Here is a 114,645-nt window from a genome sequence, read left to right as displayed (position 1 = left end):
GCTCTCATTTCAGGGCGGGATCCGCGTTCCTTCCTATACCGCATCTAAAAGCGGTGTACTGGGTATCACCCGCCTGCTGGCTAATGAATGGGCTGCACAAGGTATTAATGTCAACGCTATTGCGCCCGGCTATATGGCGACCAATAACACGCAGCAATTACGTGAAGACAGCGAGCGCAATCAGGAGATTGTCGATCGTATTCCAGCCGGACGCTGGGGCACGCCTGACGATCTGAAAGGCCCGGTCGTTTTCCTCGCCAGTCCTGCCTCTGACTATATACATGGCTATACGCTGGCCGTGGATGGCGGTTGGCTGGCGCGGTAAAGGCGCACTTGTGACAAAGGGTTACAACGTCACCTCTTCCGCCTACTGTATAAAACCCCTATACTGTATGAATCGACAGTTTATTGGGTTTTATCATGACGGCGGAAGGCCACCTTCTTTTTTCTATTGCCTGTGCGGTATTTGCCAAAAATGCCGAGCTAACGCCCGTTCTTGCGCAGGGTGACTGGTGGCATATTGTTCCTTCAGCCATTTTAACGTGCCTGTTGCCGGATATCGATCATCCCAAATCCCTGCTCGGCCAGCGTCTGAAGTGGATATCAAAACCCATTGCCCGCGCATTTGGCCATCGCGGGTTTACGCATAGCCTGCTGGCAGTCTTTGCCCTGCTGGCCACGTTTTACCTGAAAGTTCCTGATACCTGGATAATTCCGGCTGATGCCTTACAAGGCATGGTTCTCGGTTATCTCAGCCATATTCTGGCCGATATGCTGACCCCGGCGGGCGTCCCCCTGCTTTGGCCCTGCCGCTGGCGTTTTCGCCTGCCGATCCTTGTGCCGCAAAAAGGGAATCAACTGGAGAGATTCCTGTGTATGGCGCTGTTTGCCTGGGCCATCTGGATGCCGCAGACCGTACAAGAAAACAGTGCAGTACGCTGGTCATCACAAATGATAAATACGCTTCAAATGCAGTTTAATCGTTTCATAACGCACCAGGTTGACTAATAAATCAGCCGAAATGTCATTTTTGGCATAAACAATTCCATTTGAATATAAGAGGCATGTCACAGTTCTGCTAATCTTGCGCCAACAGAATCACCATCGTACGGTGATCCGCATAATAAGATCAGGAGAACGGGGATGAACTTTCCATTAATCGCGAACATTATCGTGTTCGTAGTGCTGCTGTTCGTGCTGGCGCAAGCCCGTCACAAACAGTGGAGTCTGGCAAAAAAAGTACTGGTCGGTCTGGTCATGGGTGTGGTGTTCGGCCTCGCGCTGCACACCATTTATGGCTCCGACAGCCAGGTTCTTAAAGATTCCGTACAGTGGTTCAACATTGTCGGCAACGGTTATGTCCAGTTGCTGCAAATGATTGTTATGCCGCTGGTCTTTGCCTCTATACTCAGTGCCGTTGCGCGTCTGCACAACGCCTCTCAGTTAGGTAAAATTAGCTTCCTGACCATCGGCACGCTGCTGTTTACCACGCTGATTGCCGCACTGGTAGGTGTTCTGGTGACCAACCTGTTCGGCTTGACCGCCGAAGGTCTGGTACAAGGTGGGGCTGAAACCGCTCGCCTGAACGCCATCGAAACCAATTATGTTGGTAAAGTTGCCGACCTCAGCGTTCCGCAACTGGTGCTGTCGTTCATCCCGAAAAACCCGTTTGCCGATCTGACCGGAGCGAACCCGACGTCGATTATCAGCGTAGTTATCTTCGCTGCATTCCTCGGTGTAGCCGCACTGAAACTGCTGAAAGATGACGCACCAAAAGGCGAGCGCGTTCTGGTCGCTATCGATACCCTGCAAAGCTGGGTGATGAAATTGGTTCGTCTGGTCATGCAGTTAACGCCGTACGGTGTTCTGGCGCTGATGACTAAAGTGGTTGCAGGCTCCAACCTGCAGGACATCATCAAGCTGGGTAGCTTCGTCGTCGCTTCGTATCTCGGTCTGGGTATTATGTTTGTGGTACACGGGATCCTGCTGGGTGTGAACGGCGTTAGCCCGCTGAAATACTTCCGTAAAGTCTGGCCGGTGCTGACTTTCGCCTTCACCAGCCGTTCCAGCGCCGCGTCCATCCCGCTGAACGTTGAGGCACAAACCCGTCGTCTGGGCGTACCTGAATCCATTGCCAGCTTTGCCGCCTCTTTTGGCGCAACGATTGGTCAGAACGGTTGTGCCGGCCTGTACCCGGCCATGCTGGCGGTGATGGTCGCCCCGACCGTCGGGATTAACCCGCTGGATCCAATGTGGATTGCCACGCTGGTAGGTATCGTGACAGTGAGTTCCGCAGGCGTTGCGGGTGTGGGTGGCGGCGCGACCTTTGCTGCGCTGATCGTTCTGCCTGCCATGGGTCTGCCGGTAACGCTGGTTGCTCTGCTGATCTCCGTTGAACCGCTGATTGATATGGGTCGTACTGCGCTGAACGTCAGCGGCTCCATGACTGCCGGTACGCTAACCAGCCAGTGGCTGAAGCAGACCGACAAAACGATTCTGGACAGCGAAGATAACGCCGAACTGGCGCATCGCTAAGTCTGTTTGCTGAAAAACAAAAAACCGCCGGCGTGTAATGCCCCGGCGGTTTTTTATATCCAGTCAATCGCTCAGTTCATTTTCCTGACGAATCTGATTAGCCCAGCGTTGCGCTGATTCCGGAACAGTAAATGCAGGCGAACGCTGAAACGACTCCCCCATTAAGACAAAAGCGACATATTTCCCGCGCAGTATCCATACGTCACGAAACGCATCCATTTTAACCGCATGCTCTGGCGGAGCAGGCTCCACGCGTGGCACGTAGCTAATAACCGGACGATTTTGTTGGCGAAGAGGTTTCATAATCAGTTGTTTCACTAAAGACAAATTCTAAAAATCAGAAAACTGCTATCTTAGCCGATTTTCCCCTCCTGCGTCCTGCCTTGCGTGCGCGGTTTGTCTGCCTCATCGCGCTTTACCTCCTCGTATATTCCTGCAGGGCTGAATGAGTGGTCTATAGTTAAAGCTTTTGACAGCAACAACGACCCTTTCAGCGATGAATACAGGAGACGAGTTTAATGTCACAGAAAGATAAGCATCCGCTCCATCACACTGCGCCAGTTCATGACGCCAGCGAGTCCAAACCTGGTCTTGATTCTCTGGCGCCAGCAGACGGTTCACATCGTCCAACGCCTGAACCGACGCCTCCGGGCATGCAACCTACTACGTCCGGCAGCTTAAAAGCACCTGACATCAGAAGTGACAAACTCAACGCGCTGGACAGTTTTCGCAAAGGAAGCGAAGATTTTGCCCTGACCACCAATCAGGGCGTACGCATTGCGGACGATCAAAACTCGCTGCGCGCCGGAAATCGCGGGCCAACATTACTGGAAGATTTTATCCTGCGAGAAAAAATCACCCATTTCGATCACGAACGTATACCAGAACGTATCGTTCACGCCCGAGGGTCAGCCGCGCACGGTTACTTTCAGTCTTATACCGATTTAAGCGCAACGACAAAAGCCGATTTCTTATCCGAAGAAAACAAGATAACACCCGTTTTTGTCCGTTTCTCAACTGTCCAGGGCGGCGCGGGCTCAGCGGATACGGTCAGAGATATTCGGGGATTTGCGACAAAATTTTATACCGAAGAGGGCATCTTTGATCTGGTAGGAAATAACACGCCGATCTTTTTTATTCAGGATGCACATAAATTCCCGGATTTCGTCCATGCCGTAAAACCGGAGCCACATTGGGCTATCCCGCAGGGCCAAAGCGCTCATGATACCTTCTGGGATTATGTCTCATTGCAACCTGAAACCCTGCACAACGTGATGTGGGCGATGTCTGACCGGGGGATCCCTCGCAGTTATCGCACGATGGAAGGTTTCGGTATCCATACTTTTCGGCTGATTAATGCGCAGGGGAAAGCCACTTTCGTCCGCTTCCACTGGAAACCGCTGGCTGGCAAAGCTTCTCTGGTATGGGATGAAGCACAGAAACTGACGGGACGCGATCCTGATTTCCATCGCCGCGATCTGTGGGAGGCAATTGAAGCTGGTGATTACCCGGAATACGAACTTGGCCTGCAGTTAATCCCGGAGGAAGATGAGTTTAAATTCGATTTTGACCTGCTCGATCCGACCAAACTCATCCCGGAAGAGCTGGTTCCGGTTCAGCGCGTCGGTAAAATGGTACTAAACCGCAACCCGGACAATTTCTTCGCGGAAAACGAACAGGCGGCATTTCATCCCGGTCACATCGTTCCGGGCATCGATTTTACCAATGATCCTCTGTTACAGGGCAGACTGTTCTCGTATACGGACACACAGATCAGTCGCCTGGGTGGGCCCAACTTCCATGAAATCCCAATCAATCGTCCTACCTGCCCGTATCATAACTTCCAACGCGACGGTATGCATCGCATGGATATTGATACCAATCCCGCCAACTATGAACCTAATTCCATCAATGACAACTGGCCACGAGAAACGCCGCCGGGGCCAAAACGTGGTGGATTTGAGTCGTATCAGGAGCGCATTGACGGGAATAAAATTCGTGAGCGTAGCCCCTCTTTCGGCGAATACTATGCCCACCCTCGCCTGTTCTGGTTAAGCCAGACGCCAATAGAGCAACAGCATATTATTGGCGGATTCAGTTTCGAACTCAGTAAGGTGACCCGGCCTTATATTCGCGAAAGAGTGGTCGATCATCTGGCGCATATTGATACTACGCTGGCGCAGTCCGTGGCCAGCAACCTCGGTTTTGAGCTGACCGAAGAGCAAACCCAGATCTCCCCTCCGCCGGATGTCAACGGATTAACCAATGCGCCTTCGCTTAGTCTATATGCGGGATCAAAAGGTGATATCAAAGGCCGCGTGGTCGCCATTCTGCTCAATGATCAGATAAAGGCGGACGATCTGCTCACCATTATGCAGGCCCTGCAGGCGAAAGGCGTTCATGCCAGGTTGCTCTATTCCAGAATGGGTAATGTGGTTGCCGACGATGGCTCCGTCCTGACGATCGCGGGCACCTTTGCCGGCTCGCCGTCGCTGACGGTTGATGCGGTTATCGTTCCGGGTGGGAATATCGCGGATATCGCCATGAATGGAGATGCTAAATATTACTTACTCGAAGCGTATAAACACCTTAAACCTATCGCCCTGGCTGGAGATGCTCGACAGCTTAAAGCTGCATTGAATATCACAAATCAGAGTGAGGAAGGCGTGGTAGAAGCGGACAGTGCAGACGCACAGTTTATGGATACCTTGCTGACACTGATGACGGCGCATCGTGTCTGGTCGCGAGCCGGAAAAATCGACGCGATCCCTGCCTAAAAAAATGCGGCGCATAATTGCGCCGCAAACTCAGGAATTACACGTTCAGAAAACTGCCAAGACGATAACCGCGCTCCGCAATAGCATATTTCAGTGACGAAGACGTCAGTACGTCAAGCTCAGTTAAGCGGGGGTAACAGTAGGCACTTTGACGAATAGTGTCATCAATAAAGGCTGGATGACACATAACTTCCAGTGAGGACTCTCCCCGGTCTGCTGAGGCGTCCAGCGTTTGTAAAAACAGCGCCTCAGAAATCGCTTCACCATAAAACTCGCTGCTGAATCCCTGGGAAGTACGCAACCGGTCGGGTAAATCAGACGCCTGGAACACCGCCTGACGATCGATACGCAACGCAATCCCTCGTTCGGCTGCAAAGCTTGCGACAATGGGGAAAATCTGCGGGAACATATGCACATGGTGATGACTATCCAGATGCGTCGGTTCCCGCCCAAACAGGTCTATAAAACGCTGATACTGTGCGGCCAGCTCTTGCGAAATTTCATCCAGCGGCAAAGCATCTTCCTCTGCCATCTGCCAGATCCATTTCCCCAGCAATCCGTCACGTGTAAGGCCCGGCATAGGCGTCAACGGTCTGCCCAGCGTCAGAACAAAGTGCATCCCGACGGCAAGTGCAGGTATGTCACGACTCAGCTGTACCGCATGGTCAATCGCCGCGCCATTCACCAACGCCGTCGTCGAGGTGACCACGCCATTGCGGCAGGCTTCAACAATGCCGTAGTTTTGTCCTTTACTCAGGCCAAAATCATCCGCATTCACAATCAGTACGCGTTCCATAGCCGACCTCAGTTAGTGTTGTTCGCTTTTCAGTTTCTCAATGCACCCGGCGAAATTTGGCAGCCATTGTTCATGCGCCAGAATCAATTCACGCGCCAGGACTTCAGCATCGCGGTCAGAATGCACCAGCGGGCTCAGGTTCAGTGCCAGCAGCACGTCATTCATCTCGCCGCTCAGTGCCGCGTTGCTCGCTGCCACTTCAAAACCTTTAATGGTATAGATAAGACCAAGGACTTTCTCATCAAAATGAGTAATACGTGGGTGTGGCGTGGCGCCGTTGCGTCCCAACGTGCAGGTCATTTCTACCGCCCAGTCCGCAGGAATGTTATCGACATGCCCATGGTGCGGAATGTTGACATAGTGTTCGGTCTGCTTATCGTTGTAGATAGCGTTGATCACTTCACAGGCTGCGTCAGAGTAATAAGCGCCACCGCGCTGCTCCAGCTCCTTCGGCTTAACGTTCAGCTCAGGATTTTTATAGAGATCAAAGAGTTGTTTCTCAACTTTCTGTACCACCTGAGCGCGTGCCCCGCCTTTATAGTATTCACCCATTTCAATCGCCAGCATCTCTTTTGGCTTGAAGTAGTAGAGCAAATAAGAGCACGGCAGCAGTTTCAGCGAACGAATCAGTCCTTCACTAAACGGCAGGTCAAAGATGTTCTTCACGGTAGACGCTTTCAATTCGCCCGATGCGACGCCATCCAGCAGCTCATCAAAACGTGACACGCCGTTCACCAGTACATCTTTGATAAAGACCATATGGTTCAGACCGAACAGATCGATAGATAAATCATCGCTCTCTTTCAGCGCCAGCACATCGCTAATGAACATTTTCATGCCGACGGGAATATTACACACGCCGATGAATTTCTTGAAATTCGTATGACGATAGACCGCTTCAGTCACCATCCCGGCCGGGTTAGTAAAGTTAATCACCCACGCATTAGGGCACAGTTCTTCCACATCTTTCACAATGTCAAAAATAACCGGAATGGTACGCAAACCTTTGAACAGACCGCCCGCACCGTTCGTTTCCTGTCCCAGATAACCGTGGCTCAGCGGGATACGCTCATCCTTCTCACGGGCTTTAAGTTGCCCTACTCGCAGCTGAGTGGTAACGAAATCCGCATCTTTCAGCGCTTCGCGGCGATCCAGCGTTTTATGCAACTTCATCGGGACGCCCGCTTTGTCGATCATCCGCTGGCAAAGGTCAAAAATAATATCCAGCTTCTCTTTACCACCCTCTACATCAACCAGCCACAATTCAGAAACCGGTAATTCGTGATAGCGCTTAATAAAGCCTTCAAGTAATTCAGGGGTGTAGCTGCTCCCGCCACCGATAGTGACGACTTTTAATTTCTGGCTCATACGTTCTCCCTTCAGTGTCAAAACACTGACATGTATTATGCTCAACCCGTTTGTCAGGTATAGCGTGACTGTCCCGACGCTATTTAGGGCAAGCTATAAAAAATGAGTTTTTGGAAAATAATATCTACTGATTAAATTCAGTTAATTTCTTACGATAGCTATTTGGCGTAAACGACGTCAGTTTTTTAAACGTTTTAATAAACAAACTTGGACTACTGTAACCAGACTCATAAGCAATATCCGTTACAGAATAGTTAGTCATTTCCAGCTGTTTTTTAGCAAAATTAATGCGAATTTCATTAATGATCTGCATCGGCGTTTTGCTGTAATAACGCTGGGTTGCGCGGGTCAGATACTCCTGGGATTTCGCGGACAGATGTACCATATTTTCCAGCGCATTCTCGCTAAACTGCCGTTTGTCGTGCATGGTCTCGACGGTGGTTTTGAGCCACTGAGGAATATCATCCAGCACCTGCTCTTCGCGATGATGGCGCAGTCGATTAATAATATAGAAGGTGACCACTTCTACAAATTCATCGAGTCCGCTCTCACGAAAGTTCAGTGATGCAATAACCGTTTCAATGTAGGTAAGAAACGAGTTATTCGCCCGATAGACCTGCGATGCAACGAAACAAAATGGCAGCAGCGGGTGGTAGTGCTGTTCAAAAAAACGTTTACTGATACCGACGTTGAGGATCCTTGTCGCACCGAAATCATAGAAACTCTGGTGATGCGATCCCAACGGGATAAAAACAAAGTCCCCGCGCTCAAGCAATACGCGTTTACCGTTGATTTCCTGATAATAGCGTCCGGTTAAAACCAGCGTAAATTCATAGTAGTCATGCTGATGCAGCCCACTGATGCTCTCAGTTTTGTTATAGATGAACACATGGAAATTTTTGCCATTAAACAGTTGCTGTTCATAGACGGTTTTGATTTCCGGTGCGTTAATCTGTAGCTGCATTGTGCACTCCTCGCTATTTCAGCTTCTCGTGAAGTTCAATCAGTTCAGTGACCAGCTCGCGCGCCAGCATCGACGTCATCAGGTGATCCTGTGCGTGGACCAGCACCAGGCTGACTTTCATTTTACCTTCGCCCTGATCGCCTTCAATCAATTTCGTTTGCACGAGGTGAGCTTCGTTCAACGCCAGGCGAGACTGATCCATCATGGTCTTCGCTGCTTCAAAATCACCCTGCTTGGCCATTTTGAGCGCGCCGTATGCCAGGCTACGCGCCTGACCCGAATTGATGATGAGCCCCATCACCACTTCTTCAAGTTCTTCTGCTTCTGACTGCGTGTCGACGATATTCTCGATATCCAACATACTTTTTTCCTCTGGTTCAGTCCGGCATGACGGTGAAGCCATGCCGGATTAAATTTAGAATTTCAATGCGTTAGCGATATCTTCTTCGCTTTCTTCTTGATCAATAACGTTCTGAGCTTTGTTGGCTACCACCACGAACGGCAGGTAAACCAGCGTTGCGATACCGAGGTTGAACAGCGCGACCAGCAGAGCGGCGACGCTACCGTTGGTGTTAAAGAACGCGCCCAAACCGGTTGGCATGGTCCACGGTGCGATGTTGGTAATCGGTGGAATAATGCCTGAGTAGTAAGCTGCCAGCGTAATCGCCGCCAGAATCGGCTGCACCAGAATGAACGGAATAAACATAACCGGGTTCATGATGATCGGCAGACCGAACAGGATTGGTTCGTTAATCTGGAACAGACCTGACGGCAGTGCCAGCTTAGCAACCTGACGATAGTCTGGACGACGCGAGGCCAGGAAGATAGCGATAATCAGACCCAACGTTGCCCCGCTACCCCCAAGGAAAATATAGGAGTCGAGCATCGGTTTCGCCCAGACGTGGAACGTCTTACCGGCTTCCAGCGCGGCGTCTACGGAACCAAACTGTTGGTAGATAGAGATGTTTTCCAGCGCCCATGGCGTCATGATTCCGCTGTCCAACGCAGTCAGCGCCAAAGAACCGTGAATACCAAAGAACCACAGCAGCGGAACAAAAATCACATAGGCCCAACCCACTACGCTACCCAGCGATGCCAGCGGCGTTGAAATGGAATCCATAATGATCTGATGGAAGTTGGTACCCCAGGTGTTCAACGCCCAGGCGATGATCCCCATAATCGAGAGAATAAGGAAGCCAGGAATCAGCGCAGAGAAGGAACGCGATACGGACGTTGGTACGCTATCAGGTAATTTAATCACCCAATTACGATGGACCACAAAAGTGAACATTTCCGCGACCACCAGGCCGATAATAATACCGGAAATAATATTGGCACCACCCAACCAGTTAGCACCAACAGCATAGGCTTCACCCACGCTATATGGCGTTACGGTCATAAACGCGGCGACAGATAACAACCCGGCAGCCAGTGAGTCGACCTTTCGTTCTTCCGCCAGCGCCATACCGATAAAGAACGGCGCCATCAAGGACATGATACCCAACGTACCGTTATAGACGTTTCCACCGATGCCCTTCAAACTATTCAGCGTTTCAATAGTTGAAGCATCAAGTCGAATGCCCATCGAATAAAAAAACGACCCCTCCCCAAAGCTCAGGAAAACGTTATTAATTAATACAAACATTGCCCCTGCGAGGGTTAACGGCATCAAACGAATAAAACCGTTTTTGATTGCATTAACGTGTGGCTGCTTTCCAATTTTTACAGCAAAAGGAAGGAGTACCTTTTCAAGTGAAGCAATAGCGTTACTCATAGAAAAATACCCTTAAATACCGCAATTAATAATTGCGGTGAATGTTAATGAAATAACTCTTTGACGGGAAAAATTAAAATAAAATAATTAATTTGCTGCGGCTTTTTTAATTGCTGCAACAGCAGCCTTAAGCACGCCTAAACCATCGACTTTGCCATACAGCAGCGAGTCAATCACTTCCACAGGCTTGTTGGGTAACAAACGCTGAATTTCGGGCAACATATAAGCAATTTGTGGACCTAATAACACAACATCGGCCGCTGGGCCTTTTTCTCCAGCCAGCGTTTCAGGAAACGCTTCAATAATAACCGGCACTTCGTATTTTTCGGCCTGAGCACGCATCTTCGAAACCAACAATGAAGTCGACATGCCCGCAGAACAAAACAGATAAATGTGTTTCTTTTCCATTAAAACGATCCTCATGTGCGATTATCTGTCAACCAGACACTCCGCAAGCCATAACCTGCATCCATGCTCTGGGTAACTTGCGTCAGCTAAATTACTTTTTTAGGTGGCTGAAACGAGTATACGGGATTGTACCGGTGGATGGTATTTCCTTGACCAACTAAATTGTCTCTCCTTGACCTGTCGTTATGACCCCCCTCACATTTCGGGCAAATAATTCGCGGCAATAAATAAGATCGTGCGGCACAAAAAAACCGGCGCGATGGCCGGTTGTTCAGAGTGCTCAGGCAATAAACAGTTGTTACTACTTCGCTGCCTGTGGGTCTGTGTCGTACTCTGCGCAGGTCTGGTAGCCAGAGTTAATCACATGGCCGGTATCGTCTAAAGCAACAAAATAGGTTTCAGCTTTACCATCTCGTTGACCCAGGATGTAGGTCTGACAGGTCCCGCGCGCATGGATCATGCTTACTTCTGAAGAAGGCTTACCGGCAATCTGCGCGACTTGCGCCCGGCTCATCCCTTTCTTCACATCCTTCACTACGGGCTGAACAAATTGGTCTTTGGTACGATCATAGGCCGTACACCCCGCCAGCATAGTCAAAACAGCCGCTGCACCCAGAATTCCTGTTAGATTCTTGTTCATTTTTTCGTCCTCTTGTTTTTCAGCGTGTTATGTAAGCCTGGAGCACAACAACACATTTTTCAAGCAATCAGATGATACTTAGGCCGTTTCGGAAAATTCTATTAAAACAAAATGATGTTATATCAGGCTTGCATCCCTTGTCGTTTGGGCCTCAACGCGTTAGCTTTAACATATCATTTTTTATCATTTTATTTTTCACAGGGGGTTGCATGACTCTGCAGCAAGAGATAATCAAAGCGCTTGGCGCAAAACCGCACATTAATGCAGAAGAGGAAATTCGTCGCAGCGTAGATTTCCTCAAATCATACCTGCAAACTTACCCCTTTCTGAAATCACTGGTGTTAGGAATTAGCGGCGGACAAGACTCAACACTCGCCGGGAAGCTCTGCCAAATGGCCATTTCCGAGCTCCGCCAGGAAACAGGGAATGACGCGCTACAGTTTATTGCGGTGCGTTTACCATATGGCGTTCAGGCTGACGAACAGGATTGCCAGGACGCCATTGCCTTTATACAACCGGACCGCGTACTCACCGTCAATATTAAAGGTGCGGTGCTGGCCAGCGAGCAGGCGCTGCGCGAGGCGGGTATTGAGCTGAGTGATTTTGTGCGTGGCAATGAAAAAGCACGTGAACGTATGAAGGCGCAATACAGCATCGCCGGTATGACCAGCGGCGTTGTCGTGGGTACCGATCATGCAGCAGAAGCCATCACCGGATTCTTCACCAAATATGGCGATGGCGGTACTGACATCAACCCAATATTCCGCCTGAACAAACGCCAGGGTAAACAACTGCTTGCCGCGCTGGGTTGCCCGGAACATTTATATAAGAAAGCACCGACCGCCGATCTTGAAGACGATCGCCCTTCTCTGCCGGATGAAGCCGCATTGGGCGTGAGCTATGACAACATCGACGATTATCTGGAAGGAAAAACCCTGGCTGCCGACGTCGCGAAAATAATTGAAGGTTGGTACGTGAAGACTGAGCACAAACGTCGCCCACCCATCACCGTGTTTGATGATTTCTGGAAAAAAGCGTAATTTTTTCTGCCTCAGGCCGGATAGCGCCCCTCTTGCTGCTCTCCGGCCTAAGGGGCATGGCCATGCCGCTTTTTAAATCGCCTCTCAGCTGTTATACTGGATGGATAACCAGCAGCGGAGTGAAAAGTGGTACGCCGTCAATCAGCCCCTCGCCTGACATTAGAGGCAGCAGCAATTTATGAATATCCTGAGCACCTGCGCCCATTTTTGAGTGCGCTTCCCGCTGTGCCCGGCGTCTATCTGTTTCATAGCGAAAGCGACACCATGCCGCTTTATATAGGCAAAAGTGTTAATATTCGCAGCCGCGTGTTGTCGCACCTGCGTACCACGGACGAAGCGGCAATGCTGCGCCAGTCCAAACGCATTAGCTGGATTTGTACGGCTGGAGAAATTGGCGCCCTACTGTTAGAGGCGCGGCTGATCAAAGAGCAACAGCCTCTGTTTAACAAACGTCTGCGGCGCAATCGTCAGCTTTGCGCCCTGCAGCTCACCGACCAGACTGTGCAGGTTGTTTACGCACGAGATATTGATTTCTCCCATGCCCCCAATCTGTTTGGTTTGTTTGCCAATCGTCGTGCCGCGCTACAAACATTGCAAAGCATCGCCGATGAACAGCAACTGTGCTACGGCCTGTTGGGGCTGGAGCCCCTGAGTCGCGGGCGCGCCTGCTTTCGCTCAGCGCTAAAGCGCTGCGCCGGAGCGTGCTGTGGGAAAGAGAGCCCGCAGGCGCATCATTCGCGCCTGCTTGAGGCGCTGGAAAGAGTACGCGTCATCTGCTGGCCGTGGAACAATGCCATTGCGCTGCAAGAAACCCGCGCTGAAATGACTCAGTACCATATCATCAATAACTGGTTTTGGCTGGGCGCCGTTGCAACGCTGGATGAGGCGACAACCCTGGCGAGAATGCCGGCTGGCTTTGACCATGATGGCTACAAAATTCTCTGCCGGCCTGTTTTGTCTGGCAAATACGACATTATTGAACTGAATCCGGAGAGTGTCCCGGCATCCAGTTAATCTCGCTGAACAGCAGTTTCCCCTCGCGCTCCAACAGGCGCAGGGTGTGTTTACCGTCGTGCCAGCTCGCGCCCTGATCGGCCGTCAGCAGCTTCTCACCCAATTGCCAGGCGCCACTGATAACAAACACAACGCCGCCACGAGAACCAAAGGTCGTAAAAGTGCGATCGGCAACTCTGACTTTCGCCTGGCAAACATCTCGTCGGGTCATGATATTAAAATCCATCGACATCTGCCCTTCCGTCAGCTTTGCTTTTACTACCTTGTCACCAGCAAAAGTAAAAGGTTGATGCTGCTTCAGGGTGTGAGTGAACATGTTCGCCTCTTCCAGGGTCACTTCACCTCCTTCCAGCAAGGTAATAACGCGTTCTACGCCCGGGAAAAGAGAAAACTCTCCGTTCGCTGCAAGGGAGGCGATACTCGCCCGCCAGTGAAAATCGCGTGTTGCTGGCGGAAAACAGCAAATCTCACGCGTTTCTCCCGCCCCATTGCGCCACAGACTGACCGGCATTTTGCGGATATCAAAATATTCCATCATCCCTCCAGAAAGGCGTAGCACGGCGACCTGCCGTAAACAACCAGCCATAAATCATCATTGTGATATTCACCCTGCAGAGTATCGTTATCGGCAACAGGGTTGGTTAGCCTTAGCGCTGAATACGGTATTTTGCAAAAAAGATTAACGCATCATCCTGGAGAGAAAGAAAAAACCGCCGATCCTGCCCACATCGTTAAACGTGTTGTGGACAAGAGCGGCGGTCTTGAGTTTGTTGCACACTGTGCGGCACTGAACGCCGACACAGCATGACTAATTTAGTGTAGACGCCTGGCGTTTACTCAGCAGCTTCCGGCATTTTACCTTTCTGCGCTGCGCGTTCTGTCAGACGCTTCTCAAAATTGGCATTAAACTGCTTTTTCTGTTCCGGCGTCAGAATGTTGTAAATCTTGTTCTGGGTTTCCATGTGCGCCAGCATGTTGGCTTTGCGCTGTTCTTCCATCTTCGCAATCTGCGCTTCGGCTTTCGCTTTATCGAAGCTATCGCTGGCGATGATGTCGTGCATTGCGCGGCGTTCTTCCAGCGGCGGACGTTTCATCTGATCGCGCTGACCTTTCATAATTTCGCGAATCTGCTGTTTCTGCGCGTCGGTCAGGTTCAGGTCTTTGAGCATCATGTCGTGATGCGGGGCGAACTTCCCGTTGTGATGCATCATTGGTTTGGCATCCGCTGGCGCAGCTGTTGTGGTGTCAGCAGCATGGGCCAGGTTTGCAGCGCCCAGCGCCAGGGTAGAGGCAACAAACAGAGCAGTCAGTTTACGCATAATTTCTATCCTTTCTTTCAGTTATTTTTACGACATTCATGCGACTCTTATGCAATGTGATGTCGTGTTGACGAGATTAACTTTACCGGCTTAAGCGTCAATTAATCAGAGCAACGGTAAAACAATGAAAGTGTAAAAAACAAACTTTCATCAATTATGGAGAAAAAAAGAATAAATTGCGCAGAGTTGAAATGAAAAATTACAACCAGATGATTTTGAAAGAATTATGAAGAACTATACCTGAACTGTGATTATTAAGGAAGCAACTTACCAGGAATAATCCGTAATAAAGCTAAAGCGCACGTAAAAATAAGCCCTCAGAAATAAACCTGAGGGCGGTTATATTTATCAAAACCTTTCGAGCATCAATCCGGCCCGTAAACCACAGGCCACGTTTGGGTTCGGAAAAAGAACGTATTCAACGTCATGGGTGACGATAAAACGTTCATCTCCGTCCTGCGCCAGTAACGTTCCCTCGGTAAAAGGGGTAAAGTTGAGCGTCTGGTTATCCATGTGGAGAATAAAATCGTCGCTCCGCCGTGTTATCTGAGAGACCACACGGTAGCGCAGCGGGGAGGTTTCTCCCGTAGACACTCGCTCGCCCCGCAGCAGCTTCGCCATCGCATCTGCAGTGCGTGCAAACTGGGTCAGATCGTTTTGCCCGAACGGCAGCGCTTTACCCAGCTCCAGCGTACAGGCCAGCGCGCCAAAATGTTCAGCGCTAAAATGGGTGAAGGTGCCGCCAGGGGTCTGGTGGAAAACCAATGCCTCCAGCCCCGCATCACCGAGCCAACCCAGAAAATTTTCGTCCCAGGCAACGTTGCGTTGTGGCAACACGCCAAAGCGCAGATGCTGTGAGCCGCGAATCGCGGTGTGAAGATCCAGATGCCAGCGCACAGGCTCTTTCGCGCGCGAGTAAAAATCTTCCAGACACAGCTCAAGCTCATGAGCTCTATGCGTTTCTTCACTCTCGGCAAAACTCTGCCACCGGCCACCAAACATACGGTTCAGGTCGCTATGACAATAACGTTTCCCCGCAGCCAGCGCCTGCGGATTACCGAGAATCACCAGCAGGCGCCATGTTAGCGCCAGCTCACCGTTAAACAGTCTGGTCAGCAATGAATCAAGTATTTCTACCGGCGCGGTTTCATTGCCGTGAATCCCCGCAGAAAGCACCAGCGACTGTTCAACCGGCGCAGTTGGTGTCAGTTCCAGCACCCCGTGACCAAGCCATTGCCAGACAAAACCGTGAATTGTGCCCTGCGTTTTCTCCGGTACGCTACCCGCGAGTGTCAGGGCCAGAAAATTATCCATGGCTCGTTGTCTCCTGCTGGAAGGGATAAACAGAGCCGAGATTGAGCAATTGCGTCAGTGAATCCAACGCTTCACGCCCTTCGCGCAACAACTGCGGATCCGCAAGGTCCGTTGCGACAAGGCGATCGCGATAGTAGCGGTCGACCCAGTTATTCAGCGTATTGAACAGCGTGTCGTTCATGATAACCGCCGGATTCACGGCCTGCAGCTCCTGTGGGGTAAGCACCACTCGCAGGCGTAAACAAGCCGGGCCGCCGCCGTTGGACATGCTTTCGCGCAAATCAAAGACCCGCAGGTCATCGATCGGATTGTCATCTGCAAGCAAGCGGCTCAGATATCGCCACACGCCAGCATGCTCCCGACATTCCTGCGGTAAAACCAGCATCATCGAACCGTCGTCACGACTCAGTAATTGGCTGTTAAACAGATAGGTCGTTACCGCATCCTGCACCGACACCTCTGCGGTCGGAACTTCCAGCGCAGTAAAACCAGCCACCTGACGTCGTAGTTGCTCTAACAACGCTTGCTGTCTGACAAACGCCTGCTGATGACAAAACAGCACCTGACGATTCGACACCGCAATCACATCGTTATGAAACACGCCAAGATCGATGACGTCCGGGTTTTGCTGAGCAAAAACAAGCTGATGTGGATTGACCTGATTGAGTCGGGCTACGGCTTCACTGGCTTCACGGGATTGCCTCGCCGGGTAGCGCCTCGGCTGTGACGCGTTCCCCTCTTCACGACCGTAAATAAACAGTTGTACGCCGGGATCGCCATAGTCCCCGCCGAGTCGGTTATGGTTTGCCGCCCCTTCATCACCAAACAAAGCAACCTGAGGCAACGCGCCGTGAATCGCAAAGGTACTTTCATCGCGGAAAATCGAGCGTAACAACGCTTCGGTCGTCGGCGCTTCCAGCGAACGGTGGAACTTATTATTCAGATTCGCCACCGTCAGATGCACTTTTCCGTCCAGTGAATCTGCCGAAGGACAGACCGTTGCCGCATTCGCCACCCACATAGGTGATGCGGAGCTGGCGCTGGAGAGCCAGTGCGGCGCCTGACGCGCCACCTTGTCCAGAATCTGCTCATCACTGCCGCAAAAGCCCAACTGACGCAGCGCCGGGATATAGGGACGTTCATGAGGCGGGATCACCGCCTGAGGGAATCCCGCATCCGCCAGCGCTTTCATTTTTAACAACCCCTGCTTCGCCGCCAGACGAGGGTTCGACACCTGAAAACGATGGCTGGTCGAAGCCTCATTACCAAATGACAGTCCCGCATAGTGATGGGTCAGCCCCACCAGACCATCGAAATTTACCTCACGCGCTTTCATCGTTTATCCTCGCGAGAGAAATCCAGACCGGGGCTGAGCGCCGACGGCAGAGTTAAGGCCGGCGATTCCAGGCTCGCCATCGGCCAGGCGCAATAATCGGCGGCATACCACGCGCTGGCGCGATGGTTGCCGGAAGCGCCCACGCCACCAAACGGCGCGGTGCTTGCCGCGCCGGTTAACGGTTTATTCCAGTTAACAATCCCGGCCCGCGCCTCCAGCAGAAGCTGATCAAACTGGCTGCGATCGGGTGAAACCAGCCCGCAAGACAACCCAAAGCGGGTGTTGTTCGCCATACGAATCGCGTCATCAAAGCTGTCGTAGCGCCAGACGCCGAGCAGAGGACCAAAAACCTCTTCATCGGGTACGTTTGCCACGTCGGTCAGTTCAATAATACCAGGGGTCAGCAGCGACGTTCCGGCTTTCACCATGCGTGGCGCCAGCAGCGTGTGCCCCCCCAACGACGTCAGACGTTGCCAGGCATCATAAACGTGCTGTGCAGCCTGTTCAGAAATCAGCCCACCTAAAAACGGCTGCGGTTCTGCATCCCAGTGACCCGGCATTAAACGTTGGCTGACTTCCACCAGACGCGCGAGGAACGCGTCCCCCTGCGCGCCGTTTTTAACCAACAGGCGACGGGCGCAGGTACAACGCTGCCCGGCGGTGACAAATGCGGATTGAATGGTCAGATGTACTGCCGCATCTATATCTTCCAGGTTCTCAATGATCAGCGGGTTGTTGCCGCCCATCTCCAGCGCAAGGATTTTTTCTGGCTGGCCGGATAACTGTCGATGCAGCTGATAACCGGTATTGGCACTGCCGGTAAACAGCAGACCATCCAGATCATCCAACGCGCTCAGCGCCTGCCCCGTTTCGCGTCCGCCCTGCACCAGGTTCAGCACGCCCGGCGGCAAGCCCGCCTGTTGCCACAGTTTTGTCACGGCTTCACCGGTCCACGGCGTCAGCTCGCTGGGCTTGAAAATCAACGTGTTGCCTGCCAGCAGAGCCGGAACAATATGGCCATTGGGCAAATGGCCTGGGAAGTTATACGGGCCAAATACCGCCAGCACGCCGTGCGGTCGATGGCGTAACGTCGCCGCGCCATCCGGTAGTTCACTGTGCTGCTCCCCGGTACGCGCATGGTAAGCTTGCACAGAGATAGCAATTTTATTGATCATCGCCGTCAGTTCCGTGGCGGCTTCCCAGCGCGGTTTGCCGGTTTCCCGGGCGATAATCTGCGTTAACTCGGCTTTATTGCTTTCCAGCAATGAGGCAAATTTTTCAACAATAGCCTGACGTGCGCTAAAGGGGTGTTTAGCCCAACCGGCAAAGGCTGCGCGCGCAGCCCGGCACGCCTGCGCCACCTGGGTTGCATCGGCGTCATTGCCCTGCCACAGCACATCACCGCTTACCGGATTCGTTTTCACCCGACGCTCGCCAAGCCCCGTCACCCAGTCGCCGTTTATCCATAATGTCATGCTGTTTTCTCCTCTGCACAAAGACGCACAAAACGTACATGGTCGCCCGCGTGACATTTCAGGGCGTCCAGTTGCGCCGCCGTCAGTACCAGACGTTGGGTATCCGGGTCAGCGCGAACCAACATGACGCGGAAGTTTTGATAGTTTTCATTGGCGACCAGACAGGCCGGGTAATCGCCGGTTGCAGGCTGACCTTCCGCCACCTCCACCAGTCTGCTTTTACGAATCGCCCTTACCCGGTCGATATCGCATTCCAGCGTCGGCCCGCCGTCGAAAATGTCGACATAATTGCGGTAGCGAAATCCTTCTTTCTCCAGCACCGCTCGCGCTGGTGCGGTTTGCGGATGTACCTGACCAATTACGCTTTGCGCTTCATCAGACAAGAAATGGGTATAAATAGGATGCTTGGGCATCAGTTCAGCAATAAAGGCTTTTTGTCCGGTGCCGCAGAGAAAATCCGCCCGGCTGAATTCCATGGAGAAAAAGCGTTTGCCGAGGCTTTCCCAGAAGGGGGAGTAACCGTGCTCATCGATTACGCCGCGCATCTCGGCCACGACCTTTTCATTAAACCGGTCACGAAATGCCGCCATAAACATAAAGCGCGACTTAGACAACAAATAGCCGTTGCCCTCTTTACGCCAGTCGGGATCGAGGAACAGAGAGCAAAGCTCGCTGCTACCCGTGTGATCGTTACTCAGAAACAGCGTCGGCAGCGCGTTATATACGTTCAGTTCTTTCGAGGCGTGCACCAGCGTGCCAACCCGGTAGTTGTACCAGGGATCGTTAAGCCCCACCGCCACTTCGATGGCACAAATCCCTGCCACGGTTCCGCTGGCGCTGTCTTCAAGGACAAAAACATAGCCTTGCTCACTTTTCGGCAACTCACCGCGCCAGGTTTGTAGCGAGCGCTCGATACGCTCCATCAGCGTGGCTTCATTGGCCGGTAACGAGGTCAGCCCACCGCCGGTCTTACCGGCCAGTTGCATCAGCGCGGTGATATCAGCGCGTTCAATAGGACGAATCACCATCATGATGAACCTCCTGCTTTAATGCGTTCGCAGGCCAGCGCAAAACGATCCAGTCCGCTAGCAACCTCTTCTTCGCTGACGTTTAACGCTGGCGCAAAGCGCACCACGTTAGCGCCGGCGATCAGCACCATCACTCCGGCATTGGCCGCCTCTTGCGAGATGAGTTTCGCTTTCCCGGCAAATTCCGCGTTCAGTACGCAGCCGATCAGCAGGCCGAGCCCACGAATTTCACTAAACAGTCCAAAACGTTCGTTAATGGCGTTAATACGCTCCACAAACCAGTCGTGGCGCTGCTTAACACCGTTGAGCATATCCGGGGTGTTAACAATCTCCAGCAGTTTGCCCGCCACCGCCGTGGCCAGCGGGTTTCCGCCGTATGTTGTACCGTGCGTACCAACCGTCATCACGCTGGCACAGTCTGCCGTCGCCAATAACGCGCCGATGGGGAAACCGCCGCCCAACGCTTTGGCTGTCGTCAGCAGATCTGGCGTAACGCCATAGTGCATATAGGCATACAGTTCGCCGGTACGGCCTACTCCGGTCTGGACTTCGTCAAAAATCAGCAGCGCATTGTGGCGATCGCATAATTCACGCAGCCCCTGTAAGAATTCATTTGTTGCCGGTACTACGCCACCTTCACCCTGCACCGGTTCAACGATGACCGCACAGGTGGTGTCATCAATCAGTTGGCGGGCTGAGTCGAGATCGTTGTAGACGGCATGGCGGATATCCGGCGGCAGCGGCGCGAAATCTTGTGAATAAGCAGGCTGTCCTCCGGCGCTGACGGTGAACAGCGTGCGGCCATGGAAAGCATTTTTAAACGCCACGATGCCGCTCTTCTGGCTGCCAAAACGATCGTGAGCAAATTTACGCGCCAGCTTTAATGCCGCTTCGTTTGCCTCCGCGCCGGAGTTACAGAAGAAAACACGCTCGGCGAAGGTGGCGTCAATCAGCTTTTTCGCCAGACGCAGCACCGGCTCGTTGGTGTAGCCATTTCCTGTGTGCCAGAATTTGCTCGCCTGGTCGTTTAATGCCTCGCGCAAAGCCGGATGGGCGTGCCCCAGCGCGTTAACCGCAATGCCTCCCGCGAAATCGATATACTCTTTACCCTGCTGATCCCACAGACGTGAACCTTCACCACGCACCGGAATAAAAGGAGCCGGAGCGTATACGGGCATCATCCATTCATCAAAATTTTCACGCGTAATTGACAGAGACATAGCGACCTCAACGGTAAATAAAAAGTTATTTATATGTTAATAAATATAGTGTTTGCGGTGTAAATGTAGATTGCAGGGTTCGTGCCAGCCAGCAAAAAAAGTGCATAAACAAAGGTCGGTGACGGAATATCAACAGGTTACAACGTGGCGATATTCACTTTATGCGCATAAAAAGTGAATATGTTCGCGCATCAGGCGACTAAATAGAGGAAAAACCGCAGTTTTATTCAGTTGCCAAATATAATTCTGGAATTGTGATCGTATACGAAATTTATCGGAAATTATTGCTCTGTTCTGACGCGCCTCGCGCCAAAACGGTGCAGTTTTTGCTCCATCGTTAACACCATTGGCAATCATTGTTGGAATCAGGTGACAAGAAGCAGTCAGCCAGCGGAAATTCTGCTACCATCCTTGCACTATTCATCTTGCAAAACGGCAGCGACTATGAAATTTGTCTCTTTTAATATCAACGGCCTGCGTGCCCGTCCTCATCAACTGGCAGCCATTGTCGAAAAACACCAACCGGATGTGATTGGCTTACAGGAGACAAAAGTCCACGACGACATGTTCCCTCTCGAAGAGGTAGCAAAGCTGGGTTACAACGTCTTTTATCATGGTCAGAAAGGTCATTACGGCGTGGCGCTGCTAACGAAAGAAACGCCAATCGCAGTGCGTCGTGGCTTCCCGGACGATGGCGAAGAAGCGCAGCGTCGTATCATCATGGCGGAAATCCCATCCCCTCTGGGCAGCATTACCGTGATCAACGGCTATTTCCCGCAGGGCGAAAGCCGTGACCACGAAACCAAATTTCCGGCCAAGGCCGCGTTTTACCAGAATCTACAAAACTATCTGGAGACTGAACTGAAACGCGACAATCCGGTATTGATCATGGGCGATATGAACATCAGCCCAACCGATCTCGATATCGGCATTGGCGAGGAAAACCGTAAACGCTGGCTGCGTACCGGTAAATGTTCCTTCCTGCCGGAAGAGCGTGAGTGGATGGAGCGTCTGCTGGGCTGGGGCCTGGTGGATACCTATCGTCATGCTTATCCTGAAAAAAATGACCAGTTCTCGTGGTTTGATTACCGCTCAAAAGGCTTTGATGATAACCGTGGCCTGCGTATCGATCTGCTGTTAGCGAGCAACCCACTGGCGGAGCGCTGCGAAGAAACCGGCATCGACTATGAGATCCGCAGCATGGAAAAACCGTCCGATCATGCGCCGGTATGGGCTAAATTCCGCGTCTGACCTCCTGCGATTTTTCACTCTCCGGGCCTCGCCTGGAGAGTCTGTTTATTCTGTGTAAAATCAATAAATCGACGGTAATACATTGTTGTGTCCGGGAATTTATTATATCTTCGCGCGCACTTTTCGCTGACGAAAACGCTGCGTTACACTCGGTTTTACAGGAGAACCCCCATGAAAAAGAAGTTCGCATAACGCAGAATACCGGCTGCTGATCGTCGCGGTCCTGTTCTGCATTCTGGCGGGAGTTTTCCATTATTTCGGCCTGACCGACCTGATAACCAATTTCCAGCATTTACAAGACGTCATCCGCCAAAGCGGCATGTTCGGCTATACGCTTTATATATTGCTGTTCATCATCGCGGCGCTGTGTCTGATCCCCGGCAGCATTCTGGTGATCGTCGGCGGTGTGCTGTTTGGCCCTGTCACAGGGACGCTTGTCTCGTTAGTGGCGGCAACCGTCGCCTCGGCGCTGTCGTTTTTGCTGGCTCGCTGGCTTGGTCGGGATCTACTGCTGAAATACGTTGGGCACACGGCGACTTTTCAAGCAATCGAGAAAGGCATTGCCCATAGCGGATTGGACTTTCTGATCCTCACCCGACTCGTCCCACTGTTCCCCTATAATATTCAAAATTACGCCTATGGACTGACGGCTATTCCGTTCTGGTCATTTACGGTGATATCTGCGGTAACCACCTTGCCCGGCATCTTTATCTATACGCTGATGTCGCACGAACTGGCCAGCGAAGGCATGACTCTGGCATTTGTCGGCAAACTCAGCGTTGCGGGCCTGGCGTTATTCATTCTTATTCAGGCGGCAAAAGCCTGGGCCAGATATAAACATATCGATCCGTCGTCCAGCCACGAGTGTGCAGGTAAATGACAAAGCTGAACAAAGCGCGATTAACCCGCTATTACCGGACAGGATTAATAGTTGTGCTGCTGCTCGCGCTGATGGCATGGATGTGGATACCTGGCGTCAGTGATTTTCTCCGGGACAGCCTGGCGGCGTTTACTACGCTGGATCAACACGCTCTCGAGAACTTCATTCGTTCGTATGGGACCCAGGCGGCGGTTGTATCGTTCTTCCTGATGATCTTACAGGCCATCGTCGCGCCGCTTCCCGCCTTTGTGATTACATTTGCCAATGCCTCGCTGTTTGGCGCGTTTTGGGGCGGCGTACTGTCCTGGAGCAGCGCGATGGTCGGCGCAGCGCTGTGCTTTTTTATTGCCCGCGTTTTGGGTCGCAGTGCGGTGGAAAAGCTGACCGGGAAAACAGTGCTGAACAACATGGACACTTTTTTCGAACGTTATGGCAAGCACACTATTCTCATCTGTCGCCTGTTGCCTTTTGTGCCCTTCGACCCGGTAAGCTATGCCGCAGGCCTGACCTCGATTCGTTTTCGCCACTTTCTCTTCGCCACCGGCTTCGGTCAGTTACCCGCCACGATTGTCTATTCGTGGGCCGGTAGCCTGTTAACCGGCGGTACATTTTGGTTTGTTACCGGCCTGTTCATCCTGTTTGCCCTGAGCGTGGTGATTGCAGGAGCAAGAAGCCTTTACCTTGAGCGTCAACGGAAGAAAACCTGAGACATACGCCATTTTTAGCAATGGAGATATTATGCGTTACTGCTTATTGTGCCTGAGTTTGCTGCTCTGCCCGCTGGCGGCTTTTTCCCAGGACGCCAGCTGGCAGCAAATCAAAAATGACGCCCGCGGTCAGACGGTATGGTTCAACGCCTGGGGTGGCGATAACGCCGTTAATCAGTATCTCGACTGGGTTAGCGGCGAGATGAAAACGCACTATGCCATTAACCTGAAAATTGTGCGGCTGGCGGATGCCGCCGACGCCGTTAAACGCATCCAGACCGAGGCGGCGTCCGGGCGAACAACCGGCGGATCTGTCGACTTATTGTGGGTAAACGGTGAAAACTTCCGCACATTAAAAGAAGCGGGTCTGCTGCAAACCCAGTGGGCGCAGGCGTTGCCTAACTGGCGCTATGTTGATACCCGGAAACCGATCAGTGAAGACTTTGCCATCCCCACGGAAGGGGCAGAATCGCCATGGGGCGGTGCACAGCTAACCCTCATTGCCCGGCGCGATCTTACCGCCCAACCGCCACAATCCCCGCAGGCGTTACTTGAATTTGCGCAGGCGCATCCTGGCACAGTAACCTACCCGCGCCCACCAGACTTTACCGGAACGGCTTTTCTCGAGCAGTTGTTGATTATGCTCACCACGGAACCGCAAGCATTGAAAGTTGCGCCGAATGCCGCCACATTCGCCAACGTTACCGCTCCATTATGGCATTATCTTGACGCTCTACACCCTGTACTATGGCGTGAAGGCAAAGATTTTCCGCCCACGCCTGCGCGGATGGATGCGTTGCTGAATACCGGTACGCTGCGTTTATCATTGACCTTTAACCCAGCCCACGCGCAGCAAAAAGTGGCCAGCGGCGAATTACCCAAAACCAGCTATAGTTTTGGTTTCTCACAGGGCATGATCGGCAACGTGCATTTTGTCACTATTCCGGCGAATGCCCGCGCCAGCGCTGGAGCCAAAGTCGTGGCAAACTTTCTGCTGTCTCCCGAAGCGCAACTGCGTAAAGCTGACCCTGCTATCTGGGGAGATCCTTCGGTGCTTGATCCGCAAAAACTGCCAGACGAACAGCGTGACGCCCTGCTGGCGTATATCCCGCAAGGACTCCCTGCCGTACTGCCAGAACCACATGCAGCCTGGGTAAACGCTCTGGAACAAGAATGGCTACGCCGCTACGGTACGCATTAATTCTGTTGCTGTGGGGCATCATGACGGCAGTTTATCTGCCGCTGGTGCCTGCAACGTTCTCTCTGCTAGCCCCAGCGCTTAGCACCACGCACTGGCTGGCGCTGTTTGACGATCCTCAACTCCCGCAGGCGTTGCTGGCAACGCTGGTTTCCGTAAGTCTGGCGGCGTTCGGCGCACTGACCATTGCGCTGTTGGCGATCCTCTTTTTGTGGCCTGGCGCTGGCTGGGCGCGACTGTGCTCGCGCCTGCCGTTGCTGCTGGCGATCCCGCACGTCGCATTCGCGACCAGCATGCTGTTGATTTTTGCCGAAGGCGGCATGCTCTGGCAGTGGCTGCCTTTTCTCAACTCGCAACCGGACCGCTATGGGATTGGACTTGGCATCACGCTGGCGGTGAAAGAGAGCGCCTTTTTGTTGTGGATCCTCTCAGCCCTGTTGAGTGAAAAACAACTTTCACAGCAGGTTATCGTCCTGGATTCGCTCGGTTACAGCCGTTTGCAATGCCTGAACTGGCTGGTTCTGCCCTCCATCGCCCCTGCGTTAGGCAAAGCCATGCTGGCAGTCGTGGCCTGGTCACTCTCCGTTGTGGATGTGGCCATCGTCCTTGGCCCCGGAAATCCGCCCACGCTTGCCGTGCTGAGCTGGCAATGGCTCAGCCAGGGTGATGCCGAACAGCAGGCCAAAGGTGCACTCTCCAGCCTGCTGCTGGTGTTGTTGCTATTTATCTTCGCGCTGGTGGGCTATCTGTTCTGGCGTGGCTGGCGGCGCACAATTCCGGCAGGAAGTGGAATACGCCTGCGTTTTTCGTCCGCTACAATCGCACGCCCGCTGGTACAACTTTTGCCCATCAGCGGAGTGGTATGCGCCCTGGTACTGGCGCTTTCCGCCAACTATTCATCGCTCAACAGCGAGGCGCTCAGCAATAGTCTGCAACTGGGACTCATCTCCAGCGTGCTGGGATTACTGATACTCTTTGCGTGGCTGGAATGGGGACCGCAAACCGGACACCGTTGGGTCTGGCTGCCCATTATCCTGCCCGCGCTGCCGCTGGTCACCGGTCAGTATCTGGTGGCGTTATATACCGGACAAGATGGGCTGATGACGACCATCATCTGGGGCCACCTGCTGTGGGTGATGCCATGGATGCTGTTTGTGCTCAAACCGGCGTGGCAACGCATTGACCCACGATTGATTCTGATTGCACAAACGCTGGGCTGGGCGCGAGGCCGCATATTTTGGCGGGTAAAATGCCCGCTGCTGTTACGCCCGGCACTGATCGCCTTCGCGGTTGGCTTCTCGGTCAGTATTGCCCAATATATGCCAACCCTGTGGTTAGGAGCCGGACGCTATCCCACCCTGACCACCGAGGCGGTGGCATTAAGCAGCGGCGGCAGCACGGCTATTTTAGCGACACAGGCGCTATGGCAACTTCTGTTACCGCTATCCGTTTTCGTACTGACGGCGTTTTTCGCCGCGTGGCTCGGCCGCTTTCGACAAGGACTCCGTTAATGCTCATCGTTCAAAGCCTTTCAGTGTACCGGGGCGCGACAACGCTACTGAAAGACGTGAATTTCCAAGTTAACAAAAGTGACATTGTCACTATCATGGGACCTTCCGGTAGTGGTAAGTCTTCGCTGTTTTCGTGGATGGTCGGCGCATTATCCCCTCAGTTTCAGGCTTCAGGCGAACTGTGGCTCAATGAACGGCGCATAGACACGCTGCCCACCGCGCAGCGCCAGATTGGCATCCTGTTCCAGGATGCGTTGCTGTTTGACCATTTCAGCGTTGGGCAGAATTTACTGCTGGCCTTACCCGCCAGTTTGCAAGGATCCGCCAGACGCCATACTGTTGAAAACGCCCTTACGCGCGCGGATCTGGCAGGATTTTATCATCGCGACCCGGCCTCACTCTCCGGCGGCCAACGATCGCGTGTCGCCCTGCTGCGCGCACTGCTGGCTCAGCCTCAGGCGCTGCTGCTCGATGAACCCTTTAGCAGACTGGATGCGTCGCTACGCGATACCTTTCGCCAGTGGGTCTTTACCGAGGTGCGCAAGTTGAATATTCCGGTGGTACAAGTTACGCATGATGCGCAGGATGTCCCGCCAGCAGGTCGTGTATTACAGATGGAAAACTGGGCGTGAATGTGGCGATATGCTGCGTTAACGCAAGGTTTTAACTTAACCGGCGGCACAGAATGTCGTCTTCTTTTTTCAACGTCGGGCTATTCGATGAAACGTGTTTCTCAAATGACCGCGCTGGCACTGGCTTTAGGGCTCGCTTGCGCTCCTTCCTGGGCTGCTGAAACAGCACAGACCCTCACCCTCAACCAGTTACAGCAAAAGCAAGGCGCGGCGATCGATACCCGTCAGAGCGCTTTTTACAACGGCTGGCCGCAATCGCTCAATGGTCCTTCCGGACATGAACCCTCCGCACTGAACCTGTCTGCCGCCTGGCTCGACAAAATGAATGATGAAAAACTCAATGCCTGGGTTAAGGCGCATCAGCTGAAAACCGATGCGCCGGTGGCGTTATATGGCAGCGATAGCGAGATACAGGCCGTTAAATCCCGCCTGCAGAAAGTCGGTTTTAGCCATATTTCAACCCTCAGCGACGCCCTTGCGGATCCTGTCCGCCTGCAACGTCTGCCGCACTTCGAACAACTGGTTTACCCGCAGTGGCTGCACGACCTGCAGCAGGGAAAAGACGTGACCGCCAAGCCGTCGGGTGACTGGAAAGTGATTGAAGCCGCCTGGGGAGCGCCGAAGCTGTATCTGCTCAGCCATATCCCCGGTGCGGGCTACATTGATACCAACGAAGTCGAAAGCGAACCGCTATGGAATAAAGTTTCCGACGCGCAGCTTAAAACCATGCTGGCGAAACACGGCATCCGTCACGACACCACGGTGATCCTCTACGGTCGCGACGTCTACGCCGCCGCGCGCGTGGCGCAAATCATGCTGTATGCCGGTGTGAAAGATGTGCGTCTGCTCGACGGCGGGTGGCAAACCTGGTCGGATTCCGGTTTACCGGTGGAACGCGGAACCCCGCCGACGGTGAAAGCGGAGCCTGATTTTGGCGTTGCTATCCCTGCCCAACCACAGCTGATGCTGGATATGGAACAGGCTCGCGGCCTGTTGCATCGCCAGGATGCATCGCTGGTCAGCATCCGCTCGTGGCCTGAGTTTATTGGCACCACCAGCGGTTATAGCTACATCAAGCCAAAAGGTGAGATCGCAGGCGCGCGCTGGGGCCACGCGGGGAGTGATTCCACGCATATGGAAGATTTTCATAATCCGGACGGCACCATGCGCAGCGCGGATGATATCGCCGCCATGTGGAAACAGTGGAATATCACGCCAGACCAGCAGGTTTCTTTCTACTGCGGCACCGGCTGGCGTGCTTCAGAAACGTTTATGTATGCTCGTGCGATGGGCTGGAAAAACGTCTCTGTTTACGACGGTGGCTGGTATGAGTGGAGCAGCAATCCGAAAAACCCGGTCGCCAGCGGTGAACGTGGTCCTGACAGCAGCAAGTAAAATGGTCACGATTGCCGGATAAGCGCATCCGGCAACGCAAGACATTACGCCTGACGCTGAACCGATTTCAGCGTCAGATATCCGCTCCAGATCCGGGTAAACGTCGTCATCCAGCACAGCGCGCCAAAGACCCACGCCAGCACGGCAAAATATCCCGGGAACAAACAGCCCAAAACAAACAGCAAAATAGTCTCGGTGCCTTCGGTTAGCCCTCCCAGATAATAAAACGATTTATGCGCGTAGCCTGGGTTATCAATATCGTATTTCGCTGCCAGGGCAGCGAAGGCGAGGAAGCTGCTACCAGTACCCATAAACGCAAACAACAGCCAGCCCCCAGCCAGTGCGTTTTGCGCAGGTGCGGCAAGAATAAAACCAAACGGTACCAGGGCGTAAAACAGAAAATCGAGTGAGATATCGAGAAATCCTCCCGCGTCGGTTAGCCCTCTGCGCCGCGCCAGTGCCCCGTCCAGCCCGTCAAACAAGCGATTAAGCACAATGACAACCAGCGCCGCCAGATACCAGCCTAACGCCAGAAATGGCAGGGCCAACACACCAATAGCAAAACCGACCAGCGTAAGTCCGTCCGGGGTAATCGCGGGTTTATCAATGACCCCCACGCAGCGATGCAAAAGCGGTTTTAATCGCGGGTGAAGATGACGGTCAAGCATGCGGGCGTCCTTTATAACTGTCGCACAGTCCCTGGGAGGGGATATCGAGGGCGGCATTAAAACGCGCCGAGAGATTTTGAAACGCAATCAGCGCGGTCATTTCAGTAATCGCGGTATCGGTAAAATACTGCTTCATCTGCGCTTTCAGCGCATCGTCAACCTGTGGAGGCGTGGCGGTCACCGCATCCGCATAGGCCAGCGCTACGCGCTCTTCTGCGTTAAACAGCGCTGATTCTTGCCAGTTGGCGACCTGCAAGACTTTATCCAGCGCGCCACAGCGTTCCGCCAACCGCAAACTGTTGGCATCAACGCAGAAAGCACAGTGGCACACCTGAGAAACGCGGGTCATTAACAATGCGCGCATCACCGGCGTTAAGCGCGCCTTTTTACGCTCCAGAAATCCGACAAACAGCGCCACCAGCCAGAACAGAAACGGCATCCGCCCCCACCAGCGCGTGGGATGCAGCACATCGCCATAATGTTTTTTCTGCGTCGCGACGAGCAGTTGCAAACTGGAGGGAATACGCGTTAACGGACTTACCCACGAGTGAGGATCGTTCAACGATGACTCCTGAATACTTTAGATAACTCAAAGATAAATATAGTATGTCATTTTCTGCTGTTAGATCTTGATGAATATGATGAAAACCCTCGACGTGGTCGCTGCTATCATTGAACGTGATGGCAAAATTTTATTGGCTCAACGTTCGCCGGATGCGGATCAGCCAGGCATGTGGGAGTTTGCTGGCGGTAAGGTTGAGGCGGGCGAAAGTCAGCCCGAGGCGCTGATCCGTGAACTGCGTGAAGAGTTAGGAATCGACGCGGTCGTTGGGCGCTATATCGCCAGCCACCAACGTGAGGTTTCGGACCGGCTGATCCATTTACATGCCTGGCATGTACCGTCTTTTCAGGGAGAATTGAATGCGTATGAACATCAGGATATTGTCTGGTGTTCACCCGAAGAGGCGCGGCGTTATCCGCTGGCGCCTGCCGATATCCCACTGTTAGAAGCCTTTATTCTTTTACGCGCCGCCAGACCAGCGGATTCGTGCTGATCGTTTTATCATCGCGCTGGCACTGAAGCAGTACACCATCCGCTTTAATCACCGCCCCTTCGGAATAGTTTTGATCCTGGTAAATACAGCACTGACTACAGGGCTGCGCTCGCTGCCCGCTGGAACTGAACACTTCCGGCGGCACATTCACCTGCACATCCGGGCGATAAAGCTGATTTGCCAGCGTCGCGCTGGACACCAATACCAACGCTACTGCCATGATTAAACGGCGCATATTCTTTCCTTTGTGACTGACAGTTATGCTCAGTATAACGGTATAAATCGGCAGAAACTTTAGTCCCTCCCGTCATCGTTTTTGGTTATGACCCACGCCACGATATTAATTTACTTAGCGGGGTTAATTTTTTCTTGCGTCCCGTCACGCTGCTGGTGGTATAGTCAAAAACTGCAAAACACTTAACACAAATATCAAAAATATAACCATATCAATACATAAGAGGTTTTTATATCTATGGATCAGACATGTTCTCTGGAGTCGTTTCTTAACCATGTACAAAAGCGCGACCCAAACCAAACCGAGTTCGCGCAAGCCGTTCGTGAGGTAATGACGACACTGTGGCCCTTCCTTGAGCAAAACCCACGTTATCGCCAAATGTCGCTGCTGGAGCGTCTGGTTGAGCCGGAGCGCGTGATCCAGTTCCGCGTAGTCTGGCTCGACGATCGTAATCAGGTACAGGTTAACCGTGCGTGGCGCGTGCAGTTTAGCTCCGCCATTGGCCCATACAAAGGCGGTATGCGTTTCCACCCTTCCGTAAACCTGTCGATCCTGAAATTCCTCGGCTTCGAGCAGACCTTTAAAAATGCCCTCACCACGCTGCCGATGGGCGGTGGTAAAGGCGGGAGCGACTTCGACCCGAAAGGTAAAAGCGAAGGTGAAGTGATGCGTTTCTGCCAGGCACTGATGACCGAACTGTTCCGCCATTTAGGTCCTGATACCGACGTCCCGGCGGGCGATATCGGCGTGGGTGGTCGTGAAGTCGGCTTTATGGCCGGGATGATGAAAAAACTGTCCAACAACAGCGCCTGCGTCTTTACCGGTAAAGGTCTCTCTTTCGGCGGCAGCCTGATTCGCCCGGAAGCAACCGGCTATGGTCTGGTGTACTTCACCGAAGCGATGCTTAAACGTCATGGCCTCAGCTTTGAAGGCATGCGCGTGGCGGTCTCTGGCTCCGGCAACGTTGCACAATTCGCCATTGAAAAAGCCATGGAATTTGGCGCCCGGGTGGTGACCGCCTCCGACTCCAGCGGTACCGTGGTCGACGAAAGTGGATTTACTAAAGAAAAACTGGCGCGTCTGTGCGCGATCAAAGACAGCCGTGACGGTCGCGTGGCGGATTACGCTCGTGAGTTTGGTCTGACCTATCTGGAAGGCAAACAGCCGTGGTCGGTTCCGGTCGATATCGCCCTGCCGTGCGCCACCCAGAACGAACTTGATGTCGACGCGGCACGCGTACTGATCACCAACGGCGTGAAAGCTGTTGCCGAAGGGGCAAACATGCCGACCACCATCGAAGCTACCGACCTGTTCCTCGAAGCGGGCGTACTGTTCGCGCCGGGTAAAGCCGCCAACGCCGGTGGCGTAGCGACCTCCGGGCTGGAAATGGCGCAAAACGCCGCACGTCTGGGCTGGAAAGCGGAGAAAGTGGACGCGCGTCTGCACCACATCATGCTGGATATTCACCATGCCTGCGTTGAATACGGCGGCGAAAGCAAACAAACCAACTACGTACGCGGCGCCAACATCGCGGGCTTCGTGAAGGTTGCCGACGCGATGCTGGGCCAGGGTGTGATTTAATATTGTCTCTGTAGAACCGTAGGCCGGATAAGGCACGGGGGCCGCATCCGGCAAAGCCTGATGGTGCTACGCTTATCAGGCCTACAGACCTACACGCCTGCCTCTTCGGATGGCGGGCTTTTTTTGGCCGGGCGTTTACGCGGCGCGCTCTTTTTCTTATCGCCACCACTGCCACCCGGCGCGACAATTCCCCGGAAGCGCCGTACCGGCGTACTGCGCGCCTGATCGATGAGCTGATACAGCGTTCCCACCAGCGGCTGCATGAAATCCTGATAACGACACTGTTTTTCGCTGATTTGGGTCAGAATAGATTCCCAGTGCGCGGTCATATCCGGACGTGTCGCCATTTCCGGCAGCGAGTGAAACAGCGCTTTTCCGGCATCGGTCGAATGGATATAGCGCCCTTTTTTCACCAGGAATCCGCGCTTGAACAGCAGCTCGATAATCCCGGCGCGCGTCGCTTCCGTACCTAATCCATCCGTGGCGCGTAGGATCTTTTTCAGATCTTTATCCTGCACAAAGCGCGCAATCCCGGTCATCGCTGACAGCAGCGTCGCGTCGGTAAAATGGCGTGGCGGCTGAGTCTGACGTTCAACCACTTCGCCTTTTTCGCACAGCAATTCATCATCTTTAGCCACCACCGGCAACGGCGTTCCGTCGTTATCTTCATCGCGCTCTTTGTTGCCAAGCAGCGTGCGCCATCCAGCCTCCGCCAGAAAACGCGCTTTAGCGACAAACTTGCCTTTGGCAATATCCAGCTCAATAACGCACTTACGGAATACCGCATCCGCACAAAACTGCATCAGATACTGACGGGCAATCAGGTTGTAAATTTTCGCTTCGTTGTCATTCAGGTTGATGGACGAACTGCGCGCGGTAGGAATAATGGCATGGTGGGCATCCACTTTTTTATCGTCCCAACAGCGGTTTCGCGTATCGGGATTTACCGCCGGTTGCGGGAGCAGATCCGGCGCATGAACGCTAATCGCGTTCATTACCACATGACGTCCGGCAAAATGTTCTTCCGGCAGATAACGGCTATCCGAACGTGGATAGGTGATCAGTTTATGGGTTTCATACAGCTTCTGGCAGATATCCAGAACGTTCTGCGCACTCAAGCCAAAGCGTTTCGCCGCTTCAATCTGCAACGCCGACAGCGAAAACGGCAGCGGCGCGGATTCTGATTCCCGTTTATCGTTATAGCTGGTGACGAGCGCCGGCTGGCCGTTAATACGGTTCACCACGTGTTCGGCCAGCGTACGATTCAGCAAGCGCCCCTCTTCGTCCTGATACGGCTCACATGCTTCGCTGGGCTGCCAGATAGCGGTAAACCGCTCGTCGGCGGGCGTCACGATATGCGCTTTCACTTCAAAGAAATCTTTGGCGACAAAGTTTTCAATCTCTTCATCGCGACGCACAACCAAGCCGAGTACCGGCGTCTGTACGCGCCCGACCGAGAGTACCCCTTGATAGCCCGCGTTACGCCCAAGAATGGTGTAAGCGCGGGTCATATTGATGCCGTACAGCCAGTCGGCCCGCGCCCGCGCCAGGGCCGACACGCACAGCGGGATGAACTCACTGTTGGCGCGCAGACGCTCAATAGCCCGTTCGACAGCCTGCGGGTTGAGGTCATTGATCAGACAACGTTGCACCTGCTGGCGCTTTTCGGGAGCCAGTTGCAGGTAATCCAGCACTTCATCCACCAGCAGTTGTCCTTCACGATCGGGGTCTCCTGCGTGAATAACTTCGCTGGCTTCATGCAAAAAGCGCTTGATAACGTTGAGCTGTTTGGTCACCGAAGGACGCGGCTGCAGTTGCCACTTTTCCGGGACAATCGGCAGATCGACCAGACTCCAGCGCGCATAACGGCTGTCGTAGGCGTCTGGCTGCGCCTGCTCAAGCAGGTGACCAATGCACCAGGTCACCACTTGTCCGTTTCCGCATTCAATAAAACCGTCACCTTTGCGATGCGGCTTTGGCAGCACATCGGCGATAGCGCGCGCCAGACTCGGTTTTTCGGCAATAAACAACCGCATCGAGTTAACGGATCTCAACCATGGCGCGACCGCCACGAGCTTCCACTAACTCACCAATTGCAGTGAGATCGATACCAAACTGCGCCGCTGCCGCTTTCACTTCGGCTTCCGCTTCCGGCGTTACCGCCAGCAGCAAACCACCAGAAGTTTGCGGATCGCAGAGCAGGTCGCGTACCGGCTGCGGCATTTCACCCATCAGGTGTCCGTAGCTGGCAAAGTTACGCTGGGTACCGCCCGGCACTGCGCCCTGCGCGATGTACTCTTCCACGCCAGGAAGTTTAGGAATATCCTGGTAGACAATCTGCGCCTGAACGCCTGCGCCCTGACACATCTCGCTCAGATGTCCCAGTAGACCAAAACCGGTAACGTCGGTCATGGCTTTCACGCCCTCAATATCGGCAAATGCCGCACCGGCAATATTCATCCGGCACATCACTTCCGTCGCCAGCCCTTTGTGCTCCGGCTTCAGCAGCGATTTTTTCTCTGCGGTAGTCAGGACGCCAATGCCCAAAGGTTTGGTCAGGAACAGCTTGCATCCCGCCTCGGCAGTACTGTTTTTCTTCACGCGTTCAGTCGGCACAACGCCGGTAACCGCAAGACCGAAGATAGGCTCCGGGGCATCGATAGAGTGACCGCCCGCCAGCGCGATACCCGCCTGACGGCAGGCAAAGCGTCCGCCTTCGGTCACTTCGCGGGCGATTTCCGGCGCCAGCTTATCAAGCGGCCAGCCCAGGATAGCAATTGCCATAATCGGTTTGCCGCCCATAGCAAAAATATCGCTGATGGCGTTGGTGGCGGCGATGCGGCCAAAATCAAACGGATTATCGACAATCGGCATAAAGAAATCGGTGGTGCTGATAACGCTGGTGCCATTACCCAAATCGTAGACAGCGGCGTCATCGCGGGTTTCATTACCCACGAGTAAGTTTGGATCAACGAACTTCGCCTGCTCGCTGTGCAGGATGGTTTCCAGCACTTTAGGGGAAATTTTACAACCGCAACCGGCTCCGTGGCTGTATTGCGTTAAACGAATAGCTTGCTCGCTCATGGACATCTCCTGTCATTGCAATTCGGATATGGTAGCGCTCATTCCATGATGTGGTAAGAGTGACTGTCTGAATTCAGGTGTCTTTGCTCATAATCCAGACAGTTTTGCCGTTGATATCAGAAATAACGAACAAAAGCGCTCGGATCGGCCAGGTTAATGGTCGTAGACGCTTTTAGCTGCGGCGTACCCAAATAGAGAAAACCAACGATCTTATCCTGCGGGCGGCAGTCAAACGCTTCGCGCACTTCCGCGCTTTCCGTTAATGCGCCGCTACGCCATATGCCGCCAAAGCCCTGGGCAACAGCGGCCATCTGCATGGCCATTACCGCGCAACCGGCAGACATTTCCTGTTCCCACAGCGGAACCTTGTCGTTTTCTTCACATTTCGCGACGACGGTAATGATCAGCGGGGCGCGAAACGGCGCGGTCCGCGCTTTTTCCTGAGCTTTCTCGTCGCTGCCTGCGGCAATAGCGCCTTTTTCAAGCACGGCGCTAAAGCGTTCGCGCCCTTCCCCCTCAATGACAAAGAATTGCCACGGTTGCAGCGTTTTGTGGTCTGGCGCGCGCATTCCCGCCCGCAGAATGTTTTGCAGTTGCTCTCCCGCCGGTGCCGGTTCGACAAGACGAGAAGCGCTACGACGGGTGATGAGTAATTCGAGTGCATCCATTTGTTTAACTCCAACAATGAGATTTATTCACAAAATTAACACGTGAGCGGATTTTGTTACAGCACAGGCGGTGATTCCTGCTGACAAGTGCCCGTTGGGTCATTACGATAGCCACATCTTAACGCCTTTTTCGGGATAACCGGGTGGCGTGTTGTTAATCGGTAGGGAGAATACATGCGAACCCTGTGGCGATTTATTGCCGGATTTTTTAAATGGACATGGCGATTACTCAATTTCGTCCGTGAATTAGTGCTTAACCTGTTCTTTATCTTTTTGGTGCTGGTTGGCGTGGGGATCTGGATGCAGGTCAGTAGCAGCAACACCAGTGAACATGCTGAACGTGGCGCACTGCTGCTGGATATCTCGGGCGTGATTGTCGACAAACCTTCGAGCACCAGCCGCTTGAGCGTCATTGGCCGTCAACTGTTTGGCGCCAGTTCTGACCGACTGCAGGAAAACTCCCTGTTTGATATCGTGAATACCATTCGCCAGGCGAAAGATGACCGCAACATCACCGGCATCGTGATGGATTTGAAAAACTTTGCCGGGGCCGACCAGCCTTCAATGCAGTACATCGGTAAAGCGCTGCGGGAATTCCGCGACAGCGGCAAACCGGTCTTTGCCGTGGGCGATAACTTCAGCCAAGGGCAATATTACCTCGCCAGTTTTGCCAACAAAATTTACCTTTCCCCACAGGGGTCCGTTGATCTGCATGGTTTTGCCACTAACGGTCTGTACTACAAGTCCCTGCTGGATAAACTGAAAGTCTCAACGCACGTGTTCCGCGTCGGTACCTATAAGTCTGCGGTAGAACCCTTCATCCGCGATGATATGTCCCCTGCCGCGCGCGAGGCCGATAGCCGCTGGATCGGCGAGCTGTGGCAGAACTATCTCGATACGGTCGCCGCCAACCGTCAGATCCCAGCCCAGCAGGTGTTCCCCGGCGCGCAGGCGATGTTGGACGGTTTGACAAAAGTCGAGGGTGATACCGCAAAATACGCGCTCGACAACAAACTGGTGGATGCCCTTGCCTCCAGTGCCGAAGTCGAAAAAATACTGACCAAACAGTTCGGCTGGAGCAAAGCGGATAAAAACTTCCGCGCCGTCAGCTACTACGATTACTCACTGAAAACCCCGGCGGATACCGGTGAGAGCATTGGCGTCATCTTCGCGAATGGCGCGATTATGGACGGTGAAGAAACCCCAGGGAATGTGGGCGGCGACACCACTGCCGCACAGATCCGCGAAGCGCGTCTTGATCCGAAGGTAAAAGCCATTGTTTTGCGAGTGAACAGTCCTGGCGGCAGTGTCAGCGCCTCTGAAGTGATCCGCGCTGAACTGGCTGCGGCTAAAGCGGCGGGCAAACCGGTCGTCGTATCGATGGGCGGCATGGCGGCATCAGGCGGGTACTGGATCTCCACGCCAGCCAGTTACATTGTGGCTAACCCCAGCACGCTGACCGGTTCAATCGGGATCTTTGGTGTGATTAACACCGTGGAGAACAGTCTGGATTCCATTGGCGTACATACCGACGGCGTAGCCACTTCCCCACTGGCGGACATTTCCATCACCAAAGCGTTACCGCCTGAAGTGCAGCAAATGATGCAGCTGAGCATCGAGAACGGCTATAAGCGCTTTATCACGCTGGTCGCGGATGCACGTAAGACAACGCCAGAGCAGATTGACAAAATCGCTCAAGGCCACGTCTGGACCGGCCAGGATGCGAAAGCCAACGGTCTGGTCGACAGTCTGGGTGATTTTGACGACGCCGTCGCGAAAGCGGCTGAACTGGCCAAACTGAAACAATGGCACATTGAGTATTACCAGGACGAACCCACATTCGTGGATATGGTCATGGACAGTATGTCAGGTTCGGTTCGCGCCATGCTGCCCGCCGCCATTCAGGCAATGCTTCCGGCTCCGCTGGCTTCTGCGGCAAGTACGGTAAAAGCTGAAACCGATAAGCTGGCCGCGTTTAACGATCCGCAAAACCGCTATGCGTTTTGCCTGACCTGCGCCAACGTTCGTTAACTGTCAAATGCTGCCCCGGATGGGGCAGCATTGATTCGGGTATTCCGACAGTCCCCAGGCGTACAGCCAAATTCCCGACTAAACATGCGAATAAAGTGCGCGCAGTCGCTAAACCCCAGACGCAGCGCAATCTCCGTTACGCTCTCTCCAGAATTTATCAACAGCCAATGGGCATAGCGCAATCGGGCGCTACGGATAAACTCCCCCGGTGACTGAGAGAACTCAGCATTAAACAACCGGGTCAACTGCCGTGGACTCAGATTGACTTCTGAGGCAAGCCATTGGGTTGAGATAGGTTTAACCAACCCTTTCTCAATCAAAAATACGGCCTTACGTAAGCGGCTATCGCTCACATGCGTAAAGCCTATCGCTCTGGAAACCGCCACGGAAGTGCCGTCTATTCGGTTAGGCACTGACATCTGGAAAATGGCTTTTGTGGCTCTGTCGGGGCCACAGTGCCGGCGAATAAGCTCCGTCGCCAGCCCGATCGTTGAGATACCGCCCGGGCAAGTCAGTATCCCCTTTTCTTCATGGAAATCGACGCCGGTTCGGGCGGTCAACAGAGGAAATTGCGCCTTAAAATCGTTCAGATGCCAGGGATGAACCGCCGCAGTTAATCCCTGTAGAAAACCCTCCTGCGCCAGAACAAAGCTGCCCGTACAAACACCGACCAGCGGGATATTCCGCTGACGGGCAAGATGCAGGTAACGCCGCGCGGCAGGGTCCGCTTTTGCCATACTGCGCAATAGCCCACCGATCACCACGATATAATCGAACTGCTCCGGGGCAACAAATGCGCTATCCGGCATCATCGCCATGCCCGAACTGCTTAAAACAGGCTGTTCTGGCGTAGCGCTCATCAGACGCCAGGAACAGCGGATCTTCTGGCTGTCATCCCCCATATCCGCCGCGTGACGCAGCGCATCCGTCAATCCCGCCAGTGCCAGTAAAGGAAATTCAGGCCACAGTACAATCCCGACATTTAATTGCGGCCTGAGGGGCATCGCTGTCTGGTTCGCATCAATGGCGGTGATAATATCGCGATCTGCTTTTCCACCTGGGGGCAACGTAATGTTGTATTTCTTCACTTCAGGCTCCGGTTTAAACCCGGGCGATGGCGCAAAATTGCCCGGGACGGTAATGAAACACAAAGCAATCCTGTCAGTATCAACAGCGCCCCTACGATAAACGCAGGCTGCAGAGATTCTCCCAGAAACATCACGCCGGCGATAATCCCCATCGCAGGCGTCATCAGAACCAGCGTTCCCAGCGAAGCAACATGATAATTACGCAGCAGAGTAAACCAGATTAGATAGCTTGAAAATGCGACGACCAGCGTCTGGAAAGTCAGACTAGCCATCAATGTCGAGGTCATATGTATCGTCGTTTCACCCAGCATCAAACCAATAAGCAATAACACAATACCGGTGATAGCAAGTTGATAAAACAACGTACACGATGAAGGAATGGTAGCAAGACGACTGCAGCGAATCACAACGCTGGACGTTCCCCAGGCAATGCCCGCAAACAGCCCGCACAAATCGCCAGCCAGACTCCACTGCGTATTCCCGTCATGCGCAACCCACATCACGGCGACGGCAATCCCGAAAAAGGCGATGCCCAGTCCGCACCACTGCAGGCGGCTCAGGCGTTCCTCAGGCAAAATAATATGTAACCCGACGGCGGAAAACAACGGCGCGGTGTACAGATAAAGCGCCATATGAGAGGCAGTCGTCAGCGTTATTCCGACAGAAACCAACACGAACTCAAGCGCAAAAAGCAGCCCAACGATAGTACCCATTCTGGCAACACTGCGCTCACGCAGGCGGCCAAATATATTATCCCGGCGGTGAAAAAGCAGTCCAATCAGCAGCGCGGCGATTGCAGAACGCAAGCCCACCTGAAGAAACGGCGACATATCATCAGCCGCGGATTTAATCGCAACCTGTTGACTGCCCCAGACACCGCAAATCACCACCATCAGCAAAATAGCGGCATTATCGATTCTCTTTCTGATCATTTCTCGATCCGTAAAAGTACGCGTAAAAGAAGGTCGATACTGTAGGACTGAGGGGGGAGAACCACACTGTATAATCGGGACAACGCACTGAACGTAAATGACATATTGATCAGACAACCGGTATGCGTCATTTGCGCTGTCTTTTTTCAGGAGGGACTTTATACTGCGCCTGTTCATGCACAACTTAATCTGTGACGCCCATGCAAAAGAAATCGATTTACGTTGCCTATACCGGCGGTACCATTGGTATGCAGCGCTCAGAACAGGGTTATATCCCCGTTTCTGGTCATCTTCAGCGCCAACTGGCATTGATGCCAGAATTCCACCGCCCTGAGATGCCAGACTTCACCATCCATGAATACGATCCGCTGATGGATTCTTCCGATATGACGCCGGAAGACTGGCAGCATATTGCGGAAGACATTAAATCGCACTATGACGATTACGATGGCTTTGTCATTCTGCACGGTACAGACACCATGGCGTTTACCGCTTCGGCGCTCTCTTTCATGCTGGAGAATCTCGGCAAGCCGGTCATTGTGACAGGGTCACAAATTCCGCTGGCAGAATTACGCTCCGATGGACAAATTAATTTGCTGAATGCGCTCTACGTTGCAGCGAATTATCCGATCAACGAAGTGACCCTGTTCTTCAATAATCGACTGTTTCGCGGCAACCGTACCACCAAAGCGCACGCTGATGGTTTTGACGCCTTTGCCTCACCCAATCTTGCCCCATTACTGGAAGCCGGGATCCATATCCGTCGACTGGGAACACCACCAGCGCCCCACGGTACGGGCGAGTTAATTGTTCACCCTATCACGCCCCAACCGATTGGCGTGGTGACTATTTATCCTGGGATCTCTGCCGATGTGGTACGCAACTTCTTGCGCCAGCCGGTTAAAGCGTTAATTTTGCGCTCTTACGGCGTGGGCAATGCGCCACAAAATAAAGAGTTTCTGCAAGAGCTAGAAGATGCCAGCTCACGCGGCATCGTGGTGGTTAACCTTACGCAGTGTATGTCTGGCAAGGTGAACATGGGCGGTTATGCGACGGGGAACGCGCTGGCGCATGCTGGCGTAATCGGCGGCGCGGATATGACGGTCGAAGCAACCCTCACCAAACTGCACTATTTGCTGAGTCAGGGGCTGGATACGCAGAGCATTCGTCAAGCAATGTCGCAAAATCTGCGTGGCGAGCTCACCCCAGACGAATAAAGGAGTCTATGCCATGGCCCGAGCCTTACTGTTGGTCGATTTACAAAATGACTTTTGTGCTGGCGGCGCCCTCGCCGTCCCGCAAGGTGACAGCACAATCGATATTGCCAACCGCATGATCGACTGGTGCGCCTCACGCGGTGACACCGTCGTCGCCAGTCTGGACTGGCATCCGGCTAATCATGGTAGTTTTGCCAGCCAGCACCAGGTCGCGCCTTACAGTCAGGGGCAACTGGATGGCCTCGCGCAGACGTTCTGGCCCGATCATTGTGTGCAAAACAGCGAAGGGGCTGCCCTGCATCCTCTGCTGAACCAGCGCGCGATAGCGCAAACGTTCACTAAGGGCGAAAACCCGCTGGTCGATAGTTATAGTGCGTTTTTTGACAATGGTCGTCGTCAGGCAACCGCACTGAACGCATGGCTGCTCGAACATCGCGTTGCCGAACTTGTTATCATGGGTCTGGCTACCGATTATTGCGTCAAATTTACCGTTCTGGATGCGCTCGATCTGGGCTACGCCGTCAGCGTCATCACCGACGGTTGTCGTGGCGTCAATATTCACCCACAGGACAGCGCAAACGCTTTTATGGAAATGTCGGCGGCGGGTGCGACTTTGTATACGCTGGCAGATTGGGAAGAAACCCAAGGTTAAAATAAAGGGTGCCCATATATAATGGGCACCTTAGTTATACTTTAACGAATTCCATAATAATCATAAATACGCCCTGTAAATATGACAAAGCACCTCTTCCCACAGCAAGAAAAGCCAAGACTTTCCACAATAGTAAACCTTGATACCGTATAGTGCTTGCGGTGATAGCCCACAAAGAAAGCGGTGTATAAATTAGAATAACCGATGTAAATGCGATTAATACCACCAACCCAGTGTCAGCCGACATCGTGCCATGCTCTAACTGATAAGTGAGGGTATAAAAAGACCCAGCTAATAACGCACCAGGCAGAACTCCCGTTATCCAGTAAGTGAACCCCAGCGGATAATCTCCTTTTAACCATGAAACAATACATTTCCAGGCAGACATTTTTTTAACTCATCTATTGATTATTTTCTGATAATGAAGTTGTTTATTACGTTGTTCAATAGATAAACTTTCAAATAAGAATAATGCCTATATTGATATGAATAATGAATAAATTAACCAAACAAATTACTTAATAACCTATTTTTGAAATTTCTCTCGCTTCAGTTCTCTTCCTCCACACAATCGTCCCTACGTGAACCATCTCGCAGATTTAACGTAGCGGCAATGCTATGGTCCAATGGTTGTTTTTTCGCCACGCCATTTCCGTGGCGTGTTTACTTGTTTAAATGTCAAAGAGGAACACCGATGAAACTATTGCCTTTGTTGGCAGCATTCCCCCTGCTCTGCGCCAGCGTTGTTTCCGCCAATTCACTGATGTCAGTTGGTTACTTTAATGGTGGCGGCGATGTCACTGCCGGTCCTGGTGGCGATATCAATAAACTGGATGTGCGCCAGATAACCCACCTCAACTATTCGTTTGGTCTGATCTACAACAACGAAAAAGACGAAACCAATGCCGCCTTAAAAGACGCCAGCAAGCTGCATCAGATTTGGCTTTCAGAGAAGGTGCAGGCTGATTTGCAGAAAATCCCGGAACTGCGTAAGCAGAACCCGAATCTGAAAGTTCTGCTTTCTGTTGGGGGCTGGGGTGCGCGTGGATTCTCAGGCGCGGCGGCGACGAAAGAAACACGAGCAGTATTCATTCAGTCTGTGCAGGAGATCATTGAGAAATACGGTCTGGATGGCATCGACCTCGACTGGGAATATCCGGTCAATGGCGCCTGGGGACTGGTCGAAAGCCAACCGACCGACCGCGCTAACTTTACCGCGCTGTTAAAAGAGCTGCGGGCAGCATTGGGGCACAAAAAGCTACTGACCATTGCCGTGGGCGCGAATGCGGAAAGTCCGAAAAGTTGGGTGGATGTGAAAGCCATTGCGCCATCACTCGACTATATCAATCTGATGACCTATGACATGGCCTACGGCACTCAATATTTCAACTCAAACCTGTATGATTCGACGAAATGGCCGACGGTCGCCGCCGCTGATAAGTACAGTGCTGACTTTGTGGTTAATAACTATCTCGCCGCCGGGTTAAAGCCGAGCCAGATGAATCTGGGTATTGGTTTTTATGGACGCGTGCCAAAACGCGCTGTTGAACCGGGAATTGACTGGAGCAAACCTGACGCGCAGAAGAATCCTGCCACCCAACCCTATTTCGAAGCAGCACAAATTGCGTTGTTCAAATCACTGGGCGTCGATCTGAGCAAAGATACCTATGTGAAGTACAACGATATCGTGGCAAAGCTGATCAACGATCCGCAGAAGCGCTTTAGCCAGCATTGGGATGATGAGGCGAAAGTACCGTGGCTGTCGGTACAGTCAGCAGACGGGAAAACGCTCTTTGCCCTCTCCTATGAAAACCCGCGCTCGGTGGCGATCAAAGCCGACTATATCAAGAGTAAGGGGCTGGGAGGCGCTATGTTCTGGGAATACGGTGCGGATGACAACAATCAACTGGCTAAGCAGTTGGCTGATTCATTAGGCATCAAACACTGATCCCAACGCCTGACACAATAGGTTATGATTACCGAATTCCGCTGCGCCAGCCTTTGGCGCAGCTCTTCATTTTCTATTGGAGGCATGAGCTTTTATGGCTTTTATCCCTAAAAATTACGCCCGTCTGGAAGTTGGTTACCGGGAAAAAGCGCTTAAGCTCTTCCCCTGGGTCTGCGGACGCTGTTCCCGTGAGTTTGTCTATTCAAATTTGCGCGAGTTGACGGTACACCATATCGATCACGATCACTCCAATAACCCGGAAGATGGTAGCAACTGGGAAATGTTGTGCTTGTATTGCCACGATCACGAACATTCCAAATATACAGAAGCGGATCAGTATGGCTCAACGGTGGTTGCCGGCGAAGATGCGCAGAAGGCTGTCGGCGAAGCTAAATATAATCCATTTGCCGATCTGAAGGCGATGATGAACAAAAAATAACAGCGACAGCGGGCCCGACATCGTGACTGCCGGGCCAGGATTCTCAGGATTTGAACGTTGCAATAGGTTCGGGCGTAATACCAAATTCGACTTTTAGCTGCTGCTTGCTCTTCATCACCATCTCACCGTTGGTATCAATCGTCATATGCTGCGCATCAACGTTGTTGCGCGCCTGCCATAACATCACCAGCTGTAAGCTGTTCTCTTTTTGTTCCACCGTTAGCGCCACGCCATCCGGCCATTTTCCGAGTTCAACGGCGGTAGATAAGCGCTGATAAACTTCCGGCGTCATGCTGTTGATCATCTCATCAAGATTCATGTTAAATCCACTCTCCGTAGAATAATTTGCTGAATCGTTTCTTCAACCCTTAATTTGTTCACCGTTTTCGCCATCGGTAAAGTTCAAAGAGGCTGAGTTAACGCAGTAGCGCTCACCGGTAGGTTTTGGACCATCCGGGAAGACGTGTCCCAGGTGCGCATCACAGTTCCCACAGCGGATTTCAATGCGCTGCATACCATGCGAGGTATCTTTTATGTAACGGATAGCCTCTTCGCTGACCGGCTCGTAAAAACTGGGCCAGCCGCAGCCAGAGTCATATTTTGTCTCGGAACGAAATAGCGGTTTATCGCAGATCAAACAGTGGTAGATGCCGTCACGCTTGTTATGCAGCAAACGCCCGGTAAATGGCGGTTCTGTCCCGTGATTCTGCGTCACGTAGAACTGCATTTCTGTTAAATTTTTTTTCAGTTCTTCTGGAGAAGGTTGATTAGCCATTTGCTCACATCTCGCTTTATCTAAACTCACATCACGAGACAGATTCTAACAAAACATTAACACCGGAGTGCGAACTTTTGTTCTAAACTTGATCCTTGCGAAATGGCAGCCTGCAATTCGTGATCATAATCACGTTTTTATCTTGATTGCCCTTTAAAATTCGGGCCGCCGACCCCATGTGGTTTCAAGCCCAAAGGAAGAGTGAGGCGAGTCAGTTGCGCAAAGCTTAGGCAGCAGATTGATTTGTCGCAATGATTGACACGATTCCGCTTGACGCTGCGTAAGGTTTTTGTAATTTTACAGGCAACCTTTTATTCACTAACAAATAGCTGGTGGAATATATGACTATCAAAGTAGGTATCAACGGTTTTGGCCGTATCGGTCGCATTGTTTTCCGTGCTGCTCAAGAACGCTCTGACATCGAGATCGTTGCAATCAACGACCTGTTAGACGCTGACTACATGGCTTACATGCTGAAATATGACTCCACTCACGGCCGTTTCAACGGTACCGTTGAAGTGAAAGACGGTCATCTGATCGTAAACGGTAAAAAAATCCGTGTTACCGCTGAACGTGATCCGGCTAACCTGAAATGGGACGAAGTTGGTGTTGACGTAGTAGCTGAAGCTACTGGCCTGTTCCTGACAGATGAAACCGCTCGTAAGCACATCACTGCTGGCGCGAAAAAAGTGGTTCTGACTGGTCCGTCCAAAGATAACACTCCGATGTTTGTTAAAGGCGCTAACTTTGACAAATACGAAGGTCAGGACATCGTTTCTAACGCTTCCTGCACCACTAACTGCCTGGCTCCGCTGGCTAAAGTTATCAACGACAACTTCGGCATCATCGAAGGTCTGATGACTACTGTTCACGCGACCACCGCTACTCAGAAAACCGTTGATGGCCCGTCTCACAAAGACTGGCGCGGCGGCCGCGGCGCATCCCAGAACATCATCCCGTCCTCTACCGGTGCTGCTAAAGCTGTAGGTAAAGTACTGCCAGAACTGAACGGCAAACTGACTGGTATGGCGTTCCGCGTTCCTACCCCGAACGTATCCGTTGTTGACCTGACCGTTCGTCTGGAAAAAGCTGCTTCTTACGAAGAAATTAAGAAAGCAATCAAAGCTGCTTCCGAAGGCCCGATGAAAGGCGTTCTGGGTTACACCGAAGACGACGTAGTATCTACCGATTTCAACGGTGAAGTTTGCACTTCCGTGTTCGATGCTAAAGCAGGTATCGCACTGAACGACAACTTCGTGAAACTGGTATCCTGGTACGACAACGAAACCGGCTACTCCAACAAAGTTCTGGATCTGATTGCTCACATCTCCAAATAAGTTGAGATGAAACAGTAATCTGTAAGAGCGACTATGGTCGCTCTTTTTTTTGCCTGAAGATACACGTCATACTTCGAGTTGCAGGTGTGTTGGCTACGCTCTCTCACCCGAATCACTTACTACAGTAAGCTCATCGGGGTGAATCAGGGACATCCATGTCCCTGACCGAAGACAACCTTCGGTTGTTCAAATTCGTTCCTGACGAATTTGTCGTTCACTTGCCGCCGTCCTGCAACCCGAATTATTTAGGGTTAAAAAGGATTGCGTAATGATTAATAAAATTTTTGCACTTCCGGTAGTCGAACAAATTGCCCCGGTCCTCTCCCGCCGTCAGCTTGATGAGCTTGAGGTCATTGTTGTCGATCACCCGCAGGTTAAAGCCTCTTTTGCGCTGCAGGGCGCACATCTTCTTTCCTGGAAACCAAACGGTGAAGAAGAAGTCCTGTGGTTAAGTAACAATACGCCGTTTAAAACCGGTGTTGCGCTGCGTGGCGGCGTACCGATTTGCTGGCCGTGGTTTGGCCCTGCCGCTCAGCCTGGCCTACCGTCTCATGGTTTTGCCCGTAACCTGCCATGGACGCTGAAAGCGCATAACGAAGACGAGAATGGTGTAGTTCTGACGTTCGAACTACAAAGTAGCGCTGAAACGCGTCAGCTTTGGCCGCACGAGTTCTGTCTGCTGGCCCGGTTCAAAGTGGGCGCCACCTGCGAGATGGAGCTGGAAGCGCACGGTGAGTTTGAAACTACCTCCGCGCTGCATACCTATTTCAATGTGGGTAATATTGCGGCAGTGAAGGTCAGAGGTCTTGGCGATCGTCTGATCGATAAAGTGAATGATGCCAAAGAAGACGTACTGGCTGATGGTATCCAGACCTTCCCGGACCGTACCGATCGTGTCTATCTGAATCCGGAAGCATGCAGCGTCATTCATGATGATGCGCTGAATCGCAATATTGACGTAATCCACCACCACCATCTGAATGTCGTGGGCTGGAACCCAGGCCCGGCGCTGTCTGTCAGCATGGGCGACATGCCGGATGACGGTTACAAAACATTTGTTTGCGTAGAAACGGCTTACGCCACGGCACCGCAGAAAACCACCGAAGAAAAACCGTCTCGTCTGGCACAAACGATTCGTGTTGCTAAGCGCTAAGATCGTGTCAGTTGCCTGATAGTGTTTGCGCCATCAGGCAACTCAGCGCGCCATGCGGCAAATCAGGCCATATCCAGCGCCGTTTTACCTTTTGGCGCCGGATATGCCTTATCTAACTGCTTCAGCTCATCGGCAGAGAGCGTTATCTCCAGTGCCGCGGCATTCTGTTCGACATGCGCCACATTCGCGGCTTTCGGAATGGCTATCACCCCCGAAAGACGAATAACCCATGCCAGTAAAATCTGCGCAGCGCTGGCATTGTGGGCGCGCGCAATGTCATTGACCACTGGGTTAGAAAGCAAGTCCCCCCGGAGCCGCCCTGCCTGAGCCAGCGGACTGTAGGCCATAACCGGCATCTGCTGTTGCTGGCACCATGGCAGTAAATCATATTCAATGCCGCGTGATGCTAAATGATAGAGCACCTGATTAGTTGCACAGTGTCGTCCACCTGCAACCTGCCATAATGCCTGCATATCATCGTAATCAAGATTAGAGACGCCCCAGCGGCGGATTTTGCCCTGCGCAATAAGCGTTTCCATAGCGTCGACGGTGTCAGCAAATGAAAAGTCTCCCGTCCAGTGCAACAAATAGAGATCCAGATAATCGGTTTTCAAACGACGCAGGCTGGCTTCGCAGGCGGCAATCGCTTTCTTGCCCGCGGCATTCCATGGATAAACCTTCGAAACTAAAAAAGCGCTATCACGCCGACCTGACAGCGCCTCGCCAACAACCTCTTCCGCTGCACCATCTGCGTACATTTCGGCTGTATCAATCAATCGCAGGCCAAGATCCAGCCCAGCCCGTAACGCGGCGACTTCATCCCGACGTCGGGCTGAATCCTCGCCCATGTACCATGTTCCCTGCCCAATCGCAGGAAGCGATACCTGCTCCGTAAACATCACCTGTTTCGCTGTCATCGCACCCTCCTGTGTTAATGCACCACAGTAAAGCAAAACAACAGACATGTGTCCTGTTATGGTGCACAAATTGCACCATCATAGTTTGGCGTGTCGCCCGTTAATGCGATTAAAGTAAAAGGCCCGGGATCTGATGCAGATCACGGACCTAAATAATGCAAAATTTTCACTAGCCAGCGCTTATTTCAACCGACCTAAATATTTGCCCTCTTTCATGGCGTTAATTTTTCCGTTTTTATAGACAATGACGGAAATCAAACCCGCACTGTAAGTTTGTGCATCGGCATTATTTTCATCATTTGCCGCAGGGTTGCCATTAATATATGCAATACCATCAGCGCCACGTTTAAAGTCCACGCCCAGCTTATTCACATGCACGGATGTGGTTTTGCTGGCGTGCACCGGGGCATTAGCGTCGCTGACCTGAGTTTTGTGTTCATGCTGTAATTGCTGACGATATGCTTCGCTGATAGCATAAGCAGGCGCAGCAGATGAAGCCACCAGCGCAGCGATAATAATCAATTTCTTCATGAGTTAAACCTTAGTATTTATCGTGTTTGTGGTGATGGTCGGAATGGGTGCCATCAGAGCTATACAGATTTTGCGCGTTTTCCAGGGCCTGTTTTTCAGCCGCGGCATTGATTGTCGCCTGACGGTTTTGTTCGGCGATGTAGCAGGCATCGCGGCTGATCCCTTTGTTTTCGCATGCACTCATGCGTGAAGCCTCGCTGGTGCATCCAGCCAGGATCCCGCCCATCACAGCTATCATGATTAACTTTTTCATTATTTTTACCAGGTTTTTACTCAAGATATCCTCGTGGCATATTTAAGGCCTTACCACGAGAGTTGCTATCACTACTTTTAAAGTTTAATGAATATCGGCAATAGGATATTTAATGTCAATTTTAATTTTTTCAGACAAATACCTAAAGGATGTAAAATAAAAACAAATGATTAATTTTTATTTTTTTCACCTGAAAGTTAACATTCAAAACAAGCCAAAATAGTTATCAGTTATCTTTATGCCAGTTGAGAATAAATACCCCGCGCATCGCGATACAACAAACCCCTGTATTATCAATAAATTATGAATCCAGAAAACGACAGCCCATAACAATAAATCATTAAGGCATGGCGATATTACCTCATGCAAAAAAGAATAGATACCAGGCTAATAAAATGAGAGGTTTATTTTTCGTAACGGCGAAAGAGCTATCAGGTTAAATAATCGTTGCGGCCAGGCGAAACGCAAAACCACTATAAAGATGCAATCTCATGTTTTAGATCAATATTCATCCCCACAAAACATAAAAAAGCCTGCATGTCTGCAGGCTTGTGTATGACACGCAGTAGCATCAGAACTTGTAGGTCACACCTACCGAGAAGATGCCAGACCAGGACTTATCGACCATCGGGCTATCCTTCACTTCATCACTCAAACGCACATAACGGCCAGTGCCGTATACGTTCCAGTTGCCAAGGAAGTTATAGCTCGCGGTCAACTCCAGGTATGGATCCCATCCATCGTCAGCGCTGTAGCTTTTCAGACCACTGCGGCGAGACTCGTGATTGGACACGCCATAATAATAGTCGTTGTAGTTTTCGCTGCTGTACTGCACACCGATACCCGGCGTCAAAGTCAGCGCACCGTTAGTGTAACGGTAGAGCCATGCCAGATCCCAGATAAAGCCGTTGCTGTTATCCAGGGTATCACCCGCCAGAGCGGTACGCAGGAAACCATACTGGGTGTTATGTACATACGAGAGGCCAGCCATCAGGCTGCTTTTACGCTTGTCGAGTTGGCGCAAAGCATGGCTGTCGCTGTCACCCGGCTTGAAGTGGGTCGGATCATAGTATGCCATGATGGAGAGCTTATCTGCCGCGTCATTCCACAGATAGTAGCCGCCACCCAGACCGTGGAACCAGACGTTATCGCCTTCATAGGTGACAACCGGAACGGGATAAACATCGCGGTCATACTGTTTGTACGGGCTGTTAATCACGCCGACACCTGCACCAACAGTCCACTGGCTTTCCGCCTGTGCGGTGCTAACTGCGGTTGCGGCAAGGACGCCAAGTGCCAGAAGTTTGAGTTTGGTCACAATCCATAATTCCTTATTCAAATGTGTAGCGGTCAAAGTGTAATCGCCAATACGCTTCAGCCCAACTATTTTACGTATTAGTCCAGGAATGTAACCCCCTAATTTCTCAATGAGTGATGACATTTTGCTTGCAGGACAGTGAACACTGCATGAAATCTGCCCCATTTCTTTACATAAGGTGTGCTTTTTTTGCTGATGAGTTATTGATATGCCGTTGAAATTCATTTGCGCATCCATGCAAGTTTTGCAAATGCCATCTACGCTTAATTTTAGAAGGTGTATCACCGAATACGTTGATCTCCTGACCATCAAAATGGCATGAGAGTTGCTTATTTCTTCAGCAGCGACGTCGTTCAGTTTACCTCTTCAGGGGCCTCTACTATTCATATGAACGGCTCTTAACATGTGCTAAAAAACGAAAGGACGGCATACCATGAATATATTCGATCACTATCGCCAGCGTTATGAAGCTGCCAAGGACGAAGAGTTCACGCTGCAGGAGTTTCTTACCACTTGTCGGCAAGATCGCAGTGCTTATGCCAACGCGGCAGAGCGGCTATTAATGGCTATTGGTGAACCTGTCATGGTTGACACTGCCCACGAACCTCGTCTTTCTCGACTCTTTTCGAATCGGGTAATTGCACGCTATCCCGCTTTCGAAGAGTTTTACGGCATGGAAGACGCCATTGAGCAGATTGTTTCTTATTTGAAACATGCAGCTCAAGGTCTGGAAGAGAAGAAACAGATTTTGTATCTGTTGGGGCCTGTGGGAGGGGGGAAATCATCTCTCGCTGAACGACTCAAGTCGCTGATGCAGAGAGTTCCGATTTATGTCCTGAGCGCCAATGGCGAACGTAGCCCGGTTAACGATCATCCGTTGTGCTTGTTTAATCCACAGGAAGACGCGCAGATCCTGGAAAAAGAGTATGGGATCCCGCGTCGCTATCTCGGGACGATCATGTCGCCATGGGCGGCGAAACGTCTGCACGAGTTTGGCGGGGACATCACGAAATTCCGCGTCGTCAAAGTCTGGCCGTCTATTCTGGAGCAGATCGCTATCGCCAAAACGGAACCTGGTGATGAAAACAACCAGGATATCTCTGCGCTGGTCGGGAAAGTGGATATTCGTAAACTCGAACACCATGCTCAGAACGATCCTGATGCCTACGGTTACTCGGGTGCGTTGTGCCGCGCTAACCAGGGGATTATGGAGTTCGTAGAGATGTTTAAAGCACCGATTAAAGTGCTGCATCCTCTGCTGACCGCCACCCAGGAAGGAAACTACAACGGGACAGAAGGTATCTCTGCCCTGCCGTTTAACGGAATTATTCTTGCCCACTCGAACGAGTCCGAATGGGTGACGTTCCGCAATAACAAAAACAATGAGGCGTTCCTTGACCGTGTTTACATTGTCAAAGTGCCTTATTGCCTGCGGATCTCCGAAGAGATCAAAATCTACGAGAAATTGCTTAACCACAGTGAGCTGACCCATGCGCCTTGCGCACCTGGCACGCTGGAAACGCTCTCTCGCTTCACCATTCTTTCTCGCCTGAAAGAACCAGAGAACTCGAGCATTTACTCGAAGATGCGCGTTTACGATGGCGAAAGTCTGAAAGATACCGATCCAAAAGCGAAATCCTATCAGGAGTATCGGGATTACGCCGGGGTCGATGAGGGTATGAACGGTCTGTCCACGCGTTTCGCGTTTAAGATCCTCTCTCGCGTCTTTAACTTTGATCATGCCGAAGTCGCGGCAAACCCGGTGCATCTGTTCTACGTCCTGGAACAACAAATCGAGCGTGAGCAGTTCCCGCAGGAAATGGCAGAACGTTATCTTGAGTTCCTGAAAGGCTATCTGATCCCTAAATATGCTGAATTTATTGGCAAAGAGATTCAGACGGCTTATCTCGAATCCTATTCCGAATACGGACAGAACATATTCGACCGTTATGTCACCTACGCGGATTTCTGGATTCAGGATCAGGAGTATCGTGACCCGGATACCGGTCAACTGTTCGATCGCGAGTCGCTGAACGCAGAGCTGGAGAAAATTGAGAAGCCAGCGGGTATCAGTAACCCGAAAGACTTCCGTAATGAGATCGTCAACTTTGTTCTGCGCGCCAGAGCGAATAACAGCGGTCGCAATCCAAATTGGACCAGTTACGAAAAACTGCGCACGGTGATTGAGAAGAAAATGTTCTCTAATACCGAGGAGCTGCTGCCGGTTATTTCGTTCAACGCCAAAACCTCGACTGACGAGCAGAAAAAGCACGACGATTTTGTCGACCGTATGATGGAAAAAGGCTACACGCGTAAGCAGGTACGTTTACTGTGCGAATGGTATTTGCGCGTACGTAAATCGTCTTAAGAGCATAAATGGCCCGGACAACTTATCCGTTTACCGGGCCTATATTTCTTCTGTACGCGAAATCATTCAAGAGGTATCAAGGCGGCAAATGAGTGAATTCCCAGGAGCGTACATAAGTACGTGACTGGGTGAGCGAATGCAGCCAACGCGGAGACAACTTGAAGGATGAAGCGTAAGTTGGCAAATGCAGTACGGGGGGCTTATGACCTGGTTTATTGACCGGCGTCTTAACGGCAAAAACAAGAGCACGGTAAACCGCCAGCGCTTCTTACGCCGTTATAAATCGCAAATTAAACAGTCGATCTCCGAGGCCATTAACAAGCGTTCGGTGACTGATGTGGATAGCGGCGAATCTGTCTCTATTCCTACCGATGATATTAGCGAACCGATGTTCCATCAGGGGCGCGGTGGTCTGCGCCATCGCGTGCATCCGGGTAACGACCATTTTGTGCAGAATGACCGTATTGAACGTCCACAGGGCGGAGGCGGCGGTTCGGGAAGCGGACAAGGCCAGGCGAGTCAGGATGGCGAGGGTCAGGATGAATTCGTCTTCCAGATTTCTAAAGATGAATATCTCGATCTGCTTTTCGAAGATTTAGCTCTGCCAAATCTTAAACAGAATCAGCAACGTCAGCTTACGGAGTACAAAACGCATCGGGCTGGTTTTACCTCTAACGGTGTGCCGGCCAACATCAGCGTGGTGCGCTCCCTGCAAAATTCACTGGCGCGCCGCACGGCAATGACGGCAGGTAAGCGTCGCGAACTGCATGCGCTCGAAGCGGATCTGGAGACCATCACAAAAAGTGAACCCGCTCAGTTGTTGGAAGAAGAACGGTTACGCAAAGAAATTGCCGAACTACGGGCAAAAATCGAACGTGTGCCATTTATCGACACCTTTGACTTACGCTACAAGAATTATGAAAAACGGCCCGATCCTTCCAGTCAGGCGGTGATGTTCTGTCTGATGGACGTCTCCGGTTCGATGGATCAGTCGACCAAAGATATGGCAAAGCGTTTTTATATTCTGCTGTATCTGTTCTTAAGCCGCACCTATAAGAACGTGGAAGTGGTTTATATTCGCCACCACACCCAGGCGAAAGAGGTAGATGAGCATGAGTTCTTCTACTCTCAGGAAACCGGGGGAACCATTGTCTCCAGCGCGCTGAAGTTAATGGATGAAGTGGTGAAAGAGCGCTACGACCCTGCCCAGTGGAATATCTATGCCGCACAGGCGTCGGATGGTGATAACTGGGCGGATGACTCACCGTTGTGTCATGAGATTCTGGCGAAAAAACTGCTGCCGGTAGTGCGATATTACAGCTATATCGAAATTACCCGCCGCGCGCACCAGACTTTGTGGCGTGAATACGAACATCTGCAATCAACCTTTGAAAACTTTGCGATGCAGCATATCCGCGATCAGGATGACATTTATCCGGTATTCCGCGAACTGTTTCATAAGCAAAGTACCACCAGCAATAATTAAGCGACCACTTTCAGCCGAGGCTTCGGCTTCGGCTGATTACATTACCCTGTATCATGATCGTGACATTTTGCAATGGTTTATCCCGCCGCTTCGTTAGAGCGAATGTGGAGCATGTGGTAAAATCGCATCTCTAACCTATGGGCTGTAATTCATTATGAAGTTGCATCATAAAGCGCTCAGGCTCTTTATCTCAGTCAGCGTTATTGTTTTGACATCTTCTTTTTTGGTTTATGAACTCATTGCCAGCGATAAGGCAATGAATGCCTATATGCGCTATATCAATGAGAAAGCCGACTCCTCCTTTCTCTATGATAAGTACACCAATCAGAGTATTGCAGCCCATCTGATGCGCACCTTTTCATCCCCTAAGGAACCCGCATCGGTCGAACAACAAAAAGCGTTCTGCGATGCTTTCGATAGCGTTAACGGTACACATGGGCTCAATCTCACAACGCATAATTACCTGCCATTACACGGTACGCTGCAGACCACCTCAACCAAATGTAGCGGGCAACTCGAAGACGTATTCCTGCTACCCTCTTTTGACCGGGCGGTGAACGTCAATCGCCTGCAAAAAGATTACGGTCAGGGATTAGGAACGCTGGAGTATAAATTTCGCTACTACGTCGATCTCAAGAATAACTACGTCTATTTTTATAATCTGATCGACTCACGGAAATTTGCGATACACAACTGGACATTTTTGCAAAAAGGCTCGCTGGGCATCGATCAGAATGATATTGACGGTATTTTCACGGGTCGCACGGTGATTTCCAGCATTTATGAGGATAACCTGACCGAGAAAAAGGTGATGAGCTTTTTAACCCCGGTCTACTATGCCGGTAAGCTAAAAGGCGTGGTGATGGTGGATATCAACAAAGAAAATTTAAAGAATATTTTCTATACCAGCGATCGTCCTCTGGTCTGGCGCTATCTTAACGTGACGCTCTCTGATATCAGCTCAGGTAAAGAGATCCACGTTCACCAAAGTGAGACCAATCTATTCCGCTACGTTCACTACGAGAAGGACATCCCTGGTGGCATACGCGTCACCTTATCTCTTGATTTTATGTACTTTATCGTCTCATCGTGGAAAATATTCGTCTTCTATCTCCTGGCAACGATACTGCTGCTGAATATGGTCAGAACTCATTTTCGCTTGTATCACAACGTCACACGGGAAAATATCAGCGATGCGATGACCGGACTCTATAACCGTAAAATTTTGACGCCGATGCTCGAACAACGTTTGCAGCAGTTGGTCAACACGGGAACCCTCGTGACCTTTATCGCCATTGATTGCGATAAGCTAAAAGTTATTAATGACACATTGGGGCATAAGGAAGGCGATCGCATTATCACCCTTCTGGCCAAGGCCATTCAGAGCTCTATTCGAAAAAGCGACTATGCCATCCGCCTTGGCGGGGATGAATTTTGCATCATCCTTATCGATCATCCCAGTGAATTAACGCACAGCATGCTGGAACGGATTCGCTACAACTTACAAATTATTGCGCAAGATATATCAATCAGCTTCTCTGTCGGGATTTATAATATGCAGCCAAACGACACCATTGATGATGCTTACAAAGCATCGGATGCCCAACTCTATCTGAACAAACAGAAAAAACGCGCCGATGCGTAATCATTTTTCAGCCAGGATTTTTATTGTTGTACCAGGAGCAAGTCATGACGGAAGTGAACAAAGGTAACGCAACGCATCAGCGTTTAATTTCGCTGTTATCAGAACAGGGCGCGACGTATCGTGTGGTTAGCCATGAAGCCGTCGGCAAATGTGAAGCGGTCTCTGAAATTCGCGGTACTGCACTGGGTCAGGGCGCAAAAGCGTTGGTCTGTAAAGTAAAGGGTAACGGCGTTAATCAGCATGTACTGGCGATTCTCTCTGCTGACCAGCAGGCCGACCTGAGCCTGTTGGCCGGTCATATCGGCGGGTTGCGAGCATCGCTCGCCAGCCCGGCGGAAGTCGATGAACTGACAGGTTGCGTATTTGGCGCCATCCCACCGTTTAGTTTTCATCCGAATCTCAAACTGGTCGCCGATCCGCTGCTGTTTGAACGTTTTAATGAAATTGCGTTTAATGCCGGAATGCTGGAGAAATCCGTGATCATGGATACTGCTGATTACCTGCGAATTGCACAACCGGAATTAATTCCGTTCCGCCGCGTTCAATCACAGCCGAGTTAGCAGTAAAAAACGTCACATAGTGCATTAGCTCAAAAAAAATCATTATCATTAAATAAAGCCTGTTCCGTCACGCGTTTACGCGTACAGTAAGCAGGCTTATTTTTTCTTTTGGCAAGGAAACTACGATGTTTGATGTCACTCTGCTGATCCTCCTCGGACTGGCAGCTCTGGGCTTTGTCAGCCACAACACCACTGTCGCTGTTTCAATTCTGGTGCTGATCATCGTCCGTGTAACCCCTCTGAATACGTTCTTTCCGTGGATTGAAAAACAGGGCCTGACCGTCGGGATTATTATTCTGACTATCGGCGTAATGGCCCCGATCGCCAGCGGAACGCTACCGCCCTCCACGCTCATTCACTCCTTTGTAAACTGGAAATCCCTGGTCGCGATTGCCGTCGGCGTGGTTGTCTCCTGGCTTGGCGGGCGCGGCGTCACGTTGATGGGCAGCCAGCCCCAGCTTGTTGCCGGTTTACTGGTCGGTACGGTGCTGGGCGTGGCGCTGTTTCGCGGCGTGCCGGTGGGGCCGCTTATTGCGGCAGGTCTGGTCTCATTGATTGTTGGGAAGCAGTAGCAAGTCAGCTCAGATAACGGCCTGGAGTCTGCCCCAGGCCTTTTTTGAACATCGTGATAAATGCGGTGGTTGAATCATAACCGAGCATTTGCGCGACCTGCTGCACGTTATGACCATCGATCAGCGCCTGCAGCGCCAGAATCAACTGCAGCTGATGACGCCAGCGGCGAAAGCTCAATCCCGTTTCTTTGACGACCAGCCGAGCAAGGTTGCGCTCACTCATCGCAAATACGCTGGCCCACTGCCCCAGCGTCTGCCATTGGGCGGGCTCTCGCGCCATCGTCGCGACCATTCTGCGGATTTTCGGATGATCGGAAACCGGCAACTGCAGTTGCTCCTGCGGCTGCTGCGGGAGTTCATCAAACAACACCTGCGTCAGTCGCTGAGTTGACGGTTCCAGCCGCTGGCCGTCCGTTTTCGACGCCAGCGCCAGAATAAGCTCCCGACACAAGGGAGATATCTTTAGCGTACAACAGCGCTCAGGCATCACGACGGCATGAGGTTCAATAAACAAGAAGCACAATTGTGCGCCTACGGTTACATGGTTACTGTGCGGAATTTCACCAGGGATCCATACCGCATATTGGGGAGGCACCATCCACATGGCATTTTCGACCTCGCAGGTAATCGCGCCATGCAAAGCCAGAATCAACTGCCCCTTACGATGCTGATGCAGCGGACTAAAGAGTTCATCTTCCCGGGCCTGAATGCAGAACGCCACCGCGGCATCATGGTGAAGGTCAGGTTCATACCCATCCAATCTTAGTCCCAACATAAGAATGTCCGATTTTAGCGATAAACTGTCATTTTAGCTTGATTCACTCATGGCGTAAAAACGCTAAGGTATCGCCTCGCCTGACAAGATGAGAAAAAAATGATAAATACGCCTTCCTCCCGCGGTAAAAACGCTGCTTTGCTGATCGCGGGTATCCTGATGATTGCCACCACGCTGCGCGTTACCTTTACCGGTGCCGCCCCGCTATTAGATGCAATTCGTGCCGACTACGGTCTGAGTACCGCCCAAACGGGACTGTTGACCACCCTTCCGCTGCTGGCCTTCGCGCTGGTATCCCCTCTGGCCGCAGCCGTTGCGCGCCGCTGGGGCATCGAACGCAGCCTGTTTGCCGCTATGCTGCTGATTTGCGCCGGTATTACGATACGCTCGCTGCCCTCACCGGGATTGCTGTTTATCGGTACCGCTATCATCGGGTGCGGAATCGCCCTGGGCAATGTCCTGTTGCCAGGGCTGATAAAGCGTGATTATGCCCAGCATGTGGCAAAACTGACTGGCGCATACTCGCTGACCATGGGCGCAGCGGCGGCGCTGGGTTCAGCCATGGTTGTTCCGCTGGCGTTAAATGGATTTGGCTGGCGCGGCGCACTGATGGTGTTGATGGTTTTTCCGCTGCTGGCGCTGGTTATCTGGTTACCCCAATGCCGTCAGACGACCAATGCCAGCCTGAGTAACTCACGCGCATTACATTCCCGTGCAATCTGGCGCTCCAGCCTCGCCTGGCAGGTGACCCTGTTTCTGGGAATCAACTCACTTATCTATTACGTGATCATCGGCTGGTTGCCCGCCATTTTAATCAGCCACGGTTACAGCGAGGCGCAGGCCGGTTCATTGCACGGTTTACTGCAACTGGCGACCGCCGCGCCAGGGTTATTGATTCCCCTCGTCCTGAACAGATTCAAGGATCAGCGAGCCATCGCCGCCCTGGTTTCGGTAATGTGCGCCGTTGGCGCGGCGGGATTCGCCATAATGCCCGACCAGGCTTTGCTGTGGACCATTCTGTTTGGCTTTGGCTCAGGTGCGACCATGATCCTCGGCTTGACCTTCATTGGCCTGCGCGCAAGCTCTGCACATCAGGCCGCGGCGTTGTCCGGAATGGCGCAGTCTGTCGGGTATTTACTGGCCGCCTGCGGGCCACCGTTGATGGGTAAAATTCACGACCTCAACGGTAGCTGGCTGATTCCATTAGCGGGTGTCGCCGGGTTAGCGGTGCTGATGGCCGTGTTTGGTCTGTGCGCAGGGCGCGATCGGGAGATCGCGAACGCATAATGTAGCGGGCAGGTTAGCTAACCTCCTGCCCTACATTTTATCCCCGCGCGGCGCGGAGCATCGCCTGGACTAACGGCACGGGTTTACCCGCCAGCGCGCCACGTTCATGCTGAAAGAGTGTGCCAACAAAAAAAGGATGCGTTACCAGTTCAATGGCGCGAATATCTCCGGCATCATCCCAACCGGTCACCCGGAGATCGCCGCTCTCAAGCTCGGCAGCAAAAGCGTCCGACACACCATAGTTGCAGTGATACCCCTCAGAGATAGCATCGCGTCCATAGGCTTTCGCAATCAGCGTATTGGCCCGGAGCTCAATATCATCCGTTTTTTCTACCAACGAGCAGGTCAACGGCGCGATCACCATTCGCCCAGTGGTATCCGTTTCGGCATGCGCGGCATCGCTCCAGCCCAGCACGTTACGGGCATACTCCAGTATGGCGTGTTGGAAACCACCACAGGTGCCTAAAAATGGAATGCTGTTTTCGCGTGCGTAGCGTATCGCAATCAGCGCACCTTCTGGGTGTCGATAGGGGCTGCCTGGCACGACCCAGATGGCATCGTAGCCAATCAGATCTTCGCTGCTATTGATATCAGAAGTGGTTAGCCAGTCATAATCAGCCACCAACTCCAGCACGGCAGCAGCATCATCAATAGCAAGGGGAATAGCCTGGTGCGCCACAATATCGGGGTTGTAATCGCCCACCAGCGCAATGCGAAGCGTATCTTTTATCGGGGAAATGTCCATTAAGGTTTCCTTATGTCCAGACAATGAGGGACAACATAAGGAGCCTCAGCCTACCGACTTTTCATCGGTATCACAATCCCTTAAATTGGGAGTCCAGGCTGGCAAAATGCTATAATGGTCACGTTTTAGGATCTTATTTAACCGTAATAAAAATGATGCTAAATAGCAAAGCGGCAGCTTAACAGAGCGGATGAAGAGATGAATATTCAGTGTAAACGCGTGTATGACCCGGCAGAAGCAAGCGATGGTTATCGCGTCCTGGTCGACCGGTTGTGGCCACGTGGGATAAAAAAGACTGATCTTGCTTTCAATGAATGGAATAAAGCGCTGACGCCGTCATCAGATTTACGTAAAGCATTTCACGCAGAACTGATTGATTTTGCGCACTTCTCTCAGCAGTACCGTACCGAACTGGCCCAACAGCAGCAGGAAGGAAAGCGTCTCGCAGAGATTGCCCGGCAGCAAACCTTAACGCTACTGTATGCGGCGAAGAATACTCAGCAAAACCACGCGCTGGTACTGGCTGAATGGCTACGTCAATACTAACAGCAGATCACTTCCCCGCTGCCGGATGGTCTCTACGCCAGAGTTCCCATTCATCGATCGTTTCCCCTCCGGGGAGTTTGCAGTCAGACCTTACCCCTTGCGGAGTCTGTATCGCAATCAGCGAGCCGCCCTTTTGTTCGCAATACACCGATGCCGGATTCGCCATGCCAATTTTCGGTGGCATTGGCGCTTCTGGTTGCGGGCTACTACACCCTGCCAGCACCAGCATGCCGGGCAAAACAACAAACGCCAGTTTCATATCTACTCCTGTTAAAAATCTTATTTTGGCAGGTTACCCCGACTTTCCATCTATCTCCATGTTTTCCTGCTAACTATCCATTTTATGTTTACATTCTGAGCTGGATAGCTTGTTTCATCTTACACCTTGATGTTCTATCATGCGGACAACGCCAGCCTTGTCATTACTCAGGAGTATTTACACCTCATGTCGGACATGATCCTCGCCAGAGTCTCACAATCCTTAGCCACGGAGCAGTCTGTTGAGAGTCTGGTTCGGCAACTTCTGGAGATGCTGGAGGTGGTGACAGAGATGGAATCAACCTATTTAACCAAAGTCGATTTAGATGCTCGCCTGCAGCATATTTTGTACGCGCGCAATAGCAAACAAATGCAGATCCCGGAAGGGCTATCCGTCCCGTGGGATGAGACGCTATGCAAACGCGCCATCGAGGATAACTGCCTGTACAGCGACAACGTGCCCGCACGCTGGCCGGAATGCAGCGCAGCCCGCGCGCTGGAAATCACCACGTTTCTGAGCACGCCTGTTCATCTTCCGGATGGAACGTTTTACGGTACGCTCTGCGCCACCAGTCGCCGCCAGCAGGCATTGAGCGAGCGAGGTGAACAGGTGCTGCATCTGTTTGCAGGACTGATCGCCCAGTCTATTCAAAAAGAGTCGCTGGTCGCTCAGTTACGCGAAGCCAACGCCGCGCTGATTGCTCATTCCTACACCGATGCGCTGACCGGGTTACCGAACCGGCGCTCGATTTTTGAAAATGTTGAAACCCTATTTTCGCTTGCCCGACATCTCCAGCAGAAGGTCGTCGTTGCCTATATTGATTTGGATGATTTTAAACTGATTAATGACCGTTTTGGTCATGAGGTTGGCGACCAGTTCCTGATCCAGATAGGACAGCGTCTGCTCCACGAATGCGGCGACAATGATATCCTTGGTCGACTAGGCGGTGACGAATTTTTAGTCGTTAGCCTGTCGCCGGAAAGTGAAAGCGATCGATGCGAGCGTCTGCAAAAGGTGAAAAATCAGCTGCAACAGCGAATTTGTGGCGACTATCACTTGGGCAGCGTCCATCTGTTTTATCCTGGAGCCAGTCTGGGCGTGGTGGAAATTGATCCGCATGAGACCGATGTAAACTGCGCGCTCCACTTGGCAGACAGCGCCATGTACAAAGATAAAAAGCGGCAGGATAAAACCACTTTTGTCGTACATTAAGCCCTGCTATGCTGGCTCGTCTTTAAATAACTCTGGCAGATAATCCTATGCGACTCGGTATTATTTTCCCCGTCATCATTTTTATTTCCGCTGTCGTTTTCTTATCCTGGTTTTTTGTTGGCGGCTACGCTGCGCCGGGTGCATAACGATGAAAAAAACAACGCTCATTATGATTTGCGTGGCTATCATCGTGGTTCTGGGTACGGAACTAGGCTGGTGGTAACCAATAAAAAGGCCACACTTCAGTGGCCTTTCATCTCTGTATATATAGTTAGCTTTTGATCTTTCTGTAGATAAACAACACCACGATCGCGCCGATAACCGCTACGACGAAACTACCGAAGTTGAAGCCATCAACTTTACCAAAGCCAAAGAAGGTACTGATCCAGCCGCCAACCACCGCACCAACAACCCCTAAGATAATGGTCATAAAGAATCCGCCGCCATCTTTACCCGGCATAATCCATTTTGCCAAAATCCCCGCGATAAGACCGAAAATTACCCATGAAAGAATGCCCATTATTTTCCTCACTTATGCTTTTAGGTTAACGATTGACTCGTTGTATAAAAGCATAGCATAGCGCTGAAAAATTAAAATTTGTGATCGGTATCACCTGTGTTTTTCATCTTTTTCCGATGTTTCATGGAGTTAGCCCAGCGTCAAAACGGTGATATTTTTGACGCTTCTCGTCAATAGTGACGAATCGACAGTCATTCCTCTCTGCTCCTTGGGCAGCACCCCTGCCAATGCTGGGTTTTCATCTTTGGCATGCTTTATGCTTTAACAGCCCGTCACTACGACACATCGTAGCCCGTGATATCTATTCACGTGGCTTCGTCTACAATTCGCGCTATTTCAGCATTTAACAGGTCTGTTATTGATGAAAAAAATCACCAGTGTATGCCCATACTGTGGGGCCGGGTGCAAGCTCAAGCTTGTTGTTGAAAATAACAAAATCATCCGCGCCGAAGCCGCTGAGGGTGTAACGAACCAAAATCAGTTATGCCTGAAAGGCTATTATGGTTGGGACTTTCTGAACGACACCCGCCTTCTGACTCCCCGTCTGACTCGCCCGATGATCCGTTATGAAAAAGGGGGAAAATTCACTCCCGTTAGCTGGGATGAGGCCATTCGTTACACCGCTAAACGCTTATCTGAAATCAAAAATACCTATGGTCCTCGCGCCATCATGACGACAGGTTCCTCCCGGGGAACAGGCAATGAGACCAACTACGTGATGCAAAAATTCGCCCGTGGGGTGCTCAACACCAACAATGTCGACTGCTGTGCCCGCGTCTGTCACGGCCCTTCCGTTGCGGGTCTACAGGAAACGCTGGGCAATGGCGCAATGAGCAACTCCATCAGCGACATTGAAAACTCAAAATGCCTGCTCATCTTTGGTTATAACTGCGCGGACTCACACCCCATAGTGGCCCGTCGGGTGATTAAAGCTCGTCAGAACGGCGCGAAAATCATTGTTTGCGACCCTCGCCGTATTGAAACCGCCCGTATCGCCGATCAGCATTTGCAGTTAAAAAATGGCTGCAACATGGCGCTGGTCAACGCTTTTGGCCATGTGCTTATTGAAGAGCAGCTTTACGATCGCGAGTACGTGCATAAGCATGCCGAAGGTCTGGAAACATACTGGGAAACCGTTAAGGACTATGCCCCCGAAGCCGTAGAACATTTAACCGGCGTCCCTGCACAACAGGTTCGTCAGGCGATGCGTACATTTGCGGCAGCACCATCGGCAACCGTGATGTGGGGGATGGGCGTCACGCAGTTTGGCCAGGCCGTTGATGTGGTGCGTGGACTGTCGAGCCTGGCCTTACTGACCGGGAATCTGGGACGTCCAAATGTCGGTGTTGGCCCGGTACGCGGGCAAAATAACGTGCAGGGCGCATGTGATATGGGCGTACTGCCTAACCAGTTTCCGGGGTATCAGGACGTGACCGATTTTGCCGTCAGGGAGAAATTCGCCACCGCCTGGGGGATTGACGTTAATCAGATGGATGACAAGGTCGGAACGCGCATCACCGAAGTTCCGCATCTGGCGATTGAGGGCAAAATCAAAGCCTACTACATCATGGGCGAGGATCCGCTGCAAACCGAGGCTGATTTGGGGCTGGTCCGGGAAGGATTTAACGCGCTCGATTTTATCGTCGTGCAGGATATCTTCATGACCAAAACGGCAGAGATGGCCGACGTCCTGTTGCCGGCAACATCATGGGGCGAACACGGTGGCGTCTTTACCTGCGCCGATCGTGGCTTCCAACGTTTCGAGAAAGCGATTGAACCCAGCGGGGATGTAAAACGTGACTGGGAAATTATCAGTCTGTTGGCCAGCGAAATGGGCTACCCGATGCAGTATCAAAATAACCAACAAATCTGGGATGAAATGCGCGAACTGTGCCCGCTGTTCTATGGCGTAACCTATGAGAAAATGGGTCAAATGGGCCATGTTCAGTGGCCTTGTCCGGATCTCGATCACCCAGGAACACCGTATCTTTATGCACACAGCCAGTTTGATACCGCGAATGGCAAAGGCAAACTGTTTGCCGCGCCGTGGCGCGCTCCTGCTGAAGTCCCTGACGAGACCTATCCGCTGGTGTTGTGTACCGTGCGCGAAGTTGGGCACTACTCCTGCCGCTCGATGACCGGCAACTGCGCGGCATTACAGGCGCTGGCAGATGAGCCAGGATATGTTCAAATCAACACCGATGATGCAGAAAAACTGGGCATCCGTCATCGTGACCTGGTGTGGGTAAGCTCGCGCCGAGGCAAGGTCATCAGCCGTGCGGATGTCTCCGAGCGTATTAATGCCGGAACAGTGTATATGACCTATCAATGGTGGATTGGCGCGTGTAACGAGTTAACACAGGATAACCTTGATCCGATCTCGAAAACGCCGGAAACCAAATATTGTGCTGTCAAAATTGAGCACATTACCGATCAGGGATGGGCGGAGAAGTATGCCGCACAAACGTACAGCGAAATGAAATCACGCTTATGTGAGACCATTGCGTAAAGTATCGCCCTGACCGCCTGAGTCTGGCCTTCCAGACTCAGGCTTTATCCAACTACTTCGCCAGTTGCGGTTCACTGAAACGAATAGCGGCAGACTCGTGCTGTTTATCCCGTTGCATAAAACCGAGGTTCATCAGAAACAATCCCGCCATAAACGGCAGTTCGTACAATTCTTCAATCAAATCGCCGTAACTGGCATTATGCAAAAAGACAGGCGCCAGCAGGCGATGATGCTCCACTGTATCGGATATCAAAAATGCGCAGACGGTGATCGCAAGTAGCCACAGCGGTAGCGGTTCATTGCGTAAGCGCCGGGCAATATCCTGGCGTAAGTTCTTCGACAGCAGGACCGGCAGAATAATCATCGCAATTAACACGACTGAGATAGCTCTGAACAGCAGTTTAGGATGCTCCGGGAAGTAGTCACGGCCCCAACTGGTGCTTCGGCCCAGCAATACCAACCACCATACTGCCGCCCAAAGCCAGAATTGCTTCTCGCCTGCAGGACGCGATAAAGGCCGGATGTAGCAGAGAGTAAATACTGCACCAAACAATAACCATAGCGCCTGGCCATTTTCAATCCATGTGACGACCGCGCCATTGAGCAGAGGAAGATGCCAGTTCGCAGTGAACGGGATTGCTACGAGGACAAGTCCAAGAATGAATGCGGATAATGTAAGTCGGGTATTCAATTTCATAAGCGCAAAGTTCTGTATTGTTACTATTTTGCGATCATAACCCCTATGAATGATTAACTATTAGCAAACGATGCGAATTTCTTAAGGTATTCTTAAGAAATCTTTTTCTGGACCGCGGTCTATTCGACTCAAATAAAAAAACCGCCCTGCGCAATCAAAACGCCGTGCGGTTTTCAATTTAAAAATCAATCAGTTCAAACGGTAGCAGAAGTTAAAGCCCTACCACCCGCAGACTTCATGCTCATTTTCGGTATCATATGAACGGACGGTATTGACCAGGTCTTTGACCACTTCTGCCGCGACATCCGGAACCAATAATGTCATCGGCGCTTCGGTCTCGTAATCGACAGACACACCATTGCTGTTATTGGTTACTGTGACGGTATAGGTTGCTTTGCCCATGATTTACTCCTTGCCAGTGCGCACGATTTTTCGTTGATTTGCACTCTCCATCAACACTTCCGGGGCAACGAAAAAATCGATATTAAAGTAAGTGTCGTCGGTCATTACTTCGATGTTATGCCATTTTTCCGGCGGGAAAACGCCAAACTGACCGGCTTCAATAACCATCACCTCTACAGGCTCCAGGCTGTGTTCATCTGCGTAGCCGAGATATTTAACCGCCCCCTGCATAACTGACAGTCGAGGATAAACCCCGGCACGGGTGCCTTTATCAAGGTGGCGTTCGAAAATTCCGGCAGGTGCAGTTTCTTTGTTCCAGAACGGAGTTGAGCGTGTATGGATATGATTCTGTGGAATTTGAAGCATTTTTCTTCCCTTTTCCAGTCGACAACCAGCGAGTCTTATTCAACCGCTGCTGTGCACAGAGTACGCTTCAAAATATACATTTAAAATACCATTTATTGGTTATAACCAGCAGCTGATATGCGTGGGGAAGAAAAGCTAAAAATTGAAGCCCGCCATATTCAGCGGGCCAATGATTACGACTGAAGCGTCGCCAGACGGGCAGCAAAACCAACGAAAATCAGACCTATAAGAGAGTTACCCACCTTAGCCAACTTCTTCTTGGTGCGAATGTACTGGGTCACAAACGCGCCGGAGAAAATAAGGAAGCTTAAGTAGAAAAAGCTCACGATCTCAAGCGTAATGGCCAGAATAAAGAATGACAGCCCTGAGTGCGGCGCATTGACATCAATGAACTGCACGAAGAACGAAACATAAAACAGGATAGCTTTTGGGTTAGTCAGGCTCAGAATTAAGGCGCGCTTAAAAATGGCGCCAAACGGGACTTCCTCAGCCGCGGCGTCGCTCGCCTTCGATTTCAGTGTTGCGTACAGGATCTTCGCACCGAGATACAGCAGATAAAAAGCGCCGAGATAACGAACGATATTAAACAAAACAGGCGTGGTTTTGATCAAGGCGGCAACACCGGCATAGGCCAAAAACATCAACACAGCATCACCGATAAACACACCGCTTGCGGCGAGATAACCGCCCTTCACACCCCGACCGACGCTATTCTTCAACACAAATATCGTATTTGGCCCCGGAACCAGCACGATAAAAATAGCTCCCACCAGGTATGTCCAGTAATTCAGAACTCCATACTCTGCAAACACGTTAACCTCTTCCTGAAAAAACACATGCACTTGCTGCAAGACAATATGCTAACGAATGCGCAGGGGGATGGAAAGAGAAGGTTGTTAATTAAAATACCCGCCACGGACGGCGGGTATGTACAGATAAACTTAGTCCGGATTAATGGTGCAGCATCTCATCCACCACCTCTTCACCTTTCAACTGATAAGGATAGTAGGTAGGCCAGTTCTCCATCTCTTCGAGCAAGGCTGCCTGCGAGGTATTTCCCATAAAAATATGGAAGTGGCTTGACTTGCGCGGAGCAATTATATGATCGCTGAACTGGACGTATTTAGGCGCTTTGCTATCAGCAGTTTTACACTCAAACAAATAACGTACACCTTTCTTGCCTGATTTGTAGTGCAAGATTTTATATCCGGCATAGTCGTATTTGCATGATGTAACCTGATTACCGGTATGAAATTCCATCACACCGTTTTCAATACCGATGGTGTCTACGTTAGTTGCATAGCCTTGACGGTAATAATCTTTAATCTGTTCTGCCGTTTTGCTTTTATCTTTCTCCGCTTTCTTTTTGAATACCGGATCAAGCTCGCCACTGACCAGGTACGGATAGACAGATTGCCACATGCCATCCCAGTCGGTTAGCGCTCTGTTCTGTACCTGATTATCATCAAACACACCTTCTGACGCCTTTTTTTCTGTTTCACTCATTGGAACACCATGGGAATGGTGACCGTGAGCCAAAACCTGACCACTGGCTAAAAGCATCCCCAGAGCGATTGCCAGTTTTTTAAAATGAATAGCCAAAATTTCACCCTCAAATCATTTGCGAGTGAAATGTTATAATATAACATCACAATTTAATCAATATCGTTACTTACCAGAACGGGTAAAATTACGGCGTAAGCAGCGTCCGCGTGCAGATCTGATCAAGCAGCGCCTGCTGATGGCTGATAATCAGCATGCCTAATGGTCGACGCTGGCATTCTTCGAGCAGCAGTACCCAGATATCTCTTTGAATGGAAGGATCGAGCTGGGCGGTAATCTCATCGGCAATAAGAAAACGGGTACGCGGGTCCAGCGCACGAAGTATGGCGATTCGCGCCAGTTCACCACCAGAAAGCTGGCCAGGGCGACGGGTTAACCATTCCGGTTTGATATGCAGGCGGGTAAGGATTTCTGCGCCAGGCCGCCAGGCGTCATGAACCGCATCGCCGGTGCTACGCCGTGGGTTAAAGGTTAATTCCGGATGCTGCGGTACCAGTTGCACCGGGCAATATTGATGCATCGGTAGCGGCTGGTCATCGATAAGAATGTCGCCCGAGGTCGGCTTTTGCCAGCCCGCCAGTACACGTCCCAACGTCGTTTTGCCGGTTCCGCTGGGCGCACAAATCCCAATACGTTCACCGGAGTGCAATGAGAAAGAAAGGTTTTGCCACAGCACCTTCCCTCCCTGACGAATCACGACATCACGACAGCACAGCATCCCGCACTCCAAACAATTGATTTCTCTCAGGCAGAGCCTGCCATTGACGTTGCAGATGCTCGCTAATTTCCCCGCGCAACAGCTGTTCACGACTAACGTTATCCGACACGTTTCCCTGGTGCAGCGCGACGATGCGATCCGCATGGCGGGCCGCCAGCGTGAGATCGTGCGTCACCCATAAAACACCAGCCCCCTGTTCACATAAACCACGCAACTGCTCAAGCAGTTGATTAGCCAATGGCGCATCAAGCCAGGCGGTAATTTCGTCGGCCAGAATATAGCGGGCCTGACTCAGCGACGCGTGACAGGCCAGAACACATTTCGCCATACCGCCCGAAAGCTGACGCGGGAAAGCATCTAATACGCTGGTTTCCAGTTGACTACGCTGGAGCAATTTTTCTATTTTTCCGGCATTCCAGGTTTGGCCGGAGAGCTGACTTGCTCTACGTAAATGCTTTTCAATTGAGAGCAGCGGATTCAGCGCCTGAACGCCTTGCGGGACATAGCTGAAGGTATTGCCCCGACATTCGCGGATGTCTTGACTGTTCAGCATTTTGCCATCAAGGGTTATGGCGCCGTGCAGACGCAAATTTTCCGGTAAAAGATCGAGCAGACATTGCAGGAGCAAACTTTTCCCTTCACCGCTTCCCCCAACTAAAGCCACCATCTGGCCGGGTGCAACGTCGAAAGAGATATCCTGCAACAGCGGAGACCATTTTCTCGCGCCGAACCAACGATAACGCGCCACGTCCAGCGAGACCTGTTTCAAACTCAACATATGTCACCTCGCAACCATAAACGATGCACTGCCCTCGCGAGCTGATCGAATAACATCACCAGGCTGAATAACATCAGCCCCGGAAACAACACTAACCACCAGTCGCCATGACTGATGAACCGCAGAGCATCCGCCAGCAGCAGGCCCAACGAGGGTTCATGCGGCGCTAGTCCAAAACCAAGGAAACTCAACGCCGCGCTGTGTAGCACCGCATGGGGAAACATCAGCAATGTCCCCGTGAGCCATTGGGGTAACAATGCCGGTAGATAGTGATGTCGCCAGCAGTAAAAATGACCATGTCCCAGACGCCATGTCAGCGTCAGATAATCGCTATGGGCAACGCGCTCGGCCTCAGCACGCAGAATCAATGCGAGGCGCGGCCAGTGGGTTAGCGCCACCGCCATGATCACCCCACTTTTCCCGCCGCCCAGCGTAAAACAAATCAAAATAAGCAGCAGCAGATGCGGCATCGACAGCATGGCATCAGTTATCAGACGCATAAGCACGTCTAGTCGAGGATGCAGGCGCGAAACCGCCGCCATAATTAACGCAATGAAGCCGCTGCACAAGGCCGCGCCAATACCAATTTGCAGACTGGTTAATGCCCCCTGAAAGCAACGCACCCACAGATCGCGACCGAGGTTATCGGTACCGAACCAGTACAGCGCATCGGGGGGCAGATGACGGGCAAGTAAATTCACGCTCAACGGGTTGTCCAGCGTGGCTGCGCCATACACCGCAATGATTAGCAGGCAGCTAAAAGACAGCACCAGACGAATAAGCGTCGGCGTCGGATTATAGAGCATCGGGTCGCTCCAGAGCACGGTTCAACACATGAACAAACCAGGTAGAAAGTGAATTGCCAATGAAAACCAGCACGGTGCTAAATAAGACGATCCCCATGAGTAACGGTAGATCGCCCCGCAATCCGGCATCAATGGTCGCCTGCCCAAGCCCGGGATAAGCAAAAACCTTTTCTGCCAGCAGTGCGCCCCCCCAACAGTTCTCCCAGCGAGGCGAACTGCAGGCACAGCGCGGGCGTGATAGCGTGGCGCAGAACCTGATGGCGCAACAGCGACCAACCTTTGTCACCCTGAGAGCGCGCAAAACGGACAAATTCGCTCTTCATGACGCTGGCGATACTTTCCCGCGTATGAAGCGTAATCTGCCCCAGCCCCAGCAAACTTAGCGCACAAACGGGAAGCACCAGATGGCGCAGACGCTCGGTTAGTGTCGCCATATCGCTGTTGTTGCCCGGCTCCCACGCACAGCATACCGGGAATACCGGCCAACGAACGGCAAATAACGCCAGCAGCAGCATGCCAATCCAGAAGGTCGGCAACGAGGACAGCAGATAACTGAGACGACAAATTGCTTTATCCGGCCAGCGATTAAGGTAGCGTCCGGCGACAAATCCCATTGCCGTCCCCACTATACCGGAGAGCAGCCATGCGCCGCTAAGCAGCGCGAACGAGGTAGCAAAGCGCTCCTTGATCACGCTGGCAACCGGCGCATTAAACAACATCGAGTAGCCGAGATCGCCCTGCAATACCCGTATAAACCAGTTACCAAAACGCTCCCACAGCGGCTGGTCCAATCCCCAGCGAGCGGCGATACGCGCATATTGTTCCGGCGGCACGTGCAGGAGATCGTTGCCGATATAGGCGCGAATCGGATCGACCGGAGAAAAGCTGAGCAGCACAAAAGTGCCAGCCGCAACCAGCACTAATAACACTATCAGCCGGAGAAAATGGCCCACTACAGACTTCATCAACGGCAGGTCCAGGTCCATTCATCCAGATTATTGAGCAGTGACCAGCTCCCGTGAATTTCCGGTGCGCCTTTGCCTAAGTCAATACATGGATTTGCCAGGTAAGTGTGCTGAATATTCAATAACCATGCCCATGCGGCATCGCCCTGTACACCAGCGCCTTGCTTGCCATCCCACTCAACCTGTTGCCAGAAAGGCAGCGCTTTTTGCCAGTCCGGTGCATCAATAGCCTGTTTGAGATGCTCTTCAACGACAGAATTACTGTAGTAACCGGGATTGTAATACTCCACGCCCGCAGCCTGATTGCTGTAATGATGGAACAGCTCCATGGGATCCAGGCTTCCCCAACCAAACAGCGTCGGGTTGGCATGCATATGACGCTCAACGGTTTCCCAGCTTCCGGATTGCAATGATACCTGGATACCCACAGGCTCCAGCATCGCACGGACTGCTTCGGCTAAATCCCGGCGGGTACTGTCACCGCTGGCATACCATAAAGTCAGGCGCGCCTCTTTGCCCTCTTTCACTCGTACACCGTCTTTCCCCACTTTCCAGCCAGCTTCCTCCAGAATCATTCGTGCTTTTTCGCTGTCGCCATCTTTGAACGCGACTGACTGCCCCTGCCATGGCAGGCCCTGAACCGCGCTATAGGCAGGGATCGCATGACCTTCCATAACCTGATCGGCGAGCTGCTTACGATCAATGGCGTAATTGATGGCGCGTCTGATCGCGACATCGGCTGTGATATCGTTACCAATTGGATAACCATTGGCGTCTTTTTTACCTGCAGGAATCATCGGGAACACAATGCCCCGGTTCTCCACGCTGTTACGCACCCACAGTTTCAAATTCTGCTGCTGAGGGGCGACCGCCATCGAAGGCGCAATACGTACTAATCCCAATTGCCCACTGCGCGCTGCGGCATAAGCGTTATCTTCATCAAGGAAAACAAACACCAGCTTGCTGAAATCATTTTTCTTACCGGCATACCAGGGGTTAGCCTCCACAATCAGTTGCTGCCCGGGTTGGAAACTCACCAACCGATAAGGACCTGCACCAATCGGATGTTTGGCGAATGTTTTTTCGTTATATAGCTTTGCCGGAACAATGCCTAAAGATCCCAGCACATTCACAAAGGTGCTCTGCGGGTTACTCAGTGTCACTTCTACCGTGCGGTTATCTTTCAAACTGGCATGAGCGAAGTTCCCCATGTCAATTTTCCCACCGCTTTTTGCTGCTTTGTTATAGGTGAACACAACATCTTCAGCGGTTAGCGGCGAACCATCAGAAAATTTAAGGTCAGGTTTTAGCGTCAGCGTCCAGGTTTTGCCATCAGCGCTGGTCACCACCTTCTCCGTCAGCAGGTTTCCCCAGCTCATATCTGCATTTTGTTTTAATAACGGTGCATGCAAAAGCAAATAGCTGCCATGACTCCAGCCCAACATCGGGTCAAACCCTTCCGTTGGCTCTGGTCCAATCGCCAGTTTTAACGTCTGACCTGCGTCCGCATTCTGCGCGGCGAGGAGTGGTGAGGTTAATGCGAGAGTCAATGCACACGTCAGGAGTGCCAGCTTGCCTTTGATCATTATTTTATCCAGATTTGCGTTATGTATATGCCGCTTAACGATGCCTTGTCGTTAAGCAGTCTCCTGGGAAAGGGATTATGGCGAAGAGAATTGGCGAAAAAAATGATGCGGCGCAGAAAAGTATGACGATTTTCTAAAATTATCATACTTTTTTCTGATACTCCGTTATGAGTACGATATGAATCCCAGAAACAGTTTAAAATTTAGCGATTTATTCATTAACATATTAATTTATATCCAATAGTTTCACATGAAGACTATTCTAATCCCTACCATTCCCTGCGCTAACTTAATGACAACTTATGTATATTTATTCAAGAAAAACACCAGAAGTGACAAGTTATGTAAATTTGTAATGATAATTATTTGTATTATCATTTCCATCAATTATCTTACTGCCTTTGAATTTTAACAAAGGAAGTTTGACTATGCGTTTAAAACCTGTTGCCTCTGTCGTTCTGTCCTGTCTGGGTTTCACCAGCCCCCTGGTTTTTGCTGAAGATGTAATGGTCGTCACCGCCTCCGGTTACGAAAAGAAAATTACCAACGCAGCGGCCAGTGTTTCCGTAATTTCGCAGCAAGAATTACAAACCAATAAATATAATGACTTAGGAGAAGCCTTGCGTTCAGTAGAGGGCGTGGATGTTGAAAGCAGCACCGGTAAAACCGGTGGTCTGGAGATCAGCATCCGTGGTATGCCTGCGAGCTATACCCTGATACTGATTGACGGTATTCGTCAAAACGGCAGCAGCGATGTAACGCCAAACGGCTTCTCTGCCATGAATACCAGCTTTATGCCACCGCTGGCGGCAATCGATCATATCGAAGTGATCCGCGGCCCAATGTCGACGCTTTATGGCTCCGACGCAATCGGTGGCGTAGTGAATATCATCACCAAAAAAAGCACCGATAAATGGAGCACCTCCATCAATACTGGCGTTAACCTGCAAGAGAGTAATAAATGGGGTAACAGCACGGTCGCCAACTTCTGGTCCAGCGGTCCGTTAATCGCAGGCGTGCTGGATATGCAGGTTCGCGGGAGCACAACCCAGCGCCAGGGTTCAAGCGTCACCTCTTTGAGCGATACCGCCTCTACTCGCGTACCCTATCCTACTGAATCTGAGAACTATAATATCGGCACCCGACTGGACTGGAAAGCCAATGAGAACAATACGTTGTGGTTAGATCTCGACTCTGCCAGACAGCGCTATGACAATGACGATGGACAGTTGGGCAACCTGACGGGGGGTTATGATAAAACGCTTCGCTATGAACGCAACAAAGTGACTCTCGGCCACGATACCGCCTTAACGTTCGGCACCTGGAAATCATCCCTCGGCTGGAATGAGACCGAGAACAAAGGCCGACAACTGGTCTCCTCCGCACTCACGCCGGAAAACGCTGGCCGCGCCGGTGATGCGCGTGAACTGAAGAACACTAACGTCATTCTGGACTCAGTGCTGCTGACGCCATTAGGTGACTCACACCTGTTAACCCTTGGTGGGGAATACTGGGATGCGCGAATGAAAGACGGTGTTGTACTGGCCAATACCGGCGAGACGTTCCACCAAAAAACGTGGGCAGCCTACGCGGAAGATGAATGGCATATACTCGACTCATTGGCGTTAACCGCAGGTACCCGTTATGAGCATAATGATGTGTTTGGCGGCCACCTGAGTCCTCGCGCCTATATGGTTTGGGATGTCTCCGATGAGTGGACGCTCAAAGGCGGTGTTACTACAGGTTATAAAGCGCCCTCACTCAGCCAGTTGCATAACGGCATTAGCGGCGTAACTGCGCAAGGAACTGTTAATACTGTCGGTAACCCTGACCTCAAGCCGGAAGAAAGTATCAGCTACGAAACCGGGCTATATTATGAAAACGAGGCCGGACTGAACGCCAACGTTACCGGCTTCTATACCGAATATAAAAATAAAATTGTCTCGTATTCTATCGATGATAATACCAACAGCTATACCAACAGCGGTAAGGCAAGGACCGATGGTATTGAATTCGCCAGCACCTTCCCTCTCTGGTCGGACGTACTGAGTTTATCCCTCAACTACACCTACACACAGAGCAAACAAAAAGATGGTGATAATAAAGGCGCGCCGTTGAGCTACACCCCCAAGCATATGGCTAACGCTCGCCTGAACTGGCAGGCTACAGAAGATATGAACGCCTGGTTGAGCGCCCGTTATCGCGGTAAGGCGCCACGCTTTACCGAAAATTACGAGAACCTCAGCGCGGTACAAAAGGCGGTGTATGACGACAAAGGCGCGGATTTAAAAGCCTGGACCGTTCTCGATATGGGAATGTCTTATAAGTTGACCAAAGACCTGACGCTAAATACGGCAGTCAATAACGTACTGGATAAAGACTTCAGCGAAGTTAAACTGTACCAGGTGGGCCGTAATAGCACCTATGCAGGTGATTACTATCAGACTGCGCAATCCACCACTGGATACGTAAATCCAGGCCGTAATTATTGGGTTTCTTTAAACTATCAGTTCTAATTTTAAAATGTTTTATTGGCAGGGCTATCTCTGATAGCTCTGTTCAAATACGTAACTGTTCGAGACCTCACTTATATAGTATTGATGTTTCCGAGAAAAACACATTAACTCCCATATATTTTATCCACTTTAATGCTGACATTGATAAAATGTAAGCTGATATCGCAAGCAATCACTAATGTTCTACAAAGTCGAAACAGAAAATTCATTACTCATTTATCTAACTAAATAATAGATAAACAGTCAGCATAATAGTGCCAGACATAAGTGCTGGTCGGATATGTACCAGCAGCATTAAAGAAGATCATTTGCTCTCTATCCCACACTATAAAATGGTAAAAATGAAAAAGTTAATGATTGCAATTATTGCGGCAACAGCTCTATCCGGTTGCGCTCAGCAAACCTTTAAAATCAACAACGGCATTGCAGAAAAACCCTCTCAGGAAACCAGACAGAATTTTTTCATTAATGGTATTGGCCAGTCACAAACCATCGATGCAGCTTCTGTATGCGGCGGTGCAGACAAAGTTGTTCGTACAGAAGTTCAGGAGTCTGGTATGGATGTTTTCTTGCGCATCATCACGATTGGCATCTATACTCCTCGGGAAGCCAGAGTATATTGTTCTAAATGATATTTTAAGCAGGTGTTTTCAGGAATACCTGCTTAACTTTACTGATGGTTAATAATATTGATCATTACTGAGAAATGGCATTAGCAACACAACAAACACCGTAATAAAACATAAGAACAGTTAAACAATTAGTACAGAAATATCCCTTCCAGTATCAGTAAGTACGTTGCCAAAACAATAGCTCCGGCGATACCGCCTACAAACAGAACTGCAGCAATAGCTAATTGATCGCGGTTTGAGTACTGAACTCTAGTGCGCGCAGCCAACTTTTTCTTATGTACTACCGTCACTTCGCGACTTGAAGTGTGTCCCTTAGTAAAGGTTATATCAGTCATACTGTTATCCGTTTGCTGTATGTGAGAACGCAAATAACCGCTACACAACTAAGGATATGCTCTTTGAATAACACAGTCTGAGATTCATCTCACGATAAAGAAAAAACAGGTTTTCTACGGCCAATTCCTCCCCATTCTCACTTCTATCAACAAGATACCTTCCATTTTATTCGACAAAAACCTTCACTTTGGGTTTTGAAAGCAGAATAAGAATAAACTCAGTAAAAGTGACCGGTTTATAAAAATAGTACCCTTGCAGGAAAACAATGTTGTTTTTGTTGAGATAATCAAGCTGCGCCTTCGTTTCAACACCTTCAGCAACAATGCTTAATGACAGCTTACGTGCCAGGTCGAGGACACAATCTAAAATTCGGGTTGAATCAGGCAGGTCATTTACCCGTCCCACAAAACTCTGATCGATTTTGATATAGTCAATGTGCAGATCATGCAAGTAAGAAAGTCCAGAATAGCCTGTACCAAAATCATCTAACGCAATGACAAAACCATTTTCATGAAGCGTATTGAGCCTCTGCACAAGATCATCATCCACATGCAACGGTTCTCGTTCAGTCACCTCAATCACCAAATTTAAATCATTACGGCTGAAACTGTCTCTGTAGCGCAGGCACTCCTCCACAAACGTAGGGGAAGTGATATGGGATGCGCTGAAGTTAATTCCGACATGGAAGCCGGATGACAATTTGCTGGCGATGGAGTTCATATTAGCAGCGACCTGCCTCATCAAGCTTTGAGTCAGCGGCACTATCAGACCTGATTTTTCGGCAACTGGAATAAAAGAGGCCGGAGAGATATACCCAGCCCTTGGGTGCTTCCATCTGGCCAGCACCTCGACACCGCGTAACGTTCCATCGCGACCATTTACGATTGGTTGATAAAAAGGCACTATCTCCCCTTTATCTATCGCTCTGCGCAACGTTTCTTCAGGGGTATCATCCTTATTCAAATATTTATCGATGGCATAAGCCACAGCGACCGAGATCAGCAGGATGAAAATCAGAATTCCCAGACCATTAGTGACGAGCCTTTTTAAGCTAAATAATGGAGGCTGTTCGAAAATAATGCTGAAGGGATACTTTGCAGAATTCACTTGACCAGACTGCTGCGCACTCGCCTTGAAGACTTTCACTTCCGTCGATGAACCAAGCACTTTGTCGCCTACCCGCAATGAATAGGTCAGTCCTTTTAATGGGACATTCAATGCGCCCCGGATATGCACCCCACTTATCGTGATAATGATACTACTTGTTTGAAAATGAGTCTGATAAAGTAAAACGGGTATCTCATTCACGGTATTTTGTGCAGAGGCCAACAGCAAATTCGTATCAGGTATCACGGGTATCTGTTTCAACAAGATCCGATTACCTGGCAGTGAGGTACACCAAACCTTCCCTTGCCGGATAATAATCAGCGTTCGTAAATGGGGCCGAAGCGCAGCTTCAGTTCCGAGCTGGTATTGGCTCTCCAGGTCGCATTTTTTTTCAGCGATGCGCTTAGCGGTACCCGTTGCCTGAAAAGCTTCATTAAGTATGTTGTCCATATTTTTCGCGGCATATCGTGCCCCACCAAGAGCTTCCATTGATGAGGAATACCAAAGCTGCATATTGAGAATAAAAACACCGATTACGAACAGACATATCGCAGCAAGTATCGGTAACAGTGCTTTGCGCATTCTTATATCCTGTGGCGAAAAATGAACACGTTAAAACGGACGTTGACTGAATCATGTTTGTCTCTACAGAGCATGGTCGACAGCAACATAAATCGCCATGAAGCCAATCACTTTTTCTAAATCTCATCATAACGCATTGATTAATAGTAAATAATCATTGTGCACTTTCAGAGCAATAGCAGTATTGCCCCACATTTAATTTGCTATGATGAGAAGGCATAATCAGGAGGAGAGCAAATGAAAATCTTTATTACTGACAATGACGGAAATCTGATCCCCATTGATGGAAAAAGCGTTGTCATCGAATTGAATAATGGCAAAACGATTGAGATCGCCGAGGAATACGGCAGAGATGACATCCCGGAAGGGATCAATCTCTGGGGAGGACGGGAACCATCTCCTTCCCTCCCATTTGAGGAAATCAAGGCCAGAACTGAAAGCCTCGGCGTTTACCCCATTGCAGCCAATGCTCTACACGTTTTCCCGTACAAAATTTCGTCGAAAAATTGAATCCTGACAAACTCGCAATGATCCCCTATCAACTATGCGATCGTTTTACCCGAAATAGAAATAACAAAATCCTAATCTCTTAATGAATATAAGGATTTGTTAAGCTCAATACGATACGGTTGCGGTGGCGCATCATTCGAGGAAAAACAATGAGCAGATTCTCAAGACTTCAGATTCACTTGCACTGGCTAACTCTGGTGTTAATCGCGATAACCTATGCCACAATGGAATTTCGCGGTTGGTTTCCCAAAGGCAGTGCCTCCTATCTGTTGATGAAAGAAACACACTATAATACAGGGGTATTTGTCTGGTGTTTAATGATAATACGTTTAATTCTCAAACATAAGTATGAAGATCCAGCTATCACACCTACGCCCCCCCAGTGGCAGAGGATATCAGCCAAATTAATGCATATCATGCTCTATGTCTCTTTTCTGGCGCTACCGTTATTAGGTGTCTTGACGATGGCTTACGGTGGAAAGAGTTGGTTTTTTCTAGGTTTAAACATCCCCTCTTTCGTTCATAGCAATGATGAAATAAAAGCCGTCGTGAAAGCTATTCATGAAACTCTGGCAAATGTAGGCTATTTCTTGATTGCAGCCCATGCTGGCGCGGCATTATTTCATCACGCCATACAGAAGGACAATACACTTTTAAGAATGATGCCTGAACATAAACATCTGAAATGATGAGATTAGAAACATAGGCACTAAAAAACGTAGAAAGCATTAGTTTATTTGTTATTCACTATAATGCTTATCTTTCTTTCTATCCCCTCATAACATAATCATCCCCGGGGGACGTCAATTCATATTGACGGTCCCCCTTGTATATCAGATAAAAACACAGTATAAACACTGTATATCCATACAGATAAAGGCAAGTGGCAATGTTCGTGGAACTCATTTATGACAAAAGGAATTTTGATGGGCTGCTCGGTGCAAAAGAGATCATTTTGGGCGAATTGAGAAAGAGAGTGCACCAGATCTTTCCAGATGCTGATGTCCGGGTTAAACCGATGCTGACCCTACCAGCAATAAACACTGATGCCAGTAAGCACGAGAAAGAACAGATTAGTCGCACTGTTCAGGAAATGTTTGAAGAAGCCGATATGTGGCTGGTCTCAGATTAATTACTCTAATTTGCTGCGACTTAAATCCTTGAAAGATTGTCGGCTACCCGCCGTTATGTTCTGGCATACGACGCAGTCGCAGCAACACTCATCACTGAGCACATATCATTTGTCCAGTCCGGGTATCTTTGCTTCTGTAGCTTAATTACTCCAGATACCGCAAAATAAACCAAGAAGAAATAGTATCATGGTGTATTATATCACATAAAATAATAAACAATTACAACTTATAATTCCCAGGAGCCATAGGTACAGCCTGTTGTTTATCATTTCAAATATCACATTATGCTTTCCGCCCCATGTTAATACTGATAGAATATCGAAATATAAAAAACTATGTAAATTTATTACTAATACTTTGGTAGTTTTTTGATAAATAAAGAAAATGGGCTGCATATAAATGAATACATCTATTACCATCGTTACAGCGTTTTTCGATATAGGACGAGGAAATTGGACGAGTGATAAAGGTTTCTCTCCTCATTTAGAGAGAACATCTGATACTTACATTGAGTATTTTAAAAATCTGTCTGAATTAGATAATGAGATGGTCATATTTACATCTAGTGATCTTAAACCAAAAATAGAAAAAATTAGAAATGGTAAGCGAACTGTTGTAATCTCCTTAGATATCAATAATAAATTCCAACATATTAAAAATAAAATTTCACAGATTCAGAAAGATGATGAATTTAGAAATAAACTTGAAACTCGCCAACTAATAAACCCAGAATACTGGTCCTCAAACTACGTATTCGTTTGCAATCTAAAATCATACTTCGTAAATAAGGCAATAGCGTTAAACCTTGTTAATAATAATATGGTTGCATGGGTTGACTTTGGTTACTGTCGTAATGCAGAAGTCATAAATGGTTTATCCCAATGGAATTATCCATTTGATGTAAACAAAGTCAACTTATTTACGGTAAAAAAAGGGTTGACTGTCAAAACGCTTCATCAGGTTTTCGACCACATGATTAATAATCGTTCTTATATTATTGGCGGTGCAATTGTTGCAACAAAAAACAAATGGAAGGAATTTTATGAATTGGTTTTCCAGTGCCAAATAAAAACGCTTAGAAACAATATTGTTGATGATGACCAGGGTATTTTTATAATGTGCTACCATTATAAACCTCAATTAATCAAACTAAATCATCTCGGTAAGAATCGATGGTTTAATTTGTTTAAACTGTATGGCAAGAATGATTTTAGTTCTTTTTCACGAAGGTTAAAAGTAACACTTATCGGGAAATAAGATTAAATTGTAGACATACACAATACCGATAAAGGTAAAGCTGACGTCTACTATGAGCGAAGAGCGGTAATTAAAGGTTTCGAACACTACATAAATTATCACTCTGCTCGGTTCTGTTTATCAGTCATGATCAATTAACAGTCAGTCGCAATGCTAATTCTTGCGGGTAGGGATCAAAGTAATTCTGCGTCAGCAGATAATCGTCCGGGTATTCCGCCAGATAATGTTTCAGCAACGTCACCGGGGCCAGGATGGGCAGTAGTCCTGCGCGGTAATGAAGGATCACCTCGCGCAACTCGCCGCGCTGACGCATTGTTAATTGATTATGGAAGTGCCCCTGAATGTGCATAAGCACGTTTGTGTGGTTTTTACGTGAGGCGGGTTTCTTCAGAATTGTCATTAAATTATCCCGGTAAACCGCAAAGAAAGCCTCCAGATCCTCCCATTCATGCAGTGATGCGACAAATGGGCCAATTTGCCTATATCCGGCCTGATGGTGAGCCAGCAATTGCAATTTATAACGGCTATGAAAATCCAGTAGAGCCCGCCGCGTCAGGCCATTTTTGCGCAGCATATTGAGCTCATGTAGGGCGAAAACCCTTTCGACGAAGTTTTCGCGTAGGACCGGATCGTGCAGCCGCCCGTCTTCTTCTACCGGTAGCCACGGATATTTCTCCATCAGCGCGGCGGTAAACAGTCCCACCCCGTCTTTACGCCCGCGATTGCCTTTATCGTCATATAAGCGCACACGTTCCATGCCACAACTGGGGGATTTTGCACAGACGATAAAACCGGACAGTGTGTCCAGCCCTGCCAGATACCGCTGGCAGAAGTCAGCCATTTCGTCGGTCACGTCTTCGTGAGGTGCGTGACTAAAACGCATGCGAATATCCCCGACAGTCGTTTGCACCAGGCGCAGCGCTGGCCGAGGGACAGGCAAACCTATCGCCATCTCCGGGCAAACAGGCTGGAAAGTCACCCACTGGGCTAGTTTCTCCATCGCAAATTCTGCCCGTTTATGCCCGCCGTCAAAGCGGACGGCAGATCCCGTTAAACAGCCGCTGATCCCAACGATGGGTTGCATTTTCATGACCTCTTCCTCACTATCGCGTTTTACGGGAGAAGAAAAGCGTCACCGTACCGACGGTGAGGCCAAATTTCTTCATCTCCGTTTTATTAAACAGATGGTTAGCATCCTGCATGTACATCCAGTCGTCAAAATTCAGCAACCAGGTTCTGCCGCTGGCTTTCACATTCATGCTGTAATGCCAGTTGAACGCGTTGCCCGCTGCTTGCCCCTTCGCCACGCCTTCAATGTCACCGGCAGTACCTTCGTAACGATCGGCGCTAACTTTACGGATATGCCATACCCGCTGCTGTTTCTCTCCATCGTCGTACACAAAGCGTTCGTTGAGGGTCAATGTGTCTCCCACCACATCGCCGTTAATATCGACATGGAAGCGACGAAGCTGTTTACCGCTGCGGTCCTGAATCATCCCCCATGCTTGCGTTTCTCCCTGAAAATACTGAAAGATATCCAGCGTCGGCTGCTGTTGCCGATAGTCGGCAATTTCAGCGCTACAACCAGCCACCTGCATCAGCAAGGGCAGGCTCAGGGCCAATAAACGTTTCATTTTTCACCTCCAGTAAGCTGCTGACGCAGCTCAGGATATTGCGTGCGGGAACCCAGCCAGACAGAGAGAAAGTTTTCGCTGAACGCCGCCGACTGCGGTGGGCCAAGCGGGATAAAGTGCCTTTGAGCCGCTGAAGCGCGATACCAAAACTTCCCCTGCTTATCTTGCAATACAAAAGCCAGTTGCGTACCTGGCGCGACGTCTGGCCATATCTCACTCAACATGCGAAGCCAGGACTCACTCTGCGCTTCCCGCCCGAGAATACCCTGCGCTCGCCACTGATCGCGGGTGGCATTAACCAGTTCTTGCCGTTCAATATTGCGCTGATAGGTGATAATCAGTGCTTGATCCTCTTTCAGCCCGCGATAGCGCCCATCCGGCGTGCGCAGTTGTGAGGTATAGATCGTGAATGGTCCCCAGGAGAGCGTCGCATCGCCGACTTTCCGCCAGCTTAACCAGTCAGCGGCACCGGCAAAAGGCGCCGTCGCCATGACGCCCAGCAGTATCAATAGGGCAGGTTTCATTAGTGTTTCCCCATGAAAATATGAAAAAACAGCATCAACACCAGCCAGCCCGCCGCCATTAAGCCAACAACAATAAATGTTGGTTCCAGAAAAGTAATGGCCCCCAAACGCTCTCCTATCACATAGGCGATCGGCCCACCACCGGTGGCCATTATGGCCAGCAGCCATCCCGGCAAGGTAGTCGAGCAGGTAAGGTGCGTCCACAGGACAGCGAACATGAGCCAAAGCGCAACCATCCATAACGGCAACAATGCTTCGCCGTGAAAATTAATCAACCCCGTCAACGCCCACAGCGCATCCAGACCACTACCCACCGCTGCCATCATTAACGCGTACAGACGTTGCGCAGACGGCAGCAAGAAGCAGGCCAGAATAGCCAGCCCAAGCCATAACGCCAGGCCGCGCTCACGAAATAACACCACCATGAGCCAGTACAGATCGAACCCGACAGCCAGGATAAAGACCTGTAAATGGCGGTTCATGGACGTTCCGCCGTCAGTTGCACCACGCTGATCGTGCGGGCGTTAAAACCGGCTTCGCAGTAGCCGAAGTAGTACAGCCACATACGGCGAAAACGCTCATCAAATCCCAGTTTTTCAATGTCATGCCAGGCGTGAACAAATCCTTGTCGCCAGTGCGCAAGCGTCCGGGCGTAGTCGGGCCCCATATCGAACAGATTACGAACCACAAAGTCAGTATGCTTTGTCATCAGGCCGCTCATCGCGGTGATACTGGGTAAAAAGCCCCCTGGAAAGATATAGCGCTGAATAAAATCAACGCCTTTGCTGTATTCGCGATAGCGCTGATCCTGAATGGTAATGGCCTGAATCGCCAGTTTTCCCCCACGACGCAGTCGCGCCTGGCAGGTACGGAAAAACGTCGGCAGATAACGCTGACCAACCGCTTCGATCATTTCGACCGACACCAGTTTGTCGAATTCCCCGGTCAGGTCGCGGTAGTCGCACAGCAGGACGTTGACTCTCTCCTGTAAACCTGCGCGGGCAATCCGCGCTTTCGCCCAGGCAAACTGTTCCTGAGACAGGGTCGTGGTGGTTACACGGCAACCGTAATGGCGTGCGGCGTATTCCGCCATCGCCCCCCCAACCAGTACCAATCTCCAGCAGGTGGTCATTCGCGGTCAGTGCCAGTTGCTCGCAAAGCCGCGCCATTTTGGCCTGCTGAGCCTGCGCTAAAGACTGCTCGGGGCAGGTGAATAAGGCGCTGGAATAGAGTAAATCCTCATCAAGAAAGTACGCATAAAATGCATTACCGAGATCGTAATGCGCGGCAATGTTTTCTTTTGCTTGTTGCCGATGGTTGCGACGCTTCCAGTGACGCAAACGCTCGGCGGGTCGGCCAAGCAGGCGAAAACCGCTTTCCAGGCGTCCCAGTAGGGTGCTGTTAAGCGCAAATATTTGCAGTAACGGCGTGAGCTGTTGCGTTTCCCACTCTCCGTCCATCCAGGCCTCAGCCGCCGCAAGACTTCCGCCTTTCAGCACCCGCCAGTACACCGTGGGCGAGAGAATATGTACTTCAGCGCGTAATTCAGCTGAAACATCACCAAAATGTAAGGTCTGCTCCCCTTCCCGCATCGTGACAGAACCCTGGCGAAGGCCGCTCAGCATGCGGAAAATAAGCCAACGCGCCACACGCAGGTTGCGCGGAACATCAGGTTCAAGCGCAAAGACGGGATCGGTCATGATCGTTCACTCCTGCTGACGGGATGGTTGTAGAGAGGAACTCGCTTAAGCCACAGTCGTAGCGCCTGCCAGTAAATCGCGAACACCGTTTTCAGCGTCATTAACGGCAGTCGTAGCAGCAACGCGCGTAAACTCGCCTGCGTCAACGGCTCGCGTTTGAGCATCAGGCTGGCATCAAAAATCTTCTCTGCCTGGTGGTTTTCGATATGCATATGCAGCGTTTTACCCGGCGGGTTAAATCGCCAGTGATAGACCATATCCATCGGGTTAAACGGCGATACATGGAACGCTTTTTCCAACGGACGCTTTTCCTGTGCGTCTACAGCGTAGTAATGTCGCTCATTCCATGGCGTATTGCGGACTTCCGCCAGTACCCAGCGCAGACGCTGTGAACGGTCATAGCAGTAGTAAAAATTGACCGGGTTAAAATGAAAACCGAAATAGCGCAGCTGTGTCAGAAGCATTACACGCCCCCCGGGATGTTCGCCCGTCAGGCAGGCAAGCTTATTCAACACGCTCTCTCTTAACGGTGTCCCCAGAGGGTAATCCGCATCATGAAAAGCTGTCGCGGCGAAGCGATTACGTTTCACGCCTACGCCCGAAAGCTGTGCGAGTTCATCTAAATCGAGCCACGCCATAAACACCTGATAACTAAACTGGTGTGTTGCTGGCTGGAGGCGGCGATGGCGCAAAACACCGTGGTACAGGCAGCTGTTCATCTTAGCCCCCCTCTCCTGCGGCAATGCCGTGTACTACATCGAGCGCGCTGCGCACGCCATCCTCATGAAAGCCGTTGTACCAATAAGCCCCGCAGAACCAGGTCCGACGCAGGCCGTTGATCTCAGTGCGGCGCGCCTGCGCGCGCCAGCTGTCGGGATTAAACAATGGGTGCTCGTAGACAAAGCGTCGCAAGACGAATCGCTCGTCAATAGGGGTGTCCGGGTTGAGGGTCACGCAGAATAGCGGGCTTCCTTCGGGTAATCCCTGGAGAATATTCATGTTATAGGTGACACAGGCGCTGGCGCGATCTTGCCCACTCAGGCGGTAATTCCAGCTTGCCCACGCGCGTTCGCGTACCGGTAACCAGCGGCGATCGCTGTGCAAAACGACCTCGTTACGCTGCCAGCTAATTGCGCCCAGCACGTCGAGTTCTGCGGTGGTGGCATCACCAAGCACGACCAGAGCTTGCGAAGAATGACAAGCGAAGATCACCTGATCAAACGTCTGTACTGATCCTGCCAACTGGATTTTGACGCCGCTGTCGTGACGAATGACCTGCTGAACAGGCGCATTGAGGTGCAATGCCAGACGCTCACCCAGCTTCGCCAGCATAACGCGAATGTACTCGCGCGATCCGCCTGGGACCACGTACCACTGCGGACGATGCCAGATATCCAGCAGGCCGTGGTGTTCAAAGAAGCGTAAGAACAACGGCAACGGAAAACGGCGCATTTCCTGTAGCGAAGATGACCAGATGGCTGCGCCCATCGGCAGAATATAATGACGCGCAAAGAACGCGCTGAAATGGTGCTGGTCGAGGAAGGTCTGTAGCGTGGCGTTGGCATCGACATCATTCAATGCCCGTTTAGCCAGACGATTAAAACGGACAATCTCTTTCATCATTCCCCAAAATGCGGGTTTGAGCAGGTTCTGACGTTGGGCGAACAAGGAAGTCAGAGTATGACCGCTGTACTCCATACCGCTTTGCGTATTATGCACCGAAAAACTCATCTGCGTTTTTTGCCCCTGGATACCGAGTTCACTCAGCAAGCCCATAAAACGCGGATAAGTTCGGTCGTTGTAGACGATAAAGCCGCTATCAATCGCGAAATTCCCCTGTGGAGTCGCTATATCTACCGTCGCAGTATGGCCGCCAGGGGTCGACGCCGCTTCAAAAAGCGTCACCTGATGATGTCCGGCCAGACGCCAGGCGCAGGTTAATCCGGCAATACCACTGCCAATGATAGCAATTTTCATGAACGCACCATCCTGCGCAGCAACGTGCGCTGGAGACTCTCAGGCAGCACGGCCAACAGACGCAGCAACACGCCAAAACCTGTCGGGAAGGCAATACTATTTTTTCCTTTCGCCAGGCCACGACGAATAGCCTTCACCGCCTGCTTTACACTCACCTGCCCGGGCATAGGAAAATCGTTTTTACGGGTAAGCGGGGTATCAACAAATCCTGGCGAAACGACGGTCACGGCAATACCTTTTGGCTCCCAGTCCAGACGCAAACTATTGGCAAACCAGGTTAGCGCGGCTTTAGACGCACCATAGGCTTCCGCCCGTGGGAACGGCAGCCAGTGCGCCATCGAACTGACCAGCACCACACGGTTACCGGAAGTTAACTGCGGCTGAAGCGCTGCCAGGCAGTTGATGGGGCCCTGATAATTCGCCGCCATCACCCGTTCAACCTTCCCTGCATCTATCCAGCCGTGGTCGAGATATTCGCAAGTTCCGGCACAAAGAATAACCAGTTCGGGTTTGCAGTCCGCCAACGCCTGGCGACAGGCGTCCCTGTCTGTCATATCGAACAGGCGTACTGTGATGTTGGCGTGGGATTGGCGCAGTTGTTCCAGCCTTTCGGGATTGCGGCCACAGGCAATCACGTGACAGCCGTCATCGGCCCATGATTTTGCAAGCCCGGCGCCAATCCCTGAACTTGCGCCAGTAATGAGGACAGTCATCATGCGCGCACCCTCCTTTTAACGTGGCGAACGGCCCAACCCAACAGCGGCAGATGCTCATAGAGCATCTCACCGGCATCGTAATAATCACGCTGGCGAAAAATCTTCTCGCCATGTGTCTCGACCATTGAACATCCCGGCAAAGATCGTATTTTTCCGCCAGCAATACGCGGATGCGACCAGTACATTGTCCACGTCACAGCAAACCGCCCGGTCTCACACAGTGGAGGGTCAATGGCAAAACGGCAGGCATTCACATTCGCCAGGAGATGCGAGAAATAGCGCTGAATGGCAAACAGCCCATTATGTTCCCCGAAGGGATCGACAAGTACCGCGTGCACGTCGTACAAACCGGCAAGCGCGGGGACGGGCTGGCGATCCAAATTGGCGTAGTAATCCACAAACCTGTCGATAACGGATGGCGGTGCGCGCATAGCTCTTACCCTTGTGTGAACCACATTACGTAGGCGGTATAATTAAAACTTACACAAACACTTTAATTTGTCCAAGTTTATACTAAAAAATAATTATAAATTCATTTAATTCAATAAATTAAAATTTAATATTTTTGAGGAAATTTATTCGTAAGCCACTAAGGTAGTGGCCAATCAACACACAAGAAAGGTAATAACAGAGAATTAAAGCGGGATCACTTCGAGGGAGTTGACCTGCTGTTGCCAGAGGTCTATCTGTTTTTTGCGCGCTACGGTGAGTTTGCCGGACGTCACCAACAGCCATTTGCGTTCGGGGAAAATTTCAGGCGCAAGCATCGCGGGCGGTACAGGAAGCACATCAATACGATGTCCCTGTCCAGTGCGACCAAGCGCTTCAAGCCAGATCTCGCAGGGGTCGGTAAGATGCCAGCCTGTAATCAGGTAGTTATCGCCCGGCGCACGCTTATCCCCTTCCAGGCAAAACGAGGTGTAAGAAATAATAATACCATCAAGGATTTCACGCAGCGTCATGATAGCCGGCACGTTAGCTGATACCTGGCTTCGCAGAGGGCGCAGCACCTCGCTCACCAGTTCAGGGCGGGGATATTCGCGACCGGCATCATAAATAAGCTGGCGCAGAGAGTCTATTTTCCCTTCGTTCAAGCGCTGCAGCATACTCTCTTGCAGAGCGAGCCAGTTATTCGTTCGCCGGGCACCAGGACGGGACAGCAACGGTTTAACCTGGCTTATCGGTACGCCTTTTTTCACCCAATCGAGAATTTTAAGCGCCTGTTGGATATCGTCATCGCTATACAACCGGTGCCCACCATCCGTACGTTGTGGTTTGAGAAGTCCATAACGACGTTGCCAGGCGCGCAGCGTTGTGGCGGTTATTCCACAAAGCCTCGCAAATTCACCGATGGAATAGGACATACAGAGCACCTAATAACCAATAATACTTTCAATATACTACGAACCACGAGCAACAATCACTTTCAGAAAGAAGATATAAAGCACAAGGGATTGATATCCACAAATTATTGGAACATAAATCAAGAAAAATGACAGACAAATATCACGACGACAGGGGTAAGGATTGGACAGTTGTCGAAGTAAAAACGGGGTGAGCACGCCTGGTTTTTGGGGAAGAATTTTGGGGAAACAATGTTGCAGGCACAAAAAAACGGGAACCTCTCGGCTCCCGTTCTCATACAACCCAGAATCTGGATTACATGTTTTCGATGATCGCGTCACCAAACTCTGAACATTTCAGCAGCTTAGCGCCATCCATCAGACGTTCGAAGTCATAGGTTACGGTTTTCGCGTTAATCGCGCCTTCCATACCTTTAACGATCAGGTCAGCAGCTTCGACCCAACCCATGTGGCGCAGCATCATTTCTGCAGACAGAATGATAGAGCCAGGGTTCACTTTATCCTGGCCTGCGTACTTCGGTGCAGTACCATGGGTCGCTTCGAACAGCGCACATTCGTCACCGATGTTCGCGCCTGGCGCGATACCAATACCCCCCACCTGTGCTGCCAACGCATCAGAGATGTAGTCGCCGTTCAGGTTCATACAAGCAATCACATCGTACTCAGCAGGACGCAGCAGGATCTGTTGCAGGAACGCATCGGCGATAACGTCCTTAACCACGATTTCTTTGCCGGATTTCGGGTTCTTGATTTTCACCCACGGGCCGCCATCGATCAATTCACCACCGAATTCTTCACGCGCTAACTGGTAACCCCAGTCTTTGAACGCGCCTTCAGTGAACTTCATGATGTTACCTTTATGTACCAGGGTAACAGAATCACGATCGTTCGCGATGGCATATTCGATCGCCGCACGAACCAAACGCTTGGTCCCTTCTTCAGAACACGGTTTGATACCAATACCACAATGTTCCGGGAAGCGAATTTTCTTCACGCCCATTTCTTCACGCAGGAATTTAATCACTTTCTCAGCATCTGCGGAGTCTGCTTTCCACTCGATACCCGCATAGATATCTTCGGAGTTTTCACGGAAGATAACCATGTCGGTCAGTTCAGGGTGTTTAACCGGGCTTGGCGTACCCTGGTAATAACGCACCGGGCGCAGGCAGACATACAGGTCAAGTTCCTGACGCAGAGCAACGTTCAGAGAGCGAATACCGCCGCCAACTGGCGTGGTCAGTGGACCTTTGATGGCAACACGATATTCACGAATCAGATCAAGAGTTTCAGCAGGCAGCCAGACGTCCTGGCCATAAACCTGAGTGGATTTCTCGCCGGTGTAGATTTCCATCCAGGAGATTTTACGCTCGCCTTTATAGGCTTTCTCGACAGCAGCATCGACAACTTTGATCATCGGTGGGGTTACATCAACGCCGATACCGTCGCCTTCAATGAACGGGATAATCGGATTTTCAGGAACGTTGAGTTTGCCGTTTTGCAGGGTGATCTTCTTACCTTCCGCCGGAACAACTACTTTGCTTTCCATTCACCTCTCCTTCGAGCGCTTCTGGTTTGCTCGTCTGTCATCGCGCTGCATGTGCATTGGCGTCCTGCTGCACGACTGCGTTAGAGCAATTTTTTGTTAATGATTTGTAATGAGCGTGTCAATACTACCCTATTGTTCGTCGCCATGAAAGACACTCGTTCTTAGGCTATAATGCGGCAATTGACATAATCTGAAAATACCATGCAAAAAACTTCTTTTAGAAATCACCAAGTTAAGCGATTCAGCTCACGACAAGTCACTAAGCAGCGTAAAGAAAACCAGCCAAAACGCGTGGTTTTGTTCAATAAACCCTACGATGTTTTGCCACAATTTACTGACGAAGCGGGACGCAAAACGTTAAAAGATTTTATTCCTGTGCCAGGCGTGTATGCTGCGGGTCGTTTGGATCGGGACAGTGAAGGGCTTTTAGTGCTGACCAATGATGGCGCATTACAGGCGCGGTTAACGCAGCCCGGCAAGCGCACGGGGAAAATTTATTATGTTCAGGTTGAGGGAGAACCTACGCCCGAAGCGCTGGAAGCCCTGCGCACTGGCGTAACGCTTAACGATGGTCCCACGCTGCCTGCAGGCATTGAAGTGGTAAAAGAACCCGCCTGGCTGTGGCCGAGAACCCCGCCCATTCGTGAACGGAAGAATATTCCCACCAGTTGGTTAAAAGTCACCTTATATGAAGGCCGCAACCGTCAGGTACGGCGTATGACAGCATATGTTGGGTTTCCTACGCTACGCCTCATCCGCTATGCCATGGGTAATTACACGCTGGATAATCTCGCTAACGGCGAATGGCGGGATGCAACTGTATAAGGAATCGGTATGTTCAAACCACACGTTACGGTCGCCTGCATTGTGCATGCAGAAGATAAATTTTTAGTCGTTGAGGAAACCATAAACGGCAAAGCCTTGTGGAATCAACCTGCCGGGCACCTGGAAGCAGACGAAACCCTGGTACAGGCCGCCGCCCGTGAGCTATGGGAAGAGACAGGCATCAACGCACAGCCGCAGCACTTCATTCGGATGCACCAATGGATTGCGCCTGACAGAACGCCTTTTTTACGTTTTCTGTTTTCTATCGAACTTGCCAATATGTGCGCTACTGAACCCCATGACAGTGATATTGATTGCTGTCGCTGGGTCAGCGCAGAAGAGATTCTCTCAGCGCCAAACCTGCGCTCGCCGCTGGTTGCCGAGAGCATTCTCTGTTATCAGAGCGGGCAGCGCTATCCGCTGGCAATGATCGGTGAATTTAACTGGCCGTTTACAGAGGGTGTCAAGTAAAGGGCTGCGTGCTAGAATATGCCGCCTTGAAGTTCAATGTCGTGAGTATTCCTATGTCTGAAAGCCCAAAAAAAGTGATCGTCGGCATGTCCGGCGGTGTCGATTCCTCCGTTTCTGCCTGGCTGTTGCAACAACAGGGCTATCAGGTAGAAGGCCTGTTCATGAAGAACTGGGAAGAGGACGATGGCGAGGAATATTGCACAGCGGCTGCCGACCTTGCGGATGCACAGGCTGTCTGTGACAAACTTGGCATTGAACTGCATACCGTTAACTTTGCTGCAGAATACTGGGACAACGTCTTTGAGCTGTTTCTTGAAGAGTACAAAGCGGGTCGTACGCCGAACCCGGATATTCTGTGCAATAAAGAGATAAAATTTAAAGCCTTCCTCGAATTTGCCGCTGAAGATTTAGGTGCCGATTACATCGCCACCGGTCACTACGTGCGCCGCGCTGATGTCGACGGCAAAAGCCGCCTGCTGCGAGGGCTTGATGGCAATAAAGACCAGAGCTATTTCCTCTATACGCTCGGCCATGAGCAAATCGCGCAAAGTCTGTTCCCGGTCGGCGAACTGGAAAAACCACAGGTGCGTAAAATTGCCGAAGATCTCGGTCTGATTACCGCCAAGAAAAAAGATTCCACGGGTATCTGCTTCATCGGCGAACGTAAGTTCCGCGAATTTCTTGGTCGCTACCTGCCCGCTCAGCCTGGCAAAATCATCACCGTTGACGGCGAAGAGATTGGCCAGCACCAGGGACTGATGTACCACACTCTGGGCCAACGTAAAGGTCTGGGCATTGGCGGTACGAAAGAAGGGACGGAAGATCCATGGTATGTGGTGGATAAAGACGTTGAGAACAACATTCTGGTTGTCGCTCAGGGTCACGAACACCCACGCCTGATGTCCGTTGGCCTGGTGGCACAACAGCTGCATTGGGTCGATCGCGAACCGTTCACCGGCACAATGCGCTGCACGGTGAAAACCCGCTACCGTCAGACCGACATTCCGTGCACCGTTAAAGCGCTGGATGCTGAACGTATTGAAGTCATTTTCGACGAACCGGTTGCGGCGGTAACGCCGGGTCAGTCGGCTGTCTTTTACAATGGCGAAATCTGCCTCGGCGGCGGAATTATCGAACAACGCCTGCCTTTGCCGGTCTAATTATTTACACATTTGATACAAGGAAGCAGTGAACGTGGCAAAGAATTATTATGACATCACCCTCGCCCTGGCAGGTATATGCCAGTCGGCACGCCTGGTGCAAGAACTGGCGCACCAGGGGCATTGTGATGCCGATGCGTTACACGTTTCACTTAACAGTATCATCGACATGAACCCCAGCTCGACGCTTGGAGTCTTTGGCGGGAGTGAGGCGAACCTGCGACTTGGCCTTGAAACGTTGCTCGGCGTGCTCAACGCCAGCAGTCGTCAGGGGCTGAACGCGGAACTCACCCGCTACACGTTAAGCCTGATGGTACTGGAGCGTAAGCTGTCAGCGGCCAAAGGCGCTATGGACACGCTGGGAGACCGTATCAACGGCTTACAGCGCCAGTTGGACCATTTTGATTTGCAGTCAGAAACGTTGCTGAGCGCGATGGCTGGCATTTATGTTGACGTCATCAGCCCACTCGGCCCGCGTATTCAGGTCACGGGTTCCCCTGCTATCCTCCAGAGCCCACAAGTTCAGGCCAAAGTACGCGCTTCGCTATTGGCTGGCATTCGTGCAGCAGTGCTCTGGCATCAGGTTGGTGGAGGCCGTCTGCAACTCATGTTTTCTCGTAATCGCCTGACGACTCAGGCAAAACAAATTCTTGCTCATTTAACCCCGGAGTTGTGATCTATGGAATTATCCTCACTGACCGCCGTTTCCCCTGTCGATGGACGCTACGGCGATAAAGTCAGCGCGCTGCGCGGGATTTTCAGTGAATACGGTTTGCTGAAATTCCGTGTACAGGTTGAAGTACGCTGGCTGCAAAAACTGGCCGCGCACGCAGCGATCAAGGAAGTTCCTGCTTTTGCTGCCGACGCAATCGGTTTCCTTGATGCGATCGTCGCTAACTTCAATGAAGAAGATGCCGCGCGTATCAAAACCATTGAGCGTACGACTAACCATGATGTGAAGGCAGTTGAGTATTTCCTGAAAGAAAAAGTGGCTGATATCCCGGAACTGCATGCCGTTTCCGAGTTTATCCACTTCGCGTGTACGTCAGAAGACATCAACAACCTGTCTCACGCGCTGATGTTGAAAACCGCTCGCGACGAAGTAGTCCTGCCATACTGGCGTAAGCTTATCGACGCAGTGAAAGATCTGTCCGTACAGTATCGCGATATCCCTCTGCTCTCCCGTACCCACGGTCAACCTGCCACCCCGTCTACGCTGGGCAAAGAAATGGCTAACGTGGCTTACCGTATGGAACGCCAGTACCGCCAGCTTAACCAGGTCGAAATTCTCGGTAAAATCAACGGTGCCGTGGGTAACTATAACGCCCACATCGCCGCTTACCCGGAAGTAGACTGGCATCAGTTCAGCGAAGAGTTTGTTACGTCGCTGGGCATCCAGTGGAACCCGTACACCACGCAGATTGAACCGCACGACTACATTGCCGAGCTGTTTGATTGCATCGCACGTTTCAACACTATCCTGATCGACTTTGACCGCGATGTCTGGGGTTACGTGGCGCTGAACCATTTCAAACAGAAAACTATCGCTGGCGAAATCGGTTCCTCCACCATGCCGCACAAGGTTAACCCAATCGATTTCGAAAACTCCGAAGGCAACCTGGGTCTGTCTAACGCGGTACTGCAACATCTGGCGAGCAAACTGCCGGTTTCCCGCTGGCAGCGAGACCTGACGGACTCAACCGTTCTGCGCAACCTGGGCGTCGGTATTGGCTATGCGCTGATCGCGTATCAATCCACACTGAAGGGCGTGAGCAAACTGGAAGTGAACCGCGATCATCTGCTGGATGAACTGGACCATAACTGGGAAGTTCTGGCCGAGCCGATCCAGACCGTGATGCGTCGCTATGGTATTGAAAAGCCTTACGAGAAGCTGAAAGAACTGACCCGCGGCAAACGCGTTGACGCTGAAGGTATGAAGCAGTTTATCGACGGTCTGGCCCTGCCGGAAGACGAAAAAACTCGCCTGAAAGCAATGACGCCAGCCAATTACATTGGTCGCGCCGTCACTATGGTTGATGAACTGAAGTAATCTGTATTGCGCCGGAGAGCAATTGCGCCTGTTCCGGCCACCAGTTTATGTCGTATGCAAGCCGGATAAGCGTCAGCGCCTTCCGGCTTTTTTCGCCAGTGATAGCCTCCCTTCCCCCGGTTTATTAAATGTTTATCCCCACAGCCACATAATCAGCGTTAAACTATTCATACCGTTCGTATAGGGAGTAATGATGATGCGCGTACTGGTTGTCGAGGATAATGCTTTATTACGCCACCACCTCAAGGTTCAGTTACAGGATTTAGGGCATCAGGTGGATGATGCAGAGGACGCTAAGGAAGCGGACTACTATCTGAATGAACATCTGCCGGATATCGCGATCGTTGATTTAGGGCTCCCTGATGAAGATGGCTTGTCGCTGATCCGCCGCTGGCGCAGCAATGACGTTTCGCTCCCCATTCTGGTATTAACCGCCCGTGAAGGCTGGCAGGACAAAGTGGAAGTGCTCAGCGCCGGCGCCGACGATTACGTCACCAAACCGTTTCACATTGAAGAAGTGGCTGCGCGCATGCAGGCGTTGATGCGTCGCAACAGCGGTCTGGCATCGCAGATTATCTCCCTTCCACCTTTTCAGGTGGACCTCTCTCGCCGTGAGTTATCCGTCAATGATGAGGTGATCAAGCTCACGGCGTTCGAATACACCATTATGGAAACACTCATCCGTAATAACGGCAAAGTGGTCAGTAAAGATTCGCTCATGCTGCAGCTTTATCCGGATGCCGAGCTGCGTGAAAGTCATACTATTGATGTTCTGATGGGACGTTTGCGCAAAAAAATACAGGCGCAGTATCCTGACGACGTCATCACCACCGTGCGTGGCCAGGGATATCTTTTTGAATTGCGCTAATGAATAAACTATTGCGTCATTTTTTCCCGTTATCACTTCGGCTACGTTTTTTACTGGCAACCGCTGGCGTGGTATTGGTGCTCTCACTGGCCTACGGCATCGTTGCCCTGGTGGGTTATAGCGTCAGCTTTGATAAGACAACGTTTCGCCTGTTGCGCGGCGAAAGCAATCTGTTCTATACCCTGGCGAAATGGGATAACGGTAAAATTAATGTCGAGTTACCCGAGAATCTCGATATGCAAAGCCCCACAATGTCGCTGATTTATGATGAAAACGGCAAATTGCTGTGGGCACAGCGCAACGTCCCCTGGCTGACCCAGAGTATTCAACCTGACTGGCTTAAGACGAACGGTTTTCATGAAATTGAAGCCAATGTCGACGCCACCAGCACGTTGCTGGGCGCAGATCACTCCGCACAGCAGCAGTTAAAAGAAGTCAGAGAAGATGACGACGACGCTGAAATGACCCACTCGGTTGCGGTGAATGTCTATCCTGCCACCGCCAGAATGCCCCAACTGACCATTGTGGTTGTCGATACCATTCCTATTGAGTTAAAGCGCTCGTATATGGTCTGGAGCTGGTTCATTTATGTGCTGGTCGCCAACCTGTTGTTGGTCATTCCACTGTTATGGGTGGCCGCCTGGTGGAGCCTGCGACCTATTGAATCGCTGGCGCGTGAAGTTCGTGAGCTTGAAGAACATCATCGTGAAATGCTGAATCCCGCGACCACGCGTGAACTGACCAGTCTGGTCCGCAACCTCAACCGGCTGTTGAAAAGCGAACGTGAGCGCTACGACAAATACCGCACCACGTTAACCGATCTTACCCATAGCCTGAAGACCCCGCTGGCCGTATTGCAAAGCACGCTCCGCTCGATGCGTAACGAAAAAATGAACGTAAGCGACGCGGAACCGATCATGCTCGAGCAAATCAGCCGTATTTCCCAGCAGATTGGCTATTACCTGCATCGCGCCAGCATGCGTGGCAGTAGCGCCCTGCTCAGCCGGGAACTGCATCCTGTCGCGCCGTTGCTGGATAAACTTACCTCGGCGCTGAATAAGGTGTATCAGCGTAAAGGCGTTAACATTAATCTCGACATCTCACCTGAAATCAGCTTTGTAGGCGAGCAGAACGATTTTGTCGAAGTGATGGGAAACGTGCTGGACAACGCCTGTAAATATTGTCTGGAGTTCGTCGAGATTTCAGCGCGACTATCAGAGGATCAACTGCATATTCTGGTTGAAGATGATGGTCCCGGCATTCCGCACAGCAAACGAGAAGTAGTGTTTGACCGTGGACAACGAGTCGATACGCTACGACCAGGACAAGGTGTCGGACTGGCGGTAGCGCGTGAAATCACCGAACAGTACGACGGGCAAATTATTGCAGGTGACAGCCTGCTGGGCGGCGCACGCATGGAAGTCATTTTTGGCCGCCAGCAGCCGGGTCAGAAAGACGAGTAATCGCCGCATGTAATAAATATGTACTGACTTCACGCTTGAGGTTAAGTATCCGTTATAATCGGTTGCAGATACCAGCCTGCGGGATGCTCATTATGGAATACCAACTCACACTTAACTGGCCCGATTTTCTGGAACGCCACTGGCAAAAACGTCCTGTGGTCTTAAAACGCGGGTTTAACAACTTTATTGATCCACTCTCTCCTGACGAACTGGCTGGACTGGCAATGGAAAGCGAAGTCGACAGCCGACTCGTCAGCCATCAGGACGGTAAATGGCAGGTTAACCACGGTCCGTTCGAAAGCTATGACCATCTTGGCGAAAACAACTGGTCGCTGCTGGTACAGGCGGTCAATCACTGGCATGAGCCAACCGCCGCGCTGATGCGTCCGTTTCGCGAGCTGCCGGACTGGCGTATCGATGATCTGATGATCTCCTTCTCCGTACCCGGAGGCGGCGTTGGCCCGCATCTGGATCAGTACGATGTGTTTATTATTCAGGGAACCGGACGCCGCCGCTGGCGCGTGGGCGAAAAACTACAGTTGAAGCAGCACTGCCCTCACCCAGATTTGTTGCAGGTCGATCCGTTTGAAGCCATCATCGATGAAGAGCTGGAACCCGGCGATATTCTGTATATTCCGCCAGGGTTCCCACACGAAGGCTACGCGTTGGAAAACGCCATGAACTATTCGGTGGGCTTCCGTGCGCCAAACACTCGCGAGCTGATCAGCGGATTTGCCGATTACGTTTTACAGCGTGAACTGGGCAGCACATATTACAGCGATCCGGATCTGCCACCCCGCGATCATCCGGCTGACGTTCTACCGCAGGAGATGGACAAGCTGCGCGAAATGATGCTGGGGCTGATTAATCAACCTGAACATTTCCAACAATGGTTTGGTGAGTTTATTTCTCAGTCTCGTCATGAACTGGATATTGCCCCGCCAGAGCCACCGTATCAGCCTGACGAAATCTACGACGCCCTGAAGCAAGGGGATGTATTAGTGCGTCTGGGTGGATTGCGTGTATTGCGCATCGGCGATGATATCTACGCCAATGGTGAGAAAATTGACTCGCCGCATCGTCCTGCCCTTGAAGCCCTTGCCAGCCATATCGTACTGACGGCCGAGAATTTTGAGGATGCGCTGGAAGATCCATCCTTCCTTGCCATGCTGGCCGCACTGGTTAATAGCGGGTATTGGTTCTTCGAAGGATAATGTGTGATTGTGCCTGATGCGACGCTAACGCGTCTTATCAGGCCTACCCGAATGAAATATTCCGTGCCGGATGGCCAAGCGCCATCCAGCATCTACCGAGAAATTTACGGCTGCTTCGCGGTTAACTGCGCAATACGTACAATTACCTGCACCGCTTTTTCCATCCCTTCCAGGGTCACAAATTCATGTTTGCCATGATAGTTGTAGCCGCCGGTGAACAGATTAGGACACGGTAACCCCATAAACGACAGCTGCGCGCCGTCGGTTCCGCCACGAATAGGCTTCAGCACAGGTTCAATATCGCAATCACGCATCGCCTTCTGGGCAATATCCAGCACGTGCGGATGCTCAACCACTTTTTCGCGCATATTGTAGTAGCTGTCTTCGATCACCAGTTCGATATAGCAGTCCGGGTGTAACCCTTTGCCAACCTTCTTGGCGATATCCATGATCTTGCGTTTACGCGCCTCAAACTGCTTGCGGTCAAAATCCCGGATGATGTAGTGCATATCCGCCCGATCAACCGTCCCTTTCATGCTCGCGAGGTGATAAAAGCCTTCATAGCCTTCCGTCGTTTCCGGGCTTTCATCTGCCGGAACCTCAGCGTGAATACGCGCCGCCAGCGACAGCGCATTCACCATCACCCCTTTTGCGGTGCCCGGATGCACATTGTTGCCGACAATTTTGATATTCACCGACGCGGCGTTGAAGTTTTCAAACTCCAGCTCCCCTACGCCACCGCCATCAACGGTATAGGCCCACTGCGCATCAAATGCCGCAACGTCAAAATGCTTCGCCCCTTTACCGACCTCTTCGTCCGGCGTAAAGGCCACGCGAATATCACCGTGCGGAATCTCTTTTTGGATTAGCACAGCCAGCGCGGTCATGATTTCTGCGATGCCTGCTTTATCATCGGCACCCAGCAATGTTTTGCCGTCTGTAGTGATTAGCGTCTGGCCCAAAAGCTGATGCAGTACCGGGAACATCACCGGCGACAGAACTTCATCGCCAATACCTAACGCGATATCGCCCCCGCGGTAGTTTTCAACAATTTGCGGATTAACGTTTTTACCACTGCAATCCGGTGAGGTATCCACATGGGAAATAAAACCGATAGCGGGAATATTGCCAGCAACGTTAGCAGGCAACGTTGCCATCAGCGTCCCCTTTTCGCTGAGTGAAATATTGACCAGCCCCATCTCTTCGAGCTGTTGTTTGAGCAGTTGTAATAACTTCCACTGTCCTTCGGTGCTGGGTACTTGCCGCACGCCCGATTTTGATTGGGTGTCCAGCGACACGTAGTGTAAAAAACGCTCAAGTAGTTTATCCATGCAGTCACCCTCACTTTTTGTGACAACATTATCAATAAGCAACAAAAGACAAATATTGCGTCAGGTCACTTTTATCCCCGCAAGTAAGAATATTTCGCCATGACATCCCCTCTGACTATAGGGCTAAGTCAGTAATTCGCAACAAGGATTGGCGATTACCATGGTTTGCCGTAGAATAACGGCCCTCATTAAGAGTCATCAAGGTGGTTAACCACAAACCCCGCATCGGTCAGCCATCCGTTGCGTTTACATGGGACAGAGTAAAAAATTGAATAAACAACCGCGTTCGCTTTCTCCACTGGTGCAATTAGCGGGAATTCGCAAAAGTTTCGATGGCAAAGAGGTGATTTCCAGCCTGGATTTGACCATTAAAAACGGCGAGTTTCTCACGCTGCTCGGCCCCTCTGGCTGCGGTAAAACAACCGTTCTTCGCCTGATTGCCGGTCTGGAAACGGTTGATTCCGGTCATATCATATTGGACAACCAGGACATCACTCACGTTCCGGCGGAAAATCGCTACGTGAACACCGTCTTCCAAAGCTATGCGTTATTTCCCCACATGACCGTGTTTGAAAATGTGGCCTTCGGTTTACGCATGCAGAAAACACCCGCTGCTGATATCCCTCCTCGCGTTACCGAAGCCCTGCGCATGGTACAACTGGAAGAATTCGCCCAACGAAAGCCGCATCAACTTTCTGGTGGGCAGCAACAGCGCGTGGCGATTGCCCGTGCGGTGGTCAACAAACCTCGTTTGCTCCTGTTGGATGAATCCCTCTCTGCGCTGGACTACAAGCTGCGCAAACAGATGCAGAACGAACTGAAAGCGCTGCAACGTAAACTTGGTATCACTTTTGTTTTTGTCACGCACGACCAGGAAGAAGCGCTGACCATGTCAGACCGTATCGTGGTGATGCGCGATGGCAAGATTGAGCAAGATGGTACGCCGCGCGAAATCTACGAAGAGCCGAAAAATCTGTTTGTCGCCGGGTTTATCGGCGAGATTAATATGTTTAACGCGACGGTCATTGAGCGTCTGGACGATCAGCGCGTTCGTGCTAATGTGGAAGGTCGCGAATGCAACATTTACGTCAACTTCGCGGTGGTGCCTGGACAAAAACTGCACGTATTATTACGCCCGGAAGATCTGCGCGTTGATGAGATCAACGACGATAATCATATTGAAGGTCTTATCGGCTATGTGCGTGAACGCAACTACAAAGGCATGACGCTGGAGTCGGTTGTGGAACTGGAAAATGGCAAGATGGTGATGGTCAGTGAATTCTTCAATGAAGACGATCCTGACTTCGACCACTCGCTCGACCAGAAAATGGCGATTAACTGGGTAGAAAGCTGGGAGGTCGTACTGGCTGATGAAGAACACAAGTAAATTCCAGAGTGTGGTGATCGTCACCATTGTCGGTTGGCTTGTGTTATTTGTCTTTCTGCCCAACCTGATGATCATCGGCACCAGCTTTTTGACCCGTGACGACGCTAATTTCGTCAAAATGGTCTTTACGCTGGAAAACTATACTCGCCTGCTGGATCCGCTCTATTTTGAGGTACTGGTTCACTCCCTCAATATGGCGTTGATTGCCACGCTCGCCTGTCTGGTACTGGGCTATCCGTTTGCCTGGTTTTTGGTAAAGCTGCCGGAAAAAGTGCGCCCGCTGCTGCTGTTCCTGCTGATTGTTCCGTTCTGGACCAACTCGCTTATTCGCATTTATGGACTCAAAATTTTCCTCAGCACCAAGGGCTATCTCAACGAATTTCTATTGTGGACCGGCATTATTGATACCCCCATTCGCATCATGTTTACCCCCAGCGCGGTGATCATCGGCCTGGTGTACATCCTGCTACCGTTTATGGTGATGCCGCTCTACTCCAGCATTGAGAAACTCGACAAACCGCTGCTGGAAGCCGCACGCGATTTAGGCGCCAGCAAACTTCAGACCTTTACCCGCATCATTATTCCGCTGACGATGCCGGGAATTATCGCTGGATGTCTGCTGGTTATGCTGCCGGCAATGGGGCTGTTTTACGTTTCCGATTTAATGGGTGGGGCGAAAAACCTGTTAATTGGTAACGTGATTAAAGTGCAGTTCCTGAACATTCGCGACTGGCCGTTTGGCGCAGCTACCAGCATAACGCTGACTATCGTGATGGGGCTGATGCTGCTGGTTTACTGGCGCGCCTCCCGCTTGCTGAACAAGAAGGTAGAACTCGAATGATCGGTCGACTGCTTCGTGGCGGTTTTATGACCGCTATCTACGCGTATCTGTACATTCCAATCATTATTTTGATTGTGAACTCCTTTAACAGCTCGCGCTTTGGCATCAACTGGCAAGGTTTTACTACCAAGTGGTACGGTCTGCTGGTTAACAACGACAGCCTGCTGCAGGCGGCGCAACACTCCCTGACGATGGCAGTGCTCTCCGCAACGTTTGCCACGCTGATCGGTTCACTCACCGCGGTCGCGCTTTATCGCTACCGTTTTCGCGGGAAACCCTTTGTCAGCGGCATGCTGTTTGTGGTGATGATGTCGCCCGATATCGTAATGGCGATTTCGCTGCTGGTTCTGTTTATGTTAATTGGCATTCAGCTCGGCTTCTGGTCGCTGCTGTTTTCGCATATTACCTTCTGTCTGCCTTTTGTGGTGGTGACGGTCTATTCGCGTCTAAAAGGTTTTGATGTGCGAATGCTGGAAGCGGCAAAAGATTTAGGTGCCAGCGAAGTGACTATTCTGCGCAAGATCATTCTACCGCTGGCAATGCCTGCGGTAGCCGCAGGCTGGTTGCTAAGCTTTACGCTGTCGATGGATGACGTCGTCGTTTCATCCTTCGTCACCGGACCGGGTTACGAAATTTTGCCCTTAAAAATCTACTCAATGGTAAAAGTCGGCGTATCACCCGAGGTGAACGCGCTGGCGACCATTTTGTTGGTTCTGTCGCTGGTTATGGTGATCGCCAGCCAGCTTATTGCACGTGATAAAACCAAGGGCCGCTAAGGCCCTTAATTCAGGGGACGTTAAATGATGAAAAAATGGTCACGCCACCTGCTCGCGGCGGGTGCTCTGGCACTGGGCATGAGCGCCGCTCACGCGAATGACAACAACACGCTCTATTTCTATAACTGGACTGAGTACGTGCCGCCAGGACTGCTGGAGCAGTTCACCAAAGAGACCGGCATTAAGGTTATCTATTCGACCTACGAGTCGAATGAAACCATGTACGCCAAGCTCAAAACCTATAAAGACGGTGCGTACGATCTGGTGGTTCCGTCTACCTATTACGTCGATAAAATGCGTAAAGAAGGCATGATCCAGAAGATCGACAAGTCGACGTTGACCAATTTCCACAACCTCGATCCGGAAATGCTCAACAAGCCGTTTGACCCTAACAATGACTACTCCATTCCGTATATCTGGGGTGCGACGGCCATTGGCGTCAACAGCGATGCCATCGACCCGAAAAGCGTAACCAGTTGGGCAGACCTGTGGAAACCGGAGTACAAAGGTAGCCTGTTGTTAACCGATGACGCGCGCGAAGTCTTCCAGATGGCGCTGCGCAAGCTGGGATATTCCGGCAATACCACCGATCCGAAAGAGATTGAAGCCGCCTATAACGAACTGAAGAAGCTGATGCCTAACGTCGCTGCATTTAACTCTGACAACCCGGCCAACCCGTATATGGAAGGTGAAGTCAATCTGGGGATGGTGTGGAACGGCTCCGCGTATGTTGCGCGCCAGGCAGGTACGCCGCTGGAGGTGGTGTGGCCGAAGGAAGGGGGTATTTTCTGGATGGACAGCCTGTCTATTCCAGCTAACGCAAAAAACAAAGAAGGTGCGCTGAAGCTAATTAACTTCCTGCTGCGCCCGGACGTGGCGAAAGAAGTCGCAGAAACCATCGGTTATCCAACGCCAAACCTGGCGGCACGTAAGCTGTTAAGCCCGGAAGTGGCGAACGATAAAACGCTCTACCCTGATGCTGAAACCATCAACAAAGGGGAATGGCAAAACGACGTCGGTTCCGCCAGCGCTATCTATGAAGAGTACTATCAGAAGCTGAAAGCAGGACGCTAATTCAGCATTGTAAGGAATGCCCGATGGCGCTACGCTTATCGGGCCTACATCAATGCGAACCGTAGGCCGGATAAGGCATTTGCCGCCATCCGGCAAAAAAAATCACAGTCCTTTCAATAACCTCTCAACAAACTCGGGCACCACCTGGCTTGCCGGACCATAATGCTTCTCTTCGAACTCGCTTCCCACCTGGCTTGGCTCGAGATTTAACTCTACCGTATGCGCTCCATGCAGCCGTGCCTCATGCACAAAACCCGCGGCCGGGTAAACATGGCCTGATGTGCCAATGGCAATAAACACATCCGCCATTGCCAGCGCCATATAAATTTCATCCATTCCCAGCGGCATTTCACCAAACCACACGACGTGCGGTCGCAGCGGAGCCGGGAACTGGCAGCAATGGCATTTGTCTTCCGCAGTCACATCGCCCGTCCACTCCAGAATCTGTCCGCTTTGCGAACAGCGAACCTTGAGCAGTTCGCCGTGCATATGGATGACATTCTGGCTGCCCGCGCGTTCATGCAGGTTATCAATATTCTGCGTCACCAGTAAAAAACGGTCACCCAGCTCGGCTTCAAGTTTTGCCAGCGCGATATGCGCCGCGTTGGGCTGGATTTCTGGTTGCTGCAATTGATGACGACGGGCGTTATAAAATGACTGAACCAGTTCCGGGTTACGACTAAACCCTTCCGGGGTCGCAACGTCTTCGACCCGATGTTCTTCCCAAAGTCCATCCGTCGTACGGAAGGTTCGAATACCTGACTCGGCAGAAATCCCCGCTCCCGTCAGTACCAACACTCTTGGTTTTTCCATCAATTCAGGCACCACTCTGTCTCTGAAAAAGATTCGTTGACGCAGGCGATCGCGCAAATGGCGTTTATTTTTACGAAAGCGGCTTAACCGATGACTCCGACGCGACAGCATAACAACCTCTTTGTATTAATCGGTAAGATGTAAAAAAGCGGCCCCGCGCATTCCGCCCGCATCACCGTGCCGTGCCTGCTCAATACGCGGCACTCGGGCAACCGGCAGCAGATGGCGTGGCAATCTGTCCGCCAGTTGCGTCGTAATAGCGGAAAAATTCGACAAACCACCACCAATCACCACTAAATCAGGATCAACGATGGTCAGGATATTCCCCAAACAGACTGCCAGTAAATCCAGATAACGTTCAACATGGGCGCGCGCTTGCTCATCTCCCTGCTCCCACAGCGCGATAATTTCACGGGCATCCAGCGGTTGATGGTAGTAATGCTGATACAACCACGCAAATCCACCGCCGGAGAGATAGCTTTCAATACAGCCTAATTGACCGCATCCGCAGCGGCGCAGTGGGAAATCAAATCCCATTAGCGTCAGCGCATCGACCGGCAAACGAATATGACCAAACTCACCGGTGATATAGCTGCGTCCGGTGATGGATTTACCGTTAAGCACGAGTCCACCGCCGACACCGGTGCCGAGGATTAACCCCATAACCAGCGGATACTGAGTGAACTCGTCGTCCCAGGCTTCAGAGAGGGCAAAACAGTTGGCATCGTTGTCCAGGCGGACATCGCGGTCAAGGCGGGCGCTGAGATCGGCGCGGAGCGGTTTACCACTGGCGGCAGGCACGTTGGCCGCATATAGCGTACCGTCTTCTGTTTCTGGCATGCCAGGGATACCGATACCCACCGAACCTTTGACGCCGAAGCGCTGGTCCGCTTCCGTTACCAGATTGCAGACCGCATCAAGGAAAGCGTCATAGCTGTCGCGAGGTGTAGGGACGCGTGTTTCCCATTGTAAACGGCGTTGGCTATCAAATACCCCCAGCGCAATTTTGGTCCCGCCGATGTCAAATCCGTAATACATCACCGCTCCTTCTTATTGTTATTGGCCGCTAAGTACTCTCGCAGGATCAATATTGCTGGCGCGACGCGCCGGATACCAACTCGCCAAAAGACTCAGCACTAATGCTGTCACCAGCACGTAGATCACATCCAGCCAGTGTAATTCCGATGGCAGGAAGTCAATGAAATAGATATCGCCAGACAGGAACTGATGGCCGATAAGCGCTTCGATTCCGTTGATGATCGGCGTCAATTGCAGCGAGACAACCACCCCGATGACCACACCTATCAGACTGCCGAACAGACCCGCCAGCAGGCCGTACCAGACAAAAATGGCACGGATCAAACCATCTTTAGCTCCCAGGGTTCTTAATACCGCAATATCACCGCTTTTGTCTTTTACCGCCATCACTAACGTGGAAACGATATTAAAACAGGCCACGCCAATCACCAGCACCATCGCCAGATACATAATGGCGCGGATCATCTGAATATCGCGATACATATAGCCGTAGGTGCCAATCCAACTCTTAATATAAACATAGTTGTTGGTCACTTCACCCGCGTCTCGCACCAGTTTATTAGCGTTAAACACGTCGTTAACTTTCAGCGCGATCCCGGAAACGCTGGATCCCATATCCAGGTATTGCTGCGCGTCTTTCATAGGGATCATGGCAAAGCTGTGATCGAGCTGACCGCTCAGTTGCAAAATGCCCGTCACGTGCAAACGCACGCGTTTAGGCTGCTGTAACTTATGGTCCGCACTGGCGTTAGGGATCATAATCGACACCCAGTCGCCTTGCTTCACCTTCAGCGCATCGGCAATCCCTTTACCAATGATGATTTGCTGCTCACCGGCTTTGAAATTATCCCAGGCGTGGTTCTGCACGAACGATGGCAGCGCGCTTAAACGCTGTTCCTGTTTCGGGTCAACGCCCTTCACCTGCACCGCGCGTAGATTCGCCCCACTCTCCACCAGCCCGGTAAAGTTGATATAAGGCGCCGCGGCAGCAATACCTGGCACTTTCTGCACTTTATCGAGCGCTTCCTGCCAGTTGTTCCACGGCTGGTTAACGGCCTCAATTTCACCGTGCGGGACCACGGCCAGAATACGGTTGTTCAACTCACGCTCAAAGCCGTTCATGGCGCTTAATCCGACGATCAACACCGCCACACCCAACGCGATACCAACGGTAGAAATCACAGAAATCAGCGAGACCATGCCACCGCGCCGCCGACCACGGCTAAAGCGCAGGCCAATCAATAACGATAAAGGCGACGCCATTACTCTGCTCCCATCAGGCTCAGTTCAGCCGTCAGGCGACCATCGCGCATTTCAAGTTGGCGGCTCATCCGCTTCGCCAACTGCAGATCGTGCGTAACCACCAGAAATGCTGTGCCCTGAGAGCGGTTAAGTTCACCCAGAAGCTCGAAAATGCTGTCCGCATTGCGCGCATCCAGGTTACCCGTGGGTTCATCCGCCAGCACCAGACGAGGGTTGTTCACCAGCGCACGGGCAATCGCCACACGCTGACGCTCGCCGCCCGACAGTTCAGACGGCCGATGGCTGGCACGATGATCCAGCCCTACCGCTTTCAGCATATCGCGCGCGCGCGCAGTGATTTCAGCCGGTTTTTTCTTGCCGATCAGCAGCGGCATCGCCACGTTTTCCAGTGCGGTAAAATCCGGCAGCAGATGGTGGAACTGGTAAATAAAGCCCAGCTTCTGATTGCGCAGCTCCGCCTTCGCCGCAGACGAGAGTTTGCTCATCGGCTGACCGCTAAAAATGACGTCGCCGGAGGTCGGCGTATCCAGCCCACCTAACAGATGCAGCAGCGTACTCTTACCGGAGCCGGAGCTGCCGACAATCGCCATCATCTCGCCTTCGCCAACGCAAAAACTGACATCGTGCAGTACATCGGTCTGCACTGTGCCTTCCTGATAGCGTTTGCACAGGTTGTCGCATTGCAACAGGATCTTATTCATAACGTAAAGCCTCAGCGGGTTGAGTGGCGGCAGCGCGCCAGGAAGGATAAAGCGTAGACAGCAGCGCGATGGCCATCGCCACCAGCGCAATGACGATAACCTGCAACGGCTCGATGGCGACCGGCAGCGCAGCGCCATCCAGAAGCACGCCGATAATGGGCATCAGGTTGTTCAGTTGACTGGCGAGCAATGCGCCCAGCCCTGCGCCCAGCAGCGCGCCGATAATTCCGGCACTGGCCCCCTGGACCATAAACACCATCATTATCTGCCGCGGCGTTAGCCCCTGCGTTTGTAGAATCGCCACTTCCCCTTGCTTCTCCATTACCATCAAACCCAGCGAGGTAATAATATTAAAAGCCGCTACCGCCACGATCAGACTTAGCAACAGCCCCATCATGTTTTTCTCCATGCGCACAGCCTGGAATAATTCCCCTTTACGCTCGCGCCAGTCCTGCCATTTGGTGCCCTGCGGCAGCGTTTGCTGGCTCAACGTGTCAACCTTTAACGGCTCGTTCAACCACAAACGCCAGCCGGTGATATTACCCACCGGGTAGCGCATCAGGCGTGACGCATCCTGAATGTTGGTCAGCATCTGGTAGCCGTCGACTTCGCTATTAGCAGCAAAGGTGCCAATCACCGTAAACAGACGCTGGCTCGGCAGACGCCCCATCGGCGTAAACTGACTGGCGGACGGCACCATCACGCGAATTTGATCGCCACGGTTAACGCCCAGCTGCCCGGCAAGCTGCTCACCGAGGATGACATTATACTTACCCGGTTGCAGATCTGTTTGCTTCACATTGACCAGATACGGCGTGAGCGGATCTTTTTGCGCCGGGTCGATCCCCAGCATTACGCCAACCGCCACGCTACGTGCACTTTGCAGCACCACATCTCCCGTAGTTATGGGTGCAACGCGGTTGACGCCGTTCAACACCACCGCTTTTTCCGGCAGTTGCTGCGGGTTTAAGGAACCCTGCTCAGACGAGAGAACGGCCTGGGGCATCAGGCCAAGGATATTGTTTTGCAGCTCGCGCTCGAAACCGTTCATCACTGACAACACTGTGACCAGCGCCATTACCCCGAGAGTAATGCCGATGGTGGAGAGCCAGGAAACGAAGCGACCGAAGCGATCTGCTGCACGCCCACGCATATAACGCAGGCCGATGAATAGAGCGACAGGTTGGTACATGAAATCCGTCTGGTTGCTGTTAGCAAAGTCACGAGTATATAAGCGAAAGCGGAATGGGTAAATGACTGAACCGTAAGTGTTCGTCAGCACTATTCCTAAAAGTATAAACAAATCAATCCGCTGTAGCTGTCCCTCGCCCCTTTAGTGCCGGTCCCTGATCTTTATCCTAAAAAAACAAAATGCAGACAGTTACGCATTACAGCGTACTGAGGGTTGCGCAGGATAGCAGGCTATAGCCAACAATATGGATACGCTGTCTCGATGAATAAAAAAGAACTATGGATTAATCAAATCAAAGGGTTATGCATTTGTCTGGTGGTTATATACCACTCAGTCATTACGTTTTACCCGCATCTCACCACCTTTCAGCATCCGCTTTCAGAGATGCTGAGCAAATGCTGGATTTACCTCAATCTGTACCTGGCGCCGTTTCGTATGCCGGTATTTTTCTTTATTTCGGGCTATTTGATCCGCCGCTACATCGATAACGTTCCCTGGACGACCTGCGTGAATAAACGGATCTGGAGTATTGCCTGGGTGCTGGTGCTATGGGGAGTCGTGCAATGGCTGGCGTTAGTCACGCTCAATAACTGGTTGGCTCCGCAACGCGATCTGAGTCATGCCGCCAACGCCGCGTATGCCGGTTCAATCGCTGGCTTTACCCACGGGATGCTGACCGCCAGCACCAGCTTGTGGTATCTGTATGCACTGATTGTCTATTTTGTGCTGTGTAAGATTTTCAACCGCTGGGCGTTACCGCTGTTGACGCTGTTTGTCGTGCTGAGCGTGGCGATTAATTTTTTCCCCACGCCGTGGTGGGGAGTGAACAGCGTGATTCGCAATCTGCCCTGGTACAGTCTCGGCGCCTGGTTTGGCGCAACGCTGATGGTATGGATCAAAGAGGTGCCTCTGCGCCGCCATACGCTCATATTTATGGTTAGCGTAGTGGTCGCCGTGGGCGCGTGGCTGGTAAATATTTCGCTACTGCTTTCCCTCCTGTCTATTGTACTGATCATGAAGCTGTTTTATCAGTTCGAGCAGCGCTTTGGTATGCGCGCATCCAGCCCTTTAAGCGTAATTGGATCCAATACCATCGCCATCTACACCACCCACCGTATTTTGGTTGAGCTGTTCAGCTTAACGCTCATCCCCAAAATCAATCATGCCGCCTGGCCTGCGTACGGCGAGTTGCTCCTGCTGCTGGTTTATCCCTTCGCCTGCCTGCTGTTGTGCACCCTGTTTGGCTTGCTGGTGCGTAAAATTTCGCAAAAAACCGTTGCCGACTTGCTCTTTTCCCCGCCATCTTTATCGACATCCTCGCGCTAATTTCAACGTGCTTTTTGCCCCCATCAGGGGGCGAATCAATTTGCTTATGAGAAACGATCACGGATAATAAAGAACATTGCTTATCAGATGTATATCTAAACGAGATCCTGACAACCGAATGCCTGAACAACATCGTTACACGCTCCCGGCCGGCGCTTCCGACCAGCGCCAGTTAGGTGAACTGACCGGCGCAGCTTGCGCGACGCTGGTCGCTGAAATCGCTGAACGTCATGCGGGTCCTGTCGTACTGATCGCGCCGGACATGCAAAATGCCCTGCGACTGCATGATGAAATTCGTCAGTTTACCGACCAGATGGTAATGAACCTGGCGGACTGGGAAACGCTGCCCTACGATAGCTTTTCCCCTCATCAGGAGATTATCTCCTCGCGACTGTCCACCCTGTATCAGCTCCCTGCCATGCAGCGCGGTGTGCTGATTGTGCCGGTGAACACGCTGATGCAGCGCGTCTGTCCGCACAGCTATCTGCACGGTCATGCGCTGGTGATGAAAAAAGGTCAGCGGCTTTCGCGCGACGCCCTGCGCGAACAACTGGACAGCGCGGGCTACCGCCATGTTGATCAGGTGATGGAGCACGGCGAATACGCCACGCGCGGCGCGTTGTTGGATCTGTTCCCCATGGGCAGTGAATTGCCTTATCGCCTGGACTTCTTTGATGACGAAATCGACAGCCTGCGTCTGTTTGATACCGACACCCAGCGCACGCTGGAAGAAGTCGATGCCATTAATTTGCTGCCCGCGCACGAATTCCCGACCGATAAAACGGCGATCGAGCTGTTCCGCAGCCAGTGGCGCGATACCTTTGAAGTTAAACGCGACGCCGAACATATTTACCAGCAGGTCAGCAAAGGCACGTTACCTGCGGGTATCGAATACTGGCAGCCGCTGTTTTTCAGCGAGCCGCTGCCCCCCCTGTTCAGCTATTTCCCTGCCAATACGTTATTGGTCAATACGGGTGATATAGAGACCAGTGCAGAACGCTTCCAGGCCGATACCCTGTCGCGTTTTGAGAATCGGGGTGTTGATCCGATGCGCCCGCTTCTGCCGCCGCACTCGCTGTGGCTGCGCGTTGACGAGCTGTTCTCCGAACTAAAACGCTGGCCGCGCGTTCAACTGAAAACCGAGACACTGGCAAACAAAGCCGCGAATACTAACCTCGGCTTCCAGAAGTTGCCAGATATCGCGGTTCAGGCGCAGCAAAAAGCACCGTTAGATGCGTTACGTAAATTTCTTGAAGCCTTCACCGGTCCGGTGATTTTCTCGGTTGAAAGTGAAGGTCGTCGCGAAGCGCTCGGCGAACTGCTCGCCCGTATCAAAATCGCGCCGAAGCGCATACTGCGTCTCGACGAAGCCATCGACAATGGCCGCTATCTGATGATTGGCGCAGCCGAACACGGCTTCATTGATAGCAAACGCAACCTGGCGCTGATTTGTGAAAGCGATCTGCTCGGGGAGCGGGTGGCGCGCCGCCGCCAGGATTCTCGTCGCACCATCAATCCGGATACGTTAATTCGCAACCTCGCAGAACTGCATCCAGGTCAACCGGTGGTGCATCTGGAGCACGGCGTTGGCCGTTATGCCGGAATGACCACGCTGGAAGCGGGCGGTATCACCGGCGAGTACCTGATGCTCACCTACGCCAACGACGCCAAACTGTACGTGCCTGTGTCATCGTTGCACCTGATCAGCCGCTACGCTGGTGGCGCGGAAGAAAATGCGCCGCTACATAAACTGGGCGGAGATGCCTGGTCTCGTGCCCGCCAGAAAGCCGCTGAGAAGGTGCGCGATGTCGCGGCAGAACTGTTGGATATCTATGCTCAGCGGGCGGCGAAAGAAGGCTTTGCCTTTAAGCATGACCGTGAGCAGTACCAGCTGTTTTGCGACAGCTTCCCGTTTGAAACTACGCCCGATCAGGCGCAGGCGATCAACGCGGTCCTCAGCGATATGTGTCAGCCGCTGGCCATGGATCGTCTGGTGTGCGGCGACGTCGGCTTTGGTAAAACCGAAGTCGCGATGCGCGCCGCCTTCCTCGCCGTAGAGAACCACAAGCAGGTTGCCGTGCTGGTTCCAACCACCCTGCTCGCGCAGCAGCACTTCGACAACTTCCGCGACCGCTTTGCCAACTGGCCGGTACGCATTGAGATGCTGTCCCGTTTCCGTAGCGCCAAAGAGCAAGCGCAGATTCTGGAGCAAGTTGCCGAGGGAAAAATTGATATTCTCATCGGCACGCACAAACTGCTGCAAGCGGATGTGAAGTTAAAAGATCTGGGTCTGTTGATTGTCGATGAAGAGCACCGTTTTGGCGTTCGCCATAAAGAGCGCATCAAAGCAATGCGCGCGGATGTCGATATCCTGACGCTGACGGCAACGCCTATTCCGCGTACGCTCAATATGGCGATGAGCGGCATGCGCGATCTGTCGATCATTGCCACGCCTCCTGCCCGTCGTCTGGCGGTGAAAACCTTTGTGCGTGAATATGACAATCTGGTGGTTCGCGAGGCTATCCTGCGTGAAGTTCTGCGCGGGGGGCAAGTTTATTATCTGTTTAACGACGTTGAAAATATCCAGAAAACGGCTGACAGATTAGCGGAACTGGTGCCGGAAGCGCGTATTGGTATCGGCCACGGTCAAATGCGCGAGCGCGAACTGGAACGCGTGATGAACGATTTCCACCATCAGCGCTTTAACGTGCTGGTGTGTACCACCATTATCGAAACCGGCATCGACATTCCGACCGCCAACACCATTATCATCGAACGCGCCGACCACTTTGGTTTAGCGCAATTGCACCAGTTGCGCGGTCGTGTGGGACGCTCACACCATCAGGCGTACGCCTGGCTGCTGACGCCGCATCCAAAAGCGATGACCACCGACGCGCAAAAGCGCCTGGAAGCCATCGCCTCGCTGGAAGATTTGGGCGCTGGCTTTGCGCTGGCGACCCACGACCTTGAAATTCGCGGCGCCGGGGAACTGCTGGGTGAAGATCAGAGTGGTTCCATGGAAAGCATCGGCTTCTCGCTGTATATGGAGCTGCTGGAAAATGCTGTCGATGCGCTCAAAGAGGGACGCGAACCGTCGCTGGAAGATCTCACCAGCCAGCAAACCGAAGTTGAACTGCGCATGCCGTCACTGCTGCCGGATGACTATATTCCCGATGTCAACACGCGACTGTCGTTCTACAAGCGTATTGCCAGTGCGAAAGGCGAAAACGAGCTGGAAGAAATTAAGGTCGAGCTGATAGACCGTTTTGGTCTGCTGCCCGACCCGGCCCGTACGCTGCTGGATATTGCCCGGTTACGCCAACAGGCGCAGAAACTGGGTATCAGAAAGCTTGAAGGCAATGAAAAAGGCGGCACAATTGAGTTTGCAGAGAAAAACCACGTCAATCCGGTCTGGCTGATTGGTTTACTGCAAAAACAGCCGCAGCACTTCCGTCTGGACGGCCCAACCCGGCTGAAATTTATGCAGGATCTGGGCGAACGCAAAACGCGAATCGACTGGGTACGCCAGTTTATGCGCCAGCTTGAAGAAAACGCCGTAGCATAGTGAACAGGCCGGGAGCGCACACAGCCCTCCCGGCCTGTGAATTTACAAACTCTTTGCACTTCCCTGCACTTCCCGACACAGCAAACGGCCATAATTCCTGTTTACTTTTACATAATAAAAACCACGTAAAAACAATGGATTTATGGTGATGTTAAACAATAAACGACTCTCTCGCTGGTTAGCGTTTTTTACGCTTGCAGCGACCTTCGCGTTAGCACTTCCGGCTCAGGCAAACACCTGGCCGCTGCCGCCGCCGGGAAGCCGCCTGGTGGGACAGAATGCCGTTCACGTTGTCGAAGACAATGGCGGTTCTCTCGAAGCGATTGCGAAAAAATACAACGTCGGCTTTTTAGCGCTGTTGCAGGCTAACCCCGGCGTTGATCCTTTCGTACCTCGCCCCGGCAGCGTTTTGACGATCCCATTGCAAACCCTGTTACCGGATGCACCGCGCGAAGGCATTGTCATCAACCTCGCCGAACTGCGTCTTTATTATTACCAGCCGGGAACCAATTCGGTGACCGTATATCCTATCGGCATTGGCCAGTTAGGCGGTGATACGCTGACCCCCACCATGGTAACCACCATTTCCGATAAACGCGCCAACCCCACCTGGACGCCTACAGCAAATATCCGCGCGCGCTATAAAGCAAACGGCATCGATCTTCCTGCCGTTGTCCCTGCCGGGCCAGATAACCCGATGGGCCATCACGCGATTCGCTTAGCCGCATACGGCGGCGTTTATCTGCTGCACGGCACCAATGCTGACTTTGGCATCGGCATGCGCGTCAGTTCTGGTTGTATTCGTCTGCGCGACGGTGATATCGAAACCCTGTTCCGTCAAGTGAAACCAGGAACCAAGGTCAATATCATTAATACACCGATCAAAGCCTCAGTCGAACCTAGCGGCATGCGGCTGGTGGAAGT

The 114,645-nt window shown here is 51.5% G+C and carries 114 protein-coding genes and 4 pseudogenes (1 of these 118 only partly in view); 55 read left to right on the top strand and 63 right to left on the bottom strand.

What is annotated here, in order from left to right; genetic code table 11:
* The 3 genes from kduD to tcyP all read left to right on the top strand — a co-directional run.
* A protein-coding gene (gene kduD / locus FDW92_RS11975; RefSeq protein WP_042308827.1) for a 2-dehydro-3-deoxy-D-gluconate 5-dehydrogenase KduD crosses the window boundary here: on the top strand, positions 1–325 show its end. The gene continues 437 nt to the left of window position 1, outside the view; 325 of the gene's 762 nt are visible here — the last part of the coding sequence; the start codon falls outside the window, past its left edge; it ends in the stop codon at positions 323–325.
* Between the two features lie 83 nt (positions 326–408).
* On the top strand, positions 409–1,008 hold the full coding sequence (locus FDW92_RS11970; protein WP_087050648.1) for a metal-dependent hydrolase: 600 nt from the start codon (positions 409–411) through the stop codon (positions 1,006–1,008).
* Between the two features lie 135 nt (positions 1,009–1,143).
* Entirely contained in the window at positions 1,144–2,535 is a 1,392-nt protein-coding gene (tcyP, locus tag FDW92_RS11965) for a cystine/sulfocysteine:cation symporter (RefSeq protein WP_042308829.1), read from the top strand.
* Positions 2,536–2,598: 63 nt separating this feature from the next.
* Here tcyP and cedA read toward each other — a convergent pair whose 3' ends face one another.
* On the bottom strand, positions 2,599–2,862 hold the full coding sequence (cedA, locus tag FDW92_RS11960; RefSeq protein ID WP_071600734.1) for a cell division activator CedA: 264 nt from the start codon (positions 2,860–2,862) through the stop codon (positions 2,599–2,601).
* A gap of 191 nt (positions 2,863–3,053) precedes the next feature.
* Here cedA and katE point away from each other — a divergent pair, with 191 nt between their 5' ends.
* Positions 3,054–5,312: a catalase HPII gene (gene katE / locus FDW92_RS11955; protein WP_042308832.1), complete on the top strand. Its 2,259-nt coding sequence runs from the start codon at positions 3,054–3,056 to the stop codon at positions 5,310–5,312.
* A gap of 37 nt (positions 5,313–5,349) precedes the next feature.
* Here katE and chbG read toward each other — a convergent pair whose 3' ends face one another.
* The 7 genes from chbG to osmE form a co-directional block, all read right to left on the bottom strand.
* Positions 5,350–6,108, bottom strand: a complete 759-nt coding sequence (gene chbG / locus FDW92_RS11950; RefSeq protein WP_042308835.1) for a chitin disaccharide deacetylase — start codon at positions 6,106–6,108, stop codon at positions 5,350–5,352.
* Positions 6,109–6,120: 12 nt separating this feature from the next.
* Positions 6,121–7,476, bottom strand: coding sequence for a 6-phospho-beta-glucosidase (locus FDW92_RS11945; protein WP_042308837.1), 1,356 nt, complete (start codon positions 7,474–7,476; stop codon positions 6,121–6,123).
* Between the two features lie 124 nt (positions 7,477–7,600).
* Complete coding sequence (chbR, locus tag FDW92_RS11940) at positions 7,601–8,440, bottom strand: transcriptional regulator ChbR (protein ID WP_003030617.1); 840 nt, start codon at positions 8,438–8,440, stop codon at positions 7,601–7,603.
* A 13-nt stretch (positions 8,441–8,453) separates the two neighbouring features.
* Complete coding sequence (gene chbA, locus FDW92_RS11935) at positions 8,454–8,801, bottom strand: PTS N,N'-diacetylchitobiose transporter subunit IIA (protein WP_038640158.1); 348 nt, start codon at positions 8,799–8,801, stop codon at positions 8,454–8,456.
* 54 nt (positions 8,802–8,855) lie between these two features.
* Positions 8,856–10,214 carry a PTS N,N'-diacetylchitobiose transporter subunit IIC gene (gene chbC, locus FDW92_RS11930; RefSeq protein WP_006684840.1) on the bottom strand — a complete coding sequence of 453 codons (1,359 nt, stop codon included), beginning with the start codon at positions 10,212–10,214 and terminating at the stop codon, positions 8,856–8,858.
* An 87-nt stretch (positions 10,215–10,301) separates the two neighbouring features.
* Positions 10,302–10,622 (bottom strand): PTS N,N'-diacetylchitobiose transporter subunit IIB, encoded by a 321-nt coding sequence (gene chbB / locus FDW92_RS11925; protein ID WP_003030620.1) that lies wholly within the window; start codon positions 10,620–10,622, stop codon positions 10,302–10,304.
* 301 nt (positions 10,623–10,923) lie between these two features.
* Positions 10,924–11,262: an osmotically-inducible lipoprotein OsmE gene (gene osmE, locus FDW92_RS11915; protein ID WP_006684842.1), complete on the bottom strand. Its 339-nt coding sequence runs from the start codon at positions 11,260–11,262 to the stop codon at positions 10,924–10,926.
* A 209-nt stretch (positions 11,263–11,471) separates the two neighbouring features.
* On the opposite strand from osmE, the gene nadE reads away from it, so the two are divergent.
* Complete coding sequence (gene nadE, locus FDW92_RS11910) at positions 11,472–12,302, top strand: ammonia-dependent NAD(+) synthetase (RefSeq protein WP_042308840.1); 831 nt, start codon at positions 11,472–11,474, stop codon at positions 12,300–12,302.
* Between the two features lie 126 nt (positions 12,303–12,428).
* Complete coding sequence (gene cho / locus FDW92_RS11905) at positions 12,429–13,316, top strand: excinuclease Cho (RefSeq protein WP_042308842.1); 888 nt, start codon at positions 12,429–12,431, stop codon at positions 13,314–13,316.
* Here the strand turns inward: cho and ves are convergent.
* From ves to FDW92_RS11870, 7 genes are all read right to left on the bottom strand, one after another.
* Positions 13,276–13,851, bottom strand: coding sequence for an environmental stress-induced protein Ves (gene ves, locus FDW92_RS11900; RefSeq protein ID WP_042308845.1), 576 nt, complete (start codon positions 13,849–13,851; stop codon positions 13,276–13,278). The genes cho and ves overlap by 41 nt on opposite strands.
* A gap of 298 nt (positions 13,852–14,149) precedes the next feature.
* Positions 14,150–14,635, bottom strand: coding sequence for an ATP-independent periplasmic protein-refolding chaperone Spy (gene spy / locus FDW92_RS11895; protein ID WP_137400628.1), 486 nt, complete (start codon positions 14,633–14,635; stop codon positions 14,150–14,152).
* Between the two features lie 348 nt (positions 14,636–14,983).
* Complete coding sequence (gene astE, locus FDW92_RS11890) at positions 14,984–15,949, bottom strand: succinylglutamate desuccinylase (RefSeq protein WP_042308848.1); 966 nt, start codon at positions 15,947–15,949, stop codon at positions 14,984–14,986.
* Complete coding sequence (gene astB, locus FDW92_RS11885; protein WP_042308851.1) at positions 15,942–17,285, bottom strand: N-succinylarginine dihydrolase; 1,344 nt, start codon at positions 17,283–17,285, stop codon at positions 15,942–15,944. The genes astE and astB overlap by 8 nt, the downstream gene beginning before the upstream one ends.
* Positions 17,282–18,760, bottom strand: a complete 1,479-nt coding sequence (gene astD / locus FDW92_RS11880; RefSeq protein ID WP_042308853.1) for a succinylglutamate-semialdehyde dehydrogenase — start codon at positions 18,758–18,760, stop codon at positions 17,282–17,284. Before astD ends, astB begins: the two co-directional genes overlap by 4 nt.
* Entirely contained in the window at positions 18,757–19,791 is a 1,035-nt protein-coding gene (gene astA, locus FDW92_RS11875; RefSeq protein ID WP_042308855.1) for an arginine N-succinyltransferase, read from the bottom strand. The genes astD and astA overlap by 4 nt, the downstream gene beginning before the upstream one ends.
* Positions 19,788–21,008: an aspartate aminotransferase family protein gene (locus FDW92_RS11870; protein WP_079224492.1), complete on the bottom strand. Its 1,221-nt coding sequence runs from the start codon at positions 21,006–21,008 to the stop codon at positions 19,788–19,790. Before FDW92_RS11870 ends, astA begins: the two co-directional genes overlap by 4 nt.
* Before the next feature lie 444 nt (positions 21,009–21,452).
* Here FDW92_RS11870 and xthA point away from each other — a divergent pair, with 444 nt between their 5' ends.
* The 7 genes from xthA (at position 21,453) to FDW92_RS11825 (ending at position 28,582) form a co-directional block, all read left to right on the top strand.
* Complete coding sequence (xthA, locus tag FDW92_RS11855) at positions 21,453–22,259, top strand: exodeoxyribonuclease III (protein WP_038640136.1); 807 nt, start codon at positions 21,453–21,455, stop codon at positions 22,257–22,259.
* 223 nt (positions 22,260–22,482) lie between these two features.
* Positions 22,483–23,139: a TVP38/TMEM64 family protein gene (locus FDW92_RS11850; protein WP_169742016.1), complete on the top strand. Its 657-nt coding sequence runs from the start codon at positions 22,483–22,485 to the stop codon at positions 23,137–23,139.
* Positions 23,136–23,846 (top strand): TVP38/TMEM64 family protein, encoded by a 711-nt coding sequence (locus FDW92_RS11845; protein ID WP_042308861.1) that lies wholly within the window; start codon positions 23,136–23,138, stop codon positions 23,844–23,846. The genes FDW92_RS11850 and FDW92_RS11845 overlap by 4 nt, the downstream gene beginning before the upstream one ends.
* Positions 23,847–23,877: 31 nt before the next feature.
* Positions 23,878–25,047, top strand: a complete 1,170-nt coding sequence (locus FDW92_RS11840; protein WP_042308863.1) for an ABC transporter substrate-binding protein — start codon at positions 23,878–23,880, stop codon at positions 25,045–25,047.
* A complete protein-coding gene (locus FDW92_RS11835) occupies positions 25,020–26,555 on the top strand; it encodes a thiamine ABC transporter permease (protein ID WP_042308865.1) in 1,536 nt (511 codons plus the stop codon). Before FDW92_RS11840 ends, FDW92_RS11835 begins: the two co-directional genes overlap by 28 nt.
* Complete coding sequence (locus FDW92_RS11830) at positions 26,555–27,187, top strand: ATP-binding cassette domain-containing protein (RefSeq protein ID WP_042308867.1); 633 nt, start codon at positions 26,555–26,557, stop codon at positions 27,185–27,187. The genes FDW92_RS11835 and FDW92_RS11830 overlap by 1 nt, the downstream gene beginning before the upstream one ends.
* A gap of 87 nt (positions 27,188–27,274) precedes the next feature.
* A complete protein-coding gene (locus FDW92_RS11825) occupies positions 27,275–28,582 on the top strand; it encodes a sulfurtransferase (RefSeq protein WP_042309313.1) in 1,308 nt (435 codons plus the stop codon).
* A gap of 44 nt (positions 28,583–28,626) precedes the next feature.
* On the opposite strand, the gene FDW92_RS11820 is transcribed toward FDW92_RS11825, so the two are convergent.
* Together FDW92_RS11820 and FDW92_RS11815 are read right to left on the bottom strand one after the other, a co-directional pair.
* On the bottom strand, positions 28,627–29,250 hold the full coding sequence (locus tag FDW92_RS11820; protein WP_042308869.1) for a CDP-alcohol phosphatidyltransferase family protein: 624 nt from the start codon (positions 29,248–29,250) through the stop codon (positions 28,627–28,629).
* Entirely contained in the window at positions 29,243–29,812 is a 570-nt protein-coding gene (locus FDW92_RS11815) for a carboxymuconolactone decarboxylase family protein (RefSeq protein ID WP_042308871.1), read from the bottom strand. The genes FDW92_RS11820 and FDW92_RS11815 overlap by 8 nt, the downstream gene beginning before the upstream one ends.
* Positions 29,813–29,891: 79 nt before the next feature.
* On the opposite strand from FDW92_RS11815, the gene FDW92_RS11810 reads away from it, so the two are divergent.
* Positions 29,892–30,305, top strand: coding sequence for a pyrimidine (deoxy)nucleoside triphosphate diphosphatase (locus FDW92_RS11810; RefSeq protein ID WP_165407492.1), 414 nt, complete (start codon positions 29,892–29,894; stop codon positions 30,303–30,305).
* Here FDW92_RS11810 and FDW92_RS11805 read toward each other — a convergent pair.
* On the bottom strand, positions 30,265–30,525 hold the full coding sequence (locus tag FDW92_RS11805; protein ID WP_170972896.1) for a YnjH family protein: 261 nt from the start codon (positions 30,523–30,525) through the stop codon (positions 30,265–30,267). The genes FDW92_RS11810 and FDW92_RS11805 overlap by 41 nt on opposite strands.
* Before the next feature lie 252 nt (positions 30,526–30,777).
* Here FDW92_RS11805 and gdhA point away from each other — a divergent pair, with 252 nt between their 5' ends.
* The gene (gene gdhA / locus FDW92_RS11800) at positions 30,778–32,121 is read left to right on the top strand and encodes an NADP-specific glutamate dehydrogenase (RefSeq protein WP_042308877.1); all 1,344 of its coding nucleotides are present in this window, start codon (positions 30,778–30,780) and stop codon (positions 32,119–32,121) included.
* Between the two features lie 89 nt (positions 32,122–32,210).
* Here the strand turns inward: gdhA and topB are convergent, their stop codons facing one another.
* The 3 genes from topB to FDW92_RS11785 all read right to left on the bottom strand — a co-directional run bounded on the left by topB (position 32,211) and on the right by FDW92_RS11785 (position 35,873).
* Positions 32,211–34,157: a DNA topoisomerase III gene (gene topB / locus FDW92_RS11795; protein ID WP_042308879.1), complete on the bottom strand. Its 1,947-nt coding sequence runs from the start codon at positions 34,155–34,157 to the stop codon at positions 32,211–32,213.
* Between the two features lie 4 nt (positions 34,158–34,161).
* Positions 34,162–35,205 (bottom strand): selenide, water dikinase SelD, encoded by a 1,044-nt coding sequence (gene selD / locus FDW92_RS11790; RefSeq protein WP_042308881.1) that lies wholly within the window; start codon positions 35,203–35,205, stop codon positions 34,162–34,164.
* Between the two features lie 116 nt (positions 35,206–35,321).
* Complete coding sequence (locus FDW92_RS11785) at positions 35,322–35,873, bottom strand: NAD(P)H nitroreductase (RefSeq protein ID WP_042308883.1); 552 nt, start codon at positions 35,871–35,873, stop codon at positions 35,322–35,324.
* Positions 35,874–36,047: 174 nt separating this feature from the next.
* Here FDW92_RS11785 and sppA point away from each other — a divergent pair, with 174 nt between their 5' ends.
* The gene (gene sppA / locus FDW92_RS11780) at positions 36,048–37,904 is read left to right on the top strand and encodes a signal peptide peptidase SppA (RefSeq protein WP_042308885.1); all 1,857 of its coding nucleotides are present in this window, start codon (positions 36,048–36,050) and stop codon (positions 37,902–37,904) included.
* Here the strand turns inward: sppA and FDW92_RS11775 are convergent.
* Both FDW92_RS11775 and FDW92_RS11770 read right to left on the bottom strand, forming a co-directional pair.
* Complete coding sequence (locus FDW92_RS11775) at positions 37,901–38,992, bottom strand: helix-turn-helix domain-containing protein (RefSeq protein ID WP_042308886.1); 1,092 nt, start codon at positions 38,990–38,992, stop codon at positions 37,901–37,903. The two genes, sppA and FDW92_RS11775, sit on opposite strands and share 4 nt — an antisense overlap.
* A complete protein-coding gene (locus FDW92_RS11770) occupies positions 38,989–39,924 on the bottom strand; it encodes a DMT family transporter (protein WP_042308889.1) in 936 nt (311 codons plus the stop codon). Before FDW92_RS11770 ends, FDW92_RS11775 begins: the two co-directional genes overlap by 4 nt.
* Before the next feature lie 200 nt (positions 39,925–40,124).
* Between FDW92_RS11770 and ansA the strand changes: the two genes are divergently transcribed.
* Both ansA and pncA read left to right on the top strand, forming a co-directional pair.
* On the top strand, positions 40,125–41,141 hold the full coding sequence (gene ansA / locus FDW92_RS11765) for an asparaginase (protein ID WP_042308891.1): 1,017 nt from the start codon (positions 40,125–40,127) through the stop codon (positions 41,139–41,141).
* 13 nt (positions 41,142–41,154) lie between these two features.
* Entirely contained in the window at positions 41,155–41,793 is a 639-nt protein-coding gene (gene pncA, locus FDW92_RS11760; RefSeq protein WP_042308892.1) for a bifunctional nicotinamidase/pyrazinamidase, read from the top strand.
* Between the two features lie 34 nt (positions 41,794–41,827).
* On the opposite strand, the gene FDW92_RS11755 is transcribed toward pncA, so the two are convergent.
* Positions 41,828–42,181: a hypothetical protein gene (locus FDW92_RS11755; RefSeq protein ID WP_042308893.1), complete on the bottom strand. Its 354-nt coding sequence runs from the start codon at positions 42,179–42,181 to the stop codon at positions 41,828–41,830.
* A 306-nt stretch (positions 42,182–42,487) separates the two neighbouring features.
* Between FDW92_RS11755 and FDW92_RS11750 the strand changes: the two genes are divergently transcribed.
* Together FDW92_RS11750 and yajD are read left to right on the top strand one after the other, a co-directional pair.
* The gene (locus FDW92_RS11750; protein ID WP_042308894.1) at positions 42,488–43,741 is read left to right on the top strand and encodes a glycoside hydrolase family 18 protein; all 1,254 of its coding nucleotides are present in this window, start codon (positions 42,488–42,490) and stop codon (positions 43,739–43,741) included.
* 94 nt (positions 43,742–43,835) lie between these two features.
* Complete coding sequence (gene yajD / locus FDW92_RS11745) at positions 43,836–44,180, top strand: HNH nuclease YajD (RefSeq protein ID WP_003832478.1); 345 nt, start codon at positions 43,836–43,838, stop codon at positions 44,178–44,180.
* Positions 44,181–44,223: 43 nt separating this feature from the next.
* Here yajD and FDW92_RS11740 read toward each other — a convergent pair whose 3' ends face one another.
* Both FDW92_RS11740 and msrB read right to left on the bottom strand, forming a co-directional pair.
* On the bottom strand, positions 44,224–44,499 hold the full coding sequence (locus FDW92_RS11740; protein ID WP_042308895.1) for a YeaC family protein: 276 nt from the start codon (positions 44,497–44,499) through the stop codon (positions 44,224–44,226).
* A 42-nt stretch (positions 44,500–44,541) separates the two neighbouring features.
* Positions 44,542–44,955, bottom strand: a complete 414-nt coding sequence (msrB, locus tag FDW92_RS11735; RefSeq protein WP_006684886.1) for a peptide-methionine (R)-S-oxide reductase MsrB — start codon at positions 44,953–44,955, stop codon at positions 44,542–44,544.
* Positions 44,956–45,296: 341 nt separating this feature from the next.
* On the opposite strand from msrB, the gene gapA reads away from it, so the two are divergent.
* On the top strand, positions 45,297–46,292 hold the full coding sequence (gapA, locus tag FDW92_RS11730) for a glyceraldehyde-3-phosphate dehydrogenase (RefSeq protein WP_003030697.1): 996 nt from the start codon (positions 45,297–45,299) through the stop codon (positions 46,290–46,292).
* Positions 46,293–46,560: 268 nt separating this feature from the next.
* Positions 46,561–47,445: a D-hexose-6-phosphate mutarotase gene (locus FDW92_RS11725; protein ID WP_042308896.1), complete on the top strand. Its 885-nt coding sequence runs from the start codon at positions 46,561–46,563 to the stop codon at positions 47,443–47,445.
* Between the two features lie 62 nt (positions 47,446–47,507).
* Here the strand turns inward: FDW92_RS11725 and FDW92_RS11720 are convergent, their stop codons facing one another.
* The 4 genes from FDW92_RS11720 to FDW92_RS11705 form a co-directional block, all read right to left on the bottom strand.
* Positions 47,508–48,362, bottom strand: coding sequence for an aldo/keto reductase (locus tag FDW92_RS11720; protein WP_042308898.1), 855 nt, complete (start codon positions 48,360–48,362; stop codon positions 47,508–47,510).
* A gap of 180 nt (positions 48,363–48,542) precedes the next feature.
* On the bottom strand, positions 48,543–48,893 hold the full coding sequence (locus tag FDW92_RS11715; protein WP_042308899.1) for a hypothetical protein: 351 nt from the start codon (positions 48,891–48,893) through the stop codon (positions 48,543–48,545).
* 10 nt (positions 48,894–48,903) lie between these two features.
* Positions 48,904–49,146, bottom strand: a complete 243-nt coding sequence (locus tag FDW92_RS11710) for a hypothetical protein (protein ID WP_042308901.1) — start codon at positions 49,144–49,146, stop codon at positions 48,904–48,906.
* 571 nt (positions 49,147–49,717) lie between these two features.
* Complete coding sequence (locus tag FDW92_RS11705; RefSeq protein ID WP_042308904.1) at positions 49,718–50,464, bottom strand: MipA/OmpV family protein; 747 nt, start codon at positions 50,462–50,464, stop codon at positions 49,718–49,720.
* 433 nt (positions 50,465–50,897) lie between these two features.
* On the opposite strand from FDW92_RS11705, the gene yeaG reads away from it, so the two are divergent.
* From yeaG to FDW92_RS11680, 5 genes are all read left to right on the top strand, one after another.
* Positions 50,898–52,832 carry a protein kinase YeaG gene (gene yeaG / locus FDW92_RS11700; RefSeq protein WP_042308906.1) on the top strand — a complete coding sequence of 645 codons (1,935 nt, stop codon included), beginning with the start codon at positions 50,898–50,900 and terminating at the stop codon, positions 52,830–52,832.
* A gap of 202 nt (positions 52,833–53,034) precedes the next feature.
* A complete protein-coding gene (locus FDW92_RS11695; protein ID WP_042308907.1) occupies positions 53,035–54,318 on the top strand; it encodes a YeaH/YhbH family protein in 1,284 nt (427 codons plus the stop codon).
* 154 nt (positions 54,319–54,472) lie between these two features.
* The gene (gene dgcJ, locus FDW92_RS11690; protein WP_042308909.1) at positions 54,473–55,963 is read left to right on the top strand and encodes a diguanylate cyclase DgcJ; all 1,491 of its coding nucleotides are present in this window, start codon (positions 54,473–54,475) and stop codon (positions 55,961–55,963) included.
* Positions 55,964–56,007: 44 nt separating this feature from the next.
* Positions 56,008–56,523, top strand: a complete 516-nt coding sequence (locus FDW92_RS11685; RefSeq protein WP_042308911.1) for a YbaK/prolyl-tRNA synthetase associated domain-containing protein — start codon at positions 56,008–56,010, stop codon at positions 56,521–56,523.
* A 125-nt stretch (positions 56,524–56,648) separates the two neighbouring features.
* Positions 56,649–57,095, top strand: coding sequence for a DUF441 domain-containing protein (locus FDW92_RS11680; protein WP_042308914.1), 447 nt, complete (start codon positions 56,649–56,651; stop codon positions 57,093–57,095).
* Here FDW92_RS11680 and FDW92_RS11675 read toward each other — a convergent pair.
* A pseudogene (locus FDW92_RS11675) lies at positions 57,072–57,870 on the bottom strand (helix-turn-helix transcriptional regulator). The gene FDW92_RS11680 and the pseudogene FDW92_RS11675 overlap by 24 nt on opposite strands.
* Before the next feature lie 99 nt (positions 57,871–57,969).
* Between FDW92_RS11675 and FDW92_RS11670 the strand changes: the two are divergent.
* Positions 57,970–59,157, top strand: coding sequence for a CynX/NimT family MFS transporter (locus FDW92_RS11670; RefSeq protein ID WP_042308919.1), 1,188 nt, complete (start codon positions 57,970–57,972; stop codon positions 59,155–59,157).
* Positions 59,158–59,194: 37 nt separating this feature from the next.
* On the opposite strand, the gene FDW92_RS11665 is transcribed toward FDW92_RS11670, so the two are convergent.
* Positions 59,195–59,902 carry a CTP synthase gene (locus FDW92_RS11665; RefSeq protein WP_042308921.1) on the bottom strand — a complete coding sequence of 236 codons (708 nt, stop codon included), beginning with the start codon at positions 59,900–59,902 and terminating at the stop codon, positions 59,195–59,197.
* Positions 59,903–60,100: 198 nt separating this feature from the next.
* On the opposite strand from FDW92_RS11665, the gene FDW92_RS11660 reads away from it, so the two are divergent.
* Positions 60,101–60,448, top strand: coding sequence for a DUF488 domain-containing protein (locus FDW92_RS11660; RefSeq protein WP_042308923.1), 348 nt, complete (start codon positions 60,101–60,103; stop codon positions 60,446–60,448).
* Between the two features lie 7 nt (positions 60,449–60,455).
* On the opposite strand, the gene FDW92_RS11655 is transcribed toward FDW92_RS11660, so the two are convergent.
* Positions 60,456–60,707 (bottom strand): DUF333 domain-containing protein, encoded by a 252-nt coding sequence (locus FDW92_RS11655; protein ID WP_042308925.1) that lies wholly within the window; start codon positions 60,705–60,707, stop codon positions 60,456–60,458.
* A 186-nt stretch (positions 60,708–60,893) separates the two neighbouring features.
* Here FDW92_RS11655 and FDW92_RS11650 point away from each other — a divergent pair, with 186 nt between their 5' ends.
* The 3 genes from FDW92_RS11650 to yoaJ are packed head-to-tail and all read left to right on the top strand — an operon-like array spanning position 60,894 to position 62,142.
* Positions 60,894–61,919, top strand: coding sequence for a sensor domain-containing diguanylate cyclase (locus FDW92_RS11650; protein WP_042308927.1), 1,026 nt, complete (start codon positions 60,894–60,896; stop codon positions 61,917–61,919).
* A 47-nt stretch (positions 61,920–61,966) separates the two neighbouring features.
* Positions 61,967–62,065 carry a YoaK family small membrane protein gene (locus FDW92_RS11645; RefSeq protein ID WP_038640017.1) on the top strand — a complete coding sequence of 33 codons (99 nt, stop codon included), beginning with the start codon at positions 61,967–61,969 and terminating at the stop codon, positions 62,063–62,065.
* Between the two features lie 2 nt (positions 62,066–62,067).
* Positions 62,068–62,142 carry a protein YoaJ gene (yoaJ, locus tag FDW92_RS11640; RefSeq protein WP_137349652.1) on the top strand — a complete coding sequence of 25 codons (75 nt, stop codon included), beginning with the start codon at positions 62,068–62,070 and terminating at the stop codon, positions 62,140–62,142.
* Positions 62,143–62,190: 48 nt separating this feature from the next.
* On the opposite strand, the gene FDW92_RS11635 is transcribed toward yoaJ, so the two are convergent.
* Positions 62,191–62,439, bottom strand: coding sequence for a GlsB/YeaQ/YmgE family stress response membrane protein (locus tag FDW92_RS11635; RefSeq protein ID WP_042308928.1), 249 nt, complete (start codon positions 62,437–62,439; stop codon positions 62,191–62,193).
* A 361-nt stretch (positions 62,440–62,800) separates the two neighbouring features.
* Here FDW92_RS11635 and fdhF point away from each other — a divergent pair, with 361 nt between their 5' ends.
* Complete coding sequence (fdhF, locus tag FDW92_RS11630; protein ID WP_042308930.1) at positions 62,801–64,948, top strand: formate dehydrogenase subunit alpha; 2,148 nt, start codon at positions 62,801–62,803, stop codon at positions 64,946–64,948.
* Positions 64,949–65,000: 52 nt separating this feature from the next.
* On the opposite strand, the gene FDW92_RS11625 is transcribed toward fdhF, so the two are convergent.
* From FDW92_RS11625 to FDW92_RS11580, 10 genes and pseudogenes are all read right to left on the bottom strand, one after another.
* Positions 65,001–65,645, bottom strand: coding sequence for a hypothetical protein (locus FDW92_RS11625; protein ID WP_042308932.1), 645 nt, complete (start codon positions 65,643–65,645; stop codon positions 65,001–65,003).
* A 219-nt stretch (positions 65,646–65,864) separates the two neighbouring features.
* Complete coding sequence (locus FDW92_RS11620; protein ID WP_003832433.1) at positions 65,865–66,047, bottom strand: DUF1869 domain-containing protein; 183 nt, start codon at positions 66,045–66,047, stop codon at positions 65,865–65,867.
* 3 nt (positions 66,048–66,050) lie between these two features.
* The gene (gene yeaR, locus FDW92_RS11615; RefSeq protein WP_042308934.1) at positions 66,051–66,413 is read right to left on the bottom strand and encodes a DUF1971 domain-containing protein YeaR; all 363 of its coding nucleotides are present in this window, start codon (positions 66,411–66,413) and stop codon (positions 66,051–66,053) included.
* Positions 66,414–66,586: 173 nt separating this feature from the next.
* On the bottom strand, positions 66,587–67,225 hold the full coding sequence (gene leuE, locus FDW92_RS11610; protein ID WP_032940118.1) for a leucine efflux protein LeuE: 639 nt from the start codon (positions 67,223–67,225) through the stop codon (positions 66,587–66,589).
* Between the two features lie 139 nt (positions 67,226–67,364).
* Positions 67,365–68,015, bottom strand: coding sequence for a metal-binding protein ZinT (gene zinT / locus FDW92_RS11605; protein ID WP_042308936.1), 651 nt, complete (start codon positions 68,013–68,015; stop codon positions 67,365–67,367).
* Between the two features lie 88 nt (positions 68,016–68,103).
* Complete coding sequence (locus tag FDW92_RS11600) at positions 68,104–68,694, bottom strand: ATP-binding cassette domain-containing protein (protein WP_042308939.1); 591 nt, start codon at positions 68,692–68,694, stop codon at positions 68,104–68,106.
* The gene (locus tag FDW92_RS11595) at positions 68,678–69,472 is read right to left on the bottom strand and encodes an ATP-binding cassette domain-containing protein (protein WP_042308940.1); all 795 of its coding nucleotides are present in this window, start codon (positions 69,470–69,472) and stop codon (positions 68,678–68,680) included. Before FDW92_RS11595 ends, FDW92_RS11600 begins: the two co-directional genes overlap by 17 nt.
* Positions 69,466–70,278 (bottom strand): ABC transporter permease, encoded by an 813-nt coding sequence (locus FDW92_RS11590; protein ID WP_042308942.1) that lies wholly within the window; start codon positions 70,276–70,278, stop codon positions 69,466–69,468. The genes FDW92_RS11595 and FDW92_RS11590 overlap by 7 nt, the downstream gene beginning before the upstream one ends.
* Positions 70,268–71,243: pseudogene (locus tag FDW92_RS11585) on the bottom strand (ABC transporter permease). The gene FDW92_RS11590 and the pseudogene FDW92_RS11585 overlap by 11 nt, the downstream one beginning before the upstream one ends.
* Complete coding sequence (locus FDW92_RS11580; protein WP_042308945.1) at positions 71,243–72,829, bottom strand: ABC transporter substrate-binding protein; 1,587 nt, start codon at positions 72,827–72,829, stop codon at positions 71,243–71,245. The pseudogene FDW92_RS11585 and the gene FDW92_RS11580 overlap by 1 nt, the downstream one beginning before the upstream one ends.
* 428 nt (positions 72,830–73,257) lie before the next feature.
* Between FDW92_RS11580 and FDW92_RS11575 the strand changes: the two genes are divergently transcribed.
* Positions 73,258–75,345 (top strand): TonB-dependent receptor, encoded by a 2,088-nt coding sequence (locus tag FDW92_RS11575; protein ID WP_042308947.1) that lies wholly within the window; start codon positions 73,258–73,260, stop codon positions 75,343–75,345.
* A gap of 341 nt (positions 75,346–75,686) precedes the next feature.
* Entirely contained in the window at positions 75,687–75,977 is a 291-nt protein-coding gene (locus FDW92_RS11570; RefSeq protein WP_042309317.1) for a Bor family protein, read from the top strand.
* A gap of 128 nt (positions 75,978–76,105) precedes the next feature.
* On the opposite strand, the gene FDW92_RS11565 is transcribed toward FDW92_RS11570, so the two are convergent.
* Both FDW92_RS11565 and FDW92_RS11560 read right to left on the bottom strand, forming a co-directional pair.
* Positions 76,106–76,312 (bottom strand): hypothetical protein, encoded by a 207-nt coding sequence (locus FDW92_RS11565; RefSeq protein WP_042308948.1) that lies wholly within the window; start codon positions 76,310–76,312, stop codon positions 76,106–76,108.
* A gap of 166 nt (positions 76,313–76,478) precedes the next feature.
* Positions 76,479–78,002 carry a cyclic diguanylate phosphodiesterase gene (locus FDW92_RS11560; protein WP_042308951.1) on the bottom strand — a complete coding sequence of 508 codons (1,524 nt, stop codon included), beginning with the start codon at positions 78,000–78,002 and terminating at the stop codon, positions 76,479–76,481.
* A 237-nt stretch (positions 78,003–78,239) separates the two neighbouring features.
* Between FDW92_RS11560 and FDW92_RS11555 the strand changes: the two genes are divergently transcribed.
* The 4 genes from FDW92_RS11555 (at position 78,240) to yibB (ending at position 80,902) form a co-directional block, all read left to right on the top strand.
* A complete protein-coding gene (locus FDW92_RS11555) occupies positions 78,240–78,512 on the top strand; it encodes a hypothetical protein (RefSeq protein ID WP_042308953.1) in 273 nt (90 codons plus the stop codon).
* A gap of 149 nt (positions 78,513–78,661) precedes the next feature.
* A complete protein-coding gene (locus tag FDW92_RS11550) occupies positions 78,662–79,201 on the top strand; it encodes a cytochrome b (protein ID WP_042308955.1) in 540 nt (179 codons plus the stop codon).
* 200 nt (positions 79,202–79,401) lie between these two features.
* Positions 79,402–79,644, top strand: a complete 243-nt coding sequence (locus FDW92_RS11545; protein WP_042308956.1) for a DinI-like family protein — start codon at positions 79,402–79,404, stop codon at positions 79,642–79,644.
* 400 nt (positions 79,645–80,044) lie between these two features.
* Positions 80,045–80,902, top strand: coding sequence for a protein YibB (gene yibB, locus FDW92_RS11540; RefSeq protein ID WP_042308958.1), 858 nt, complete (start codon positions 80,045–80,047; stop codon positions 80,900–80,902).
* A gap of 130 nt (positions 80,903–81,032) precedes the next feature.
* Here yibB and FDW92_RS11535 read toward each other — a convergent pair whose 3' ends face one another.
* From FDW92_RS11535 to FDW92_RS11490, 10 genes and pseudogenes are all read right to left on the bottom strand, one after another.
* Positions 81,033–81,992 carry a DUF523 and DUF1722 domain-containing protein gene (locus tag FDW92_RS11535; RefSeq protein ID WP_042308961.1) on the bottom strand — a complete coding sequence of 320 codons (960 nt, stop codon included), beginning with the start codon at positions 81,990–81,992 and terminating at the stop codon, positions 81,033–81,035.
* Between the two features lie 13 nt (positions 81,993–82,005).
* Positions 82,006–82,536, bottom strand: a complete 531-nt coding sequence (locus FDW92_RS11530; RefSeq protein ID WP_042308962.1) for a DUF3833 domain-containing protein — start codon at positions 82,534–82,536, stop codon at positions 82,006–82,008.
* Complete coding sequence (locus FDW92_RS11525; protein ID WP_042308964.1) at positions 82,533–83,060, bottom strand: hypothetical protein; 528 nt, start codon at positions 83,058–83,060, stop codon at positions 82,533–82,535. Before FDW92_RS11525 ends, FDW92_RS11530 begins: the two co-directional genes overlap by 4 nt.
* Positions 83,060–83,542, bottom strand: a complete 483-nt coding sequence (locus FDW92_RS11520; protein WP_042308966.1) for a DUF2878 domain-containing protein — start codon at positions 83,540–83,542, stop codon at positions 83,060–83,062. The genes FDW92_RS11525 and FDW92_RS11520 overlap by 1 nt, the downstream gene beginning before the upstream one ends.
* Positions 83,539–84,760, bottom strand: a pseudogene (locus FDW92_RS11515) (cyclopropane-fatty-acyl-phospholipid synthase family protein). Before FDW92_RS11515 ends, FDW92_RS11520 begins: the two are co-directional and overlap by 4 nt.
* On the bottom strand, positions 84,757–85,479 hold the full coding sequence (locus tag FDW92_RS11510) for a DUF1365 domain-containing protein (protein ID WP_042308969.1): 723 nt from the start codon (positions 85,477–85,479) through the stop codon (positions 84,757–84,759). Before FDW92_RS11510 ends, FDW92_RS11515 begins: the two are co-directional and overlap by 4 nt.
* Position 85,480: 1 nt before the next feature.
* Positions 85,481–86,737: an FAD-dependent oxidoreductase gene (locus FDW92_RS11505; protein WP_042308970.1), complete on the bottom strand. Its 1,257-nt coding sequence runs from the start codon at positions 86,735–86,737 to the stop codon at positions 85,481–85,483.
* Positions 86,734–87,453 (bottom strand): SDR family NAD(P)-dependent oxidoreductase, encoded by a 720-nt coding sequence (locus FDW92_RS11500; RefSeq protein WP_042308971.1) that lies wholly within the window; start codon positions 87,451–87,453, stop codon positions 86,734–86,736. The genes FDW92_RS11505 and FDW92_RS11500 overlap by 4 nt, the downstream gene beginning before the upstream one ends.
* Complete coding sequence (locus FDW92_RS11495; protein ID WP_042308972.1) at positions 87,450–87,884, bottom strand: nuclear transport factor 2 family protein; 435 nt, start codon at positions 87,882–87,884, stop codon at positions 87,450–87,452. Before FDW92_RS11495 ends, FDW92_RS11500 begins: the two co-directional genes overlap by 4 nt.
* 204 nt (positions 87,885–88,088) lie before the next feature.
* Positions 88,089–88,817 (bottom strand): MerR family transcriptional regulator, encoded by a 729-nt coding sequence (locus tag FDW92_RS11490; RefSeq protein WP_042308973.1) that lies wholly within the window; start codon positions 88,815–88,817, stop codon positions 88,089–88,091.
* A 38-nt stretch (positions 88,818–88,855) separates the two neighbouring features.
* On the opposite strand from FDW92_RS11490, the pseudogene FDW92_RS23240 reads away from it, so the two are divergent.
* Positions 88,856–89,011: pseudogene (locus FDW92_RS23240) on the top strand (integrase); the annotation flags it as partial.
* A gap of 101 nt (positions 89,012–89,112) precedes the next feature.
* On the opposite strand, the gene icd reads toward FDW92_RS23240, so the two are convergent.
* On the bottom strand, positions 89,113–90,363 hold the full coding sequence (gene icd, locus FDW92_RS11480; protein WP_042308974.1) for an NADP-dependent isocitrate dehydrogenase: 1,251 nt from the start codon (positions 90,361–90,363) through the stop codon (positions 89,113–89,115).
* A gap of 201 nt (positions 90,364–90,564) precedes the next feature.
* On the opposite strand from icd, the gene rluE reads away from it, so the two are divergent.
* The 8 genes from rluE (at position 90,565) to roxA (ending at position 98,414) form a co-directional block, all read left to right on the top strand.
* Positions 90,565–91,188 carry a 23S rRNA pseudouridine(2457) synthase RluE gene (rluE, locus tag FDW92_RS11475; RefSeq protein WP_042308975.1) on the top strand — a complete coding sequence of 208 codons (624 nt, stop codon included), beginning with the start codon at positions 90,565–90,567 and terminating at the stop codon, positions 91,186–91,188.
* A 9-nt stretch (positions 91,189–91,197) separates the two neighbouring features.
* Positions 91,198–91,659, top strand: a complete 462-nt coding sequence (locus FDW92_RS11470) for an NUDIX hydrolase (RefSeq protein WP_042308976.1) — start codon at positions 91,198–91,200, stop codon at positions 91,657–91,659.
* Between the two features lie 53 nt (positions 91,660–91,712).
* Complete coding sequence (gene mnmA / locus FDW92_RS11465; protein ID WP_061381741.1) at positions 91,713–92,819, top strand: tRNA 2-thiouridine(34) synthase MnmA; 1,107 nt, start codon at positions 91,713–91,715, stop codon at positions 92,817–92,819.
* 34 nt (positions 92,820–92,853) lie between these two features.
* Positions 92,854–93,495 carry a high frequency lysogenization protein HflD gene (gene hflD / locus FDW92_RS11460; RefSeq protein WP_042309320.1) on the top strand — a complete coding sequence of 214 codons (642 nt, stop codon included), beginning with the start codon at positions 92,854–92,856 and terminating at the stop codon, positions 93,493–93,495.
* Positions 93,496–93,498: 3 nt separating this feature from the next.
* On the top strand, positions 93,499–94,869 hold the full coding sequence (gene purB, locus FDW92_RS11455) for an adenylosuccinate lyase (RefSeq protein WP_016153410.1): 1,371 nt from the start codon (positions 93,499–93,501) through the stop codon (positions 94,867–94,869).
* Between the two features lie 196 nt (positions 94,870–95,065).
* Positions 95,066–95,737, top strand: a complete 672-nt coding sequence (gene phoP, locus FDW92_RS11450; RefSeq protein ID WP_042309337.1) for a two-component system response regulator PhoP — start codon at positions 95,066–95,068, stop codon at positions 95,735–95,737.
* Positions 95,737–97,200, top strand: coding sequence for a two-component system sensor histidine kinase PhoQ (gene phoQ / locus FDW92_RS11445; RefSeq protein WP_042309080.1), 1,464 nt, complete (start codon positions 95,737–95,739; stop codon positions 97,198–97,200). Before phoP ends, phoQ begins: the two co-directional genes overlap by 1 nt.
* Positions 97,201–97,292: 92 nt before the next feature.
* Positions 97,293–98,414, top strand: coding sequence for a [50S ribosomal protein L16]-arginine 3-hydroxylase (gene roxA / locus FDW92_RS11440; protein ID WP_042309081.1), 1,122 nt, complete (start codon positions 97,293–97,295; stop codon positions 98,412–98,414).
* 104 nt (positions 98,415–98,518) lie between these two features.
* Here roxA and pepT read toward each other — a convergent pair whose 3' ends face one another.
* On the bottom strand, positions 98,519–99,745 hold the full coding sequence (gene pepT, locus FDW92_RS11435; protein WP_042309083.1) for a peptidase T: 1,227 nt from the start codon (positions 99,743–99,745) through the stop codon (positions 98,519–98,521).
* A 250-nt stretch (positions 99,746–99,995) separates the two neighbouring features.
* On the opposite strand from pepT, the gene potA reads away from it, so the two are divergent.
* From potA to potD, 4 genes are read left to right on the top strand one after another with little or no spacing between them, the layout of a single operon-like run.
* On the top strand, positions 99,996–101,132 hold the full coding sequence (gene potA / locus FDW92_RS11430) for a spermidine/putrescine ABC transporter ATP-binding protein PotA (RefSeq protein ID WP_038639864.1): 1,137 nt from the start codon (positions 99,996–99,998) through the stop codon (positions 101,130–101,132).
* Positions 101,116–101,973 (top strand): spermidine/putrescine ABC transporter permease PotB, encoded by an 858-nt coding sequence (potB, locus tag FDW92_RS11425; protein WP_042309087.1) that lies wholly within the window; start codon positions 101,116–101,118, stop codon positions 101,971–101,973. The genes potA and potB overlap by 17 nt, the downstream gene beginning before the upstream one ends.
* Positions 101,970–102,749 carry a spermidine/putrescine ABC transporter permease PotC gene (potC, locus tag FDW92_RS11420; protein ID WP_006684943.1) on the top strand — a complete coding sequence of 260 codons (780 nt, stop codon included), beginning with the start codon at positions 101,970–101,972 and terminating at the stop codon, positions 102,747–102,749. The genes potB and potC overlap by 4 nt, the downstream gene beginning before the upstream one ends.
* 27 nt (positions 102,750–102,776) lie before the next feature.
* A complete protein-coding gene (potD, locus tag FDW92_RS11415) occupies positions 102,777–103,823 on the top strand; it encodes a spermidine/putrescine ABC transporter substrate-binding protein PotD (RefSeq protein WP_042309338.1) in 1,047 nt (348 codons plus the stop codon).
* A gap of 102 nt (positions 103,824–103,925) precedes the next feature.
* Here potD and cobB read toward each other — a convergent pair whose 3' ends face one another.
* Genes cobB through lolC form a run of 5 tightly spaced genes read right to left on the bottom strand, consistent with a single transcriptional unit; the run spans position 103,926 to position 108,830 of the window.
* Entirely contained in the window at positions 103,926–104,747 is an 822-nt protein-coding gene (cobB, locus tag FDW92_RS11410; protein ID WP_137400627.1) for a Sir2 family NAD+-dependent deacetylase, read from the bottom strand.
* Between the two features lie 15 nt (positions 104,748–104,762).
* Positions 104,763–105,674, bottom strand: coding sequence for an N-acetylglucosamine kinase (nagK, locus tag FDW92_RS11405; protein ID WP_042309091.1), 912 nt, complete (start codon positions 105,672–105,674; stop codon positions 104,763–104,765).
* Between the two features lie 18 nt (positions 105,675–105,692).
* Positions 105,693–106,937: a lipoprotein-releasing ABC transporter permease subunit LolE gene (lolE, locus tag FDW92_RS11400; RefSeq protein ID WP_042309093.1), complete on the bottom strand. Its 1,245-nt coding sequence runs from the start codon at positions 106,935–106,937 to the stop codon at positions 105,693–105,695.
* Entirely contained in the window at positions 106,937–107,638 is a 702-nt protein-coding gene (gene lolD / locus FDW92_RS11395; protein WP_042309095.1) for a lipoprotein-releasing ABC transporter ATP-binding protein LolD, read from the bottom strand. Before lolD ends, lolE begins: the two co-directional genes overlap by 1 nt.
* Positions 107,631–108,830, bottom strand: a complete 1,200-nt coding sequence (gene lolC / locus FDW92_RS11390) for a lipoprotein-releasing ABC transporter permease subunit LolC (protein WP_038639847.1) — start codon at positions 108,828–108,830, stop codon at positions 107,631–107,633. The genes lolD and lolC overlap by 8 nt, the downstream gene beginning before the upstream one ends.
* Before the next feature lie 261 nt (positions 108,831–109,091).
* On the opposite strand from lolC, the gene FDW92_RS11385 reads away from it, so the two are divergent.
* The 3 genes from FDW92_RS11385 to FDW92_RS11375 all read left to right on the top strand — a co-directional run.
* On the top strand, positions 109,092–110,156 hold the full coding sequence (locus FDW92_RS11385; protein ID WP_042309097.1) for an acyltransferase family protein: 1,065 nt from the start codon (positions 109,092–109,094) through the stop codon (positions 110,154–110,156).
* A gap of 118 nt (positions 110,157–110,274) precedes the next feature.
* Positions 110,275–113,721, top strand: coding sequence for a transcription-repair coupling factor (mfd, locus tag FDW92_RS11380; RefSeq protein ID WP_042309100.1), 3,447 nt, complete (start codon positions 110,275–110,277; stop codon positions 113,719–113,721).
* 148 nt (positions 113,722–113,869) lie between these two features.
* On the top strand, positions 113,870–114,645 hold a 776-nt coding region (locus tag FDW92_RS11375; RefSeq protein ID WP_249357172.1), incomplete at its 3' end, for a L,D-transpeptidase family protein.

This window comes from Citrobacter sp. wls706 (assembly GCF_005281305.1).
Lineage (GTDB): Bacteria > Pseudomonadota > Gammaproteobacteria > Enterobacterales > Enterobacteriaceae > Citrobacter > Citrobacter werkmanii.
Note: the sequence above shows the minus strand (reverse complement) of the source record. Positions and strands in the feature narration are given on the sequence as shown.

Bases quoted from the DNA above. Each gene is read 5' to 3' on its own strand.
- tcyP (WP_042308829.1), top strand. From the start codon at position 1,144: ATGAACTTTCCATTAATCGCGAACATTATCGTGTTCGTAGTGCTGCTG.
- katE (WP_042308832.1), top strand. From the start codon at position 3,054: ATGTCACAGAAAGATAAGCATCCGCTCCATCACACTGCGCCAGTTCAT.
- chbG (WP_042308835.1), bottom strand. From the start codon at position 6,108: ATGGAACGCGTACTGATTGTGAATGCGGATGATTTTGGCCTGAGTAAA.
- FDW92_RS11945 (WP_042308837.1), bottom strand. From the start codon at position 7,476: ATGAGCCAGAAATTAAAAGTCGTCACTATCGGTGGCGGGAGCAGCTAC.
- chbR (WP_003030617.1), bottom strand. From the start codon at position 8,440: ATGCAGCTACAGATTAACGCACCGGAAATCAAAACCGTCTATGAACAG.
- chbA (WP_038640158.1), bottom strand. From the start codon at position 8,801: ATGTTGGATATCGAGAATATCGTCGACACGCAGTCAGAAGCAGAAGAA.
- chbC (WP_006684840.1), bottom strand. From the start codon at position 10,214: ATGAGTAACGCTATTGCTTCACTTGAAAAGGTACTCCTTCCTTTTGCT.
- chbB (WP_003030620.1), bottom strand. From the start codon at position 10,622: ATGGAAAAGAAACACATTTATCTGTTTTGTTCTGCGGGCATGTCGACT.
- osmE (WP_006684842.1), bottom strand. From the start codon at position 11,262: ATGAACAAGAATCTAACAGGAATTCTGGGTGCAGCGGCTGTTTTGACT.
- nadE (WP_042308840.1), top strand. From the start codon at position 11,472: ATGACTCTGCAGCAAGAGATAATCAAAGCGCTTGGCGCAAAACCGCAC.
- ves (WP_042308845.1), bottom strand. From the start codon at position 13,851: ATGGAATATTTTGATATCCGCAAAATGCCGGTCAGTCTGTGGCGCAAT.
- spy (WP_137400628.1), bottom strand. From the start codon at position 14,635: ATGCGTAAACTGACTGCTCTGTTTGTTGCCTCTACCCTGGCGCTGGGC.
- astE (WP_042308848.1), bottom strand. From the start codon at position 15,949: ATGGATAATTTTCTGGCCCTGACACTCGCGGGTAGCGTACCGGAGAAA.
- astB (WP_042308851.1), bottom strand. From the start codon at position 17,285: ATGAAAGCGCGTGAGGTAAATTTCGATGGTCTGGTGGGGCTGACCCAT.
- astD (WP_042308853.1), bottom strand. From the start codon at position 18,760: ATGACATTATGGATAAACGGCGACTGGGTGACGGGGCTTGGCGAGCGT.
- astA (WP_042308855.1), bottom strand. From the start codon at position 19,791: ATGATGGTGATTCGTCCTATTGAACGCGCTGATATCACCGCGCTGATG.
- FDW92_RS11870 (WP_079224492.1), bottom strand. From the start codon at position 21,008: ATGTCTCTGTCAATTACGCGTGAAAATTTTGATGAATGGATGATGCCC.
- xthA (WP_038640136.1), top strand. From the start codon at position 21,453: ATGAAATTTGTCTCTTTTAATATCAACGGCCTGCGTGCCCGTCCTCAT.
- FDW92_RS11845 (WP_042308861.1), top strand. From the start codon at position 23,136: ATGACAAAGCTGAACAAAGCGCGATTAACCCGCTATTACCGGACAGGA.
- FDW92_RS11840 (WP_042308863.1), top strand. From the start codon at position 23,878: ATGCGTTACTGCTTATTGTGCCTGAGTTTGCTGCTCTGCCCGCTGGCG.
- FDW92_RS11835 (WP_042308865.1), top strand. From the start codon at position 25,020: ATGGCTACGCCGCTACGGTACGCATTAATTCTGTTGCTGTGGGGCATC.
- FDW92_RS11830 (WP_042308867.1), top strand. From the start codon at position 26,555: ATGCTCATCGTTCAAAGCCTTTCAGTGTACCGGGGCGCGACAACGCTA.
- FDW92_RS11825 (WP_042309313.1), top strand. From the start codon at position 27,275: ATGAAACGTGTTTCTCAAATGACCGCGCTGGCACTGGCTTTAGGGCTC.
- FDW92_RS11820 (WP_042308869.1), bottom strand. From the start codon at position 29,250: ATGCTTGACCGTCATCTTCACCCGCGATTAAAACCGCTTTTGCATCGC.
- FDW92_RS11810 (WP_165407492.1), top strand. From the start codon at position 29,892: ATGAAAACCCTCGACGTGGTCGCTGCTATCATTGAACGTGATGGCAAA.
- FDW92_RS11805 (WP_170972896.1), bottom strand. From the start codon at position 30,525: ATGGCAGTAGCGTTGGTATTGGTGTCCAGCGCGACGCTGGCAAATCAG.
- gdhA (WP_042308877.1), top strand. From the start codon at position 30,778: ATGGATCAGACATGTTCTCTGGAGTCGTTTCTTAACCATGTACAAAAG.
- topB (WP_042308879.1), bottom strand. From the start codon at position 34,157: ATGCGGTTGTTTATTGCCGAAAAACCGAGTCTGGCGCGCGCTATCGCC.
- selD (WP_042308881.1), bottom strand. From the start codon at position 35,205: ATGAGCGAGCAAGCTATTCGTTTAACGCAATACAGCCACGGAGCCGGT.
- FDW92_RS11785 (WP_042308883.1), bottom strand. From the start codon at position 35,873: ATGGATGCACTCGAATTACTCATCACCCGTCGTAGCGCTTCTCGTCTT.
- sppA (WP_042308885.1), top strand. From the start codon at position 36,048: ATGCGAACCCTGTGGCGATTTATTGCCGGATTTTTTAAATGGACATGG.
- FDW92_RS11770 (WP_042308889.1), bottom strand. From the start codon at position 39,924: ATGATCAGAAAGAGAATCGATAATGCCGCTATTTTGCTGATGGTGGTG.
- ansA (WP_042308891.1), top strand. From the start codon at position 40,125: ATGCAAAAGAAATCGATTTACGTTGCCTATACCGGCGGTACCATTGGT.
- pncA (WP_042308892.1), top strand. From the start codon at position 41,155: ATGGCCCGAGCCTTACTGTTGGTCGATTTACAAAATGACTTTTGTGCT.
- FDW92_RS11755 (WP_042308893.1), bottom strand. From the start codon at position 42,181: ATGTCTGCCTGGAAATGTATTGTTTCATGGTTAAAAGGAGATTATCCG.
- FDW92_RS11750 (WP_042308894.1), top strand. From the start codon at position 42,488: ATGAAACTATTGCCTTTGTTGGCAGCATTCCCCCTGCTCTGCGCCAGC.
- yajD (WP_003832478.1), top strand. From the start codon at position 43,836: ATGGCTTTTATCCCTAAAAATTACGCCCGTCTGGAAGTTGGTTACCGG.
- FDW92_RS11740 (WP_042308895.1), bottom strand. From the start codon at position 44,499: ATGAATCTTGATGAGATGATCAACAGCATGACGCCGGAAGTTTATCAG.
- msrB (WP_006684886.1), bottom strand. From the start codon at position 44,955: ATGGCTAATCAACCTTCTCCAGAAGAACTGAAAAAAAATTTAACAGAA.
- gapA (WP_003030697.1), top strand. From the start codon at position 45,297: ATGACTATCAAAGTAGGTATCAACGGTTTTGGCCGTATCGGTCGCATT.
- FDW92_RS11725 (WP_042308896.1), top strand. From the start codon at position 46,561: ATGATTAATAAAATTTTTGCACTTCCGGTAGTCGAACAAATTGCCCCG.
- FDW92_RS11720 (WP_042308898.1), bottom strand. From the start codon at position 48,362: ATGACAGCGAAACAGGTGATGTTTACGGAGCAGGTATCGCTTCCTGCG.
- FDW92_RS11715 (WP_042308899.1), bottom strand. From the start codon at position 48,893: ATGAAGAAATTGATTATTATCGCTGCGCTGGTGGCTTCATCTGCTGCG.
- FDW92_RS11710 (WP_042308901.1), bottom strand. From the start codon at position 49,146: ATGAAAAAGTTAATCATGATAGCTGTGATGGGCGGGATCCTGGCTGGA.
- yeaG (WP_042308906.1), top strand. From the start codon at position 50,898: ATGAATATATTCGATCACTATCGCCAGCGTTATGAAGCTGCCAAGGAC.
- FDW92_RS11695 (WP_042308907.1), top strand. From the start codon at position 53,035: ATGACCTGGTTTATTGACCGGCGTCTTAACGGCAAAAACAAGAGCACG.
- dgcJ (WP_042308909.1), top strand. From the start codon at position 54,473: ATGAAGTTGCATCATAAAGCGCTCAGGCTCTTTATCTCAGTCAGCGTT.
- FDW92_RS11685 (WP_042308911.1), top strand. From the start codon at position 56,008: ATGACGGAAGTGAACAAAGGTAACGCAACGCATCAGCGTTTAATTTCG.
- FDW92_RS11680 (WP_042308914.1), top strand. From the start codon at position 56,649: ATGTTTGATGTCACTCTGCTGATCCTCCTCGGACTGGCAGCTCTGGGC.
- FDW92_RS11670 (WP_042308919.1), top strand. From the start codon at position 57,970: ATGATAAATACGCCTTCCTCCCGCGGTAAAAACGCTGCTTTGCTGATC.
- FDW92_RS11665 (WP_042308921.1), bottom strand. From the start codon at position 59,902: ATGGACATTTCCCCGATAAAAGATACGCTTCGCATTGCGCTGGTGGGC.
- FDW92_RS11660 (WP_042308923.1), top strand. From the start codon at position 60,101: ATGAATATTCAGTGTAAACGCGTGTATGACCCGGCAGAAGCAAGCGAT.
- FDW92_RS11655 (WP_042308925.1), bottom strand. From the start codon at position 60,707: ATGAAACTGGCGTTTGTTGTTTTGCCCGGCATGCTGGTGCTGGCAGGG.
- FDW92_RS11650 (WP_042308927.1), top strand. From the start codon at position 60,894: ATGTCGGACATGATCCTCGCCAGAGTCTCACAATCCTTAGCCACGGAG.
- FDW92_RS11645 (WP_038640017.1), top strand. From the start codon at position 61,967: ATGCGACTCGGTATTATTTTCCCCGTCATCATTTTTATTTCCGCTGTC.
- FDW92_RS11635 (WP_042308928.1), bottom strand. From the start codon at position 62,439: ATGGGCATTCTTTCATGGGTAATTTTCGGTCTTATCGCGGGGATTTTG.
- fdhF (WP_042308930.1), top strand. From the start codon at position 62,801: ATGAAAAAAATCACCAGTGTATGCCCATACTGTGGGGCCGGGTGCAAG.
- FDW92_RS11625 (WP_042308932.1), bottom strand. From the start codon at position 65,645: ATGAAATTGAATACCCGACTTACATTATCCGCATTCATTCTTGGACTT.
- FDW92_RS11620 (WP_003832433.1), bottom strand. From the start codon at position 66,047: ATGGGCAAAGCAACCTATACCGTCACAGTAACCAATAACAGCAATGGT.
- yeaR (WP_042308934.1), bottom strand. From the start codon at position 66,413: ATGCTTCAAATTCCACAGAATCATATCCATACACGCTCAACTCCGTTC.
- FDW92_RS11600 (WP_042308939.1), bottom strand. From the start codon at position 68,694: ATGCTGTGCTGTCGTGATGTCGTGATTCGTCAGGGAGGGAAGGTGCTG.
- FDW92_RS11595 (WP_042308940.1), bottom strand. From the start codon at position 69,472: ATGTTGAGTTTGAAACAGGTCTCGCTGGACGTGGCGCGTTATCGTTGG.
- FDW92_RS11590 (WP_042308942.1), bottom strand. From the start codon at position 70,278: ATGCTCTATAATCCGACGCCGACGCTTATTCGTCTGGTGCTGTCTTTT.
- FDW92_RS11580 (WP_042308945.1), bottom strand. From the start codon at position 72,829: ATGATCAAAGGCAAGCTGGCACTCCTGACGTGTGCATTGACTCTCGCA.
- FDW92_RS11575 (WP_042308947.1), top strand. From the start codon at position 73,258: ATGCGTTTAAAACCTGTTGCCTCTGTCGTTCTGTCCTGTCTGGGTTTC.
- FDW92_RS11570 (WP_042309317.1), top strand. From the start codon at position 75,687: ATGAAAAAGTTAATGATTGCAATTATTGCGGCAACAGCTCTATCCGGT.
- FDW92_RS11565 (WP_042308948.1), bottom strand. From the start codon at position 76,312: ATGACTGATATAACCTTTACTAAGGGACACACTTCAAGTCGCGAAGTG.
- FDW92_RS11560 (WP_042308951.1), bottom strand. From the start codon at position 78,002: ATGCGCAAAGCACTGTTACCGATACTTGCTGCGATATGTCTGTTCGTA.
- FDW92_RS11555 (WP_042308953.1), top strand. From the start codon at position 78,240: ATGAAAATCTTTATTACTGACAATGACGGAAATCTGATCCCCATTGAT.
- FDW92_RS11550 (WP_042308955.1), top strand. From the start codon at position 78,662: ATGAGCAGATTCTCAAGACTTCAGATTCACTTGCACTGGCTAACTCTG.
- FDW92_RS11545 (WP_042308956.1), top strand. From the start codon at position 79,402: ATGTTCGTGGAACTCATTTATGACAAAAGGAATTTTGATGGGCTGCTC.
- yibB (WP_042308958.1), top strand. From the start codon at position 80,045: ATGAATACATCTATTACCATCGTTACAGCGTTTTTCGATATAGGACGA.
- FDW92_RS11535 (WP_042308961.1), bottom strand. From the start codon at position 81,992: ATGAAAATGCAACCCATCGTTGGGATCAGCGGCTGTTTAACGGGATCT.
- FDW92_RS11530 (WP_042308962.1), bottom strand. From the start codon at position 82,536: ATGAAACGTTTATTGGCCCTGAGCCTGCCCTTGCTGATGCAGGTGGCT.
- FDW92_RS11525 (WP_042308964.1), bottom strand. From the start codon at position 83,060: ATGAAACCTGCCCTATTGATACTGCTGGGCGTCATGGCGACGGCGCCT.
- FDW92_RS11520 (WP_042308966.1), bottom strand. From the start codon at position 83,542: ATGAACCGCCATTTACAGGTCTTTATCCTGGCTGTCGGGTTCGATCTG.
- FDW92_RS11510 (WP_042308969.1), bottom strand. From the start codon at position 85,479: ATGAACAGCTGCCTGTACCACGGTGTTTTGCGCCATCGCCGCCTCCAG.
- FDW92_RS11505 (WP_042308970.1), bottom strand. From the start codon at position 86,737: ATGAAAATTGCTATCATTGGCAGTGGTATTGCCGGATTAACCTGCGCC.
- FDW92_RS11500 (WP_042308971.1), bottom strand. From the start codon at position 87,453: ATGATGACTGTCCTCATTACTGGCGCAAGTTCAGGGATTGGCGCCGGG.
- FDW92_RS11495 (WP_042308972.1), bottom strand. From the start codon at position 87,884: ATGCGCGCACCGCCATCCGTTATCGACAGGTTTGTGGATTACTACGCC.
- FDW92_RS11490 (WP_042308973.1), bottom strand. From the start codon at position 88,817: ATGTCCTATTCCATCGGTGAATTTGCGAGGCTTTGTGGAATAACCGCC.
- icd (WP_042308974.1), bottom strand. From the start codon at position 90,363: ATGGAAAGCAAAGTAGTTGTTCCGGCGGAAGGTAAGAAGATCACCCTG.
- rluE (WP_042308975.1), top strand. From the start codon at position 90,565: ATGCAAAAAACTTCTTTTAGAAATCACCAAGTTAAGCGATTCAGCTCA.
- FDW92_RS11470 (WP_042308976.1), top strand. From the start codon at position 91,198: ATGTTCAAACCACACGTTACGGTCGCCTGCATTGTGCATGCAGAAGAT.
- mnmA (WP_061381741.1), top strand. From the start codon at position 91,713: ATGTCTGAAAGCCCAAAAAAAGTGATCGTCGGCATGTCCGGCGGTGTC.
- purB (WP_016153410.1), top strand. From the start codon at position 93,499: ATGGAATTATCCTCACTGACCGCCGTTTCCCCTGTCGATGGACGCTAC.
- phoP (WP_042309337.1), top strand. From the start codon at position 95,066: ATGCGCGTACTGGTTGTCGAGGATAATGCTTTATTACGCCACCACCTC.
- phoQ (WP_042309080.1), top strand. From the start codon at position 95,737: ATGAATAAACTATTGCGTCATTTTTTCCCGTTATCACTTCGGCTACGT.
- roxA (WP_042309081.1), top strand. From the start codon at position 97,293: ATGGAATACCAACTCACACTTAACTGGCCCGATTTTCTGGAACGCCAC.
- pepT (WP_042309083.1), bottom strand. From the start codon at position 99,745: ATGGATAAACTACTTGAGCGTTTTTTACACTACGTGTCGCTGGACACC.
- potA (WP_038639864.1), top strand. From the start codon at position 99,996: ATGGGACAGAGTAAAAAATTGAATAAACAACCGCGTTCGCTTTCTCCA.
- potB (WP_042309087.1), top strand. From the start codon at position 101,116: ATGAAGAACACAAGTAAATTCCAGAGTGTGGTGATCGTCACCATTGTC.
- potC (WP_006684943.1), top strand. From the start codon at position 101,970: ATGATCGGTCGACTGCTTCGTGGCGGTTTTATGACCGCTATCTACGCG.
- potD (WP_042309338.1), top strand. From the start codon at position 102,777: ATGAAAAAATGGTCACGCCACCTGCTCGCGGCGGGTGCTCTGGCACTG.
- cobB (WP_137400627.1), bottom strand. From the start codon at position 104,747: ATGCTGTCGCGTCGGAGTCATCGGTTAAGCCGCTTTCGTAAAAATAAA.
- nagK (WP_042309091.1), bottom strand. From the start codon at position 105,674: ATGTATTACGGATTTGACATCGGCGGGACCAAAATTGCGCTGGGGGTA.
- lolE (WP_042309093.1), bottom strand. From the start codon at position 106,937: ATGGCGTCGCCTTTATCGTTATTGATTGGCCTGCGCTTTAGCCGTGGT.
- lolD (WP_042309095.1), bottom strand. From the start codon at position 107,638: ATGAATAAGATCCTGTTGCAATGCGACAACCTGTGCAAACGCTATCAG.
- lolC (WP_038639847.1), bottom strand. From the start codon at position 108,830: ATGTACCAACCTGTCGCTCTATTCATCGGCCTGCGTTATATGCGTGGG.
- FDW92_RS11385 (WP_042309097.1), top strand. From the start codon at position 109,092: ATGAATAAAAAAGAACTATGGATTAATCAAATCAAAGGGTTATGCATT.
- mfd (WP_042309100.1), top strand. From the start codon at position 110,275: ATGCCTGAACAACATCGTTACACGCTCCCGGCCGGCGCTTCCGACCAG.